Here is an 88,206-nt window from a genome sequence, read left to right on the forward strand (position 1 = left end):
GCGCACCTCGGTCGTCTGAGGGAACGAGCCGATGGTCGTCGTCGGCAGGGGCGGCAGGTTGAGATGCGCCTGCTGGAGCTGGATGCGCTCGGCAAATGGCGTGACCCGGCGGGTCCAGTTGGCGGTGATCTCCGCGACACGCGCGCGGACCCGGGGATTGTTCGTCAGCGGCGAATCCCGGCGGCCGGCGATTGCGACCGCATTCTCCGCGAGCGCTTCGGAGACGCTGTCACGCCCATGGTTGAGCGCGCGCACGATCGTCGAGAGTTCGGCCAGCTTCTGCGCCGCGAAGGCCAGCCAGCCCCTGATTTGGGGATCGAGCGTCTTTTCCAGTTCGAGATCGACGGGCGTGTGCAGCAGCGAGCAGGATGGCGCGATCTGGATGTCACGTCCGCCCGCGATAGCCTCCACCCTGTCGAGGATGGCGGCGAGATCGGCCTTCCAGATGTTGCGCCCGTCGATCACCCCCAGGGACAGGACGAGATCGGCGCGCGCGCCGATGAGGACCGGCCCCAGCTGTTCGGGCGCCCGAACCAGATCGACATGCAGCCCGGCGACCGGCAGCGAGAGGGCGGTTTCCAGATTGTCGCCCAGCGCACCGAAATAGGTGGCGAGCATCAGCTTGATGCCCGGCACCTTCGCCAGTTCGGTATAAGCGCTGCGACAGGCGCTGCGCGCCGCGTCGGTCAGATCCAGCACCAGCGCGGGCTCGTCGATCTGCACCCAGTCGGCGCCGGCGGCGGCGAGCTTCGCCAGCAGTTCCGCATAGACCGGCAGCAGGCCCGGCAGCAGCGACAGGGGATCGAAACCCCCGATCTTGGATTTGGCCAGCAGCAGCCACGTCACCGGCCCCAGGATCACCGGGCGGGTGTGGTAGCCGAGTGCCTTGGCTTCCAGAAAATGATCGATCGGCTTGGTGGTCGAGAGCGCGAAGGCCTGCCCCGGCGACACTTCCGGCACCATGTAGTGATAGTTGGTGTCGAACCACTTGGTCATTTCCTGCGCGGCCACGTCGCCGCCCGTGCCATGATCGTGGATGCAGCCACTGCTCGCCGCCTCGTCGTGACCGGCTCTGGTCTGACGGCCACGGGCCATCGCGAAATAGAGGTCCAGCGAATCCGGCGCCCCGATCGCCCGGTAGATGTCCGGGATCGCGCCCAGCATGACGCTGGTATCCAGCACCTGATCGTAAAGAGAGAAATCGTTGCTGGGGATCACCTCGATCCCGGCCGCCTTCTGGCGAGCCCAGATCGCCGCGCGCAGGCCGGCGGCGGCTTCGAGCAACTCGGTCTGGTCGATCTTCCCCGCCCAATAGGCTTCGGTGGCGGTCTTCAATTCGCGGCGCGGGCCGATACGCGGGAAACCGAGATTGGCGGCAGTAACGGGCATCATGCACTCCTGGTCTGCCGGACCGGTGAACCAGGATAGAGCGCGCGAGGGCGCCGGTCGCCGCGGACCGCGACGCAAGTGACGGACGCGCGACGCTTCGGCGTCTGGCGCGATCCACCGGAGGAACCCCCGTCCGAGGAACGTTATCGCGTCGGAGGCAGGTCTCCTGGCTTGCGGGTCAACACGAACGGCCCCGGCCTTCCCGGCACCCGAGGGGGTGCCAGTGACGCGTGAAGGGACCGCCGCTCACCGCTTACAGTTGCGGGGGCAGCGCCGGATTCCGCCCGAACAGGCGCCACCGGCTTCCCGTCTTAGCCCCGTCGCCCGCCTGGAAAACCGGGACGGGGAACCTCGACGGGGGGCTTCATCCGCCCTTTGGCCGGTCATGTCAATAACGATATAAAGACATCTTTATATCGTTATTTCTATCTCTCGCATGCCTGTAGCGGATGCGCATGTCAAAATGCGTGTACAAACGCATGTCGGAAGGACGCGCGAAAGCTGCCGCATGGTCGCCGGGAAAATCCAACATCTGCAATGGCTTGGGAATGGCGCGCCCGGCTGGATTCGAACCAGCGACCACGAGCTTAGAAGGCACGTGCTCTATCCAACTGAGCTACGGGCGCGCACCTGGAAATGAAGGGAAATCCCTTGGCGGGCACCCGTTCTTCCCACGTATCCGATGAAGGGTTGTCCCCGCGGCGGATGCGTGGGGCGGACGATTAGCGCCTGATCCCGAGGCCGGATAGCCCCAAAGCCCGTGCGACGGGCCGACGGGCGGCGCGGATTGCGCGGATTGCGCGGGGCCGGAACTGCGATAGTCTGGGACGATGGCGGATGGGGCGGGCTGACGGGTGGATGTGAAGGCGATCGAGGCGGGGGCGCTGACCGGGCGGCCGCTGCGCTATTTCGATTTCGTGATGTGCGCCTTCGTCGTCATCCTGCTTCTGTCGAACATCGTGGGCGCGGAGAAGCGCGCCGTGATCGATCTGCCCGGCATCGGCCCATGGCCTTTCGGCGCCGGCATCCTCTTCTTTCCGATCTCCTATGTGATCGATGACGTGCTGACCGAGGTCTATGGCTATGCGCGCGCGCGCCGTGCGGTGTGGGCGGCCTTCGTGGCGCTGGCCTTCATGGCGGCGATGGAATGGACGGTCGTGCATCTGCCGGTGGCGGAAGGATGGACGGGCCAGCCCGCCTATGAGCGCGTGTTCGGCGGGGGCTGGCGCATCGTGGGCGCGTCGCTCGCGGCCTTCTGGGTGGGCGATATCCTGAACAGCCTGGTGCTGGCCAAGATGAAGATCGCCACCAAAGGGCGCTGGCTGTGGATGCGCACGATCGGCTCCACCATCATTGGCGAAGGCGCCGACAGCCTGATCTTCTATCCGCTGGCCTTCTATGGCCTGCCTGATTGGCCGGTCGCCGCGCTGGGCGCGGTGATGCTCAGCCAGTTCATCCTGAAAGTCTCGTGGGAGGTGCTGCTGACGCCCGTCACCTATGCGGTGGTGGGCTTCCTCAAGCGGCGCGAGGGCATCGACGTGTACGATACGGATACCGATTTCACGCCCTTCAAGGCGCGCGTCTAGGCTTAGGACGCGCTTTCCGGCTCCTCGCGCCATCGACAGCGGCGCGCGGCCGGTGCAGACGGCGCGGATGGACTGGATCAACGGCGCCGTCGATGCGCTTTCCGCCGCCGTCTTCTGGAAGGTGCCGCTCGGCGGGATCCAGATCGAGGCGATCGTTCTCTACCTTGCCCTGCCGATGCTGTTCCTCACGGTCTGGCTCGGCTTCCCGAACGTGCGCCTGGTGGGGCGCGGCATCCGTGAATTGCGCGGCCGGCCGGGCGAAAGCGCGGCGCGGGGCGATACCAGCCAGTTCGGCGCGCTCGCCACCGCGCTTGCCGGCACGATCGGCCTGGGCAACATCGCGGGGGTGGCGGTGGCGCTCACGATGGGCGGGCCGGGTGCGATCTTCTGGATGTTCGTGATCGGCTGGTTCGCGATGACCGTGAAGATGGCCGAGGTGACGCTGGGCCTGAAATATCGCGTCGTGGATGCCGACGGGCATGTCCATGGCGGCCCCATGTATGTGCTGAGGGCGGCGCTGGGCGCGAGGGGCTGGCCCCGCCTGGGGGCTTTGCTGGGCGGGCTCTACGCCTTCTTCGCCCTGTTCGGCGCGATTCCGATGGTGCAGGTGAACCAGAGCTTCGCGCAGGTTTCCGCCGTGGCGGGGATCACCAATGGCTGGGCCTATGGCATCTTCATCGCATCGGCCGTCGCCTGCGTCACGCTCGGCGGCGCTGCCTGGCTGGGCGAGGTTTCCAAGCGCCTGACGCCGCTCAAGGTGGCGATCTATCTCGGCGGGCTGTGCGCGATCCTGATCCTGCACGCCGATGCGATCCCGGCGGCGCTGGGCCAGATCTGGCACGGGGCGTGGACGGGCGATGCCGCGCGCGGCGGCGCGATCGGCGCCTTCGTCGCGGGCATGCGGCGTGCCGTCTTCGCGAGCGAGGCGGGCGTGGGATCGGCGGTGATGGCGCACAGCCTGGCCAGGACGGACGAGCCCGTGTCGGAGGGGCTGGTGGCGCTACTGGAGCCCCTGCTGGGTACGATGATCGTCTGTTCGCTGGGCGGGCTCGCCCTAGTCGCGGCCGGCACCTGGAATGGCGGGCTGGAGGGCATCGCGATCATGTCGGCTGCCTTCGCGCAGATATCGCCCTGGTTTCCCTATCTGCTCGCGATCGTCGTCTTCCTCTTCGCTTATTCGACGCTGGTGGCCTGGGGTTTCTACGGGCTTCAGGCATGGGGCTATCTGTTCGGCAACGGGCGCCGCGCGCAGACCATCTACAAGATCCTGTATGTCGCCGCGCTGCCGCCGGCTGCCGCGATCGATCTGGGCCATGTGATCGGCATCGTCGATTGCAGCTTCTTCCTCATGGCGATCCCGAACGTCATCGCGCTCTTCCTGTGCGCGGGCGAGGTGCGGCGCGATCTGCTGGCGTTCGTGAAGGGCGGGGCGCGGCCGGCATGATCGGGGCGGCGCGGCTTCCACGCCGAGCGATCAGACTCTAGGGTTTGGCCATGATCGATCTCTCGGCCCTGCGCTCCGCCCTCTATCTGCCCGCCTCCAATGCGCGCGCGATTGCGAAGGCGCGCACGCTGGCCGCGGATCTCGTGATCCTCGATCTGGAGGATGCCGTTCCCGATGAGGCCAAGCATGATGCGCTGCACGCGGCCATCGCGGCGGCGGAGGAAGGGGGCTTTCCCGGGCTCGTCTCGATCCGCATCAACGCCTCCGGCACGCCGTGGCACCGGCATGAGGTGGCCGCGATCGCGGCATCGGGCGCGGTGGATCTGGTGGTGGTGCCCAAGGTGGAATCCGCCAACGGCATCGCGGCGCTGGCCGCGAAGCTGGAGCGCCCCCTGCTGGCGATGATCGAGACGCCGGCGGGGGTGTTCAATGCCGCCGCCATCGCCGCAGGGCAGGGCGTGGCCGGGCTGATAGCTGGCACGAATGATCTCGCCGCCACGCTGCGCTTGCCACCCGGCGCGCCCCGCGCGAGCCTTTCGATGGCGCTCCAGGCGATCGTGCTGGCGGCGCGCGCCAGCGGCGGCATCGCGCTGGATGGCGTGTGGAACCGGCTGGACGATCCGGAGGGTTTCGAGGCGGAATGCCGGGAAGGCCGCCTGCTGGGCTTCGACGGCAAGGCCTTGATCCATCCATCGCAGGTGGAGCCCTGCATCCGCTGTTTCTCGCCCGATGCGGCCGAGGTGGAGGAGGCCGAGGCGCTGATCGCGGCCGCGACTGGCGGAGCGGAGCGCTTCCGTGGCCGGATGGTGGAGACGCTGCACGTGGAGGCGGCGAAGCGGCTATTGGCCCGCGCGATCCGATAGATGGCGCAGTCGCTGGCTGGCAAGTCGTGCAAGCCATGCCTATAGAGGCGCGAATCCTCTGATCCTCCGACGGGATTCGCACTGCACATGATCGAGCTTGGCCTCACCTTCGACGACGTTCTCCTCAGGCCGGGGGCGTCCGACGTGCTGCCGACCGATGCCGACACCCGCACCTTCGTGACGCGTGATATCGCGCTCAACATCCCCGTCCTCTCGGCGGCGATGGACACCGTGACGGAGGCCGACATGGCGATCGTCATGGCGCAGCTGGGCGGCCTGGGCGTGCTCCACCGCAATCTGGGCGTGGAGGAGCAGGCGGCCGCCGTGCGTGCCGTGAAGCGCTACGAGGCCGGCATGGTCGTCAACCCGATCACCGTTCATCCGAACGAGACGCTGGCGGACGTGCTGGCGCTGATGGGCCGGCACAAGATTTCGGGCATCCCGGTGGTGGAGGCGGGCGGCAAGCTCGTCGGCATCGTCACCAATCGCGACGTGCGCTTTGCGGAGCGGCCGGACCAGCCCGTCTCCGAACTGATGACGCATCAGAATCTGGCGACGGTGCATGCGGGCGTGAGTTCGGAAGAGGCGCGCCGGCTGCTCCACCAGCGCCGGATCGAGAAGCTGATCGTGGTGGACGACGCCTATCGTTGCATCGGCCTCATCACGGTGAAGGACATCGAAAAGGCGGTGACCTATCCGTCCGCCACCAAGGATCGATCGGGGCGGCTGCGCTGCGCGGCTGCGACGACGGTGGGCGACAAGGGCTTCGCCCGCACGGAGGCACTGATCGATGCCGAGTGCGACCTGATCGTGATCGATACCGCCCACGGCCACAATCGCGACGTGGCGCGCGCGGTGGAGCGGGTGAAGCGCCTTTCCAATTCGGTGCAGGTGGTGGCGGGCAATGTCGCGACCGCGGAGGCGACGCGCGCGCTGATCGATGCGGGCGCCGACGGCATCAAGGTGGGCATCGGCCCGGGATCGATCTGCACCACGCGCATCGTCGCGGGGGTGGGCGTGCCGCAGTTGACGGCCGTGATGGAAGCCGCCGAGGAAGCCTGGAAATCCAATGTGCCGGTGATCGCCGACGGCGGGCTGCGCACCTCGGGCGATCTGGCCAAGGCGCTGGCGGCGGGCGCATCGGTGGTGATGGTGGGCAGCCTGCTCGCCGGCACGGACGAGGCACCGGGCGAGACGTTCCTGTATCAGGGCCGCGCCTTCAAGAGCTATCGCGGCATGGGATCGGTCGGCGCGATGGGCCGTGGCTCGGCCGATCGCTATTTCCAGGGCGAGGTGAAGGATCAGCTGAAGCTGGTGCCGGAAGGCATTGAGGGGCAGGTGGCCTATAAAGGCCCGGCCAAGGACGTGATCCACCAGCTGGTGGGCGGCGTGAAGGCGGCGATGGGCTATACCGGCTCCGCCACCCTGCCCGAACTGCGGGAAAAGGCGCGCTTCGTGCGCATCACCAATGCCGGCCTGCGCGAAAGCCATGTGCACGACGTTTCCATCACGCGTGAGGCGCCCAATTATCCGAGCATGGGATAAGCCTGCGCTGCCCTTCCGCTTGCCGGAGGGGTCGGGGGTGGGCATGAGCCACGCCATGATGTGTTCGACGGTCGAGGTGGAAAGCCCGCCCCCGGCCCCTCGCGCAGGCGAGAGGGGGGAAAGATGACCCCGGCCGCGCGCGTTCAGGCCGCGATCGACATTCTCGACGAGGTGATCGCCGCCGCGCGCACGCAGGGGGCGGCGGCCGACACGATCGTGGCGCGCTATTTCTCCACGCGCCGCTATGCCGGATCGAAGGATCGTCGCGCGGTGCGCGATCTGCTGTTCGCCGCGATCCGGCGTTCGGGCGAGGTGCCGGTCAGCGGGCGCGCGGCGATGATCGGGCTGGCGGGCGACCGGCCGGAGGTCGCCGCTCTCTTCAACGGCGCGCCGCATTGCCCCGCGCCGATCCGGCCGGAAGAGCCTGCCTCTCCGGCGGCGGCCTTGCCGGCCTGGCTTTCCGAAAAACTGCTCCCCGTGCTGGGCGCGGAGCAACTGCCCGCTTTGCTGGCGCGGGCGCCGCTGGATCTGCGCGCGAACCGGCTGAAGACGACGCGCGCCGATCTGCTCGCCCGCCTGCCCGAAGCCGTCGCCGCTCCGCATGCGCCCGATGCCTTCCGCCTGCCCGAGGGCACGCGCGTCGAGGCGTTGGCGGAATGGCGCGAGGGCCTGTTCGAGGTGCAGGACGAAGGCAGCCAGCTGCTGGCCGAGGCGGTGGGGGCCGGGCCGGGGCAGACAGTGATCGATCTCTGCGCGGGGGCGGGCGGCAAGACGCTGGCGCTGGCCGCCGCCATGGCCAATGAGGGGCGCCTGATCGCGTGCGACGTGGATCGCGCACGCCTTTCCCGCCTGGCCCCCCGCAAGGCGCGCGCGGGCGCGTCGATGATCGAGGAATTACTGCTGGACGCTGGCCGTGAGGATCGCGCGCTGCATTCGCTGGCGGGGCGGGCCGATGCGGTGCTGGTGGATGCGCCCTGTTCCGGCAGCGGCACCTGGCGGCGCAATCCCGAGGCGCGCTGGCGCCTGACGCCAGAGCGGCTCGCGCGGCTCTCGGCGATGCAGGCGCATGTTCTGGATCTTGGCGCCGGGCTGGTGCGGCCGGGCGGGCGGCTCGTCTTCGCGGTCTGCTCGCTCCTGCCGGACGAAGGTGCCGATCGTCTCGCCGCCTTCCTCGCCACCCGCTCCGGCTGGACGCCCGAGGCGCTTCCGTTAGGCGTTCCTTCAGGCGCGGGCTTTATGCTCACGCCCGAGCGGGACGGCACGGACGGCTTTTTCGTCGCCAGCCTGATCCGGGCATGATAGCCGTGGCGCCTGAGTCCCTTTGGGAGAAAGTGATGCGTTTCTCGCCTGCTGCCGTCGCGCTTGCGCTGGTGCTCGCCACTGTTTCGTCGAGCGTCGAGAGCCAGAAGCCGGACGACCAGATCGATCCGCGCAGCGTGGCATTGATGACCAAGGCCGATGCCGCGCGCGCGGCGGGCCAGTTGAGCGAGGCGCAGGATCTGCTGGAAACCGCCCTCGCGATCGATCCGCGCAACCGTGCCGCTTATGTGGCGATGGGCCGCGTCGCCACCGCGCAGGCGCTGCCCGGCAAGGCGGTGCGCTTCTATCGCGAGGCGCTGGCGATCGATCCCAATGACGTGACGGCGCTGTCCGGCCAGGGCGTGGCGCTGGTGGATCGCGGCGCGGTGGAGCGCGCCAAGGAAAATCTCGTCAAGATCCGCACGCTCTGCAAGACGGAGTGCGCGCCCGCCACCACGCTGGCCGCCGCCATCGCCAAGGGGCCGCCGCCGGCCGTGGTGACCGCGCAGAACAATACGACCGTGCCGCCGAAGGAAAAGGAAGCCGAGAGCGCGAAGCCCTGAGTGCCGGGACACTCTGAGCGCTGGGCTGGATCGGAGGGGGCGGCCTATAGCTTCGGCGTGACGCCCTGGCCCTGACGGGCGCGCACGGCCTGTGCCTCCAGTTGCTTCACCCATTGCGTGGACTGGCGGCTGTTGGCGACCATCCCGCCCTGATCGACCAGCCAGACATAGAATTCGGAAATGGGGGAGGCGGCATCATTGGCCGGCCCGCCCCACAGATAGCGGAGCACGACGCCACATCGCGCCGCATCCATCGTCGTCCCCATCGTGCGGCGGAGATTGGGGTTGTTCTTGCTGGCCATTCCTTCCAGCACGTCGACCGCGCGGGGCGGCATCAGCGTCTCGTTGCCGCCATCCACGGGGATCCGGCCCGAGCCATTGGTGCTGACGGCGCATTCGGCTTTGCCCGGCTGGCTCCACTGCGCGATATTCGCCCCACGGCTGGGATCGTAATAATATTTGGCCGGCCCGTATTTCGTATCGAGCGCCGCGACGAACTGGCCCCGCGCCGGCGGATTCTTCATGCCCTGGAGATAGCGGTGGATGGCGAAGGCGCGCGGCTGCGCCGGCGGGCTGGCGAACCAGATGCGGAACCGCGAATCCGTCGTGCGGAATTCCAGTTCGCTGAGGAAGGAGGGCGTTTCGAAGCCCTTCACGCCATCCGAATAGGGATAGGTGGCGATCTTCCGGCTGACGAGTTGCGCCTTGCCGTCAAAGGCCCTGATCGTCCGGGTCACATCCGCCTCGGTCATGCCGAGCTTGAGCCCGGCAACCTCCAGCCGATCCGGCGAAGGGCTCTGCGCGACCGCCGCCGAAAAGGCACACAGGGCAAGACCGAAGGACAGGCGTGCCAATCTCATCATTTTATCCCCGTTCATGATGAAGGATCCGGTTATATTTCCCTCTATCGGCCGCTTCACGTCTCGGGGATTGCCCTATTGCGAGGATATGTTGCTGCGCTTGCGGGTTGCCGGGCGCCTCTTTGCCGCTGATGGTCTGCCGATCGGAGCGGCATGCGGGATTGCCGGCCGGGCCGCCATTTCCATGCGGGCGGGCGCTCTACGACTTTGGTCGCACCACCGTAACGATTCAGCCCGTTGGTTATACTGCTTTAACCCGTAGCCCATAGCCGCTGGCTGTCTGCAGCGTGGGTTTCCGGTTTCGTGTCCATCAAACGCCTTTCGCGATATCTGATCGCCGCCGGCCGCGGGCTGGCCGTCGAGCAGCGCGGAAACGTGTTGATCCTGACGGCCGCCTTCCTGATCCCGCTGCTGGCCCTGATCGGATCGGGCATCGATATCGGCCGCGTCTATGTCGCGCGCTCGCGCATCCAGCAGGCGTGCGACGCGGCCTCGCTGGCCGGGCGCTGGGCGTTCAGCCAGGGGCAGGCCACCGATACCGCCACGGCGGAAGCCCTGAAATTCTTCAACTTCAATTTCAAGCAGGGCAGCTTCGGCACGGCCTCCTTCACGCCGAGCGTGACGGTGACGGGCACCAATACGAAGGTGGTGACGGTTTCGGCGAGCACGACCCTGCGCCTCACGATCATGGGCCTGTTCGGTTTCCGGCCGATGACGGTCGCGACCACCTGCACCGCCGAGCAGAATTTCGTGAACACCGATATCGTGCTGGTGCTGGATACGACCGGATCGATGAAGGACAAGGCGACCTCCAGCGATACGCAGACGAAGATCGAGGGCCTTCGCGCCGCTGTGCTCGCACTGTTCGATCAGCTTGCGCCGATCCAGACGCAGCTTGCCGCTGCAGGCATGCGGATGCGTTTTTCGGTCGTGCCCTATTCGCAGACAGTAAACGTCGGGAAGCTGATATATGCCGTGAACACAGGTTATATGCGCGATCCGGCGCCCTATCGACAAAAAGTCTGCAGCAGCACCGGATGGAACAACAACTGCAACGGCTACACCTATCCCGCGACGAGCGTCTCCCATAATGCCAGCTGGTTCACCAATACGTGGAACGGCTGCATCGAGGAACGACAGACCGTCTCGACGATAACGGCCTCAACATCGGCCATCCCGGCTGCTGCCTACGATCTCGACATAGACCGCATACCCGACAGCGATACGACGCGCTGGGTGCCCTATGATGGCGATGCGGAGACGGCGAACAGCCAGGAAGCGTGCCCGCAGGCAGCCAAGCGCCTGCAGAGCTGGGCCCGCGCCGATCTCGTAACCTATCTCAATTCGCTTACGCCGGATGGCGGCACATATCATGATATCGGCATGATCTGGGGCGCGCGGATGATTTCCTCCGCGGGCGTCTTCGCCGATAGCCCTGCCACCTATAACAGCATGCCAACCAACAGGTTCGTCATCTTCATGACGGATGGCCTGCTGTCTACCAACTCCACACTCTACAGTGCCTATGGCATGGAGAAATATGATCAGCGCGTGACGGGCGGGGATCTTTCCACGCAGGATGCGCGCCACCACCAGCGCTTCAATCTGATGTGCTCCGCAATCAAGAATCGCGGCGTATCCATCTGGGTGGTCGCCTTTGCGAGCAGCCTCGATACCAATCTCACCAACTGCGCGAGCAATGCGGGGCAGGCCTCCACCTCGGCCAATTCGACCGACCTGACCACCAAGTTCGTGGAGATCGGCAAGAGCATCGGCGCGATGAGGCTCACGCAATGATCCGGCGTTCGGCCCTGCGCCGTCTGGCGGGCGACCGGAAGGGTCTGGCGGCGGTGGAGTTCGGCCTCGTCTCCGTGCCCGTGATCCTCATGCTGCTCACGCTCGTCGATCTCGGCTTCCGCAGCTACATCGCCTCGCAATTACAGGGCACGATGGATCAGGCCGCGCGCAAGGTGACGATCGGCGGCGTCAGCACTTCCACCGTCTCCAGCTTCGTCACCGATCGCATCAAGCGTATCCTGCCGGGCGCGACGGTGCTCGTCGTGCCCAAAAGCTACGATGATTTCTCCGACGTGGGAAAACCGGAGCCGATCACGACGGATACGGCGCCGCTCGGCAGCTACAATACGGGCGATTGCTTCCTCGATCTCAACGGCAACGGCGTGTGGGACAATGACGGCGGCACGGCGGGCAACGGCACCGGCGACGACATCGTCTATTACGTCGCAACCGTCACCTATCCCACGCTGATGCCGCTGGGGCGCTTCCTTGGCTGGGGCAGCACCGAGACGGTCACCGCTACGATGATGATGCGCAACCAGCCCTATGCCGCGCAGCCGCAGCCAGCCACGGTGTGCACATGATCGCGCTCGCCGCCCGGCTGCGCGCCTGCAGCCGGGGCGCGACGCTCGTCGAAATGGGGCTGGCGCTGCCGATCGTGCTGCTGCTGGGGCTCGGCGGGCTGGAGGCCTGCCATTATGTGCTGGCCGTGCTCCGCGTGAACCAGATCGCCTATGCCGTGGCCGACAATGCCGGCCGCGTGCGCCACGCGCTGGACGAGAGCGACCTGAACGAGATCATGATCGGCGCGAAGCTGATGGGCGGAAGCGATTTCGCCACCAATGGCCGCATCATCCTGAGCGACCTGGAACAGCGCACCAATACCAGCGGAACGGGCGGCGTCGGCACGATCACCACCGCCAATCCCAACGGCTATCGCCAGTGGATACGCTGGCAGCGCTGCGCGGGCGCGCTCTCGAAAAGCTCCACTTATGGCGGGCCGAAGGATTCCAGCGGCAATGCCGTGACCAATCTGGATGCGACCGGCACCGATCATGGCGCTGTGCAGACCGCCTCCACGATCGATGGCATGGGGCCGAGCGGCCAGACCATCTCCTCCTCGGGCGGGACGGCGGTGATGGTGGTGGAAATCTTCTATACCTACAAGCCGCTGGTGCCGGTCTATGCCTTCGGGGCTTCCACGCTGCATGTGTTCGAGGCGTTCAATATCCGCCAGCGCACCGATTTCTCGGTCTATAACGCAGGCAGCCTGAGCAGCACGAAGCGTTCGGATTGCCGCCTGTTCAATTCGGCCGTGCCGGCGGTGTGACCGCGTCATTCCGTGCGGCTAAACGCCCCGCGCAGGCAGGGGCGGGGTGGATCAAGGGGCGATCGTGTCGATCCAGCCGGGCAATTGGCCAAGGCGTTCGAGCTGGCGGAAGCGCGGATGATCCGATGGCGTGGACGCGTTTTCGTGAACCCACGCGCCGGCCTGCGGAATGAAGGCCGCCCAGGCGCCCGCCTCCAGTGCGGGATGGATATCCGATCGCAGCGAGTCACCCGCCATCACGGCCTGATCGGGGTCGACGCCCTCACGCGCGAAGAGCCGGCGGAACGTGTCCACGGTCTTGTCGCTGACGATCTCGATCCCGCTGAAGCGATCGCCGAGGCCGGACGCCGCGAGCTTTGCCTCCTGATGCAGCAGGTCGCCCTTGGTGACGAGCACCAGCCGCGCGCGATCGGCGAGTGCCTCCAGTGTATCCTCGATCCCGTCGAACAACTGGACGGGGTGCGACAGCAGGGCACGGCCGGCGGCGAGAATGTCCGCGATCAGGCCGCGCGGCAGGGGATCGCCCACCAGCTCCACCGCCGTCTCGATCATCGAGAGGGTGAAGCCCTTGGCGCCATAGCCGTAGAGCCGCAGGTTACGCGCCTCGCAGGTGTTGAGCAGGTCCCGCGTCATCTGCCGTTCGGCGAAGGGCTCGATCAGCGCGAGCAGCGCTTCCTCGGTGGCGTTGAAGTGGCGCATATTGTGCCAAAGCGTATCGTCCGCATCGAGGCAGATCAGCCGGATCGCCATGCTCAGCTCCGCAGCCTGTAGCCCGTCCTGAAGATCCACGCGATGATCGAGACGCAGATCAGCAGGAAGGCGAGCGTAAGGCCGGCCGAGATGCGGATATCCACGTCCGCCGTGCCATAGAAGGCCCAGCGGAAGCCGTTCACCAGATAGACGATCGGATTGAAGAGGGTGATCGTGCGCCACGGCTCCGGCAGCATGTCGATCGAGTAGAATGTGCCGCCCAGGAAGGTGAGGGGCGTCACCACCATCAGCGGCACCACCTGCAACTTCTCGAACCCGTCCGCCCAGCAGCCGAGGATGAAGCCGAGGAGGCAGAAGCTGACGGTGATGAGGATCAGGAAGCCCGCCGCCCATAAGGGGTGGACGATATGATAGGGCACGAAGCAGCGCGCCGTGGCCAGGATGATGAGCGCGAGGATGATCGATTTGGTGGCGGCGGCGCCGACATAGCCGATCAGCGTTTCGGCCACACCCACCGGCGCCGAAAGCAGTTCGTAGATCGTGCCGGTGAAGCGAGGCAGGTAGATGCCGAAACTGGCATTGGCGATGCTTTCGGACAGGATCGTCAGCAGCATCAGGCCGGGGATGATGAAGGCGCCATAGGGCACGCCGGCCACTTCGTGCATCCGCCCGCCGATGGCGGATCCGAACACGACGAAATAGAGCGAGGTCGTCAGCACCGGCGTGAAGATGCTCTGGAAAAGCGTGCGCCAGGTGCGTGCCAGCTCGAACATGTAGATGGCGCGGATCGCGGTGAGGTTCATGCGACCGCCCCCGCCCTGGCACCGTCCACCAGATCGACGAAGATGTCTTCGAGGCTCGATCGATGCGTGTCGAGCGTGCGGAAATCCACTCCCTCGGCCTCCAGCCGCTTGACCAGTTGCGCCAGGCCACGCGCCTCCGCTTCCTCGGCCGTGATCGTGTAGGTCAGCGTCAGGCCGTCTCCGGAAAGGGAGAGGGGCCAGTCGGCCAGCCCCGCCGGAAGGGCCTCCAGCGGCGCCGTGAGGCCGACGATCGCCTCGGTCTTGCCCAGCTTGGCGAGAAGCGCCTTCTTCTCCTCCACCAGCACGATCTCGCCCTTGTTGATGATGCCGATGCGATCGGCCATCTCCTCGGCTTCCTCGATATAATGGGTCGTCAGGATGATGGTGACGCCCTGATCGCGCAGGCCCCCGATCATCGCCCACATTTCCCGCCGCAATTCCACGTCCACGCCGGCCGAAGGCTCGTCGAGGAAAAGGATGTCGGGCTCGTGGGAGAGTGCCTTGGCGATCAGCACGCGCCGCTTCATGCCGCCCGAAAGCTGCATGATCTTGGCATCGCGCTTTTCCCACAGCGAGAGCGAGCGCAGGATCTTCTCCACGATCGCCGGATCGCGCCTTTTGCCGAACAATCCGCGTGAGAAGGCCACGGTGTGTGCCACATGCTCGAACATGTCCGTGGAAAGTTCCTGCGGCACCAGGCCGATCCGGGCGCGCGCCTTGCGCCAGTGATGGCGCGCATCCTCGCCATCGACGAGGATCGTGCCTGCCGTGGGCCGCACGAGCCCGCAGACCGCGCCGATCAGCGTCGTCTTGCCGGCGCCGTTGGGGCCGAGAAGGGCGAAGATCTCGCCACGTCTTATTTCCAGATCGACGCTCTTCAGCGCCTGATGCCCGCCGGCATATGTCTTGGAGAGGCCGGAGATCGAGAGGATCGCGTTCACACGCGATCCATAAGGGGGGAGGCGTGGCAGCGTCCAGCATCATTCCCGTGCCGAATTCCCCGCCCGCCGCCGATTTGATCGCGATCAAGGCGCGCGCCCGATCGCGGGCGCACGAAGGCTCCCGTCCCCTCGAAGACGATGGAGAGCATGACATGACGAGCATCGGCGACGCGATCTTCTACACCGCCATCGCGGGAGCGGCCCTGTTCATGGCCATCCTCGGCTTCGTCTCGATCGAACAGGTGCTGCGCGAGCGGAGGCCCCATCGCTAAAGGCCGGCGCGGCGATCGTCAGTGCCGGCCGCGCGAAAGGCGGCTCAGGCCGTCTTCCCGTCGAGGAAGCGGATCATCGCGGAGAAATCCTTTCCGCCCATCCCGGCATTGACCATCGCCTGATACAGGGCGCCGGCGGCATGCCCCATCGGCACGCTGGCATCCGCCGCCTGCGCGGCCTCGATCGCGAGCTTCAGATCCTTGAGTTGCAGGGCGGCCGCGAACCCGCCTTCATAGCCATTGTCCGAAGGCGTCGTGGGGCCGACGCCGGGGACCGGGCAATAGGTGGTCATCGACCAGCTCTGGCCCGATGCCTTTGACGAGATATCGTAGAAGGTTTGCAGATCGAGACCGAGCTTTTCGGCCAGCAGGAAGGTTTCGCAGGTCGCGATCATCGTGGCGCCCAGCAGCATGTTGTTGCAGATCTTGGCGCTCTGGCCCGCGCCGGCCGCGCCCGCGTGGATCACCGCCTTGCCCATCTGCGCGAGGATCGGCTGGGCGCGGGCGAAGGCTTCCGCCGTCCCCCCCACCATGAAGGTGAGCGTTCCGGCATTGGCGGCCGCGATCCCGCCCGAGACGGGCGCGTCGACCATCGCCAGCCCTCCGGCTTCGGCAGCCTCGGTCACGGCCCGGGCGGAGGCGACATCGATCGTCGAGCAATCGATCAGCAGCGCCCCCTTCGGCGCGGCGGCGAAGATCTCCCCCTCATAGACGGAGCGGACGTGCCGGCCGGCGGGCAGCATCGAGACGACGATTTCGGCATCGCGCGCGGCCTCCGTGGCCGAGGCGGCCGGCAGGCACCCGGCGTCTTGCGCGCGGGACAAGGCGGCCTCCACCAGATCGAAAGCGCGCACGGCATGGCCCGCCCCGGCGAGGTTCGCCGCCATGCCCCCGCCCATATTGCCGAGGCCGATGAATGCGATCCTGCTCATGCACGCTCTCCCGATGATCTCTTTGCTGCTTATTCTGTTCTCTTGGGGCCGGGCGATCCCTAGCGGACCGGCCTCCATTCCTCATCGGGAGCGAGGGGCGCGAAGATCTCATCGATCAGCCCATCGCTCACGCCTGCGGGCGTCGCCGGATCCCAGCGCGGCTGGTTGTCCTTGTCGATGAGGAGGGCGCGCACGCCCTCCAGGAAATCGTTGCGCTGCACGACATGGCAGCCGATGCGATATTCCGCCTTCATCTCCTCGGCGAAATCGGTCCGCTCCGCCGCCAGGGCAAGTTGGCGAAGCGCCACCTTGCAGGTCTGGGGGCTCTTGGCGGCGAGGATGGCGCGCTGCTGCATCGCCCATTCCGATCCGTCCGCTTCCAGCGCGGCGAGGATATTCTCATAGCGATCCGGGGCGAACAGGCGATCGATCGCGGGGGCGAGTGCGACCAGCTTCGCCTCCGGCGGGGCCTCGGACGCTTCGGCGAGGATCGCCTCCACCTCCAGCGGCCGCGCGATCAGCGCCGCCTTCACCGCATCGAGCCGTTCGGAGGGGATATAATGGGTGGCAATGCCCAGCGCCGCGCAATCGGCGCCGTCGGCCCGGCCGCCCGTCAGTGCCAGATAGTGGCCGATCCGCCCCGGCAGGCGCGACAGATACCAGCCGCCACCCACGTCCGGAAACAGGCCGATCCCCGTTTCCGGCATCGCGAACATCGTCCGCTCGGTGGCGATCCGGTAGCGGGCGGGCTGCGAGATGCCGACGCCTCCGCCCATCGTGATCCCGTCCATGAAGGCCAGAATCGGTTTGGCGCAGGTGAACATCAGGTGATTGAGCTGATATTCGTCGTGGAAGAAGGTGCGGGCATAATGCCCGTCCCCCCGAGCGCTTTCCCAGATGGCGCGTATGTCGCCCCCCGCGCAGAAGCCGCGGCCTTCGGCATGATCGATCAGGATCAGGCGGATCGCGTCGTCCGTCTCCCAGCTGCGCAAGGCCGACATCATCGCCCGGCACATGCCGAGCGTGAGCGCGTGGATCGCCTTCGGACGGTTGAGGCGGATCCGGCCGACGCCGCCTTCCGCCGACACCAGAAGCTCGGCGGCGGGCGCGGGCGCCGCCTCGCTCACTGGCGCACCAGATCGCGGCCGACGATCATCTGCATCACTTCGTTGGTGCCCTCCAGGATCCGGTGCACGCGCAGATCGCGCAGCAGTTTTTCGATCGGATAATCCTTGAGATAGCCGTAGCCGCCGAACATTTGCAGCGCGCGATCCGTGACCGACCAGCCCGTCTCCGTCGCGAATTTCTTGGCCATCGCCGCGAACCGCGTCTTGTCTGCGGCATTCTCCGTCACCTTCACGGCCGCCGCATAGAGCAGCATGCGCGCGGCCTGCAGCTCGGTCTCCATGTCCGCGAGGCGGAACTGGGTGGCCTGGAAATCGGCGATCGCCCGGCCGAACTGGTTGCGATCCCGCGTGTAGGCGATCGCCTCGTCCAGAGCGCGCTGCGCGCCGCCGAGCGAGCAGGCGCCGATGTTCAGCCGGCCGCCATCCAGCCCCATCATCGCGATGCGGAAGCCTTCTCCTTCGGCACCGATCCGGTTTTCCACGGGCACGCGCACGCCATCGAGGATCAGCTGCGCGGTGGGCTGCGAATTCCAGCCGAGCTTCCTCTCCTGCGCGCCGAAGCTGACGCCGGGCATGTCTTTTTCGATCGCAAGGCAGGTGATGCCCCCGGGGCCGTCCGCGCCGGTGCGCACCATCGTTACATACAGTTCATTCTCGCCGCCGCCCGAGATGAACTGCTTGGTGCCGGTGACGACATAATGATCGCCATCCAGCACCGCCTTCGTTTTCAGCGCGGCGGCGTCGGAGCCCGACGAGGGCTCGGTCAGGCAATAGCTGGCGAGGATCTCGCACGGCACGAGGCGGGGGAGATATCTGTCCTTCACCGCCTGCGATCCGAAGCGATCGATCATCCACGCGCCCATATTGTGGATCGAGATGAAGGCGCTGGTGGAAGGGCAGCCATAGGCCATCGCTTCCATGATGAGCGCCGCCTCCAGCCGGCCGAGCCCGACGCCGCCCGATTCCTCGGAGACATAGATCCCGCCGAAGCCGAGCCCGGCAGCCGCCATCACCACATCGCGCGGGAAATGATGCGTCTCGTCCCACCCTGCCGCGAAGGGAGTGATCGCCTCGGCCGTGAAGCGCCGCGCCATTTCGCGGATGGCGCGCTGGTCTTCTGTCAGATCGAACTGGCTCACGGCCGTCATCCCATCGTGGGAATGATGAAGGCGCTGTCGCCGGTGCCGCCGCCATCGGGCCAGCGCTGCGTCACCGTCTTCACCTTGGTGAAGAACTTGACGCCTTCCATGCCATGCTGGTTGGTGTCGCCGAAGGCCGAGCGCTTCCAGCCGCCGAACGTGTGATAGGCGACCGGCACGGGGATCGGCACGTTGATGCCCACCATGCCGACATTCACGCGCGCGGCGAATTCGCGCGCGGCATGGCCGTTGCGCGTGAAGATGGCGACGCCATTGCCATAGGGATGCTCGCCCGGCAGGCGCAGTGCATCCTCGAAGCTGTCGGCGCGCACCATCTGCAACACCGGCCCGAATATCTCTTCCTGATAGGTGCGCATGGCGGGCGTGACCCGATCGAACAGGGTGGGGCCGACGAAGAAGCCCTCCTCGTGGCCCTGGAGCCGGAAACCGCGCCCGTCGATCACCAGTTCGGCGCCTTCGTCGACGCCCATCTGGATGTAGCTTTCGATCTTCGACTTGTGCGCGGCGGTGACGACGGGGCCGTAATGCGCATCCGGATCGGTGGACACGCCGACACGCAGCGCGCCGATCGCGGGGATCAGTTTCTCGCGCAGCGCGATCGCCGTCTTCTCGCCCACCGGCACCACCACCGGCAGCGCCATGCAGCGCTCACCGGCAGATCCGAATGCGGCGCCGGCAATATCGCTCACCACCTGATCCAGATCCGCATCCGGCATCACGATGCCATGATTCTTGGCGCCGCCCATCGCCTGCACGCGCTTTCCGGCGGCGGCGCCGCGCTGATAGACATAATGGGCGATATCGGACGAGCCGACGAAGCTGACCGCCCGGATCTCCGGATGATCGAGGATCGCGTCGACCATCTCCTTGTCGCCATGCACCACCTGGAGGATGCCCTCTGGCGCGCCGGCCTCCAGCATCAGCTCGGCCAGGCGGACCGGGACGGAAGGATCCCGCTCGGACGGCTTCAGGATGAAGGCGTTGCCCACGGCGATGGCGATGCCGAACATCCACATCGGGATCATCGCCGGGAAATTGAACGGCGTGATGCCGGCGACGATGCCGAGCGGTTGGCGCATCGAATAGACATCGATGCCGGGGCCGGCGCCCTGCGTATATTCACCCTTCAGCACATGCGGGACGCCGCAGGCGAACTCGATCACCTCCAGCCCGCGCTGGATATCGCCCTTGGCGTCCGCGATCACCTTGCCGTGCTCGGACGAGAGCAGGATGGCGAGCTCTTCCATATGGCGTTCGATCAGTTCCTTGAACCGGAACATCACGCGCGCGCGCCGCTGCGGATTGGTCGCCGCCCAGGCCGGCTGCGCATTCTGCGCGGCGGCAACGGCATGCTCCAGATCGGTCGCGGTGCCGAGCGCGACGCGCGCCTGCACCCGGCCGCTGTTCGGATCGAAGACGTCTCCGAAGCGGATGGCGGGCGCACCGGGGGCGCCGGCGATCTTATGGGATATGTCGCGGAGCGCGGTGGCCATCGGAAATCCTCTTCTGTGCGATCGATCGCTTGATCTGCCGGTGTGATCGATCCTGCGCGGATTGCAACGCGTGGACTTGCAGGAAGTGGCTGCATAAATGCAGGCTATGAACTGGGATGACCTGCGAGTTTTCGTGGCCGTGGCGCGCGCCGGGCAGATCGCGAAGGCGGCCGTCGCTCTCGACATGGACGCGACAACGGTCGGCCGGCGGCTGCGACGGCTGGAACAGGATCGGGGCGAGATATTGTTCGGTCGCGACCGGACGGGGCAGCGGCTCACCGATGCGGGCGCGCGGCTGGTGCAGGCCGCGGAGGCGATCGATCAGGCTTTCCTCAAACTTTCGGACGATGGCGGATCCGCCGAAAAGCCTTCGGGCCTCGTCCGGGTCAGCGCCTCCGAAGGTTTCGGCACATGGTTCGTTGCGCCGCGCCTCGCCCAATTCGATCGGCTCTTTCCGGATATCCGCGTCGATCTCGTCGCCAATAACGGCTTCCTCAATCCATCGCGGCGGGAAACGGACGTGGCGATCCTGCTCGCGCGGCCGCAGAGCGGGCCGCTCATCGTGCGCAAGCTGACGGATTACAGCCTGGGTCTCTTCGCCTCACGCGAATATCTCGATCGCCACGGTGCGATCGCCTCGGTGCGCGATCTCCGGGAGCATCGCCTGATCGGCTATATTCCGGATCTGATCTACGCGCCGGAACTCAATTATCTGGATGAGGTGCTGGAGGGGCTGGAGCCGCATTATCGCTCGTCCAGCATCAACGCGCAGCACCGGCTGGCCGCCGCCGGCATGGGGATCGCGATCCTGCCCTGTTTCATCGGCGATGCGGATCCGGGGCTGGTCCGGATCGTGGGCGAGGTAACGCTGCGCCGATCCTTCTGGCTGGCGGTGCACGAAAGCACGCTGGCCCTGTGGCGCATCCGCTGCTTCGTGGACTGGCTGGCACAGGCCGCGCGCGAGGGGCGGGCGCTGCTGGCACCGGAGTAGCGCGCGGCCGGCCGATGGTTCGGCCGGTGCCCTTCCGGCGTGCGCATGGGCGCACCGGAAGGGCACCGGTTCCGGTTCAGGCGTCCTGCTTGGCGATCCGGCGGAAGCTGTGGAGCAGCGGCTCGGTATAGCCATTGGGCTGGCTGACACCCTCCATCACCAGCGCGCGCGCCGCCTCGAAGGCGGTGCCCGTTCCGGCACCCGAGAGCATCATCGGCCGGTAGGCGGCATCGCCCGCATTCTGGCGATCCACCTTGGCCGCCATCCGCCGGAGCGAGGCATCCACCTCCTCCGTCGAGCAGACGCCGTGCAGAAGCCAGTTGGCGAGATGCTGTGACGAGATGCGGAGCGTCGCCCGATCTTCCATCAGGCCGACATCGTGGATGTCGGGCACCTTGGAACAGCCGACGCCCTGATCGATCCAGCGGACGACATAGCCCAATATGCCCTGGGCATTGTTGTCCAGCTCCTCCACCACTTCCTCGGGTGACCAGTTGACGCCATCGGCCAGCGGAATGGTGAGCAGGGCTTCCAGCGCCGGCACCGGCTCCGCCGCGATTTCGCGCTGGCGCGCGAACACGTCGATCGCATGATAGTGCATCGCGTGCAGCGTCGCCGCCGTCGGGCTCGGCACCCAGGCGGTGTTGGCGCCGGCGCGCGGATGGCCGATCTTCTGTTCGATCATGTCGGCCATGCGATCGGGCGCGGCCCACATGCCCTTGCCGATCTGCGCCTTGCCCGAAAGCCCGCAGGCGAGACCGATGGCCACGTTGCGCCCCTCATAGGCCTTGATCCACGCGGACGAGCGCATCTGTTCCTTGCGGACCATCGGGCCGGCGCGCATCGACGTGTGGATCTCATCGCCCGTGCGATCGAGAAAGCCCGTATTGATGAATGCGATCCGATCGCGCACGGCATGGATGCACGCGCCCAGATTGGCGGAGGTGCGGCGCTCCTCGTCCATCACGCCGATCTTCAGCGTGTTGCGGGCGAGCCCTAGCAGATCCTCGATCGCATCGAAGAGGCGGTTGGAGAAGGCGCACTCCTCCGGCCCGTGCATCTTCGGCTTCACGATATAGACGGAGCCCTGCCTGCCGTTGCGGAAGCGGCCCTGGCCCTTCAGATCGTGCAGCGCGATCAGGCTGGTGACGATGCCGTCGAGAATGCCTTCGGGCGCCTCGCCGCCATCCGCCAGCAGCACGGCCGGCGTCGTCATCAGATGGCCGACATTGCGGACGAACAGCAGGCTGCGGCCCGAAAGCGTGAAGGCCGTGCCGTCCGGCGCGGTCCATTCGCGATCCGGCGAGAGAGCGCGCGTGATCGTCTTTTCGCCCTTCTCGAACGTCTCGACCAGATCGCCGCGCATCAGGCCCAGCCAGTTGGCATAGGCCGCGACCTTGTCCTCCGCATCCACCGCCGCGATCGAATCCTCGAGATCGACGATCGTCGACAGCGCGGCTTCCAGCACGACATCCGAAATTCCCGCGGGATCGCCGCTCCCGATGGGCGTGGAGCGATCGACGACGATCTCGATATGCAGGCCGTTATTGCGCAGCAGCAGGCTTTCGCCGCGCCGGCCGACCAGCTGCGCGGGATCGCGCAGCGTCTGCTCGCCACCGGTCCAGCCTGCCCAGCTTCCCGTGGCGAGGGGCGCGGCCTTGTCGAGGAAGGCCTTGGCATGGGCGATCACTTCCGCGCCGCGCACCGGATCATAGCCCGGCGCGGCCGTGCCCGGCAGGGCATCCGTGCCGTAGAGCGCATCATAGAGGCTGCCCCAGCGCGCGTTGGCGGCATTCAGCAGGAAGCGCGCGTTGAGCACGGGGACGACAAGCTGCGGCCCCGCCATCGCCGCCAGCTCCGCGTCGACATTCGTCGTGCCGATCGCGAAGGGGGCGGGCTCCTCCACCAGATAGCCTATGTCGCGCAGGAAGGCCTGATAGGCGGCGGCATCGATCGGGCGCCCGGCACGATCCTGGTGCCAGGCGTCGATCTCCGTCTGCAGCGCATCACGCCGGGCCAGGAGCGCCCGGTTTTCCGGCGCGAAGCGGGCGAACAGGTCCGCCGCGCCCCGCCAGAAGGCCTCCGCCTCGATCCCGGTGCCCGGCAGGGCGTGCGCTTCGATGAAGTCGCTCAGGACCGAGGCGACCCGCAGGCCGGCTTTCTCGCGATAGTTGGTCATCGCCCGGTTCAGCCCAGCCGGCCGAGGCGATGATAGAGGTTGCTGTACTTCACCGATTCCGGCTGATCCTCGATCGTCTTCAGATAGTGGAGAACGGCCGTGCGCAGCAGCTGGCTATCCTCGCTGGAGAAGACCGGGCGAGCCCGGGCCGGTTCGGGGGACATGGTTTCGGTCGTCATCGTTTCTCTCCTTCCTCTCGCGCTTCAGGCGAACTGGTTCATCGTATTGTGGACGCCACCGGCCTTCAGGGCCGCCTCGCCCGCGAAATATTCCTTGTGATCGTCGCCCATGTCGGAGCCCGACATATTCTGGTGCTTCACGCAGGCGATGCCCTCGCGGATTTCCTTGCGCTGCACGCCGGCGACATAACCGAGCATGCCCGCCTCGCCGAAATATTCCTTGGCGAGATTGTCCGTGCTCAGCGCCGCCGTGTGATAGGTCGGCAGGGTGATCAGGTGATGGAAGATGCCGGCGCGGGCCGCCGCATCCTTCTGGAAGGTGCGGATCTTCTCGTCCGCTTCGGCCGCCAGTGGCGTCGCATCATAGATCACGCTCATCAGCGCCGCCCGCTCATAGCTGGACACGTCCTTTCCTTCCGCCGCCCACAGATCATAGACCTGCTGACGGAAATTGAGCGTCCAGTTGAACGAAGGCGAGTTGTTATAGACCAGCTTCGCGTTCGGGATGACCTCGCGGATGCGATCCACCATCGAGGCGATCTGCTCGATGTGCGGCTTCTCCGTTTCGATCCAGAGCAGGTCGGCGCCGTTCTGGAGCGAGGTGATGCAATCCAGCACGCACCGATCGGCGCCGGTTCCCTCACGGAACTGGAACAGGTTCGAAGGCAGTCGCTTCGGGCGGACGAGCTTGCCGTCGCGCTCGATCACGACATCGCCGCGCAGCGTCGACAGATCGGTGATCTCCTCGCAATCCAGGAAGGCGTTATACTGATCGCCGATGTCGCCCGGTTCGCTGCTGAAGGCGATCTGCTTCGTCAGGCCCGCGCCGAGCGAGTCGGTGCGCGTGACGATGATGCCATCCTCGATCCCCAGTTCCAGGAAGGCGTAGCGGCAGGCGCGCACCTTCGCGAGGAAATCCTCGTGCGGCACGGTGACCTTGCCGTCCTGGTGGCCGCACTGCTTCTCGTCCGAAACCTGGTTCTCGATCTGGAGCGCGCAGGCACCGGCCTCGATCATCTTCTTGGCGAGCAGATAGGTGGCCTCCGCATTGCCGAAGCCCGCATCGATATCCGCGATGATCGGCACGACATGCGTCTGGTAATTGTCGACCTGCGCGATCAGCTCGGCCTCCTTGGCGGTGTCGCCGGCGGCGCGCGCCTTGTCGATCTCGCGGAAGATCATGCCCAGTTCGCGCGCGTCGGCCTGCTTCAGGAAGGTGTAAAGTTCCTCGATCAGCGCGGGGACGCTCGTCTTCTCGTGCATCGACTGATCCGGCAGCGGGCCGAAATCGGAGCGCAGGGCCGCAACCATCCAGCCCGAAAGATAGAGGTAGCGGCGCTTGGTGGAGCCGAAATGCTTCTTGATCGAGATCAGCTTCTGCTGGCCGATGAAGCCGTGCCAGCAGCCCAGCGACTGGGTGTAGTTGGCCGGATCCGCATCATAGGCCGCCATGTCCTCGCGCATCAGCTTCGCGGTGTAGCGCGCGATGTCGAGACCGCTGTTGAAGCGGTTCTGCAGCTGCATCCGCGCGACCGATTCGGCATCGATCCCGTTCCAGCCGGGGCCGGCCTGGGCGATCGTGGCGGCGGCCTGCGAAATGTGGCTTGCATAGGTCATGTGCATGTTCCCAACGTTTGTCCGATGCGGCGCCCTAACGCGCGGACGGACGGCGGGACGAGGCGCACCGGTGTCGAGTTGTAGATCTTTACAGGCGATCGTTGTAAAGCTGTCGAGACTTTACAAGCTGACGGGGTGAGATGTGTCGATCGATCGCGCAACCTATATGGGGCCCCGCCTCAGGCGGCTGCGGCGGGATCTGGGCCTCACCCAGCCGGGCATGGCGGGGGACCTTGGCGTTTCCGTCTCCTATGTCTCGCTGCTGGAGAGCAACCAGCGCCCGTTGACGGCGGACATGCTGCTGCGTCTGGCGCGGACCTATCGGATCGACGTGGCCGAATTCGCCGGCGACGGGGGCGAGCGATCCGCCGCCCGGCTCCAGTCCGCGCTCAAGGATCCGCTGTTCGCGGATATCGATCTGCCGGCGTTGCAGGCGGCCGACGTCGCCACCAATTTCCCCGGCATCGCGGAAGCCTTCCTGCGCCTCCACACCGCCTATCGTGAGGAACAGCGTGCGCTTGCGGATCGGGGCACGGGAGGCGGCGAAAGCGGGGAGGGGGATGCGGTTGCCGAGGTGCGGCGCTTCCTTGCCGTGCGCCGCAACTGCTTCCCCGCGCTGGACGAGGCGGCCGAGGGCATCGCCGCCGCGCTGAACGACCATGACGGGGCCGCCGCCTATCTCACGGCGCGGCATCGCCTGCGCGTGCGTATCCTGCCGAGCGCCGTTCTGGCCGGCATGGTGCGCCGGCACGATCCCCACAATCGCGCCATCTATCTGGACGAGGCGCTGGATCGCGAGAGTCGGGCCTTCCAACTGGCGCTCCAGATCGCCTATCTCGATCTGCGCGCGCCTCTGGACGATGCGCTGGAGGGGGCTCCGCTTTCCACCGAGAATGGCAGGCGCCTCGCGCGGCGCACGCTCGCCAATTATGCGGCCGGCGCGATCCTGATGCCCTATGCCGCCTTCGCCAAGGCCGCCGACGACAAGGGCTATGATGTCGAATTGCTTGCCCGCCTGTTCGGCACCAGCTTCGAGCAGACGGCGCATCGGCTGACGACGTTGCAGAAGCCGGGTCACGAGCGGATCCCCTTCTTCTTCGTGCGCGTCGATGCCGCCGGCAATGTTTCCAAGCGGCTGGATGGCGCGGGCTTTCCCTTTGCCGGCCATGGCGGCGGCTGCTCGCTCTGGTCGCTCCACGATATGGTCCGCACGCAGGGGGAGATCGTCACGCAATGGCTGGAGTTGCCCGATGGGCAGCGCTTCTTCTCGATCGCCCGCCTCGTGACGTCGGGTGGCGGAGGCCATGGCGCGCCCCTGCTGCGGCGTGCGGTGGCGCTGGGCTGCGCGGCCGAGCATGCGGCTCGGCTGGCCTATACGCAGGGGCGCCCGGCGCCCGCGGCCGAGGATTTCACGCCGATCGGCATCACCTGCTCGCTCTGCCAGCGCGACAGCTGCGTTGCGCGCGCGCTGCCGCCGATCGGGCGCCAGATCCTGCCGGACGATTATCACCGACGCCGGGCGCCTTTCGGCTTCGCCGACGATATCGGGTGAGGACGAGGTCGCTCCCGAAAAGGGCGTGGGCAAAAAAGGGTGCAGGCCAGAACGGGTGCAGGAGCGCCTTTCGGAAGGGCGGCCGGCGCGACCGAATTCGCCCTAGCGCGCAGCCTTCGTCAGTTCGCAGCTGATGTCGGGGCGATTGTCGCGCAGCCACTGGCGCGCCTTGGCCATGAAGGCGGCCGTCGCGGTTTCCGGAATGCGATCCAGCCAGCGGACCGCGTCGGCCCTGTCTCCGCGCGCCAGCAGCATGCGCGCGTGATTGAACATGCCCCGGAAATCGCCGCCCTCGGCGGAGCGCAGATAATGATCGGCGGCGATCGCCATGTCGCGTTCGACGACCCAGCCATCCTCGTGGAAATTGCCGATGATGTTGATCGATTTGGCGTGGCCCATGGCCGCCGCCTTGCGGAACAGCGCCAGAGCCCCGGCCCGATCCTCCGGGACGCCATTGCCCAGCGCCGTCAGGCTTGCGAGATTATACATGCCCCAGTCGAGCCCGCGATCGGCCGCGGCGCGATACCATTGGGCGGCGGCCGCCTTGTCCACCGCGACGCCCCTGCCATGTTCGCAGCAGCGCCCGATCATGTTCATCGCCATCGTGCTGCCGGCCTGCGCGGCCTTGTGAAACCACTCGAGCGCCTCGCGCGGATCGGCGGCCATGCCCTTGCCGTCCAGCGCGGCCTGGGCGAGCAGCAATTGGGCTTCGGCGTCACCGGCCCCGGCCGCCACGCGCAGCACCGCCACCAGTTGTTCGGGGGAGGCGGAAACGGCGTCACGCAGCGCCTCCGGATCCATTTCGTTCAGGTCGTCGAGCGTCATCATCCGTTCCATGATCGGGCCGCTGGGGGGAGCGGCCCGATTTCCTTGGCTCAGTAACGCAGGTTGAGCGTGCCAAGCACCGTGCGCCCCGCCGCCTGATTGGCGTAATGGGCCTGATAGGCGCGATCATAATAGCGCTTGTCGGTCAGGTTGTTCACGTTCAGCTGCAGGCCGATCCGCTCGTTGATCTGGTAGCTGGCATTGGCATCGAAGCGCCAATAGGCCTGCACCATGCGGGCGAGCGGCTTGGTGATCGTCAGCACGCCGTTGGAGACGGTGCGCGTATCCGAATAGCCACCATAGACTTCACCCATATAGATCGCGCCGCCGCCCAGCGTGAACTTGGGCGTGATCTTGTAATTGGTGAAAGCGGTGAAGCTGTGCTTCGGCGTGTTGGGGAAGCGCTTTCCGGTGTTCACCGAAGGCGCGAAATAGGCGACTCCGTTCACGGTGGTGGTGGTGATGCCGCCGTCGGCGATCTTCGAATCCATGTAGGTATAGCCGCCGAAGATATTCCACTCGGGCGTGATGTTGCCGTTGAAGCCCAGTTCGACGCCCTTGATCCGGCGCTCGCCAATATAGGCGACGAGGCCGTTCTCCACGGTCGTCCGCGCATTCTTGGTGGTGGTGCGGAACAGCGCGCCCGTCAGCGAAAGATTGCCGTCGAGCAGATTGGCCTTGGCGCCCACTTCGTAGGAGCGGGTCCGCTCCACCTTCAGCGCATCGGTCGAAGCCTGGTTCGTCGTGTTCAGCGCATTGCCTTCGGAGCCCTGCGCTAGGAAGGATCCCGGCGGTGTCGCGGAGGTTGAGGTCGAGACATAGACGCTGGTGTCCGGCGTAGGCTTGGCGATCAGGCCGACCTGGTAGGTCCACAGATCATCCTCGCGGCCAAATTTGGTGCGCGCGGTGCTGGCCGGTGCCGTCACCGCGATGCCCGGCGAGACGGTCGTCTTGTAATGATCGTAACGGCCGCCGACGTTCAGCAGCAGCCAATCGGTGAAGGTGATCGTGTCGAAGAAGGAGGCGGCCTTCGTGCTCGTCTCGCTGATCGTCCAGGTCTGCGGCAGGCTGCGCTGGATCGAGGCGAGCGCCGTCGAGGTATCGGATGCGTAATTGACCCACGGATCGGAGGCGTTCGGCGTGTCGATGGTGGTGCAATTGTAGCGCGCGATCATCGCCGCCGAGCAGCGCGGGCTGATCGTCGAACCGCTCGCGATCGCGGCCCCGGTCGCGGCATTGCCCACATAGGTGCCGTTCTGGGCCTTTTCGTTGCTGATCTCAACCGATGCGGTGAAGCTGTGCCTGATGCCGCCGGTGTCGACCGTGCCGTAAAGATCGCTCTGGTTGATGAGGCCCTCGGCCTCGCTCCAGCGCGTGTTGGTGCGCCGCCAGACCAGCCCGCCCGCCGTGGCCGTGGAAGCCGCGCTCGTGCCGTAGACATTCCCCTGCTGGTCGTCAGGCTGGGTCCAGACATAGCCCTGCGTGCTGCGGCCATAGCGCGACGTGTTGCGGATCGTGATGCCGTTGCCGAAATCATGCTGGAATCGCAGCGTGGCATTGTTCACGTTGGTCTTGCGGAAATCGCGATCCTTCAGGCCATAATAGGCGCCCTGGGGAACACTCACCTGCCGGCCGCCGATCGTGGTGTAGTTGCGCGCGGGGCTCGTCTCGGTGATGCCATTGGGCACATTGGCGGCGGTGAAGAGATAGGGGATGCCGGAATCCGGCAGTTCGTTCGTCTCGAGATGGTAGAAGGAGGCCGTCAGGCTGGTCGGGCCGTTGAGGCCGAGCTTGATCGAGGGCGCGACGCCCCAGCGCTTCTGCCAGATGGCGTCGCGGCCGGCCACGTCCTGATCGTGCCACATGCCGGCGATGCGCACGCCGACGAAATCGTTGAGCGGCTGATTGATGTCGACGGTGGCGCGCTTGTAGTTCGCATTGCCGCCCGTGATCGATGCCGTGGCGAGGCGCGTCGCGCTCGGCAGCTTGCTGACGAGATTGAGCGATCCGCCCGCGCTGCCGCGCCCGCCGACCACGCTGTCAGAACCCTTCACCACCTCGATCTGCTCGACCGCGAACACCTCGCGGCTCTGCGCGCCGATATCGCGCACGCCATCCAGATAGGTGCTGGCCTGGCTGTCGAAGCCGCGCAGGAAGGGACGGTCGCCCAGCGGATTGCCGCCTTCGCCGGCGCCCATCGTGATGCCCGGCACCGTGCGCAGCGCCTCGGCCAGCGTAGCGGAAGCGGTGTCCTTGATGATCTGGGCGGGGATCACGGTCACGCTGCGCGGCATGTTCACCAGCGGCGCCGTATATTTGGGGTTGCTGGCGGTGTCCGTCTTGTAGCTGCCCTCGTTGATCGCCGTATCGGTGACGGTCACGCCTTCCAGTTCGGTGCCCTTTTCGTCGGCGGGCGGCGGCGCGGCCTGCGCGAGCAGCGGCGCGGCCAGGCCAATGCTGCCCACGCACGAAAGGGCGAGGAAGCCCGGCGTGGTGCGCGAGGCGCCCGAGCGGCGATCGGAAACGTTCATCGTAAACCCCTTTGATCTCTTGTCGGGGCGCTAATGCGAATGACTTGCATATTTGGCAAGAGTAAATGCGACGCGCTCGCAAAAAACGAGGAGCTGAGGCGTTTTTGCCGCGTCGGCTAAATGTTTCGCTGGCGAATTATATTGCAGAACCGAAAATATTCGAAACATCGAGCTGCCTCCGTCCATCGTACTTCGACGAAGTTCGAGGGCAGATATGGTCGAATTATTTGATGAACGGAAGACTATTGGGGGATTGATTTTCTGAATATCACCTAGAAAGGAGGTCAGTCGACGGATTTCCGTCGATCTGTCGGAGCACTCGTTCTGATTTATTTCTAACCTATTGCTGTCGGAGGGGCGCTAGGCGGCGCTGAGGCGGCCGGCTACGCTTTCAGGCGGCAGCATACGGGCTTGCATATCTCGGTCGTCGTCGTGTTGGCAGTGGTTCGATCCGGGCCAGAAACAAAGCGTCCCCGCTCCGCCGGAAAAGGGGGCGGCGGAGCGGGGCCGGTGACCGTCGGGCCGCCAGCAGGTGAAGGAAGATGGTGGGCACGCCCGCCTGTTGCGATGGCGGTGTCGTCTGCCTGGTCCCGTCAGGGGCCGGGATCGGGGCCGGCGGCGCCGCCGGCCCCCTCCGGATCGTCAATAATCGAAGCGCAGGCCCACGCGGAACTGCCGCCCGAGGACGTCGTAGAGGCCTGCGCTGGTTTGTGGCGAGGCTTCGGTATTGTCGCCGGTCGGGCCGCCGGCGGTCAGCACCGGATCGGTGTTGAGGACGTTGCGGATCGAGATGAACACATTGCCCTTCACGCCGCGAACCTTGAATTTGTAGTCCGCGTTGAGATCGAGATACCACGCGCCGTTGATGTGATTGTAATTGTAGGTGCGGTTGTCGGTCGTCGAGAGCGGGCAGTCCGTTGAGCAAACGATATAGGCGTTGCTGTACGTGCCGGGGCTGAAGCCGCGGCCAACGGCCTGGAAGCCGAAGCCGTTGTCCATCGTATAGCCGGCGGTGAGGCGATAGGTCCACTTGCGCAGAACGCCGCTGCCCACCGTGTTGACGACGAGGTTGCCCAGCCCGTCGTCGCTCTCGTTGGTGAGGGCGCGGGTGGCGAGTGCGCGCGTCTGGAACATGCCCGGGCCGATGCGGCGGCGATAGCTGCCCTCGAAGTCGATGCCCTCGGACCGCAGGACGACATAGTTGATCGGCACGTTGTCGACGCTGATGATGTCGGCGGGAGCGGAGGGCGAGCCCGTGCCGTTCACCGTCTGGATGAAGGCGCAGGAAGCGGTGATCTGGCGCAGATAGCATTCGTCGACGGTGGTCTGCGCGCCCTTGGTGTTGATCGCGCCGGTCAGCTTGATCTTGTAATAGTCGACCGAGGCGGCGAAACCTTGCAGGAAGCTGGGTGTCAGCACCATGCCGAGGCCCAGCGTCCTGGCGACTTCGGGCTTCAGGTTCGGATTGCCAACCGAATTGTTGATGTAGGAGTCTGGGATCTGGGCCGCATTGGTGGCCGAGGTCGGGCGGTTGACGGAGTTGGTGGCGCCGCCGCCCGCCGCGAACAATTCCTGGATGTTGGGCGCGCGGATGTCGCGGCTATAGGTGCCGCGCAGCTTGATGTCGTTGATGACCTGCCACGTCAGGCCGGTCTTCCAGGTCTCCACCCGGCCCGATGTCGAATAATCGGTGACGCGCAGCGCGCCCTGGAAGTCCATGCCCTTGATGATCGGAACGATCGTTTCGACGAAGCCTTCCTTCACATTATACTGGCCATGGGTCGCGATGAAGTTGCCGTAGCGCCAGGTCGGCGTGAAAGGTGTGAGGATCGGCGCGAAGAACGGGTCGACGCTGCCCGAAACCTTCTCCTTGCGATATTCGACGCCGAAGGCGATCGAGACCGGACCAGCCCAGACATCGAACAGGCGGGCCGTGGAGAAGTTGAGCGCTGCCGCGTCCTGCGTGATCTTCTCGTCGCGCAGCGGATTGCGGCCATTGCCATAGACATAGTCGATCGCGCGCTGGTCCATCCCGCCCACGCCGACACGGTTCAGCGGGAAGCAGAGGGGATCATCGTTCGTGGTGCTGGCGTCGGCATTGATCCGGCACTGGATCGTGCCGTCAGCGGCGCGCACGGCATCCGTGGCGTTGCGCATCCGGGTGTAATTCCAGGCGTTGGTCAGCTGCTCGTGCGCCTTGGTGATGCCGCGCTGATAATAGGTGTTCCAGTGGAAATCGCGATCGAAGAGCGAGAAGTCGCCATCGACGCCCGCGACGTAGCGATAGACTTCGCGCCGCATGTTGCTGCCTTGCGCGGGCAGCCCGGCATTGCCGGTGCTCACGACCAGCGACTGGATGTTGTTCGCCTGCATGACCGCGACGATGTTGGCCGGCAGATAGGGGTTGTCGACCTTGATTTCCGCCGCTTGCGTGTCGGCCACGCCGGGGCTGCTGACCGAGCTGACCTGCGATGCCGTCGCCTGATAATAGCTGACGCCGCGATAATAGGCATAGGCGACCTGGACGAACGGCTTGAACCAGGGCGTGACATCGTAGCTTGCCCGGCCAAAGGCGCTGCGTCGATGCTCGGACGGCAGCAGGGATGCGGTGCCGAGGTGGCTCGATGCCGCATATTTGTAGTCGCCGCCGATCATCCACTGGCCGGTGCGTGTGCCGACCGCCAGCGTGCCGGTGGTCGCGCGGCCCGTGGAGGGATCGATCGTCCCGAAATAGGTGTTCGTGAGGGCGGTGCGCGCGGCGGCCGATACCGTGGTGTTGGTCAGTGCCACCAGCGCGCCGGCGCTGTTGCGGACGCCGGTGATCAGGCCGCCCGGCGTGAAGTTGCCCGAGCCGACGCCGCTGAGAATGAGGCGCGAGGGAACGCAGAGCGTGGCGCTGTTATTGTCGGTGCATGCCGCCGCGCTGTAGGATGGATTGTCGACCTGAAAGAGCGAGCTGTTCTGGTTCCAGTCGCGGTCGATCGTGTAGATGCCCTTGCGATCGAAATATTCGCCGCTGGCGATCAGATGGCCACGGCCTTCGCCAAATTCGATGCCGCCGGTGAGCGAGGCCTTGTGGTTGCCGCCGTCGCCATAGGTGGTGACGCCATATTCATATTCGGCCTGAAGGCCCTTATATTCCTTGTTGAGGATGAAGTTGACGACGCCCGAGACCGCGTCCGAGCCGTAGGCTGAGGAGGCGCCGCCCGTCACCACCTCGACGCGCGAGATGAGCGATTGGGGGATCGTGTTGGTGTCGACGGTGCCGCCGGTGGTCGACGCGACCGAGCGCTGGCCGTCGAGCAGCACGAGCGTGCGATTGGCGCCGAGATTGCGCAGATTGACCGAGGCGATACCGGCGCCGCCGGTGGAAAGCGCGCCGGCGGACGTCGCCGCCGTACCGGAGCCGCGCACTTGCGGCAGCGTGTTGAGGAAATCGGAAATGGCGGGCGGGGCCTCGCGATTGATCTCCTCGGTGGAGATGACCGAAACCGGGGTCGGTGCAGAGTAGCCATCGCGTATGATCCGGCTGCCGGTGACGGTGATTTCGCCCTCGTTGGCGGGCGATGGCTCCTCGTCCGGCGCCAGCGTGACGCGCTGGCTGGTGGTGGCCGCGGCCTGGTCCCCGGCCATTGCGAGCATCATGCGGCTGCTCGATCCGGTGACGACCGGCTCCGGTGCCCCTTGGGCATGAGCGGGGGCGATTGCCCCGCCGATGGCGGCCAGGCCCGAGGCCAGCATGAGGCTGCCGCGCACGAATGCTGCCGCGCTGATTTCGCCGGCGAGTCGCCGGCGTGAAGATATTTTCATGAATTGCCCCCTGATGCCCGAACAATTATCGCGCCTAGGCAATCCGTCTCCCGATATATTGTTTTAAATATTCATGCCGCGTGAGATTCAGATCTCCAGCCCCGGAGATTTATTGGATTCTTCAGCGAATATTTATCAGGACGATCGTGACTTGCGAGTCATTCCGACTTTGTGCGCAAAGCGTAACAGAAATGTCTTGGGAGATTCGATCAAATTTCGGCGGGATATAAGCCGGACGATCCGGAATCTGTGACGGTGACGCGATATCGAGCGCATTCTCACAGCGGCATATTGCTGGAGTTAGACGGATTTCGCCTGCCATCCGCCGAAATTCGACGAATGGAGGCCCCGATTCGCGTCTGTTAGGCGTGCGTTCATGTTGGTCGCGCCGGCCGCCGGGGCGGGGCACAACCATTCGTCGAATTCACCTTCTTCGGTAACCCCCGGCGATCGCAACTGTGGCATGATCGCTGCGGGAGTGATTCGAGTATGACCAATCCGGCCTTCGGCGGCACGACGCTTGCGGCACGGCTCGTGGACGCGCTCTACACGGAAGCGATGCTTCTCGCGGATGAGACGCGCGGCTATTTCGACGAGGCCGGGCAGGACGAGCGCGAGGCGCTTTCGCCCCGTCTGCGTGTGGAATTCGCCTGCGAGGCGCTGAAGGGCACCACCCGGCTGATGCAGGTGATCGGCTGGCTGCTGATGCGCAAGGCCGTACATGCGGGCGAGATGCTGGAGGCATCCTCCGAGAATCGCAGGCTGGGCGAGGCACCCCCGCTGGACTCGGTGGTGCTGGCGCGTCTGCCGCAGTCGGCGCGGCGCCTGCTGGCGGCCGGCGAGGATCTTTACCAGCGCGTACGCCGGATCGATGACGGCATCGATGCGCCACCCGTGCCGGGGCCGACGAGCCCGGCGCTGTCGCTGCTGCATCGGCTGGAACAATCCTTCTAGGCAACCCGTCGCCGGGGCTGCCGAAGCCCGGTCCCTCTTCTTTCCGCGCGCGGGACGGCGGGGGCGGATAGGGCCATCCGCACGGAAGGCGGGGAGTTCGCACCCCATTTCAGTGTTGCAATCTTGTGGAAGCGGACGCGCCTAGTAAGCGTGTATCCATGATCCCCGCCTATCGCCCCTTGCTGATGTTTGCGCTTGTCGCCGCCCCGGTCTGGGCCGCGAAACCGCCAAAGATTCCGAAGGACGCGCCCTATTGCGCGCCCGCGGGCATGAAGCCGGTCTTCCTGTCTCCGATGGGCGAGCCCTTTCGGGGCACGGCCGGCCAGCCCTATCCCGCCGCCGCCTGGTTCGCGGGGGCCGACAGCGATCATGACGGTGCGGTTTCGCGCGGAGAGTTCGTCCGCGATGCGGAGCGCTTCTTCAGGACGATCGATCTCGACCATGATGGCAGGATCACGCCCGAGGAAGTGATCGCCTATGAGCGCGACGTGGCGCCGGAGATCGCGCTCTACAGTCGCTCGCGCGACTATCTGGAGGTGCCGACGCACGGCAAGCCGAAGGCGGGCCAGAGCAATTATGGCGGAGCGATGGGCGCGGGGCGCTATGCGTGGCTGAACGTGCCCGAGCCGGTGGTTTCCGCCGATACCGATTTCAATCGGGTGATCGACGAGGAGGAATTCCGGCAGGCGGCCTCCCGCCGTTTCGACACGCTGGCGGGCGGCGAGGGGAAATTGCTGCCGGCCGCGATGCCGCGCACGCCGATCCAGATCGCGATCGAGGGGCCGTGCCGCCCCCGCCCGAAACCGAAGCAGGGCCCTGGCGGCGATCGCCGCGACGGCCCACCCGATTCCGATGACCGTGCCCGTGGGGAGGGGGCAGCCCAATGAACGATCCGACCGCCCGCCTGCTTGTCGTGGATGACGATGCCGAGCTTCGCACGCTGATCGCCGATTTCCTCGCGGCCAGCGGATATGAGGTGACGAGCGCCGCCAATGCCATCGAGATGGACGAGGCACTCGCCAAGGAAACCTATGATCTGATCGTGCTGGATCTGATGATGCCGGGCGAGGATGGCCTTTCCGTGCTCCGGCGGCTGCGCGGCGGTGGCGGCCCTGGGATCATCATGCTTTCGGCCATGGGCGAGGACACGGACCGCATCGTCGGCCTGGAAGTGGGCGCCGACGATTATCTGGCCAAGCCCTGCAATCCGCGCGAGCTGCTGGCCCGCGTGCGCGCGTTGCTGCGCCGCCGGGCGGAACTGCCGGCCGCCGGAACGGGCGCCAAGGTGCGCCGCTTCGGCGTGTGGGCGCTCGATATCGTGCAGCGGCGCATCACGCGATCGGGCATCGCGCCGGTGCAGCTGACGGATGCCGAATTCCGCACGCTGACGGCGTTTCTCGACAGGCCACAGCGCGTGCTGACGCGCGACCAGTTGATCGAGCATGCCAAGGGGCTTTCCAGCGATGTGTTCGATCGCGCGATCGATGTGACCATCAGCCGCCTGCGCAAGAAGCTGGCGCCCGAGGATCCGATCCGCACCGTGCGCAACGAAGGTTATATGTTCATGCAGAAGGTGGAGGGATGATCGCTCGCCTGCGGGGCCTGCCGCTTCTGTGGCAGACCCTGATGCTGCTGTTTCTGAGTGTGGCCGTCGCGCAGGCGGTGGGCATCCTCGTGCTGATTATCGCGCCGCCCCCGCGCCCGGATTTCAACCGGATGGGAGATATCGTGGCGGCGCTGACCGGCAATGCGCCGGCACGCGACCGGCGCGAGCATGACGATCGTGGCGATCACGAGCGCGAGCTTGTGGTGCATCGCGAAAGGGTGGCGCCGGGGCCGCGCCCGGAAATGGTATCCGATCCCGCCCTCGTGCGCGCGCTGGCGGATCGTCTGCGTGTTGGCGAGGATGGCGTGCGCCTCTGGTTCGAGCCGGATCGCCCGGCGCGGGCCGCCTATGGCGAGCGGCGCGGCCGGCGCTCCGTTTTCATCAAGGATGGCGAGCCGCTGTTCTTCACTGCGATCGTGGTGGGCGTGAGATCGGGTGACGGCTGGACGGTGGCGGAAACCAGGGCGCCCCCGCTGATCGCCCCCTGGCAGCGCCGCATGATGCTGTGGTTTGCGCTGAGCGCGCTCGTGCTTCTGCCGCTGGCGTGGATGTTCGCCCGCGCGCTGACCCGGCCGATCAGCAATCTCGCCGATGCGGCCAACCGGCTGGGCGTCGATCCCACGGCGCCCCCCGTATCGGAGGAGGAAGGGCCGGCGGAACTGCGCGTGACGGCCCATGCGCTGAACCGGATGCAGGCGCGGCTTTCCGACTATGTGGGCGAGCGTACCGCCATGATCGGCGCGATCGCGCACGATCTGCGCACGCCGCTGGCGCGCATAGCCTTCCGCATCGAGGGCGCGCCGGAGCCGATGCGGGACAAGGTGCTGGCGGACGTGGAGCAGATGCGCGCGATGCTGGCGGCGACGATCGGCTTCGTCCGCAATACCGATACCAGCGGCGCGCGCATTCCTGTCGATCTGGCGGCGCTGCTCGGGGCGCTGGCGACGCAGGAGGGCGATCTCGGGCGTCCGGTGAAGGCGGGGGCGATCACCTCCGCCACGGTGCTGGGGGATCCGCTCGCGTTGGAGCGGCTCTTCCAGAATCTGATCGATAACGGCATCGCCTATGGCGAGCGGGTGACGCTTTCCGTGAAGCCCGAACAGGGCATGGCGATCGTCTCCGTCACGGACGAGGGGCCGGGGATGGACGAGGATCTGCTGACGCGCGCCTTCCAGCCCTTCGTGCGGGGCGATCCCTCGCGCAATCGCGATACCGGCGGGATCGGCCTTGGCCTGACGATCGCGCGCACAATAGCGGAAAATCACGGCGGCACGCTGATGCTCGCGAACCGCAGGGGCGGCGGACTGGAGGCGACGTTGAGACTGCCGCTCGTCGCATGATGCTCAGGCGGCGGGGCCGGGAGGGGACGCCCTGCGCCCGAGCCGCCGATCCAGCAGCACCATCAGATGCCCGAACAGGAGAAACAGGGCCGAGATGGTGACCACATAGGCCGAAACCCCCGCCCAGCCGATCCGGCCCGGATCGATGAAGGGATAGGGATAGAAGCCGCCGGTGGCGCCGCGCAGGAGCGCATAGCCCAGATAGACGACCGGGAAGATCGCGATCAGCCACGGATCGCGGGCTCGCAGCCGCCCCTTTTCCGCAAGGAACAGCCAGGCCGCCACCGTCAGCAGCGGCACGGCATCGTGAAGCAGCGCGTTGGTGACGAGTCGCCAGCCGGTGGGGTGGACGACCCGCCGCAGCATCAGTTCGAAGACCGCGCCGACGAGCGCCATCGTCAGGGCCAGACCCGCCAGCAGCAAGGGGTGGCGCAGCTTCACCGATCCCCGCGCGATGCCTGTGAAGACAATCGCGGTCGTCAGGTTCGAGAGGATCGTGAAGTAGATGGAGAGCCGCCAGAGTGCCGGCGTAAGGCCATGAAGGCGCAGCGTGACGAGGATGATCTCGAGGATGAGCCCGCTCCATCCGCACAGCGCGATGACGGCAGCCCAAAGGCGCCAGCGTCGTTCACTCATAGGCCCACGGCTCCCCCTGAGCTTGTCGAACTGCTATTCTTTTGTTACGTCAGTGTGAAACATAATAACTCAACGCAACGAGCATATATCGGATGCGTTGGGAGAGGATGAACGAGATGGCCGAGCCGCGCATGCCGCGTAACCTGCCACCGCTATCGTTGCATGTGCCGGAGCCAAGGTTCCGGCCGGGCGATGCCGTGGATTATGCCCAGTTCGATCGTGGCGCGGCCGGAGCCGTCATGCGCCCCGATATCGCGGTGCCCGCCGGGGAGATACGCGATCTTTCCTATGCGCTGATCCGCGTGCTGGATGACGAGGGTGTCGCGCGCGGTCCGTGGAACCCCCGGCTCGATCCCCAGCGGCTGCGCGCGATGCTGCGCCACATGGCCCTCACGCGCGCGTTCGACGAGCGGATGTATCGCGCCCAGCGGCAGGGCAAGACCAGCTTCTACATGAAATGCACGGGCGAGGAGGCAACCTCGGTGGGCGCTGCCCATGCGCTGGATCGGGAGGACATGTGCTTCCCGTCCTATCGCCAGCAGGGCCTGCTGATCGCGCGCGACTGGCCGATCGGCGACATGATGTGCCAGATCTATTCGAACAGCGGCGATCGGCTGAAAGGCCGGCAGATGCCGATCATGTATTCGGCGCGCGAGGCCGGCTTCTTTTCGATCAGCGGCAATCTGGCGACCCAATATCCGCAGGCGGTGGGCTTCGCGATGGCGAGCGCGGCCAGAGGCGATACGCGCATCGCGGCGAGCTGGGTGGGCGAGGGATCGACGGCGGAGGGTGACTTTCATTCGGCCTGCACCTTCGCCAGCGTTTATCGCGCGCCCGTCATCCTCAACATCATCAACAATCAGTGGGCGATCTCGTCCTTCTCGGGCTTTGCCGGCGCCGAGGCGACGACGTTCGCGGCGCGCGCCATCGGCTATGGCATGGCCGGGCTGCGCGTGGACGGGAACGACATCCTCGCCGTTTATGCCGCGACCGAATGGGCGGCAGAGCGCGCGCGGGGCAATCATGGCCCGACGATCATCGAGCATTTCACCTATCGGGCGGAGGGCCATTCCACCTCCGACGATCCGAGCAAATATCGATCGGCGGAGGAGCGCGGCAAATGGCCGCTGGGCGATCCGATCGCGCGGCTGAAACAGCATCTGATCGCGCTGGGCGAATGGGATGAGGAGCGCCACGCGGCGATGGACCGCGAGGTGGCCGAACATGTGCGCGAGGAAGGGCGCAGGGCCGAGGCGCTGGGTACGCTCCACGATGGCCTCAGCCAGCCTTTCACGACGATGTTCGAGGATGTGTTCGAGCAACAGCCCTGGCACCTGAAGGAGCAATCCGAACAGATGCAGGCCGAGCGGAAGGCGGCCGGGATATGAGCAACCGCCGTCTCCCGTGCGCCTCGGAAGAGCGTGCCGGGGCGAAAGAGCGCCGGGGCGACATTGCGCCCGCTCTTCGCGTTTCATCCCTCGCCCGATCCTTTCTTGGGAAGGGAGAGCGCTGATGACCACCATGAACATGATCCAGGCGATCAATTCCGCCCTGGATATCGCCATGGGCCGCGATGACGAGATCGTCGTGCTGGGCGAGGATGTCGGCTATTTCGGCGGCGTCTTCAAGGCGACCGAGGGCCTTCAGGCGCGCTATGGCCGCACCCGCGTTTTCGATACGCCGATCAGTGAATGCGGCATCATCGGCGTGGCGGTGGGGATGGCGACCTATGGGCTGCGCCCCGTGCCCGAGATCCAGTTCGCGGATTATATCTATCCCGCGCTGGATCAGCTCGTCTCGGAAGCCGCTCGGCTGCGCTATCGGTCCGCTAGCGAATATACGGCGCCGATCACGGTGCGCACGCCGTTCGGTGGCGGCATCTTCGGCGGGCAGACGCACAGCCAGAGCCCCGAGGGCATCTTCACGCATGTGGCCGGGCTGAAGACGGTGATCCCCTCCAATCCCCATGACGCCAAGGGACTGCTCATCGCGGCGATCGAGGACAATGATCCGGTGATCTTCTTCGAGCCGAAGCGCATCTACAACGGACCGTTCGACGGCCATTATGACCGGCCGGTAACCCCCTGGTCCAGGCATCCGCAATCCGAGGTTCCGGAAGGCTATTATCGCATTCCGCTGGGCAAGGCGGCGGTAGTGCGGGAGGGCGAGGCGGCGACCTTGCTCTGCTATGGCACGATGGTGCACGTAGCGCTGGGCGTGGCGGAGGAAACCGGCGCGGACGTGGAGATCATCGATCTGCGCACGCTGGTGCCGCTCGATATCGAGACGATCGAGGCTTCCGTGAAGAAGACGGGGCGCTGCATCGTGCTGCACGAGGCGACGCGCACCGGGGGCTTCGGCGCCGAACTGGCGGCCCTGGTGCAGGAGCGCTGCTTCTATTCGCTGGAAGCGCCGGTCGAACGTGTCACCGGCTGGGACACGCCTTATCCGCACAGCCTGGAATGGGCTTATTTCCCCGGGCCGGTGCGACTGACCGAGGCGCTCAAGCGCGTGATGGAGAGTTGAGGGCATGGCGCGCGTGGATTTCAAGCTGCCGGATATTGGCGAGGGCATAGCCGAAGCCGAGATCGTCGCCTGGCATGTGAAGGTGGGCGACATGATCGAGGAGGATGCCCCCCTCTGCGACATGATGACCGACAAGGCGACCGTGGAGATGACCGCGCCGGTGAGCGGGACGGTCGTGGAAATCGCCGGTGAGGTGGGCGACCAGATCGCGATCGGATCGGTGCTGGCGGTGTTCGAGGCGGAGGGCGGTGCTGCCGGGGCCGCCGTACCGACGATCGAGGCGGCGCCGAGCGAGCCCGCAGCGACGGCCGCGCCGGAGCTGGCAGGGGCGGTGCCAGTCCACCCCGGCACGGGTGCTGGTGAGGCTGCGGGAGGAGGGGGCGCTTCGAGTGGGCAGCCGGCCGATGGCCCCTTCCACCAGCCGGCGGCGGCTCTCCCGTCCGGTGGCGGGGAGGATCATGGGCGGCGCATTCTTGCCTCCCCGGCCGTCCGTGCCCGCGCCAAGGATCTGGGGATCGATCTCGGGCAGGTTCACGCGCCGGATGGGCGCGTCCGCCATGCCGATCTCGATGCCTTCCTCGGCTATCATGGCGCCTATCGCCCGGCGGCCGGGGCGCGGGCCGACGAGCAGATCAGGGTCGTCGGCCTGAGGCGCCGGATCGCAGAGAATATGGCCGCGTCGAAGCGCGCGATTCCGCATTTCGCCTATGTCGAGGAGTTCGACGTCACCAAGCTGGAGGCGCTGCGCGCGGATCTCAACGAGACGCGCGGGGAGAAGCCCAGGCTGACGATCCTGCCCCTGCTGATTACCGCGATCTGCAAGGCCGTGCCCGATTTCCCGATGATAAACGCCCGTTACGACGACACGGCCGGGATCGTGACGCGCCACGGCCACGTGCATATGGGCATCGCGACGCAGACCGATGCCGGTCTGATGGTGCCGGTGATCCGCGATGCGCAGGATCGGAACATCTGGCAGCTGGCGGATGAGATCAGGCGGCTGGCCGAGGCGGCGCGCAGCGGCAAGGCGAAGAGCGAGGAGCTTTCGGGATCGACGCTGACGATCACTTCGCTCGGGCCGCTGGGCGGGATAGCGACAACGCCTGTCATCAATCGGCCGGAGGTGGCGATCATCGGCCCCAACAAGGTGGTGGAGCGGCCGGTGTTTCGCAACGGCCAGGTGGTGGCGGCGAAACTGATGAACCTTTCCATCTCGTGCGATCATCGCGTCGTCGATGGATGGGATGCGGCAAGCTTCGTGCAGGCCGTGAAAAGGCTGGTGGAAACGCCCGCCCTGCTGTTCGTGGAGTGAGCCGGCCCGATTTCCGTGCTCCACGCACGAACGGACGGCGGCCCGTGTGTCGCTTTTCGTACGACCTCCGGAACGCGGCCATCGGGAAGGGCGGGAGCTAGAAGAAGGCGAGCATCACGAAGCCGATGCTGAGCAGCCCGCAGGCTCCGCCGCACCACGCGACGATTTCCGGCAGACTCATGTCCGTGAAGGTTTCCGGTGGAATGATGTACATCGATCCTCTCCCGATTTCGTTTTCGAACCGGCTGAGACGGAGGATGCACTCTTAGGGGCGGGAAATAAAGGTCCGGATAGGACTTTATTTCAGAGGCGGCGGAGCCACAATTCCTTCACCGCATGGCGCGCGCCCTTGCGGATGATGACGTCCGCGCGGCTGCGCGAGGGGAGGATGTTCTCGCTCAGGTTGACGGCGTTCACCCTGGCCCAGATATCCCGCGCGGCGACCAGCGCCTGTTCGCGGGTAAGATGCGCGAAATGGTGGAAATAGGATCTCGGATCCTGAAACGCCGTCTGCTGGAGGAGGAGGAAACGTTCCTCATACCAGCGCTCGATATCGTCCGGATCGGCATCGATATAGATGGAGATGTCGAAGAAATCGCTCGCCGTGAACGGGTGGTGCGCATCGTGGCCGGTGCCGATCTGGAGCACGTTCAGCCCCTCGAAGATCAGAATGTCCGGCTGATCGATCACCAGTTCCTCGCCGGGGACGATATCATAGGCGTGATGCGAATAGACAGGCGTGCGCCCCTGACCGGTCGAGCGGACGTCGGAGAGGAAGCCGATCATCCGGCGGACGTCATAGCTTTCGGGAAAGCCCTTGCGCGACATCAGGCCGCGTTCTTCCAAGACCCTGGTGGGATAGAGGAAGCCGTCCGTCGTCACGAGTTCGACCGAGGGGTGATCGGGCCAGCGCGAGAGAAGCGCGCGCAGCACGCGCGCCATCGTGCTCTTGCCGACCGCGACCGAGCCCGCAATCGCGACCACATAGGGCCGGCGGCCGGCGGGGCGGCCGAGGAAATCGTCCGTCACGCGCGCCATGCCGCGCGTGGCGCCCACGTGCAGATTGATGAGGCGCGTCAGCGGCAGATAGACCTGCTCCACCTCGGCCAGCGAAATCGGTTCGTTCGCGCCGCGCAGCCGGGCCAGATCGCCCTCGTCCAGCGTGAGCGGCACGGCTGATCGCAGGCGCGCCCAGCCGGCGCGATCGAAACGCGTATGGCTCGACGTGCCGATCGGCGCATCGGGCGCGAACGAGGTCCAGCCCGGTCGCCTGGCCGTTCCCCCTATAGGAATGACGCCACTTCCCGCCTGGGGTGCTCCACGAGATGGCGGATCAGCCGGTTCGCCTTGTCGACGAGGATGACGTGCGGGGTGATCGGTTCGGCGGTGAGCTCGAAGCCCATGATGATGACCTCCTCGCCTTCACCGATCAGGTGCGCGGCGGCGCCGTTCATGCAGATCTCGCCCGATCCGCGTTCGCCCGCAATCACATAGGTTTCGAGGCGCGAACCGCTGGTGTTGGAAACGACCAGCACTTTCTCGCCGGCCCACAGGCCGACGGCATCCAGCAGATCGCTGTCGATCGTGATCGAGCCCACATAAGCGAGATTGGCCTCCGTAACGGTGGCATTGTGGATCTTGGACCGCATAACCCAACGCACGATAGACGTCCTCCCTGCCGGGAAACCGGCTTCAGCCCGCATATAGTAACGAAATGCCGGTTCGCGAAGATGTCGGATTTGCGGGGCGAAGCGGGGCGGGGTAGGGCGCTTGCCCCGAGTGCCGAGAGGAGTGGAATATGCGGCTCACCGTCGCAGGCATCGCCCGTATGAAGGCGAAGGGCGAGCGGATCGCCATGCTCACCTGCTATGATCATTCCTCCGCCCTGATCGCGGAACGGGCCGGGCTGCGCTTCCTGCTGGTGGGCGATTCGCTGGGGCAGGTGATGCTGGGTCACGGCACCACCATACCCGTCACGCTGGACGATATGGTGCGGCATTCCGCCTCCGTCACGCGCGGCGCCCCGGAATCGCTGGTCGTGGTGGATCTGCCGTTCCTCACCTACGCGAGCGAGGAGCAGGCGGTGCTTTCCGCGCGCCGGGTGATGCAGGAAGGCGGCGCCCAGGCCGTGAAGCTGGAGGGCGGGGCTCCTGTCGTCGGCATCGTCGAGCGGCTCGTCTCGCTGGGCGTGCCCGTGATGGGGCACCTGGGCTTCACCCCGCAATCGGCCAACCAGATCGGCGTGCGCGTGCAGGCCAGGACGGCGCAGGCGGCGGCCGATCTGATCCGCGATGCGCTGGCGCTGGAGAAAGCGGGTGCCTTCGCGATCGTGCTGGAACTGGTGCCGATCGAGCTGGCGGCGGAAGTTTCCAGGCGGCTGACCATTCCCACGATCGGTATCGGCGCGGGGCCGGGCTGCGACGGGCAGGTGCAGGTGTGGCATGATGTGCTCGGCCTGATCGATCACCCGCCGTTCCGCCATGCCGGCCGCTATGCGGAAATCGGCAAGGCGATCGAAGGCGCATTGCGGGGTTATGCGGACGATGTGGGCAGCGGCACCTTCCCGACCGACGCGAACGGAGCATCGATCGATTCCTCGGTGATCGCCGAAGCGCGGGCCTTGCTGGAGCCGGATGCGTGAAGATCGTGCGGACGGTGGCCGAAACGCGCGCGGCGCGCGCGCCACTCGGCCGGCTGGGCTTCGTCCCCACGATGGGCGCCCTGCATGACGGGCATATGAGCCTGATCGGTCTGGCGCGCGACGGCTGCGATGCCGTCGCGGCGAGCATCTTCGTGAACCCCACGCAATTCGGGCCGAACGAGGATCTCGCGCGCTATCCCCGGCCGATCGAGGCGGATCTGGCGAAGCTGGAGGCGGCCGGCGTGGAACTCGTCTTCCTGCCGACCGTCGAGATCGTCTATCCGGCGGGCTTCGATACGCGGATCGAGGTTGGCGCGATCGCCGAGCGGCTGGAAGGTGCGGTGCGGCCAGGCCATTTTTCCGGCGTGGCGACGGTCGTCTCCAAGCTGTTCAACATCGTGCAGCCGGATGTCGCGTGGTTCGGGCAGAAAGACGTCCAGCAGACGCGCGTCGTCCGGCAGATGGTGCGTGATCTGGACATGCCGGTGGACGTGCGTGTGGGGCCTACGCTGCGCGAGGCGGATGGCCTCGCCATGTCCAGCCGCAATGTCTATCTCTCCGCGACAGATCGTGCGCAGGCGGTGGCGCTTTATCGTGGGCTCTCGGCGGCCGAAGCGGCCTGGGCCGGTGGCCAGCGCGATGCCGCCGCGCTGCGAAGCCTGATCGCGGCCCAAATCGCGGCGACGACGGGCGTGGTCGACTATATCAGCATCGCCGAGACGAACACGCTGGAAGAACTGGAGCTCGTGCCGCCGGCCGGCGCGGTGATCTCGCTCGCCGTGCGATATGGCGCGACGCGGCTGATCGACAATCTCGTCCTGTCGGCGCGCTAGGGCGATTTCCGGGCGGCGGGGCGGGCACCGGGATCGCCGCCTCGCCCCTAGGCCGGAACGGCGGCCGCTTCCTTGAACGAGAGCATGCGTCGCGACTGTTCGTCCCACAAGGCGAGCCGGATGGTGCCGAGGCTCTGGCGCAGGGTCAGCCGGCTGATGCCCTTCAGCCTCGGCTCCGCCTTCAGCACATTCTGCATCCGATAGAAGGGGATGGTGCTGCACAGATGATGCACATGATGCACGCCGATATTGGCGCTGAACCAGCGCAGCACCGGCGGCAGATCGTAATAGGAACTGCCCTGTAGCGCCGCCGTCTGGAACGACCAGTCTTCGCTGCGATCCCACACGGCATGTTCGAACTGATGCTGGATGTAGAACAGCCAGATGCCGATCGTGGCCGCGATCAGCAGCATCGGCAGATGGACGAGCAGGAGGACCTTGACCCCGAACAGCAGGACGATGCCGCTGAAGAGGGCGGCGATCGCGAGATTGGTGCCCATCACACTGATCCAGAGCGAGGGCGATGTGCGCGCGGGCCCCGTGGGAAGCCGGTGAACCAGCAGGAACTGGAAGGATGGGCCGAGCAGGAACAGGGTGACGGGATGGCGATAGAGACGGTAGCGCCACTGGCCCCAGGCCGAGAGCTGCCGGAATTCCGCGAGCGTGAGCGTATCGATATCGCCCGATCCTCGACGATCGAGATTGCCGGTGCCGGCATGGTGATGGGCATGGGCCCGCCGCCAGAATTCATAGGGGGTGAGCGTGATCGCTCCGATGATCCGCCCCGTCCAGCCATTGGCCCGCCGCCCGCGGAAAAAGGAGCCGTGGCCGCAATCATGCTGGATCATGAAGAGGCGCAGCAGGAAGCCGCCGGCGGGGATCGCCAGCAGCGCCCCCGCCCAGATGCCCCCGCGTACGAGCAGCGCCGCCGCAAGCCACAACAAGGCGAGCGGAAGGGCGGTGATCGCCAGTTCGATCGCGCCCCGCCCGTTGCTGGCGACCCGGAACGGCGCCAGCGCCTTCAGCATCCGGGGGATGTCGATCGAGGGCGCGGCCGGTGGGGCGGCGGCTGTTGTTTCGGGTCGAAGCGCTTCCATCGGGGCGCTGCGTGGTTTGGGATGAGCGAGAATGAGGATGGACTTTCGAACGGGAACGGCCTGCACGCCGTATGACGGCGAGGCGAGAAGAAAAAGACTAATCGATCGCGCAGCGCAATAAGCCGGAAAATGATCGCCACCATCCCGCCCGCCGCCGCGCAGGACAATATCCTGCACGTTCGCGAAGGCCGAGGGTGAACTTGCGGCGCCGACGCGCTAAGGGGCGCAAATGCCCCTTCCTATCGTTGCCATCGTCGGCCGCCCCAATGTCGGCAAGTCGACCCTGTTTAACCGTCTCGTCGGCAAGCGTATCGCGCTGGTCGACGATCAGCCCGGCGTGACGCGCGATCGTCGCGAGGGCGACGCCACGTTGCTCGGGCTGGAGTTTCGCATCGTCGATACGGCCGGCTTCGAGGATGAGGATCCCGATACGCTGCCCGGCCGGATGCGCGCGCAATCGGAAGCGGCGGTGGGTGATGCGGATGTCGCTCTCTTCCTGATCGATGCGCGCGCGGGCGTGACGCCGCTCGACGAATCGATCGCCCGCTGGCTGCGCGGTTCGGACACGCCGATCGTGATCCTCGCCAACAAGGCCGAGGGAAAACAGGGCGAGAGCGGCGTGCTGGAGGCCTATTCCCTCGGCTTTGGCGATCCGATCCCCTTTTCGGCCGAACATGGCGAGGGGATCGTCGATCTGTTCGAGGCGCTGCGTCCCTTCGTCGAGCGCGAGGATGTGGCGGAAGAGGAGTATGAGCTGGAGGGCGATCGGCCCGATGGCCCGCTGAAGCTCGCCATCGTCGGCCGGCCCAATGCCGGCAAATCCACGCTCATCAATCGCATGCTGGGCGAGGATCGCCTCATCACCGGGCCGGAAGCGGGCATCACGCGCGATTCGATCGCGGTGGACTGGGAATGGCAGGGGCGGCCCGTGCGCCTGGTGGATACGGCGGGGCTGCGGCGGCGCGCGAAGGTGGAGGACAAGCTGGAGAAGCTTTCCGCCGCCGACACGCAGCGCTCGATCGATTTCGCCGAGGTGGTCGTGCTGCTGCTGGATGCCACGCGCGGGCTGGAGGCGCAGGATCTGCGCATCGCGGCGCAGGTGCTGGAGGAAGGTCGCGCGCTGATGATCGCGATCAACAAGTGGGACGTGGCCGAAAATCCGCCGAGCCTGTTCCAGGGCGTGCGCGCGGCGCTGGAGGAGGGGCTCGCGCAGGTGAAGGGCCTGCCGCTGCTGACCGTTTCCGCCGAGACCGGGCGAGGCATCGACCAACTGATCGAAGCGGCTTTCTCGATCCGGGAGGAATGGTCGAAGCGGATCTCTACTGGCCAGCTCAACCGCTGGTTCGAACGGGCGATCGAGGCCAATCCGCCGCCAGCGCCCGGCGGCAAGCGGATCAAGCTGCGCTATCTCACGCAGGCGCGGACCCGCCCGCCGAGCTTCATCCTCTTCGGCACGCGCGTCGATCAGCTGCCGGAAAGCTATCGCCGCTATCTGGTGAACGGCATCCGGCGCGATCTGGGCTTTCAGGGCGTGCCGGTACGTCTCACGCTGCGCGCGCCGAAGAATCCCTTCGGCAAGTGAGCGCAGCCTTCGTGGATGCGCGCGGGCTGAAATGCCCGTGGCCTGCCCTGCGACTGGCGAAGGCCATGCGCGACACGGATATTGTGAGAATTTCGGCCGATGATCCCCGGTCCGCCACAGAATTGGCGGCACTTTGCCAAGAACAGGGCTGGATTATCTCCACTTTGGATGGAGATTTTATCGTTACGCGCCTGCCGGGAATAAAGCCTTAACCGAATCGCGCGTACGGTATCACCGGATATCACGCGGATGCGTGGGGTGGGATCGTGTACGAGAACGGCAACGACATCATCGTGGACCGGAGCAGGTTCGAGCAGGCTTGCAAGGAGCTCGGCCCGGGTTTCTCCAAGATTTTGAGCTATTATCGCGACGATGGCGCGCGCGCGATCCAGGAGATCGAGCGGGCCGCGCGCGATCGCAATACGCCGTGCATGGTGCGCCCTGCGCATACGCTGAAGGGCGATTCGCTGATGGTGGGCGCCGAGGCGATCGGACTGGCGGCGGAAGAGATCGAGAAGGCCGCGCGCCACTCGCTGGAAATGCACGATTTCCCCGATCATATGGTCCCGCGCGTGCGCGAGCTTTCGGCGCTCTTCACCGAAACGATGACGTGCTTCGATAAATTGATGGCCGAACGCGTGCGCGTGCCGGTGGCCCCTCCCGTCATGCCGCGCCGCCCCGGCGGGTTCGGGCGCAAGGTCGGCTGATCGGGATAGCGCGATCCATCGGCGCCGGAGGCCTCAGGGGCTCCGGCGCCTTTCGTATCAGTGCGCTTCTTCGTCCGCCGCCTTGGACTGGAGCTGAACATAGTTCTGGATGCCCATGCGGGCGATCATGTCGAACTGGCGCTCCAGATAATCGACATGCTCCTCCTCATTGTCGAGGATGCGCTTGAAGAGATCGCGGGTGATATAGTCGCGCACCTTCTCGCAATGCTCGATCGCGTCGCGCAGCTGCGGGATCGCTTCATTTTCCAGTGCGAGATCGGCGTGGAGAATTTCTTCCACCGTCTCGCCGATGCGCAGCCGGCCGAGCAGTTGGAAGTTCGGCAGGCCATCCAGGAAGAGGATGCGCTCGGCCAGCATGTCCGCATGCTTCATCTCATCGATGGATTCGCCATATTCGAACTTGGCGAGCTTCGCGATGCCCCAATGATCCAGCATGCGATAATGCAGAAAATACTGGTTGATCGCCGTTAGCTCATTCTTGAGAGCGGCGTTGAGATATTCGATGACCTTTTCGTCGCCCTTCACGGCCACATTCCTTTCTTGCTGTCGAACGGCCGATAGACCAGCCGCGCGGTGATTTGAAGCGCGAACAACTCGCAGATATGCTGCGAATAGATTTCAAATACTGTTGCGATTTTTTCGCATTATAGTCGAAGTCCGATCTGTCAAAGCAATCGCGGCTGATCGCCCTCCGGTGGCCTGAACAGATCGGTGCGGAGCACCAAACGCTCCCGATTGAGATCCAGTTTCCGGCAGGCGATGCGAAAGCGGGTGCGCAGCAGTTCGGCCCAAGGCCCCTGTCCCTTCATGCGCGAGAAGAAATCGGGATCATTGTCCCGCCCGCCGCGGATCGAACGGATCGTCGCCATCACCTTGGCGGCGCGATCGGGATGGTGCGCATCCAGCCAGGCGCGAAACAGCGGAGCCACTTCATGCGGCAGCCTCACCGGCAGGAAGAAGGCGCCGCGCGCCCCGGCCTGTGCCACCGCTTCCAGGATATGCTCCATCTCGTGATCGGTTATCTGCGGCAAGACCGGAGCCAGCGAGACATGGCATGGCACGCCCGCCGCGCTCAGCGCCCGGATCGCGGCGATGCGCCGGGCGGGTGCGGGGGCGCGGGGCTCCAGCGTGCGTGCCGTGACGGGATCGATGGTGGGCACGGAAAGGATGATCGCAACGAGCCCCCGGGCCGCCATCGGTGCGATCAGATCCAGATCACGCAACACGCGATCCGATTTGGTCGTGATGGTGAAGGGATGGCCCGTCTCGTGGAAGATCTCGATCAGCGACCGCGTGATCCGCCATTCGCGCTCGATCGGTTGATAGGGATCCGTGTTCGTGCCGAGAGCGATGGGCTGCGGCACATAGGGTCGGGCCGAAAGCTCGGCACGGAGCAGGCGGGGCGCATCCGGCTTGGCGAAGAGCCGCGTTTCGAAATCGAGGCCGGGCGAGAGATCGTGGAAGGCATGCGTAGGCCTTGCGAAGCAATAGATGCAGCCATGCTCGCAACCGCGATAGGCGTTGATCGAGCGATCGAAGGGAATGTCCGGCGATGCGTTGCGCGTGAGGATCGTCTTCGGCCGCTCGACGGAAACGGTGGTGCGGACGGGCGGCGCATCGCCATCCACCCCTTCGCGGGCATCCAGCCAGTCGCCGTCCTGCTCGCGTGCCGGCAGGTTGAATCGCTGGGGGCGATCGTTGCGCGTCGCGCCGCGGCCGGGCGTCGGGGGCAGGAGCCGATCCATCCCGCGAGGATAATGGAACGATCGGAACAAATAAAGAACATTTGACGGCGGCCCGGATGAATGAGGCGGCCCTATCGTTCCTTGAGGCGCGGCATGAGTTCCACGAAGTTGCAGGGGCGGTGGCGGTTGTCGAGCTGGCTCGCCAATATCCCATCCCAACCATCCCGGCAGGCGCCCGTCGAGCCGGGCAGCGCGAACAGATAGGTTCCGCGCGCGACGGCGGCGGTGGCGCGTGACTGGATCGTGGAGGTGCCGATCGACTGATAGCTGAGCCAGCGGAACAGTTCGCCGAACCCCTCAATCTCCTTGTCGCGAACGCGGGCGAAGGCTTCGGGGGTCACGTCCCGCCCGGTGACGCCGGTGCCGCCCGTGGAGATGATGCAGTCTATGGCGGGATCGTCGATCCAGCCGTTCAGCGTCGCGCAGATCAGATCGATATCGTCGCGAATGATCGTCCGGTCGGCCAGGACGTGTCCGGCCGCCTCCAGCCGCTGGACGAGCGTGTCGCCCGAACGATCCTCGGCCGGCGAGCGTGTATCCGAAACGGTGAGGATGGCGATGCGGACGGGCAGGAACGGCAGGCTGTGATCGAGCGGCATCGCCCGAGCCTAGCGAAAAGGCCCTATCCCGTCATGCCCCGCATCGTCGAGGGCGATGGGCAGGCGCGCGCCGATGATCGCCGGGCCGGTCCGCCTCGATGACGGGCTATTGAACGCCCGCCGTCGTGATCGTGAGGGGCGCGGGGCTTGCCGTCGCGCGGCGGCCGGCGATCGGGAAGCGCGGCCATTTGCCTTGCGCCATCGTGATGAGGCTGTCCGTCGGGGCGCCGCTCTCGCGCTGGTACATCCAGTAATTGCGCAGCACGATCGCGGTATAGGCGCGCGTTTCCGCGAACGGCATCTGCTCGATGAAGAAGAGCGGATCCTGCGATGCGCCGGGGCGAAGATTCCATGCGGCGATGTTGTTCGGCCCGGCGTTGTAAGCCGCGATCACCTTGGGCAGCAGACCGCCCGTGCCGCCGTGGCCTGCCAGTTCCTCGAGATAGGATTGGCCATATTCGAAGCTGACGGCCGGATCGTTGAGGCGGCCGGACATGTCCGTCGTTTCGCCCTTGTGCCGCGCGACGAGGCGCGCGGTGCCCGGCATGAGCTGCATCAGCCCGCGCGCGCCGGCGGGGCTTACCGCATCGGCGCGGAACTGCGATTCCTGCAGCGCGTGCGCGAAGAGCAGCGATCGATCGACCCGCCAGCCGCCCGACGGCTGCCACGAAGGCATGGGATAGCGCGCGGCGACCGGCGTCGTGATCCCGGCCGGCCCGTTCTGCGCAAGCCACATCTGCGCGGCGGGAAGGTTGAGCTTGGCGGCAAGCCGGATCAGCGCGCCATGCTCGGGCGACGGTCCGATCCGCGCCTGCTGGCGGAGCAGCGTATCGGCCAGGCCGGGCTCGTCGATCTGGACGAGGGCAGTGGCGACGCGGGCATTGGGGCGCAGCGCGAGCAGATCCGGCTCGCTGCCGGTGGGGATCGTCTGGACGGCAAGGCCGAGCGAGGCCGACGCGAGCATGCCATAGAATGTCTCGTCCAGCCGGGCTGCCGAGCGCAGTCGGGCGGCGACGCGATCGGGGCGGCCGGCGGCCGTATCGCTGCGTGCTGCCCAGAACAGCCCGGCGGCCACGGTCTCGGCATCGCGCGCGGATGTGGCGACGGCGGCGAAGGCATCGGCGGCGGCGGCCATGTCGCCCGCGCGCCACGAGGCGAGACCCAAGGTCCAGTTCGCCTGCACGGTCCAGTCGCCGGCCCCCGCGCCGGCCGTGGCGGCCACCCGGCGGGCATTGGCGTCGTCATTGGCGAGGAAATAGGCCCAGGCGACACGCTGGCGCCATTCGGCCAGCGCTTCCGGCGAAAGCTGCCCGGAGACCGCCTCGACCTTCGCTTCGGCGCCCGCGCCGTCATTCGCCTTCACGAGCGGCATCGCGACGATCGAAAGCCGCGCGGCGGCGGCATCGCTGCGCATGGGGCGCGCGGCCACCCGCTTCGAGGCGCCGGCCAGCCGCACCAGATCGTGCGGCTGCGGCAGGGTCGGCAGATCGGTAATCCCCTGCTGGGTGGCGAGGCGCATCAGTGCAGGCGCTTCCGGCAATTCCGGCGCCGCCGCCAGCAGCGCCGCCAGCTTCACCGGATCCGGCCGGGGGGCGCCCCTGGCCAGAAAAAGCTCGGCCCGCGCCACGGGCGTCAGCACGCCATCCGGCATCGAATCCAGCGCCATCGAGGCGGTCGTCCAGTCGCCCGTATGGATCGCGGCGAAGATCCGGCGATAGGCCGCGCGATCCACGTCGGAGAGGCCGCCGGGGCGCGCGGCGGTGACGGTGATCTCGGCGGGGCTGGTGTCGCCGGCGAAGGCCGCTGTCGGTAGGGCGCTGGAGGCGAGCAGAAGGGGAAGAAGGATACGCATCACAAGGCCATGAAAAGCTGGAGATCCGCCCACGCCGCTTTCTTGCGGTCGGGCGTCTGGATCAGAAGGCGGGGGTGGAAGCTGGCGATAGCGGGAATGGAGCCCGCCGGGCCAGAGACTTCATGCGTGCGCCCGCGCGCTTCGATGCAGCCCAGCCCGATCAAGGCCCGGGTTGGCGCATCGCCCAGCAGCAACAGCCGCTTCGGGCGGGCGAGCGCGATATGATGGCGCATCAGCGTGGCGAGAGTGGTGATGCTCTCCGGCGTCAGGCGGCCGCTGGCCGATCGTGCCGGTGATAGCGGGGCCAGATAGGCGGTTTCGCGCGAAAGGCTCATCGCGCCGAGCATCCGATCGAACAATTGCCCGACATCGCCCGAAAGCAGGCGGCCGGCCGCGCGATCGCCCTGTTCCGGCATGTCGAGGATCAGCATCGCGCCTGATGCGGGATCGCCTATCGCATCGATCCGCGCCTGCGGCGGGCCGGGCACGGAGGGATCGGTCAGCAGGAAATGACGGAACGCGGCGAGATCATCCGGAAGGGCGGCCGGTGAAACCGGCTCGATCGCCGCCACGGGCGGAGTCACGCGGGCGGGTGAGGCGGCCTGGGGGTGAATCGGAGTGATGGCGGGGGATAGCGCGGGCACGGCAAGCCAATCACGCGGCAGATCATCCACCGCCGTATCGACGCCTGCTTCCTCCCACCAGTCCAAGGCGCTCAGCGCCAGCCGATCTTCCATCGGCGCCCCCTCGATCGCAATCTGCTTTTACACAAGTCCGCTTCTACATAAGCGAGCAGTTGACGAATACGTCAATCTGCGCTCACCGGGAAAATGACAAGGCGTTCGGGCAACAAGACGACCGGACGATAGAGAGGTTATCGGGATGCACGATCGGGAATCGATGGAGTATGACGTGGTGATCGTCGGTGGAGGCCCGGCCGGGCTTTCGGCGGCGATCCGGCTGAAGCAGCTTGCTTCGGAAAAGGGCACGGACTTCTCTGTCTGCATCCTGGAGAAGGGCTCCGAAATCGGGGCGCACATTCTTTCGGGCGCCGTGGTCGATCCGATCGCGCTGAACGAGTTGCTGCCCGACTGGAAGGAAGACGGCTGCCCGATGGCCGAGGTGCCGGTGACGGAGAATCATCACTGGTTCCTGTCGAAGGGCGGGAAGATGGCGATGCCGCATCTCTTCACCCCCGGCTTCATGCACAACAAGGGCACCTATACGGGATCGCTCGGCAATCTGTGCCGCTGGCTGGCGGGCAAGGCGGAGGAACTGGGGGTCGAGATCTTCCCGGGCTTCGCGGCGGCCGAGGTGCTGTTCCACGAGGATGGATCGGTGAAGGGCGTCGCGACCGGCGACATGGGCGTGGCGCGCGATGGCACGCACAAGCCCGATTACCAGCCGGGCATGGAACTGCACGCCAAATACACCTTCTTCGCGGAAGGCGCGCGCGGGAGCCTCACCAAGGAGGTGAAGCGCATCTTCGATCTGGAGGCGACCTGCCAGCCGCAGGTTTACGGCCTCGGCATGAAGGAATTGTGGGATATCGATCCCGCCAAGCATGTGCCGGGCCGGGTGATCCACACGCAGGGCTGGCCGCTGACCGAGGAAGTGGGCGGCGGCTTCCTCTATCATCAGGCGAACGGGCAGGTGGCGCTCGGCTTCGTGGTGGGGCTGGGTTACAAGAATCCACACCTCTATCCGTTCGAGGAATTCCAGCGCTGGAAGCAGCATCCGGCGATCCGCGAGATCCTGGAGGGCGGGCGGCGCATCAGCTATGGCGCGCGCGCGATCAACGAGGGCGGCTGGCAATCGGTGCCGACGCTCGCCTTCCCCGGCGGCACGCTGATCGGCTGTTCGGCGGGCTTCGTGAACGTGCCGCGCATCAAGGGCAGCCATACGGCGATGAAGAGCGGCATGCTCGCCGCCGAGGACGCCTTCGCGGCGCTCTCCGCCGGGCGGCAGGGCGATGTGCTGGCGGGTTATCAGCCGGCGGTGAATGCGAGTTGGATCGCGAAAGAACTGAAGCTCGTCCGCAATTCGGAGCCTGCGGTTGCGAAGTTCGGCCCGCTGCTGGGCACGATCTGGGCTGGTCTCGACATGTGGATGAACAATTTCGGCATCGGCCTGCCCTATACGTTCAAGCATCATCGCGATTGCGAGACGCTGTCGCGCAAGGATCATGCGAACAGGATCGATTATCCGAAGCCGGACGGGAAGATCAGCTTCGATCGCCTCTCCTCGGTGTTCCTGTCGAACACCAATCATGAGGAGGATCAGCCGATCCACCTGACGCTGAAGGATCCGGAGGTGCCCATCACGGTGAACCTGCCGCTCTACGACGCGCCGGAGCAGCGTTATTGCCCGGCGGGCGTCTATGAGATCGTGGGCGTCGACCTGGGCACGCCGCGCCTCCAGATCAACGCGCAGAACTGCGTCCACTGCAAGACCTGCGACATCAAGGATCCCACCCAGAACATCAACTGGGTGGTGCCGGAAGGCGGCGGCGGCCCAAATTACCCCAACATGTGACGGGTGGCAGGCGCGCAGGGCGCTTCAACCTCGCGCAATGAGGCTTTAAGGCGGGGTGGATGATGAGATTGCGAGTCACCCAAACCCTGCTTGCCCTGCTCGTCGCGACGGCGGGTGCCGGCGCGGCCTGCGCCGCCCAGACGCGCGAGCCCAGCGATGCCGAGCGTTATGTGCGCATGCGGGCCGCCTCCACTGCGGGCGATCTGCAGACCACGACGAGCGAGCTTTCGGTGCTGCTCGCGCGGGATCCGGGCAGCGACATGATCGCCCAGCGCGCCTTTCGCGAGGCGATCGTCGCCGGAGACAAGGCGCTGGCATTGAAGGCGGCGCGCATGCTGGAGCAGCAGGGCACGCTGCCCGTGGATGGGCCGCTGCTCTATGTGGTGGATGCACTGCAGGCTAAGGACTGGAAACGCGCCAGCGCCGAGATGGAGCGGATCGAGGCGGGCAAGCTCTTCGCCTTCATGACGCCGGTTCTGCGCGCCTGGATCGCCTTCGGATCGCGGCAGGGCGATCCGCTCGCGGCACTGGAGCCTGCCCGGCAGAGCGGCCTCGCCTCGGCCTATTTCCCGGGCCAGCATGCCGTGCTGCTGCTGGCCATGGGCCGGGTGGAGGAAGGTGCGGCGGAAGTGGCCGCGCTTCCCAACGCGGGCAGCCGGCTGCGTCTGGCGGCGGCGGCCGCACTGCTGAAGGCGGGCAGGGCGGAGCAGGGGCGGACCTTCCTCGACGGCGGCGATCCCGTGATCGAGGCGGCGCGCGCGCGCGTGGCGGCCGGAGGGCGGATCGAGCTGGATTATTCCGGCGCGGGCACGGGCGTCTCCGATCTGCTGACGCAGGTGGCGATCGATTTCAATCGCCAGCGTCTGACTCCGGTGGCGACCATGCTGGCACGCCTCGCCACCTTCGCCGATCCGGGCAATTCGGGTGGATGGATCGCGACGGCGAACCTGCTCGGCTTCGGCAAGCGGCCGGATGCGGCGCTGGCGGCGCTGGATCATATCGGTGCCGACGATCCCTATGCCGGCACGGCCGAGCGGCTGCGCATCGCCCTGCTGATCGACAAGGGCGACAAGGCCGGGGCGCTGGCCGTCGCCAACGTCGCGGCATCGCGGCCGGAAGCGGGCTTCAACGATTGGGCGCGCGTCGGCGAGGTGCAGATGGCGCTGGACCAGCCCAGGCTGGCGGCGGTCGCGTTTGAAAAGGCGATCGCCGTGGCGGGGCCGAACGTGACGGCCGATGATGCGTGGCCGCTGTGGCTGCAACGCGGCGCCGCCCTAGAGGAGGGCGGCGACTGGCCGGCGGCGAAGGTGGCGCTGGCCAGGGCCTATGCGCTCGCGCCGGATCAGGCCGTGGTCCTCAACCATTTCGGTTATTCGATGTTGGCCCGGCGTGAGGATCTGCCGCAGGCGATCAAACTGATCGAGGGGGCGAGCAGGCTCCGGCCGGACGATGCGGCGATCACGGATTCGCTGGGCTGGGCGAAATTCGTGAGCGGCGATGCGCCGGGCGCCGTCGCCCTGCTGGAGCGCGCTTCGGCGGGCGAACCGGGGGAACCGACGATCAACGAGCATCTGGGCGACGTCTATTGGGCGCTCGGCCGGCGGATCGAGGCGCGCTATGCCTGGCGCGCCGCCCTGGTGACGGCCGAGGCGCGCGATGCGGAGCGCATCAGATCGAAGATCGAGACCGCGCCCACGCCGGCCACCGCCGCCCCGTGATCGGCGCGATCGAGACCGCTTTCGCCAAGCTCAACCTCGCGCTGCATGTCCGGTCGCGCGGGGACGATGGATATCATGCGCTGGAAACGCTTTTCGCCTTCTGCGCGGATGGCGATCGGCTGACGCTGGAGGCGGAGCCGGGGCTGCGTGTGGAAGGGCCTTTCGCCGCCGCGCTGGGGGATGGGGGCGACAATCTGGTGTCCCGCGCGGCGCAGGCATGGCGCGAACGGTTCGGCGGAGAGGTTGCGGGTTTCCGGCTGGAAAAGAATCTGCCGATCGCGTCGGGTATCGGCGGCGGATCGGCCGATGCCGCCGCCGCCCTGCGGCTGCTGGCCGCGCGCGACCGCATCGATCCGGCGGACGGGGCCGTCCATGCTATTGCGGCGGGGCTCGGGGCGGATGTGCCGGCCTGCGTCCTTTCGCGTGCGGCGCGTGGCGAGGGGCGCGGAGAGCAGCTGGTGCCCGTTTCGCTCGGGCAACTGGCGGGTCGCCCGGTCCTGCTCGTCAATCCCGGTGTGGCGCTCTCGACCGGTGCGGTGTTCAGGGCGTGGGACCAGATTGATCGCGGACCGCTGCCGCACGGCGTCGACGCGGCACTGAACGGGCGCAACGATCTGCAGCCGCCGGCGATCGCGATCGTGCCGATCATCGGGGACGTGCTGGATTTCCTGGGCATGCAGCCCGGCCTGATCCTCTCGCGCATGTCCGGTTCCGGCGCGACCTGCTTCGCCATGTTCGAGGATGAAGCCGCCCGAGATGCGGCGGCCGGAGGGCTGCCCGCCTGCTGGTGGCGCCTGGCGACCACTTTGCTGCCATGATCGAACTGACGCACGAAAGCGGGATCGCGCGCGTGACGATCCGGCGGCCGGCGGCGCGCAATGCACTTTCCATCGCGCTCTGGGGCGAACTGGCCGAGAGGATCGGTGAGGCGGCATCGATCGCGCGCGTCATCCTCCTTCGGGGCGAAGGGGGAAGCTTCAGCGCGGGCGCCGATCTCGGCGAATTGGCCGGGCTCGCCACCGATCGCGCCGCGCGCACGGCCCTGCGCCTGGCGATGCGGGCGGGGATCGAGGCGGTTGCCGCCTCTCCCATCCCGGTGGTGGCGGGGATCGAGGGCGGCTGCTTCGGCGCCGCGGTCGGCCTTGCGGTGGCCTGTGATATTCGCGTGGCCGGCCCGCATGCCACGTTCGGCGTGCCGCCTGCCCGCTTCGGCATATCCTATCCGCCGCAGGATGTGGCGCGGATCGTGGCGCGCATCGGGGCGGGGCAGGCCTCGCGCCTGCTGCTGGGCGCCGAGACGATCGATGCGGGCGAGGCGGTGCGGATCGGCCTCGTGGATCTGCTGGCCGAGGATGGAGGCGAGGCGATCGCGCGGGCCATCGCGGCCAACGTGCCCGAAAGCGTCGGCCTGCTGCGCCGGAAGATCGCCGGCATGGAAACGGCCGAAGCGGAGGCCGCCTTCGAGGCGAGTTTCGGCAGCGATGCCTTTGCGGCGGTCGCGGCGGGGATCAGGGCGAAGAGGGCGCAGGCGTGATGACGGACGATCTGCCCTGGCGCGCGGTTTCCGGTGATGCCCCCGCCTTGCTGATCTCCGACCATGCCTCCAGCCGCGTGCCGGACGGCATCGATCTCGGCGTGCCCGCCGAGATCATGGGCGAGCATGTCGCGATCGATATCGGTGTCGATCCGCTGGGACGGGCTCTGTGCGCCCGGCTGGGCATGGCGGGCATCTTCGGCAATGTTTCCCGCCTCGTGATCGATCTCAACCGGGAAGCGGATGCGGCGGGCCTGATCCCGGAGACGAGCGACGGCCATCCCATACCGGGCAACGCCGGGCTGGATGCGGAGGCGCGCGGCAGAAGGCTCGCGCATTTCTGGCTGCCCTATCATGCGCATGTCGAAAACAGCATCTCGGCATCGAAGCCGAAGCTTCTGGTTTCCCTGCATAGTTTTACGCCTTCGCTGCGCACCGGTGGCGCCCCGCGCCCCTGGCAGGTGGGCGTTCTCTATAATCGGGACGAGCGGGCGGCGCGGATCGCCATCCCCCTGCTGGAGGCGGCGGGGATCGTGACGGGCGACAATGAGCCTTATTCGGGCAAGGTGCTGAACGCGACGATGAACCGCCATGGCGAGGGCAACGGCATTCCTTATCTGGGGCTGGAAGTCCGGCAGGATCTGATCGGCGATCAGGCGGGCGTTGCGGTCTGGTGCGATCGGCTGGCGCCGATCATCCAGGCAACGCTCGACGTGTTTTGTTAGCTTATTTCGCGCTGATGATAAAAAACGTGATTTTATTTCGTGTCGGCTCTTGATCCCGTCCGTCTCTCGGGCCTAGGGGGCGGCACGAAAGGATCGTCCGTGCCCACATTCGACAAGTCCAAGCTGCCCAGCCGCCATGTTTCGGTCGGCCCCGAAAAGGCGCCGCATCGCTCTTATTATTACGCGATGGGCCTTTCCGAGGAGGAGATTGCGCGGCCTTTCGTGGCGGTGGCGAGCGCGGGCAACGACAGCGCGCCCTGCAACACCACGCTGGACATGCAGGCCGATGCCTGCCGCATCGGCGTGGAACTGGGCGGGGGCATGCCGCGCCGCTTCAACACGATCACCGTGACGGACGGCATCGCCATGGGCCACCAGGGCATGAAAAGCTCTCTGGTGAGCCGTGAGGTGATCGCGGATTCGGTCGAGCTTTCGGTGCGGGGCCATTGCTATGATGCGCTGGTGACGTTCGCCGGCTGCGACAAGTCGCTCCCCGGCATGATGATGGCGATGCTGCGCCTGAACGTGCCCTCGATCTTCGTTTATGGTGGATCGATCCTGCCGGGCCGCTTCCACGATCGCGACGTCACCGTCGTCGATGTGTTCGAGGTGGTCGGCAAATATGCGGCGGGCGCCTGCCCGCTTTCCGAGGTGACGGCGCTCGAGAAGGTCGCCTGCCCCGGCCATGGCGCGTGCGGCGGCCAGTTCACCGCGAACACGATGGCCTGCGTGGGTGAGGCGATCGGTTTATCCTTGCCAAACAGCAATATGGTTCCCGCTCCTTACAAGAGCCGTGAGGAGATCGCGGTCGCGGCGGGCAAGCAGGTCATGTATCTGCTGGAGAAGAATATCCGCCCGCGCGACATCTGCACGCGCGAGGCTTTCGAGAATGCGGCGCGCATCGTGGCGGCGACGGGCGGCTCCACCAATGGCGGGCTCCACCTGCCGGCGATGGCGAACGAATGCGGGATCGATTTCTCGCTGTTCGACGTGGCCGAGATCTTCAAGTCGACGCCCTATCTGGCCGATCTGAAGCCGGGCGGCCGCTATGTCGCCAAGGATATGCACGCGGCCGGTGGCGTCTACATGCTGATGAAGACGATGCTGGCGGAGGGCCTGCTCCACGGCGATTGCCTGACCGTGACCGGCAGGACGCTTGCCGAGAATATCGATGAGGTGACGTGGAACCCCGACCAGAAGGTGATCTACGACGCGAAGACGCCGATCACGCCCACCGGCGGCGTCGTCGGCCTCAAGGGCTCGCTGGCGCCCGAGGGCGCGATCGTGAAGGTGGCCGGCATGAAGCGCCTGCAGTTCGAGGGGCCGGCGCGGGTGTTCGATTGCGAGGAGGATGCCTTCGCCGCCGTCGAGACGCGCGACATCGCCGAGGGCTGCGTGATCGTGATCCGCTATGAAGGGCCGAAAGGCGGCCCGGGCATGCGCGAGATGCTGTCGACCACGGCGGCGCTTTATGGTCAGGGCATGGGCGAGAGCGTTGCGCTCATCACCGACGGGCGCTTCTCTGGCGGGACGCGCGGCTTCTGCATCGGCCATGTCGGGCCGGAGGCGGCCGATGGCGGCCCGATCGCGCTGATCGAGAATGGCGACATCATCCGTATCGACGCCGAGGCAGGCACGATCGACCTCGACGTGGCGGAGGATGTGCTGGCCGCGCGCCGCGCGCAATGGCAGCCGCGCACGAACGATTATCAGGCGGGCGCGCTATGGCGCTATGCGCAGAATGTCGGCCCGGCCTGGGCCGGAGCGGTCACGCATCCCGGTGCCAGGGCCGAGACGCACGTTTTCGCGGATATCTGAGACGGGGCATCGTTCGCCTGTGGCGCGCGGTGCTTCCACTTTCGCCGGCGAACGGCACGCTTTCATGCCGGGCGATCACGCTCTAGGGCGGCGGCGATGGCCCAACCCGTCCTGACCGCCGCCGAGACGCGCGCCGCCGAGCAGATCCTGTTCGATCGCGGCATCGTGCCCGTGGATCTGATGGAGCGGGCGGGGGCGGCCGCCGCCGAGGCGATCGCCGCGCGCTTTCCCGTCCAGCCCGTGCTTGTCGCCTGCGGGCCGGGCAACAATGGCGGTGACGGCTATGTCGTCGCGCTGCATCTGCTGGCCCGGGGCTGGCCGGTGCGGGTGGCGGCGCTGGCGCCGCCCGCGACCGAGCAGGCATGGGCCAAGCGCACCCGCTGGTCTGGCCCGGTGGAGCCGATGCCCGCCGCCTATGCGCCACTGGTGGTGGATGCCCTGTTCGGTATCGGTTCGCGCGCCCTTGATCCCGCGCTCGCGCAATGGCTGGACGAAGCACCGGCCGTGGCCGCGATCGATCAGCCGAGCGGGCTGGATACGGACAGCGGCGCCGCGAGGGGGCGGACGAAGCCGGCGGCGCTGACGATCGCGCTCGGCGCGCTCAAGCCGGTTCATGCGCTGATGCCGGGGGCGGGCCTCTGCGGGCAGGTGGACCTGATCGATATCGGGCTGCCCCTGCCGGATCGGCCGGCTCTGGGCCTGATCGTGCCGCCCGCGCTGCGCGCGCCGGATGCGACGAGCAACAAATATACGCGCGGCAAGGTCGTCGTGGTCGCGGGCGTGATGCAGGGCGCGGCCTTTCTCGCGGCCGAGGCAGCACAGCGCGCCGGCGCCGGCTATGTCGAGGTGACGGGTGACGATCTGCCCTTCGGCACGCCGCTCTCGCTGGTGCGGCGGGCGTGGAGCGACGATGTGCTGGCGGACCCGCGCATCGGCGCGATCGTGATCGGGCCGGGGCTGGCGGCGAACGATGCGGGCAGAGCCCGGCTTGAGGTGGCGCTGGCGACCGACAGGCCGATGGTGCTGGATGCGGGCGCGCTGGCGCTTTTGGCGGAGCATGGCGACGACGTGGCGCCCCGCTTGCGTGGCAAGAGCACGGCTATGCGCCTGCTCACGCCCCATGCGGGCGAATTCGAACGGCTCTTCGGCCCGGTGGGTGACGATCCGCTGGGGGCGACCAGAAAAGCGGCGGCACGGGCAGGCGCGTTCGTCTTGCTGAAGGGCGCCACCTCGATCGTGGCGGCGCCGGACGGGCGTGCGCTGATCGGCCCGGTCGCCTCGCCCTGGCTGGCGACGGCGGGGACGGGGGATGTGCTGGCGGGCGTATGCGGCGCGATGCTGGCGCAGGCGGGCTGGCATGGCTTCGATGCGCTGGCCGCGGCGGGCGCGGCGATCTGGCTGCATGCCCGGGCGGCGGAGCTGGCGGGGCCGGCGATGATCGCGGATGATCTTTTATGGAGTCTCAAGCGCGCGGTGGCAAAGGCATGAACGCAGTGATTACCCGTCTGGCGGCACGGGGCGACGGCGCCACCGACGATGGCCGCTTCGTGGCGCTGGCCGCGCCGGGCGATCTGGTGGCGGATGATGGCACGATCACGCCGGGGCCGCACCATGCCACGCCCCCCTGCCGCCATTTTCCGAAATGCGGCGGCTGTCAGCTCCAGCATATCGACGATGAGAGCTACGCGGCCTTCCTCGTCGACCGGGTGGCGGGTGCGCTCCGGGCGCAGGGGGTGGCCTTGCCCGAAATGCGCGCGCCGCATCTCTCGCCCCCGCGCACCCGTCGCCGCGCGGCCCTGCGCGCCGAGCGGATCGGGCATCGCGTGGTGATGGGCTTCAACGAGGAGGCGAGCCACCGGATCGTCGATCTCGCCGAATGCCATATATTGGCGCCCGATCTCTTCGCCCTCGTGGCGCCGCTCCGCGCCTTGCTCGCGACGATGCTGGATCGGAAGAAGGGGGCGGAGATTCACCTGACGCGCACGGATCAGGGGATGGACGTGCTGATTTCGGGCGTGACGGTCGACGAGCTCGCCGCGACCGAGGCGCTCACCTATTTCGCGGCGGATCATCGGCTGGCGCGCCTTGCGCTGGACGATGGCTATGGCCCGCAGGTGCGCTGGGAGCCGGATGCGGCGACGGTGGCGCTGGGCGGTGTGCCGGTTTCGCTTCCGGCGGGGGCCTTCCTCCAGGCGACGCCCGACGGCGAGGCGGCGCTGCTGGAAGGCGTGCGGGAGATCGTGGACGGGGCCGCCACGATCGCGGATCTCTTTGCAGGGCTCGGCACGTTCGCGTTGCCGCTGTCGGCCAGGGCGAAGGTGCTCGCGGCGGAAGGCGCGCGCGATCCCGTGCTGGCGCTGAAGGGCGCGGCGGCGCGCGCGGGGCGGCCGGTGGTGGCCGATCATCGCGATCTCTTCCGCAGGCCCTATACGGCGAAGGAATTGTCGCGGTTCGATGCGGTGGTGATCGATCCGCCGCGCGCGGGAGCCAAGGAGCAGGTGGTCGAACTGGCGGGCGCCGATCTGGCCCGGATGGCCTATGTCTCCTGCAACCCCGCCACCTTCGCACGCGATGTGGCGACGCTGGCGGCCGGCGGCTGGCGGCTGGATTGGGTTCGGCCGATCGGCCAGTTTCGCTGGTCCACGCATGTGGAGCTGGTGGCGGCACTGGCCCGGTGAAAGCGCCCCGTGGGGGAAGGGGAAGAACGGTTGCCACGGGCGCATCCCCGGCTAAAAGGCGCCAAACCTTGAGGGGGTAATGCCTTGCCGACACTCGTGCTGATCCGCCACGGACAATCCGCCTGGAACCTGGAGAATCGCTTCACCGGCTGGTGGGACGTGAACCTGACCGAGCAGGGCATCGCCGAGGCGAAGGCGGCGGGCGAGCTGATGGCCGCCAAGGGCCTCGATTTCGATCAATGCTATACGAGCCTGCAGACCCGCGCGATCAAGACGCTGAACCTCGCGCTGGAGGCGATGGGCCGTCTTTGGCTGCCGGTGGAGAAGGACTGGCGGCTGAACGAACGTCATTATGGGGGCCTCACCGGCCTGAACAAGGCCGAGACCGCAGCCCGGCATGGCGACGATCAGGTGAAGATCTGGCGCCGTTCGTTCGACATTCCCCCGCCCGTGCTGGAGCCGGGCGGCGAATTCGATCTGGCGGCCGACCGCCGCTATGCCGGCATCCCGATCCCGAATACGGAAAGCCTGAAGGATACGATCGCGCGCGTTCTGCCTTATTGGGAAGGCACGATCGCGCCGGACCTGAAGGCGGGCAAGCGCGTGGTGATTTCCGCGCACGGCAATTCGCTACGCGCGCTGGTCAAGCATCTGTCGAACATTCCCGATGATGAGATTACGGGTCTCGAAATCCCGACCGGGCAGCCGATCGTCTATGAGCTGGACGATGCGCTGAACGCCACCGATCGTTATTATCTGAGCGAGCGTTGAGTGACCCAACCCCTTGTCGGCATCATCATGGGCAGCCGCTCCGACTGGGAGACGATGCGCCATGCGGCCGAGACGCTCGACGCGCTGGGCGTGGCGCATGAGGCGAAGGTCGTCTCCGCGCATCGCACGCCGCAGCGCCTTTATGATTATGCGACGGGTGCCGCCGCGCGCGGCCTGAAGGTGGTGATTGCGGGGGCGGGCGGCGCGGCGCACCTGCCGGGCATGGCGGCTTCGATGACGACGCTGCCGGTGCTGGGCGTGCCCGTAGAATCGAAGGCGCTGAAGGGCATGGATAGCCTGCTTTCGATCGTGCAGATGCCGGGCGGCGTGCCCGTCGGCACGCTGGCGATCGGCAAGGCCGGGGCGATCAATGCGGGGCTGCTGGCCGCTTCGATCCTCTCGCTTTCGGACGAGGCGCTGGCCGTGCGGCTCGCCGGCTGGCGCGAGCGCCAGACCGCCTCGGTGGACGAAGCACCGGAATGATTCCTCCCGGCGGCACGATCGGCATCATGGGAGGCGGGCAGCTCGGGCGGATGCTGGCCATCGCCGCGGCCAATCTCGGCTATCGCACCCATATCTTCGCGCCGGGCATGAGCGGCCCCGCGACCGAGGTGGCGGCGCGCTGGACGCAGAGCGCCTATGACGATGCCGCCGCCGTCGCCGCCTTCGCGGCGCAGGTGGATGTCGTCACCTATGAATTCGAGAATGTCGACGTGGCGAGCCTGCCCGCGCACAATTGCGTCTTCCCGCCGGCGCGCGCGCTGGAAGTGGCGCAGGATCGGCTGACCGAAAAGACATTCGTGGAGCAGCTGGGCGGCCGGCCGGCTCCCTTCCGCAAGGTGGATTCGATCGAGGATCTGCGCGCGGCGCTGGGCGATCTGGGCAGCCCGGCGATCCTCAAGACCCGGCGCTTCGGCTATGATGGCAAGGGGCAGGAGCGGATCGAGGATCCTTCGCGGGCGGCCTCCGCCTGGCTTTCCATCGGCCAGAAGCCCTGCGTGCTGGAGGGGCTGGTCCGCTTCGAATCCGAATTCTCGATCATCCTGTGCCGGGGCATGAATGGCGAGATCGTGCGTTGGGATGCGGTGGAGAACCGGCATCGTCACGGCATCCTCGATGTTTCGATCGCGCCGGCAAGCGGGCTGGCGACCGATCAGGCGGCGGAGGCGGGCGCGCTGGCCGAGCATATCGCGGACGCGCTGGATTATGTGGGCGTGCTTGCCTGCGAATTTTTCGCGACGGCGGAAGGGCCTGTTTTCAACGAAATGGCGCCGCGCGTTCATAATTCGGGGCATTGGACGATCGAAGGCGCCGTCACCTCCCAATTCGAAAACCACATCCGCGCCATCTGTGGCCTGCCCCTGGGATCGACCGATCTGACCGGTGCCCGCGTGGAGATGCGCAATCTGCTGGGCTCCGATGTCGAGCAGTGGCCGGCCATCCTGGCCGACCGGGCCAACCACCTCCATCTCTACGGCAAGAGCGGCCAGCGGCCGGACCGGAAAATGGGGCATGTGACCAAAGTATTCGTGTAGCAACGGCCGGATGCGGCCAGACAAGAGGGAGTGATCCGATGCGCCGTAGCCTGATTGCCTTGTCCGCCACCGCCATACTGCTTGCGGGCGGCGCCCAGGCCGCCGAGCCTGGCCGCCGCTATCTCGCGCCGCGTCAATCACTTCCCGGCACGCCGCAGCCGCCGTTCAGCGAGGCGGTCGAGGCGAATGGCACGCTCTACGTATCGGGTATGATCGATCTCGATCCGAAGACGGGCAAGCCGCCGGCTACCTCCGAGGAAGGCGCCAAGCTGGTGCTGGATGCCTTCAAGGCGACGCTGGCCGAGGCGGGCTACACGATGGACGATCTGGTGCAGGTGCAGATCTTCGCGAAGGACCTTGCCGACTTCCCGATCTTCAACAAGGCGTATGTCACCTATTTCACCGGGCCGAAGCCCGCGCGCGCCTTCATCGGTGCGGGCAACCTGCTGGCGGGTGCCCATTTCGAGGTGATGGGCATCGCGGTGAAGAAGGCGAAGTAAAGCGGGTGGCGGCCCTCCGCTAGAGATCCAGCTTGAACCCGACATGAGTTGGGACGAAGCCCATGCGCTTCCAGAAGCGGTGGGCATCGGCCCGCGAATCATGCGAGGTGAGCTGGACCGAGGCGCAGCCCGCTGCCCGGCATTCCGCGACGGCCCAGCGGACAAGCTGCTCCCCCCGGCCATTGCCGCGATGGCGGGCGGCGATGCGGACCGCCTCGATCAGGCCCCGCAGGCTGCCACGCCGGGATATGGCCGGGATCAGCACGATCTGGATCGTGCCGACGATCAGGCCCTCTTCCTCCGCCACGATCAGGCGCTGCCGGGGCGTCGCCTGGATCGCACGAAAAGCGGAGAGATAGGACGGCGCCAGCGGGAGCGAGGCATTCTCGCGCGTGGCGCCCAGCGGATCATCGGCCAGAAGCCCGACGATCGCAGGCAGATCGGCTTCGGTGGCGTCACGGCAGAGGAAGCGCATTCCGGCATTCTATGGGATGGTGGCGATCGCCACAAACCTGCGTTTGGCTTGTCCGGAGCGGTTTTCGATCCGCTTGTGCCGGGCCGGACAATGCCTCCGCCGGCCTCGCAATCATTCTAGCGGATCGCGCCTTTCGCGATCAGGCGGGGGAGGAGCGTGATCGCACCGAGGATGGGCCATCGGCGCTGCCAGGGCCGGATCGTCACCTTCTGCCCGGAATGGCGCGATATCTTCCAGGCGAGATAATCGATCCCGCCCGCATAGGTGGCGCTGGCCTTGGCAAGGCGGGCGAGCGTCAGCAGCTTGCCGTTGCGACGCAGCTTCGCCCAGCGCCCGGCCGCTGCCGCCGGGCTCCAGGCGTTGGGCACTTCACCGTTCGGGCCGACACCGTGCTCCCGTGCGATCGCGGCCAGAACGGCGCGTGCGAAGGCGTGATAGCGGGCGGGATCCGCATCGACGACGGATCCGGGACGGTTGGCGCGCTCGGCGCGAAGCTCCGCGCCATAGGTGAGGCGGAAACCCTCGCGCCAGATATCCATGTCCGCGACATCGCCGGTGCCGGTCAGCATCGGCAGCGTCAGTTCGAACAGGGTCGGCGCCGCGCGGGCGATGGCGTCGACGATGGCGGCCGTCGCGATATCGCCCGCCACCCAGACCAGCCGTGAGGGCTGGGCGAAGCGGGCCCAGACGGAGACTGTCTCCGCCTCCGGGCCGTTGAGACGGGCGAAATCGTCAGCGCTCAGCACCGCATATTTGGCGATCAGCCCTTCATGCTCGAACGGGAAGACGTTTGGCGGAAGCAGGCGATTGGCGCGCGCCAGCCACGCACGATCGAAGGCCCGGCCATAGCTTTCGACGATCAGGTAGAAATCCAGCATCAGCCCGTCGAACGACTGTTCGCGCAGACAGGAGCCGTAGAAGAGCACGCCCAGCGCGGACGGATGCCGCGCGGCGATGGCGGCCGCCATGGCATTCACGGCGGCCGGCACGGGAACGGCCAGTTCGGCGGCGACGAGGTCGCGGAGCGCCGGCGCCCCTGCGCTCACGGGATCAGGCCGCGAGGCGGACGAAGGGCAGGGGATCGGTGTGGCGCAGCACGATGGTGCGGCCGGCGCCGGCCTGGAACACTTCGCCATCGAGGATCACGCTCGAACGATCGCCCGAGATGCGAATCTCGTCGCCGCTTTCCACCTGCATGCCATGGAGCCGGCCATAATCGAGCTTGCCGAGGGCGCTCGTGATGACGGCGCGCAGCAGGGCCAGCGGATTCTGATCGACAACCAGCAGCTGCAACGCGCCGAGCCTGCCGCTCGCAGGTACGTTCGATCCCAGCAGCAGCTTGCGCAGCGTCGTCACGATCAGCAGCGAGAAATGGCCCTGTATCTGGCCCTGGCGGATCAGCTGGACCTTCACGGCGGAGGGACGGGGCGGCAGGAAGGCCGCGCGCATCCCCAGCACGAGCGAGAGCATCAGCGCGAAGAAGGTGAGGATGTGGCTCAGCCAGTTGGGCAGGCCGAGCGGGTAGATCTTGTTGCGGCAATAGAGGATCGAATCGGCCAGCCCCGCGCCGCCGAGGAACATGCCGAGCACGGGCGCGCCATCATCCTCACTAAGAGCGATCAGTTCACGGCTGACGATATGATCCTGGAGCGGACCGCGTGCGATTTCCAGCACGCGCTCCAGCGCCACGATGGGATCGCCGACCGCGCCCAGATCCAGCGCGATCAGATTGGTCTTGCCGTTGGGCAGCACCGCCACGGGCGGCGGCTTCGTGCCGAACTGGCCGCCATGATAAAGCTCGGTCAGCGTCGACTGGACCGTACCGTCGCCGCCATTGATGACGAGGATGGCGGGATCGACGCGGGCAATCGTCTTCAGCGCCGCGCCGATCTGGTCCGCGCTTTCCACCTCATAGTGGAAAATTTCCGGATGATCGGCGCAGAAAGTGCGGACGCGCGGCAGCAAGGACCGGTTGCCGGTCGATTGCGGGTTTGAAAGAAGCGCGATCCGGGTCATGTTTCCTGTCAGCGTTCCGCAGTCGCGACCGGCTTCACCGATCCGCCCTGCACATAATTGAGAACCACGGGCACCTTCGTCACGCCCGCCACCTTCACCTCCACCGAGGCGGGCGAGGGGCGGCGCTTGAAGATCACATCCATCAGCGAGAAGCTGGGATTGCCGGAAAAGCCGCCGCCATCCGACATGTCCGATTTGCCGCTGCCATTCACGTCATGCCGGATCGAGACGGCATAGGTGCCGGCGCGGGGCACGGGCATGCACACCTCCATCGATCCGCTGGTGGGCGTGGGCAGCTCGATCCGCTCGATATAGGCGCCCTTGTCGAAATAGGTCTTGGGATCGCCGCCATAGGATTGAAGGCGGATCATCCCGGTGCGGCTCTTGAGCCCCAGTACATGGACCAGCATGGCCTGTTTCTCGGATCCCGGCGCGCAATCGGCGGCGTGCGGACCCACGATCGCGGCGGTGGCCGCGACGGGCGCGACGACGCTGCCCGCGCAGAGCGCGGCGGCGGCGACAGGCACGAGAAGTTTAGACATGACCAACCAACTCCCGGAAGCTATAGGCCACCGCCACCGGCGATGGGCGAAACACGCCCCCATGCCGACTGCAGATTGGCGGCGATTGCGGCCAGATCATGGTGACGGAGCGTCGGCATTTTGAATTCTGGCAAGATGGTCGATCGTTACCTCGCCCGCCTGATCGCCGTGCCGCTGGCGGCGACCCTGGTGATCGCGGCGATGCTGCTGCTGCTCGACAAGATGCTTCGCCTGTTCGATTTCGTCGCGCAGGAAGGCGGGCCGGTCAGCGTGGTGTGGCGGATGCTGGCGAGTCTGATCCCCGAATATCTTTCACTCGGCATCCCGATCGGGCTGATGCTGGGCATATTGCTCGCCTTCCGCAGGCTGGCCACCACATCCGAACTGGATGTGATGCAGGCGGTGGGCATGAGCTATGGCCGGCTGCTGCGCGTGCCCTTTTATTATGCGGGCGCGCTGGCCTTCGTGAATCTCGCCATCGTCGGCTTCGTCCAGCCTTATGCGCGCTATGCCTATGAGGGGCTGCGCTACGAGCTGCGCTCCGGCGCGCTCGGCGCATCGATCAAGGTGGGCGAATTCACCAAGCTGGGCAAGAAGATGACGCTCCGGGTGGAGCGCAGCCAGGATGGCGGGCGCGAGCTTTCCGGCCTGTTCGTGATGGCGCAGGGCGATGACGGCAAGAGCCTTGCGGTGACGGCCGAGCATGGCCGCTTCATGGCGACCGACGATCCCGACACGATCATCCTGCGCCTGCGCAACGGCAGCCTCGTCCACAATGCGCCCGGCTTCGCCGCCCCGCGCGTTCTGACCTTCGTGAATCACGATCTGCCGATCGATCTGCCGCGCGAGGAGAAGTTCCGGCTGCGCGGCGGGCGCGACGGGGAGATGACGATTCCCGAACTCGTCCGATCGGGCCACAAGAACGGCAATCCCCTGCTGGAGCGTGCCCGCAGCCGCGCCGAATATCATTTCCGCATGGTGGAGGTGGCGACGATGCTGCTGCTGCCGCTGCTCGCGGTCGCGCTGGCCGTGCCGCCCAAGAGATCCAGTTCGGCGCTCGGCGTCTTTCTCTCGATCGTGATGATCGTGACCTATCACAAGGTGAATGAATATGCGGAGGCGCTCGGCAGCCTCGGGAAGATCGATCCGTTGATCGCCCTGTGGGTGCCCTTCGCGATCTTCGCGGGGCTGATCTGGTGGATGTATCATACGCTGGCGCACAAGCCGGGCGGACAGCCGATCGGCGCGCTCGAGCGCAGCGCCGACAAGGCGTGGAAATGGGTGCGCAGCCGATTCTCCAGTGATCGCAAGGGCAAGCCGGCATGAGCGCCGGCCCCGGATTCCTGCCGCCGCGCACGATCGGCTGGTATCTCGCGCAGACCTTCGTCTCGCGATCGCTTGCGGTGCTGGCCGCCCTGGTACTCGTGCTCATGACGCTGGATCTGCTGGGCGAATCGGGCGACATCCTCGCCTATCCCGGCAATGGGCAGGCGGCGATCCTCCATTATGTGGCGCTGCGCGTGCCGCAGATCATCGCCCGCTTCCTGCCTTTCTCGGTCCTGCTCGGTACGCTCATCACGCTGGTGCGCATGAATGCGAACAGCGAGATCATCTCGATGAAGGCCGCCGGCATCTCCGCGCACCAGATTCTGGCGCCGCTGGGTTTCGCCAGCCTCGCCATTGCGGGCCTTTCCTTCTGGTTCAACGATCATGTCGTGGCGCGCTCCACCGCCGCGCTCACGGCATGGCAGAATGTCGATTACGGCCCGGTCAGGGATACGCGCGGCGTGGTCGACAATGTGTGGGTGCGCGATGGCGAGGATCTGATCCACGTCGATCACGTCACCGGGCGCGGCGCGGCCGCGCGGCTGATCGGCGTGGAATATTATGATCGCACGGCCGACAGGCTGACGGTGATCGCCAAGGGCGAGCGCGGCCAGTTCGTGAATGGCGCGTGGAAGATCGACAAGGTGCAATTGTTCGATGTTCGCAGGGGGGCGCTCCGCGACTTCCCGTCGATGACGATCGGCAAGGGCATCGCGCCCGACCGCTTCACGCTGGCCTCCGTGGATGGCGACAGCCGTTCGTTCCGTTCCTTGTGGGAGGCGATCGGGGAGCTTCAGGCGAGCGGCCGGCCCACCGGCGCGCTGCGCACGATCCTGTGGCACAAGATATCGGGGCCGCTCTCGACCATCCTGATGCCGCTGCTGGCGGGCGTCGCCGGCTTCGGGCTGGCGCGATCGGGGCGCCTGTTCCTCCGCGCCGTGATCGGCATGGCGCTGGGCTTCCTCTATTTCGTGGCGGACAATTTCGCGCTGGCGATGGGCAATCTCGGTGCCTATCCGCCGCTGCTGGCCGCCTGGGCGCCCTTCCTGCTCTTTTTCCTCATCGGCGAGGCGGTGCTGATCCGCACCGAGGAGTGACGAGCGGGCCGGCGCCGGCGGAAGACGAATCGTCGATCATCGCCCATGAGGCCCGGCGCAAGGCGGCCAGGGGCGTGGGCTCGGTCGCGCTTTCGCGGCTGGGCGCCGTCGTCGAGGTGGTGAGCCAGCCGGCCTACACCTGGATGTTCGGCCTGCCCACCTACGGCCTCTACATGGTGCTGTGGAGCCTGGTGAACATCACAGAAAATGTTCTGGATCTGGGGGTTACCAGTGGGTTGCAGCGCATTCTTCCCGCCTGCCGCGAACCGGCCGAGCGGGCGAGGGCCGTGCGCGCGGCGCTGCTGCTGGGCGTGCTTCCCAATCTGATCGTCGGCGCGCTGGCCTGTGCGCTCGCCCCGATGATCGCCACCCTGCTGAACGTGGCGGCGGCGGATAGGGCGCAGCTCGTGATGGGCATACGCCTGTTCGCCTGGGCGTTGCCGCTGTGGGCGATCATCGAGGTGGCGACATCGGCCGTCCGCGCCAACCATGCCTTCGGCCCGGAAGTTCGCGTGCGCCTGATGTGGGAGCAGCTCGCCCGGCTTGCGGCGGCGATCATGCTGTGGGCGGCGGGCGTGCGGACGCTGGGCCTGCTGGGCGCGCACCTGATCTCGCTCGCCTTCACGGCGGCGTCCGCGCTTCGCCTGCTCAACCGCTATGTGCCGCTGGCGGACGTGATCGCCCTGCCGGCGGGACGCGCGGCGACGCGGGACATGGCGCTGGCGGGGCTTTCCGTGCTGCCGGCCAATATCCTCAGCCGCGCGTTCAGCGATCTCGCCACGATCGTCGCCAACATGCTTGCCCCGGGCGCGGCCGGGGCCTCGGCCGCGGGCCTATATGCGATTGCGCGCAAGGTTTCGAGCATACCGCAGATCGTGCGGCAGACGTTCAGCTATGTGCTCGGTCCGATCGCGGCGGCGGCGGCGCGCGGCGATCGCGCCACCCTCCAGGGCCTCTACGATTTCGCGGTGCGCCTGTCGCTGCTGCTCGCGGTGCCCACCTGCATCGCGCTGGCGGCCGCCGGCCCGGCCATTCTCGGCGCGTTCGCGAAGGGCGCCGAGGCGGGCCTGCCGATCCTCGTCATCCTGTCGCTCGCCCGGGGGATAGAGGCCGCGATCGGCCCGGCTTCGTCGATCCAGCAGGTGATCGGCCGGCGCGTGCTGCCGCTCATCAACAGCCTGATCGCCGTGCTGGCGGCGGGCGTGGTTCTGATGGCGACGGCGGACCGCTGGCCGGGCCTTGCCGTCGCGCTCGCCGTGGCGACGGGGCAGGTGGTGGTCGCGGTGCTCTCGATCGGCCAGCTGAGCCGGGAGGAGGGACTGGTCGCCTTCGCGCCGCCCTTCCTGAGGACGCTGCTCGTGGCGCTGGGCGCCTCGCTGGCGATCCTGCTCCTCGCCTGGGCGACATCCCCGCTGCCGCTGGCGGCGAGCGGCATGTTAACCATCATCGGCTGGCTGGCGGCGACGTGGGGCGCCCTTCGGCTGGGGCTCGTCGACTCCGACAAGCGGGCGCTGGGGAAGGCGGCCAGACGCCTCAAACTAGCGTAACTGCTGGATTTTGTGCGACAGAACGAGTTTCCGCAGGGATCAGCGGAAAATCGATCATTCGGTGTTCAGGAACCGGACACGGGCAATATTGTTAATATTCGCCAGATGAAGCACCGCTCCTCCCTCCCTGTCAGGATGTCCGGAAGGCGGTGTGCTGTCCATTCAGGTGAGTTGATCCGATGATCTTGCCAGCCCGCGCCGCTTTCGACGCCGCGCTCCTCGACCTATCGCTCACGGCCTTCGTGGCCACTCTTTTCATTGTCGTCCAGGCACGCTCCGTTTTCGGGGTGGACGAGGAAGGCGGCCGGCAGATCGTTCCGGTCTGGACCGCCGCCGTCGCCTGCGGCCTCGTCAGCGCGATCGCCACCGATCAGGGCATGGGGGCGCTTATCGCGACCCTGCTCGTCCTGATGGGCGCGAGCCTCGCCAGCTGGCTTTCGCCCCGCCTGACTTCGGCGGGCGCGCTGCTGACGTCGGTGCAGCCGCTGCTGCTGCTCGTGACGGTGCCCTGGTCGTTCCTTGTGCTGACCGAATTGTCCTATCCCATGTGGGCGCTCACGCTCTGGGCGGTTTCCAGCGTCGTGGCGGTCGCGCTGCTCGGTTTCACGGTGGCGGGTTCGCTCGTCCGCCAGGCGACGCTGACCCATATGAGCTGGCGCCGGCCGATCGCGCCGCTGCCGCAGAAGCTGGGCCGCGATGCGCCGATGATCTCCGTTCAGGTGGCCTGCTATGCCGAGCCGCCCGAACTGGTGATCGCAACGCTGGATGGCATCGCGGCGCAGACCTACCCGAATTTCGAGGTGATGGTCTGCGACAACAACACCAAGGATGAGGCGCTGTGGCGCCCGGTGGAGGCACATTGTCGCCGCCTGAACGCCAAGCTGGGCTTCGAGCGCTTCCGCTTCTTCCACGTCGCTCCGCTGGAAGGCGCCAAGGCCGGCGCGCTGAACTGGTGCCTGGAGCGGATGAACCCGGAGGCGAAGCTCGTCGCGGTGCTGGACGCCGATTATCAGTCGCGCCCCGATTTCCTCTCGCGCCTCGCCGGCTTCTTCGACGATCCCAAGATCGGCTATGTGCAGACGCCGCACGATTATCGCGGCTACGATGCCAATCCCTATCTGCGGGCCTGCTATTGGGAATATATGCCGACCAACAAGGTCGTATATCCCGGCATCAACGAATATAATGCCGCCTTCACGATCGGCACGATGTGCGTGGTTCGTGCAGCGGCGATCCGCGAGGTCGGTGGCTGGGCCGAATGGTGCCTGACCGAGGATAGCGAGATTTCGATCCGCCTGCGCGCCATCGGTCTGGAAGGCGTGTATCTGCCGCAGACCTTTGGCCGTGGCCTGATCCCCGAAACGTTCGAGGATTATCGCAAGCAGCGTTTCCGCTGGACGGCAGGCCCGGTGCAGCAGCTTCGCCGCTACTGGCGCTATTTCCTGCCGCGTCCGTTCGGCCAGAAATCGGGCATCAACGGCTGGTCCAAGCTGCTGGAATTCCAGCGCAGCGCCGCGCCGATCGTGCAGCTCGTGACGACCGGCTTCGGCCTGGTGATGATGGCGATGATGACGGTGCTGAGTGCTGCCGGCGTGCTGCCGGACGTGATCCTGCCCGCCGTGGCGTGGCCGGTTCTCCTTTCCGGCATCGCATCGACCGTGATCCTGCGCTGGCGCCGTTATCGCCTTTCGGGCTGCCGCCGGATTTCGGACATGCTGCTGGCGGAGGTGGCCGAATCGAGCCTCACGTTCGTTCAGATGACGGCCGCGATCGCCGGGCTTTCAAAGAAGCCGCAGCCGTGGACGCGCACGCCCAAGTTCGCGGTGGCGGGCTCCTGGCAGCGGGCCTTCAATGCGACCCGGCCGGAGGCGATCATCGGCGGCCTGCATGTTCTGGTGATCCTGGCGCTTTTCACCATATCGCCGCTGATCGGCGGGCACATGACCCTGCTGGCATCGGTTTCGCTGATGCTTTCGGGCGCGCGTTTCCTCGCGGCGCCGGCGATGGCGGTGCTGGGCGAGCGCGAACTCAACCGGCAGGAAAGCCAGGCGCGCAAGGAAGCGAGCCGCTTCGCCGCGATCCGCCGCAGGACGGCCTTCAAGATCGCCTGACGACCACGCGATCGAATGGAAAGCGGGCGACACCTGTGTGTCGCCCGCTTTTGTTTGTCCGGCCGTGATGCCGGGCAACACCGCGCCGGCCCTTGCCGCTGGAAGCGACGGCGCTGATTTGCAGCGGCGTGGTCATCCGCCCTTTATTTAGGAAAAATGTTTTCATAAATGGCTCCGGCTGGAGAGGGCGGTAGAGCGCCGATCCGGCCGGGCAATGCCGGGCATCCCGCAGCGGCTTCGACAGGATCGGGCGTATCCGCCCGCGGCAATCCGAGCCCCGCTCGATTGGCGATCGGGCAAGGGTGAGGGGGGAGAGAACGATGAATGGATTGCTGATCCGCGGAGTTGCCGTGGGGGCGCTTGCCGGGTTGCTGTTCGGCTTCGACACCGCCGTGATCGCGGGCACGACGGAGGGCATACGCAACGCCTTCGGGCTGGATGCGGCGGGGCTCGGCGTGACCGTTTCCAGCGCCTTGTGGGGGACGCTGGCGGGCGCGTTGCTCGCGGGCGTGCCGGGTGATCGCTATGGCGCGCGGACGGCTCTGATTTTCATAGCGCTGCTGTATCTCGTTTCGGCGATCGGCTGCCTGTTCGCAGGGAACTGGTGGGCGCTGATCGTCTTCCGGATCCTGGCCGGGCTCGCGGTGGGGGCCTCTTCGGTGCTGGCGCCCGTCTATATCGCCGAGATCGCGCCGGCGGACCGGCGCGGCATGCTCGTCGGCGCCTTCCAGCTCAATGTCGTGCTGGGTATCCTTGTCGCCTATCTCAGCAATGCCGTGGTCACGTCCTTCGCGCTCGGCGCGCTCGACTGGCACGTGAAGTTCGGGGTGACGGCCCTGCCGGCACTGCTGCTGCTCGTGCTGATGTTCACGATCCCCGATAGCCCGCGCTGGCTGGCCGCCAAGGGGCGGACGGAGCAGGCACGCACCGTGCTGCGCGCGCTCGGCACGGCGGATCCCGATGCGGAACTTCTGCGCTACCGCCAGGCGGAGACGGCGGCCACTACCCCCCGACTGAGCTGGGGGCGCCATCGCCGCCCGATCCTGCTGGCCTTCGCGGTCGCCGGCTTCAACCAGCTTTCGGGCATCAACGCCATTCTCTATTATCTGAACGACATTTTCGCCGCGGCCGGCTTCGATACGGTATCGGCCGATCGGCAGGCGATCATCATCGGCGCGTGCAACCTGTTCTTCACCGCGCTGGCGCTCACGGTGATCGATCGCGTCGGCCGCAAGACGTTGCTGCTGGTGGGGGCGGTGGGCGTGACGGCCGCGCTATCCGGCGTGGCGGCGATCTTCCTGAGCAATACGCACCAGGATCTCCTGCTGTGGCTCCTCATCGCCTTCATCGCTTTCTTCGCGTTCAGCCAGGGGGCGGTGATCTGGGTCTATATCAGCGAGATCTTCCCCACCGACGTGCGCGCGCGCGGGCAGAGCCTGGGTTCATCGACGCACTGGTTCATGGATGCGATCATCGCCACGGCCTTTCCGCTGGTGGCGCAACATATGCACGGCCTGCCCTTCGCCTTCTTCGCGGCCTGCATGGCGGTGCAATTCGTGGTGGTCCTGTTCTTCTTCCCGGAGACGAAGAGACGATCGCTCGAGGCGCTCGGGGCGGGGCTGTGATCCGGATTCCCCATGCGGCAACGGTGGCGCGTTTCTCGCGTTCGGATTTCTCTTATTTGCCAGCGATCGTCGCGTACGAAGGAGCGAACGAGCCATGACCATGCCTGCCCCGGCGGCTGCCTCCGTCCGCAACGGGAATGACGTGCCGGAACCGCTCTTTGCCGGTGTCGAGCTTGGGGGAACCAAGACGATCGCCGTGATCGGGCAGGGCGGGAAGATTCTGGACCGCGTGACGATCCCGACGACCAGGCCGGCCGAGACGCTGGCGGCGACGGCGGAGCAATTGCGATCCTGGTATCGCGAGCATCGGCCGGCGGCGCTGGGCGTGGCGAGCTTCGGCCCGATCGCGCTGAATGCCCGGCATGGCGAATATGGCCATATGCTCTCGACGCCGAAGGAGGGCTGGTCCGGCGCGGCGATCGTCGGGCCGCTTGTCGAGGTGATGCCGGTGCCGGTGGCGCTGCATACCGATGTGACGGCGGCCGCGCTCGCCGAAGGGCGGTGGGGTGCGGCGCGTGGGGTCAGCGATTTCGTCTATGTCACGATCGGCACGGGCATCGGCATGGGCGTGGTGGCCGGGGGCAGGCCCGTAACGGGACGCATGCACCCTGAGGCGGGGCATTTGCGCGTCCGCCGGATGGCGGGCGATGGCTTCGCCGGAAATTGTCCGTTCCATGGCGATTGCCTGGAAGGGCTCGCGGCCGGCCCCGCCATCGCGGCGCGGACGGGAACCAGCGCCAACAAGTTGTCGCCGGAGGATCCGGCGTGGATCCCCGTGGCCGATGCGCTGGCCGAGGGGATGGTCTCATTGTTCCTGACGCTCTCGTGCGAGCGCGTGATCGTGGGCGGCGGCGTGGGCGTGGGGCAGCCGCATCTGCTGGCTCTGGTGCGCGACCGGATCGGCGAGAAGCTGGCGGGCTATCTGCCGGACATGGACGAGGCCACGCTCCGGGCCATGATCGTCCATGCCGAAATGGGCGCGGACGCGGGGCCTCTCGGCACGCTGGAGCTGGCGGCGCTGGCGCGGGGCTGACCGGTCGATATCAAAGCCGCCCCGTGCGCCTCACGCGCCGGGCGTGAGATGCTCTCTGGTCGCCGACGTCAGGCGGCCGACCGGCTGCCCGCGATAAGCTTGTTCAGCACCACGATACGATCACGCTCCGCCGCCCAGTCACGGGAGGGCTGTGACTGGATCATCTGCAGAAGAAGCTGAAGTTCCTTGCGCCATTCGGCGGGATTGAACTCGATCGTCATGGTGCATCCTCCATCGTTATTTTCGTTACGCGTGGACCGCCCGAACGGAGCCATTCCTTTTCAGGCGTGAGACGGTGTTCCGATAGAGCCCCGATTGGCGAGGGCTGCGTGAAAGCCATCGCGCCAATATTCGTGCAGTGACGGCTCGACATGGCTCGGCGGGCAATTGTCGCCCTTCTTCGCGGCGGATGCCCATCCATCCTCGAAGGCATCGATGGCCCGTTCAAGCCCCGCATTGATGTCCATCACCATGACGAGTTCCCACCTCCTCATCGATCCGGACCTTCGCCAGATCGCATTCTCCATTCCCCAGTAACGCAAGCAACCATGGTTGAGTTGCAGTCGGATCGGGCCGCATCCCGAAACTTTCTTTTTGCCGACAGCGTTCGCATGGAATTTTCATTTAGGAAGAGTCAAGTATAAAGATAGTTAACGCGGCCTATTTACAATCTATTAGACGCATCGGGGGCGAAATTACATAACGTAATGTTAGATCCGAATAATGATCCGAATTATATCCAAGACAAGCGGAGGGCGTGGTCGCGATCGATTGCCGGAGCCGCGTCGCCGCAGGGGGAGAGCGTGTGGAGGGCGAGCGATCTTCGACGGCCGCGCGCGCCTTCGGCGCCCGGACAGCGGACGGCAGGCGCGCGACCGGGCGCAGCGTGGAAGGAATGACCGCATCACCGGCCGGAGCATGGCGTGGCTTTTTGCCCGCCCCTTCCGGGCAGGCGCCGGCGATCAGCCGTCCGCTGCCTCTTCGGGCGGCATCCAGCCTAGCGCGCGGCTGATCGTGGTGGCGGCATCGCGCACGGATGGCGCGAGAATGCGCATCCTTTCCTCGCCCAGATAGGCGCTCGGGCTGGCGATGCTGATCGCGGCGACGATCCGGCCGGAAACATCCCGGATCGGCGCCGCGATGGCATGAATGCAGTCGGGCGGAGGCCCTTGATTGAGGACGGTACGCTCGGCGGTGCTGCGCTGCATGTCCGCGATCCATTGCGGTATGTTGGCGAGGCCGGCAGCCCGCGCGGCGGTTTCCAGAGCGGCCGGCGAGTCATCCAGCAGCAGCGCCTTGCCCAGGCTCGTTTCCGGCAGGCGGCGGCGGGTGCCCGGGGCGGTGGTGACCGCGACCCGCTCATTGGCCGAGCTTCTGTGAAGATGGACCGAATAATCGCCGTCGCGGCGCCCCAGAAAGGCGGAGTGGCCGGTTTCGGCGGCGAGATCGTCGAGATGGCGGCGCGCGATCAGGAGCAGATCGGTCTGCTCCTGCGTGCGGGCGCCAAGCTGGAGCAGCTTGGGGCCGGCATGCACCTCGCCCGAGGTGGAGACCGTGACGAAGCGCCGATCCGCGAGCGCCTGCACCAGGCGCCAGGTGGTCGTCTTGGAGAGGCCATATTGGCGGATCAGGGCCGGCATGCGCGTGGGCCGGGCGACGATCAGCTCGAGCATGTCGAGCCCGCGCTCCAGCGTCTGCGCGCCGGCCGTGCCGCTCTTGCGTTCCTTGCGAACCCCGGGCGCCGCATCGGCGGGCTCGTGGTTCGTGCGGTCCGATTGCTTCACTCTGTCGTCGCTTCCATTGAACGCGAATGCCGATGCGGCCCTATCGCTTATCCGTGCCGCCTCCGCCACGTTCGTTTTGCGTCCGCGGATCCGTGGCAGCGGGCGCGGATCCGGCCTGATGGGCGCGGCGCGGCGGACGGGCCTGCGATCGCCCGCCCGCCGGCGCCGGGCTCAGCGGCCCTGAACGGTCAGTTTGTAGATCATCACATGATGATAGGGTTTGCCGGGATCCACGCGCGCGGAGACGAAGGCCGGATGGTTCGGCGCGTCCGGAAACTTCTGCGGCTCCAGCGCGATGCCGTCGCCCATCCGGTAAAGATGGCCGCCCTTCCCGGGGAAGGCGCCGTCGAGGAAATTGCCGGTGTAGAATTGCACGCCGGGCTCGGTCGACAGCACTTCGAGCACGCGGCCGGACTGCGGATCTTCCAGGCGGGCGGCGAGGCCGGGCTGCGCCGTCAGCCCCTTGTCGAGCGCGAAATTGTGATCATAGCCTTGGCCGAAACGGATCTGCTGATCGTGTCCGTCGCGGATCCCTTCGGCCACGAGGCGGGGCTTGCGGAAATCGAACACCGTGCCCTCCACCGGGCGAAGCTCGCCCGTGGGGATAAGGCGCGCGTCGACCGGCGTGTAGGCGCGGGCCGGGATCGTCAGAAGATGATTGGTGGTGCCGGCGGGCGCGCCTTCGCCAGCGAGATTGAAGATGGCGTGATTGGTCATGTTCACGATCGTCGGCTTGTCCGTCGCGGCGCCGAAATCGATGGTGAGCGCATTCTGCTCGTCGAGCGAATAGGTGACGGTCACGTCGAGCTTGCCCGGATAGCCCGCTTCCCCGTCCGGACTGGTGAGCGCGAGGACCACCTTCGCGACGGGGCCGCTGGTGGCCGAAACGACGCGCCAGAGCTTCTTGTCGAAGCCTGCGCCGCCGCCGTGGAGCGAATTCACCTTGTCGTTGAGGGGAAGGGAATAGCCCGTTCCGTCGAGCGTGAATTTGCCGCCGGCGATCCGATTGGCATAACGGCCGACAGTGACGCCGAAATAATTGGGGTGGCTCTCATAGGTGGTGGCATCGTCATAGCCGAGCATCACGTCCGCGATCTTTCCGTTGCGATCGGGGCCTTTGAGCGATTGCAGTGTGGCGCCGTACGTCAGGATGCGCGCGGAAACGCCCCTGCCGTTCGAAAGCGTGAACGCCTCGATCTGGCCGCCGCTCTTTGTCGTGCCGGCGGCCTCGCGGCGCACCTCGGCCGCGCTCGCGGGAGCGGCCGCCGCCACCGTGGCGATCAGCAGCGCGCATGTGCTCAGGAGAATTCCTCGCATAACCTCTCCTCGCGCGTCGACATTGACGCGTCCTCCGGCTCTTTCTAGTCCGACAAAAGAATGAAGGACAAGCGAGTGTCGCATCCGGCACCGCAACGAATCGAACAAGGAGTTGGAAAAGATGCCCGCACCGATCCACGCCGCGGCAGGCGCGGGCCATTCCGATCCATCGGGGCCGCGTGCCGGCTATGGCGCATCGCTGAGCCTGCTCGCGAGCCTTTTCTTCATGTGGGGCTTCATCACGGTCATCAACGGCACGCTGCTGCCGCATCTGCGCAGCGTGTTCGAACTCAGCTATTTCCAGGCGGCGCTGATCGAGAGCGTGTGGTTCATCGCCTATTTCTTCGCCTCCATCCCATCGGCCAAGCTGATTGAGCGGATCGGTTATCAGAAGGCGCTGGTGACTGGCCTGTGCATCATGGCGGCCGGTGCGCTGGGCATGGTGCTCGCGGCGAGCCTGCCTTCCTATGGCGTGACCCTGGTGATGCTGTTCGTGATCGCCAGCGGCATCACGCTGCTGCAGGTGGCCGCCAACCCTTATGTGGCGGTGATCGGGCCGAGCGACACGGCATCGTCCCGCCTGAACCTTGTGCAGGCGATGAATTCCGCCGGCACGATGCTGGCCCCACTGTTCGGCGCCTATCTGATTCTCGGGCGATCGAAGGGCGGGCGCGCGGACGCGGGCACCATTCTGAGCCAGGCGGATCGCCTGGCCGATGCCCAGTCGGTCGTGTTGCCTTATGTGCTGGTGGCGTGCGTTCTCGTCGTTCTGGCGATCGTCATCGCGCGTTTCCCGCTGCCCGCGATCGGCATGGCATCCAGCCGCGTCGCCAAGGAGGAGCGCAAGAAGCACTCGCTCTGGAAGCATCGCAATCTGGTATTCGGTATTCCGGCGATCTTCATTTATCTGATCGCGGAGATCGGCGTCGGCAATCTGTTCGTGAACTTCGTCAGCCGGCCCGAGATCGGCAACATGACGACCGAGGCCGCTGGCCGCTACCTCACCTTGCTGTGGGGCGGCATGATGGTCGGGCGTTTTATCGGATCGGCGATGATGCAGAAGGTGCCGGCGGAACTGGTGCTGGCCGGCTTTTCGATCGGTGCTTTCGTGGTGATGGCGGTCACGGTGATGACGACAGGCCATGTCGCGATGTGGTCGCTGATCCTGGTCGGCCTGTTCCATTCGATCATGTTCCCGACGATCTTCACGCTCGGCATCCGGGGGCTGGGGCCGCTGACGGAAGAGGGATCGGGCCTGCTCATCATGGCGATCGCCGGCGGCGCGCTGGTCGCGGTGCAGGGCTGGCTGGCCGACAGCTACGGCCTGCAACACTCCTTCATCCTGACGGCCGTGTGCGAACTCTACGTTCTGTTTTACGCGCTGTGGGGGGCGAAGCCCACCAACGCGCTGGATTGATCCGCGCCGGCCCGGGCGATGCCTGCCCGGGCCGGCGACATTTCGCGGAGCGCGGGGGCATCGGGCCTTTCGGCCCGACGATCATTCCATGGAGCTGCGCGTATCCTGGAGCGCGAGCGCGACCAGCGCGCGCATCGCTTCGGCCGCGGCATCGGCATCGCCCGCCGCGATCGCTTCATAGACACGGACGTGATCGGGGATGGCGTTGCGCGGCAGCGGCTCCCCGCGCTGCTTGAACACGGTCGTCCAGCTTACCGCCGCGCCGATGCTGGCGCTGAGCGCGACGATCGCGTCATTGCGCGTCGCGTGCAGGATCGCATGGTGGAAATCGCGGTCCGCCGTCTGGCCCGCATCGGTGGCGAGGCTGTGGTGCCGCATCGACGCCAGCGCATCGCGCATGGCCTTCAGATCGGACTTGTCGCGTCGTTCGGCCGCGAAGCGCGCGGCGGCCGGCTCGATCACCGAGCGCAACTCGAACAGGTCGCGCACGAAATTCATGTGTGGCTGCCCCGAAAAGGCCCAGGCCAGCACTTCCGGATCCAGCAGGTTCCAGCGCGCGCGCGGCAGGACGCGGGTGCCGGCCTTCGGCTTGCTTTCGACCAGCCCCTTGGCGACGAGCACCTGTATCGCCTCGCGATAGGCGGTGCGGGAGACGTCGAGACTCTCGGAAAAGGCGACCTCGCCCTCCAGCCTGTCACCGGGCGCATATTCGCCGCCCACGATCGCGCGGCCAAGCTTGTTGGCGATGGCGCCGTGAAGCCTGCGGCCCGTGCCGCGCCGGGCGCGGCTGGCCGGTGCTTCGCTGCTGATGTGCCGCAGATCGGCTTCGTCTGTCTTCACGCGCTTCATGGATCACCATCACTGCAACACTCCGTGGCATCCGGCAATTGCCACTCGCATCATGCTCGCATATTGTCGGAGTAATAGTGCTGCGATCCGCCGTCCGAGCCGGCTGTTTCGTGCGTGCGGATCGCGCCTTCGGGAAATCGAGGCGATCATTTGAAGAGGGTGATGGAATGAGTCTCAGGTTGCTTCAGCATCGCGCCGAAAGCGGGCAGCGTTCGGTGATCGCGGCACGCGGGGATCGCGCCTGGTTTGTGCCGGGCGTGGAAAGCGTCCGTGAACTGGCGCTGCGGGCGATCGCCCAGGGCATTTCCCTGACGGACGCGATTGCCGCGGCGGGCGAGGGCGATGCGGCGGACCCGGCGGCCGAATATGCGGCCGGCCGTCTGATCGCGCCGATCGACCATGCCGATGCCGCGCACGTTATCATGACCGGTACGGGCCTGACCCACCTGGGCTCGGCCGAGGGGCGCGACAAGATGCACAAGGCGGCGGCCGCCGCCGAAACGCAGACGGACAGCATGCGCATGTTCCTGGAAGGGCTGGAGGGGGGCAAGCCCGGTGCCGGGGCGATCGGCCAGCAGCCCGAATGGTTCTACAAGGGCGATGGTTCGCAACTGGTGGATCCCGCAGCACCCCTGACCATGCCGCCCTGCGCGAAGGATGGCGGCGAGGAACCCGAACTGGCCGGCGTCTATCTGATCGGTGATGATGGCACCCCTTATCGGATCGGGTTCGCGCTCGCCAACGAGTTCAGCGATCATGTGACCGAGCGGCACAATTATCTGTGGCTGGCTCACAGCAAGCTGCGGCAGGCATCGATCGGGCCGGAGCTGCTGGTCGGCGAAACGCCCGCCGATGTGCGCGGCACCAGCCGGATCGTGCGCGATGGCGCGGTGATCTGGGAAAAGCCCTTCCTGTCGGGCGAGGACAACATGTCCCACAGCATCGCCAATCTGGAGCATCATCACTTCAAATATGATCTGTTCCGCAAGGCCGGCGACGTGCATGTCCACTTCTTCGGCACGGCGACGCTTTCGTTCAGCGACGGCATCCGCACCGAGCCCGGCGACGTGTTCGAGATCGAGGCGGCGCCCTTCACGCTGCCGCTGCGCAATCCGCTGGCGCGCGCGGCGGGCGATGCCAGTGTCCCGGCGACGGTGAAGCCGCTCTGATGGCTTCGCCGATCCGCATCGCCATCGTGGGGATGGGCAAGATCGCCCATGACCAGCATCTCCCGGCCATATTCGGCAACGATGCCTATCGCCTGGCCGCCACCGTCAGTTCGCGTGGCGAGGCGGCGGGCGGCGTGCCGCTGTTCCGCACGCTGGACGATCTGCTGGCGGGAGGGCCGGAGATCGACGCGGTCGCGCTCTGCACACCGCCGCAGGTGCGCTACGACCTCGCGCAGAAGGCGATCGCGGCGGGCAAGCATGTCTTCCTCGAAAAGCCGCCGGGCGCGACCCTCGCCGAAGTGGCGGTGCTGGAGGATTATGCGCGTGCCGCGGGCGTCTCGCTCTTCGCCAGCTGGCATTCGCGTTACGCGGCCGGCGTCGGCGCGGCGCGCGCGTGGCTGGCCGCGCGTGAGATCCGGAAGGTCTCGATCGTCTGGCGGGAGGATGTGCGCGTCTGGCATCCGGGGCAGGCGTGGATCTGGGAGCCGGGCGGTCTCGGCGTGTTCGATCCGGGGATCAACGCGCTTTCGATCGCGACGCACATCCTGCCGCGCCCCTTCTTCCTGCAGGAGGGCACGCTTTTCCTTCCCGCCAATCGCGCGGCGCCGATCGCGGCGCTCCTTTCGTTTCGCGACGCGCATGGCGTGCCGGTCTCGATGGATCTCGACTGGCGGCAGACCGGCCCGCAGACCTGGGACATCACGGTCGAGACTGATGCCGGGGAACTGAAACTTTCCAAGGGCGGGGCCGAGCTGTTCCTGCCGACGGGCGAGCACAAGAGCGAGGATCATGAATATCCGGGCCTCTATGCCCGCTTCGCCGATCTCGTCCGCGCGGGCACGAGCGACGTGGATATCGCGCCGCTGCGCCACGTGGCGGATGCCTTTCTGAGCGGGCGCCGCGAACTGGTCGAGGCATTCCACGACTGATCGCCCGGCCATGATCCACCACCAATGACAGACGGGACCCGGCGATCGGCCGGGAGCTTACAGGGAGAGACGATGATGATGAGGATGCTTCGCGATGCGACGCTGGCGCTGCTCGTATCGGCCGCGCCGGTCGCGGCCCAGGCGCGGGAGGCGCTGACCGCCACCGCCACGATCAGGGGGGATCAGCCCGGCCCCGTCTATGACCGGCATATCTTCACCCAGTTCGCCGAGCATCTGGGCACGGGCATCTATGGTGGCCTGTGGGTGGGCAAGAACAGCAAGATCCCGAATACGCGCGGCTTTCGCAACGATGTGGTGCAGGCGCTGAAGGATATCGACGTGCCGGCGGTTCGCTGGCCGGGCGGCTGCTTCGCCGACGAATATCACTGGCGCGAAGGCATCGGGCCGAAGCGCCCGGTGAAGGTGAACACCCATTGGGGCGGCGTGACCGAGCCCAATGCCGTCGGCACGCACGAATTCATGGATCTGATGGATCAGCTGGGATCCGAGATCTATATTTCCGGCAATGTGGGCGATGGCACGCCGACCGAAATGGCCGAGTGGGTGGAATATATGACGGCGCCCGCCGGCACGCTGGCGGAGGAGCGCGCCCGGAATGGCCACAAGGCGCCCTACAAGGTGCCTTATTTCGGCATCGGCAACGAGCTTTGGGGCTGTGGCGGCAACATGCGCGCCGAATATGCGGCGGACGAGACGCGCCGCTACGCCACGTTCGTGAAGGTGCCGGCGGGCGAGAAGATCACGAAGATCGCGTCCGGCGCCAATGGCGACGATTATAACTGGACCGAGGTGATGATGCGGGAGGCGGGCTCCAAGCTCGGCGGCCTTTCGCTCCATTATTATACGGTGCCGAACGGCTTCGACAGCAAATCGCCCGCCGTCGACTTTGACGAGGCGCTTTGGGCCGAGACGATGGCGCGCACCTGGAAGATGGAAGAACTCGTCACCAAGCACAGCGCGATCATGGACAAATATGATCCGAAGAAGCGCGTCTTCCTGGCTGTCGACGAATGGGGCACCTGGTTCAGGGAGGATGCCGGCACGCATCCCGGCTTCCTGCGCCAGCAGAATACGCTGCGCGATGCGCTGGTGGCCGGCATCAACCTCAACATCTTCGCCAAGCATGCCGATCGCGTGCGCATGAGCGCCATCGCGCAGATGGTGGACGTGCTGCAGGCGATGATCCTGACGGACGGCGCGAAGATGGTGAAGACGCCGACCTATTACGTCTTCCAGATGTACAAGCCCTATATGGACGCCACCGTGCTGCCGGTGGAGCTCAAGAGCCCGTGGTATGGCAAGGATCAGTGGGTGGTGCCGGCCGTCAGCGCATCGGCGGTGAGGGATAAGGCGGGCGCCGTGCATGTCGGCCTGACCAATGCGGATCCCAATCGGGCCGCGACGGTGACGGTGAGCCTTTCCGGTGTGGCGGGATCGACCGTGACGGGGAAGGTTCTCACCGCGACGGCGATGAACGCGCTCAACAGCTTCGACAAGCCGGGCACGGTAGTGCCGGTTGCCTTCACGGGCGCGCAGCTTTCGGGTGGCACGCTCACCGTGACGCTGCCGGCCAAATCGGTGGTGATGCTCGATCTGAAGTGAGGCGAGGCCCTGTCGAAGCGGGGGGCTGGCCTGTCGCCGGCTCCCCGCGACAGCCGCTCCGCTCGCTTAGGCCGCAGCGCCCCGACATCCACCTTTGGCGGATTGCGCGGGGGCGGCTGCACTTATAAATACTCCTACATATGTAAAGCAGGACGAATGATGAGCGAGGGAAAGCAGGCGAAGTTGCGATCGCGGGCGTGGTTCGACAATCCGTCGAATATCGACATGACGGCGCTGTATGTGGAGCGTTATCTGAATTTTGGTCTGAGCCTGGAGGAGCTG

Annotated in this window: 80 protein-coding genes, 1 tRNA gene and 1 riboswitch (1 of these 82 only partly in view); of the genes, 46 read left to right on the top strand and 35 right to left on the bottom strand. The window is 66.5% G+C overall.

All coding sequences use genetic code 11. The annotated features are described in order from the left end of the window. Window positions 1-1,389: the 5' portion of a 5-methyltetrahydropteroyltriglutamate--homocysteine S-methyltransferase gene (gene metE, locus DI605_RS10720; protein WP_293973167.1), read on the bottom strand. The gene continues 954 nt to the left of window position 1, outside the view; the window shows 1,389 of its 2,343 coding nt (coding positions 1-1,389); its start codon is at window positions 1,387-1,389; its stop codon lies beyond the left edge, outside the window. A gap of 138 nt (window positions 1,390-1,527) precedes the next feature. Continuing rightward, window positions 1,528-1,757, bottom strand: a riboswitch (cobalamin riboswitch). 181 nt (window positions 1,758-1,938) lie between these two features. Beyond that, window positions 1,939-2,015: transfer RNA gene (locus DI605_RS10725), tRNA-Arg, on the bottom strand. A gap of 228 nt (window positions 2,016-2,243) precedes the next feature. On the opposite strand from DI605_RS10725, the gene DI605_RS10730 reads away from it, so the two are divergent. The 6 genes from DI605_RS10730 (at window position 2,244) to DI605_RS10755 (ending at window position 8,689) form a co-directional block, all read left to right on the top strand. Next, entirely contained in the window at window positions 2,244-2,975 is a 732-nt protein-coding gene (locus tag DI605_RS10730) for a queuosine precursor transporter (RefSeq protein WP_293973170.1), read from the top strand. A 67-nt stretch (window positions 2,976-3,042) separates the two neighbouring features. Beyond that, window positions 3,043-4,419, top strand: a complete 1,377-nt coding sequence (locus DI605_RS10735; protein ID WP_293973173.1) for a sodium:alanine symporter family protein — start codon at window positions 3,043-3,045, stop codon at window positions 4,417-4,419. A gap of 50 nt (window positions 4,420-4,469) precedes the next feature. Continuing rightward, on the top strand, window positions 4,470-5,282 hold the full coding sequence (locus DI605_RS10740; protein ID WP_293973176.1) for a CoA ester lyase: 813 nt from the start codon (window positions 4,470-4,472) through the stop codon (window positions 5,280-5,282). 87 nt (window positions 5,283-5,369) lie between these two features. Next, entirely contained in the window at window positions 5,370-6,827 is a 1,458-nt protein-coding gene (guaB, locus tag DI605_RS10745) for an IMP dehydrogenase (RefSeq protein ID WP_293973179.1), read from the top strand. 123 nt (window positions 6,828-6,950) lie between these two features. Continuing rightward, window positions 6,951-8,126: an RsmB/NOP family class I SAM-dependent RNA methyltransferase gene (locus DI605_RS10750; protein WP_293973182.1), complete on the top strand. Its 1,176-nt coding sequence runs from the start codon at window positions 6,951-6,953 to the stop codon at window positions 8,124-8,126. Window positions 8,127-8,161: 35 nt separating this feature from the next. Beyond that, window positions 8,162-8,689 (top strand): tetratricopeptide repeat protein, encoded by a 528-nt coding sequence (locus DI605_RS10755; RefSeq protein ID WP_293973185.1) that lies wholly within the window; start codon window positions 8,162-8,164, stop codon window positions 8,687-8,689. Between the two features lie 44 nt (window positions 8,690-8,733). Here DI605_RS10755 and DI605_RS10760 read toward each other — a convergent pair whose 3' ends face one another. Continuing rightward, window positions 8,734-9,549, bottom strand: coding sequence for a hypothetical protein (locus DI605_RS10760; RefSeq protein ID WP_293973188.1), 816 nt, complete (start codon window positions 9,547-9,549; stop codon window positions 8,734-8,736). A gap of 303 nt (window positions 9,550-9,852) precedes the next feature. Here DI605_RS10760 and DI605_RS10765 point away from each other — a divergent pair, with 303 nt between their 5' ends. Genes DI605_RS10765 through DI605_RS10775 form a run of 3 tightly spaced genes read left to right on the top strand, consistent with a single transcriptional unit; the run spans window position 9,853 to window position 12,676 of the window. Next, window positions 9,853-11,346 (top strand): TadE/TadG family type IV pilus assembly protein, encoded by a 1,494-nt coding sequence (locus DI605_RS10765; protein ID WP_293973191.1) that lies wholly within the window; start codon window positions 9,853-9,855, stop codon window positions 11,344-11,346. Then, window positions 11,343-11,930, top strand: a complete 588-nt coding sequence (locus DI605_RS10770; RefSeq protein ID WP_293973193.1) for a TadE/TadG family type IV pilus assembly protein — start codon at window positions 11,343-11,345, stop codon at window positions 11,928-11,930. Before DI605_RS10765 ends, DI605_RS10770 begins: the two co-directional genes overlap by 4 nt. Beyond that, on the top strand, window positions 11,927-12,676 hold the full coding sequence (locus tag DI605_RS10775; RefSeq protein ID WP_293973196.1) for a TadE/TadG family type IV pilus assembly protein: 750 nt from the start codon (window positions 11,927-11,929) through the stop codon (window positions 12,674-12,676). Before DI605_RS10770 ends, DI605_RS10775 begins: the two co-directional genes overlap by 4 nt. A 51-nt stretch (window positions 12,677-12,727) precedes the next feature. On the opposite strand, the gene DI605_RS10780 is transcribed toward DI605_RS10775, so the two are convergent. From DI605_RS10780 to DI605_RS10790, 3 genes are read right to left on the bottom strand one after another with little or no spacing between them, the layout of a single operon-like run. Then, window positions 12,728-13,426 carry an HAD family hydrolase gene (locus tag DI605_RS10780; protein WP_293973411.1) on the bottom strand — a complete coding sequence of 233 codons (699 nt, stop codon included), beginning with the start codon at window positions 13,424-13,426 and terminating at the stop codon, window positions 12,728-12,730. A 2-nt stretch (window positions 13,427-13,428) separates the two neighbouring features. Then, window positions 13,429-14,190, bottom strand: a complete 762-nt coding sequence (locus tag DI605_RS10785; RefSeq protein WP_293973200.1) for an ABC transporter permease — start codon at window positions 14,188-14,190, stop codon at window positions 13,429-13,431. Further along, window positions 14,187-15,131 carry an ABC transporter ATP-binding protein gene (locus DI605_RS10790; RefSeq protein WP_293973203.1) on the bottom strand — a complete coding sequence of 315 codons (945 nt, stop codon included), beginning with the start codon at window positions 15,129-15,131 and terminating at the stop codon, window positions 14,187-14,189. The genes DI605_RS10785 and DI605_RS10790 overlap by 4 nt, the downstream gene beginning before the upstream one ends. Window positions 15,132-15,154: 23 nt before the next feature. Here DI605_RS10790 and DI605_RS10795 point away from each other — a divergent pair, with 23 nt between their 5' ends. Then, on the top strand, window positions 15,155-15,403 hold the full coding sequence (locus DI605_RS10795; RefSeq protein ID WP_293973205.1) for a hypothetical protein: 249 nt from the start codon (window positions 15,155-15,157) through the stop codon (window positions 15,401-15,403). 44 nt (window positions 15,404-15,447) lie between these two features. Here the strand turns inward: DI605_RS10795 and mmsB are convergent, their stop codons facing one another. From mmsB to DI605_RS10815, 4 genes are read right to left on the bottom strand one after another with little or no spacing between them, the layout of a single operon-like run. Next, window positions 15,448-16,335, bottom strand: a complete 888-nt coding sequence (gene mmsB / locus DI605_RS10800) for a 3-hydroxyisobutyrate dehydrogenase (RefSeq protein WP_293973208.1) — start codon at window positions 16,333-16,335, stop codon at window positions 15,448-15,450. A gap of 59 nt (window positions 16,336-16,394) precedes the next feature. Further along, window positions 16,395-17,462 carry an enoyl-CoA hydratase/isomerase family protein gene (locus tag DI605_RS10805; RefSeq protein WP_293973210.1) on the bottom strand — a complete coding sequence of 356 codons (1,068 nt, stop codon included), beginning with the start codon at window positions 17,460-17,462 and terminating at the stop codon, window positions 16,395-16,397. Continuing rightward, window positions 17,459-18,601: an acyl-CoA dehydrogenase family protein gene (locus DI605_RS10810; protein WP_293973213.1), complete on the bottom strand. Its 1,143-nt coding sequence runs from the start codon at window positions 18,599-18,601 to the stop codon at window positions 17,459-17,461. Before DI605_RS10810 ends, DI605_RS10805 begins: the two co-directional genes overlap by 4 nt. Window positions 18,602-18,606: 5 nt before the next feature. After that, a complete protein-coding gene (locus tag DI605_RS10815; protein ID WP_293973216.1) occupies window positions 18,607-20,115 on the bottom strand; it encodes a CoA-acylating methylmalonate-semialdehyde dehydrogenase in 1,509 nt (502 codons plus the stop codon). Between the two features lie 106 nt (window positions 20,116-20,221). Between DI605_RS10815 and DI605_RS10820 the strand changes: the two genes are divergently transcribed. Beyond that, entirely contained in the window at window positions 20,222-21,106 is an 885-nt protein-coding gene (locus DI605_RS10820) for a LysR family transcriptional regulator (RefSeq protein ID WP_293973219.1), read from the top strand. A gap of 76 nt (window positions 21,107-21,182) precedes the next feature. On the opposite strand, the gene DI605_RS10825 is transcribed toward DI605_RS10820, so the two are convergent. Genes DI605_RS10825 through DI605_RS10835 form a run of 3 tightly spaced genes read right to left on the bottom strand, consistent with a single transcriptional unit; the run spans window position 21,183 to window position 25,081 of the window. After that, window positions 21,183-23,285: a malate synthase G gene (locus tag DI605_RS10825; protein WP_293973222.1), complete on the bottom strand. Its 2,103-nt coding sequence runs from the start codon at window positions 23,283-23,285 to the stop codon at window positions 21,183-21,185. An 8-nt stretch (window positions 23,286-23,293) separates the two neighbouring features. Then, window positions 23,294-23,464: a hypothetical protein gene (locus DI605_RS10830; RefSeq protein WP_293973225.1), complete on the bottom strand. Its 171-nt coding sequence runs from the start codon at window positions 23,462-23,464 to the stop codon at window positions 23,294-23,296. Window positions 23,465-23,488: 24 nt separating this feature from the next. Then, window positions 23,489-25,081: an isocitrate lyase gene (locus DI605_RS10835; protein WP_293973227.1), complete on the bottom strand. Its 1,593-nt coding sequence runs from the start codon at window positions 25,079-25,081 to the stop codon at window positions 23,489-23,491. Window positions 25,082-25,223: 142 nt separating this feature from the next. Between DI605_RS10835 and DI605_RS10840 the strand changes: the two genes are divergently transcribed. Further along, window positions 25,224-26,633: a short-chain fatty acyl-CoA regulator family protein gene (locus DI605_RS10840; RefSeq protein ID WP_293973230.1), complete on the top strand. Its 1,410-nt coding sequence runs from the start codon at window positions 25,224-25,226 to the stop codon at window positions 26,631-26,633. A 102-nt stretch (window positions 26,634-26,735) separates the two neighbouring features. Here DI605_RS10840 and DI605_RS10845 read toward each other — a convergent pair whose 3' ends face one another. The 3 genes from DI605_RS10845 to DI605_RS10855 all read right to left on the bottom strand — a co-directional run bounded on the left by DI605_RS10845 (window position 26,736) and on the right by DI605_RS10855 (window position 33,799). Continuing rightward, window positions 26,736-27,458 carry a tetratricopeptide repeat protein gene (locus DI605_RS10845; protein WP_293973233.1) on the bottom strand — a complete coding sequence of 241 codons (723 nt, stop codon included), beginning with the start codon at window positions 27,456-27,458 and terminating at the stop codon, window positions 26,736-26,738. A gap of 50 nt (window positions 27,459-27,508) precedes the next feature. Then, window positions 27,509-29,989, bottom strand: coding sequence for a TonB-dependent siderophore receptor (locus DI605_RS10850; RefSeq protein WP_293973236.1), 2,481 nt, complete (start codon window positions 29,987-29,989; stop codon window positions 27,509-27,511). Between the two features lie 642 nt (window positions 29,990-30,631). After that, a complete protein-coding gene (locus tag DI605_RS10855) occupies window positions 30,632-33,799 on the bottom strand; it encodes a TonB-dependent receptor (protein ID WP_293973239.1) in 3,168 nt (1,055 codons plus the stop codon). Window positions 33,800-34,288: 489 nt separating this feature from the next. On the opposite strand from DI605_RS10855, the gene DI605_RS10860 reads away from it, so the two are divergent. The 4 genes from DI605_RS10860 to DI605_RS10875 all read left to right on the top strand — a co-directional run bounded on the left by DI605_RS10860 (window position 34,289) and on the right by DI605_RS10875 (window position 37,699). Then, window positions 34,289-34,753: a DUF1465 family protein gene (locus DI605_RS10860; protein ID WP_293973242.1), complete on the top strand. Its 465-nt coding sequence runs from the start codon at window positions 34,289-34,291 to the stop codon at window positions 34,751-34,753. 158 nt (window positions 34,754-34,911) lie between these two features. Further along, a complete protein-coding gene (locus DI605_RS10865; RefSeq protein WP_293973245.1) occupies window positions 34,912-35,640 on the top strand; it encodes an EF-hand domain-containing protein in 729 nt (242 codons plus the stop codon). Then, a complete protein-coding gene (locus DI605_RS10870; protein WP_293973248.1) occupies window positions 35,637-36,338 on the top strand; it encodes a response regulator in 702 nt (233 codons plus the stop codon). Before DI605_RS10865 ends, DI605_RS10870 begins: the two co-directional genes overlap by 4 nt. Next, window positions 36,335-37,699, top strand: a complete 1,365-nt coding sequence (locus DI605_RS10875) for an ATP-binding protein (RefSeq protein WP_293973251.1) — start codon at window positions 36,335-36,337, stop codon at window positions 37,697-37,699. Before DI605_RS10870 ends, DI605_RS10875 begins: the two co-directional genes overlap by 4 nt. A 3-nt stretch (window positions 37,700-37,702) precedes the next feature. On the opposite strand, the gene DI605_RS10880 is transcribed toward DI605_RS10875, so the two are convergent. After that, window positions 37,703-38,335 (bottom strand): Pr6Pr family membrane protein, encoded by a 633-nt coding sequence (locus DI605_RS10880; RefSeq protein ID WP_293973253.1) that lies wholly within the window; start codon window positions 38,333-38,335, stop codon window positions 37,703-37,705. Window positions 38,336-38,451: 116 nt separating this feature from the next. On the opposite strand from DI605_RS10880, the gene DI605_RS10885 reads away from it, so the two are divergent. From DI605_RS10885 to DI605_RS10895, 3 genes are all read left to right on the top strand, one after another. Next, window positions 38,452-39,723, top strand: coding sequence for a thiamine pyrophosphate-dependent enzyme (locus tag DI605_RS10885; RefSeq protein ID WP_293973256.1), 1,272 nt, complete (start codon window positions 38,452-38,454; stop codon window positions 39,721-39,723). A 133-nt stretch (window positions 39,724-39,856) separates the two neighbouring features. Then, a complete protein-coding gene (locus DI605_RS10890) occupies window positions 39,857-40,861 on the top strand; it encodes an alpha-ketoacid dehydrogenase subunit beta (protein ID WP_293973413.1) in 1,005 nt (334 codons plus the stop codon). Window positions 40,862-40,865: 4 nt separating this feature from the next. Further along, window positions 40,866-42,173, top strand: coding sequence for a dihydrolipoamide acetyltransferase family protein (locus DI605_RS10895; RefSeq protein ID WP_293973259.1), 1,308 nt, complete (start codon window positions 40,866-40,868; stop codon window positions 42,171-42,173). A gap of 303 nt (window positions 42,174-42,476) precedes the next feature. Here DI605_RS10895 and coaA read toward each other — a convergent pair whose 3' ends face one another. Both coaA and panD read right to left on the bottom strand, forming a co-directional pair. Then, entirely contained in the window at window positions 42,477-43,466 is a 990-nt protein-coding gene (coaA, locus tag DI605_RS10900) for a type I pantothenate kinase (RefSeq protein WP_367120042.1), read from the bottom strand. After that, window positions 43,457-43,834 (bottom strand): aspartate 1-decarboxylase, encoded by a 378-nt coding sequence (gene panD / locus DI605_RS10905; RefSeq protein ID WP_293973262.1) that lies wholly within the window; start codon window positions 43,832-43,834, stop codon window positions 43,457-43,459. The genes coaA and panD overlap by 10 nt, the downstream gene beginning before the upstream one ends. 137 nt (window positions 43,835-43,971) lie before the next feature. Between panD and panB the strand changes: the two genes are divergently transcribed. Next, window positions 43,972-44,814: a 3-methyl-2-oxobutanoate hydroxymethyltransferase gene (gene panB / locus DI605_RS10910; protein ID WP_293973265.1), complete on the top strand. Its 843-nt coding sequence runs from the start codon at window positions 43,972-43,974 to the stop codon at window positions 44,812-44,814. Continuing rightward, complete coding sequence (panC, locus tag DI605_RS10915; protein WP_293973268.1) at window positions 44,811-45,647, top strand: pantoate--beta-alanine ligase; 837 nt, start codon at window positions 44,811-44,813, stop codon at window positions 45,645-45,647. The genes panB and panC overlap by 4 nt, the downstream gene beginning before the upstream one ends. A 47-nt stretch (window positions 45,648-45,694) precedes the next feature. Here the strand turns inward: panC and DI605_RS10920 are convergent, their stop codons facing one another. Next, on the bottom strand, window positions 45,695-46,744 hold the full coding sequence (locus DI605_RS10920) for a fatty acid desaturase (RefSeq protein WP_293973271.1): 1,050 nt from the start codon (window positions 46,742-46,744) through the stop codon (window positions 45,695-45,697). 229 nt (window positions 46,745-46,973) lie between these two features. On the opposite strand from DI605_RS10920, the gene der reads away from it, so the two are divergent. From der to DI605_RS10935, 3 genes are read left to right on the top strand one after another with little or no spacing between them, the layout of a single operon-like run. Then, window positions 46,974-48,326 (top strand): ribosome biogenesis GTPase Der, encoded by a 1,353-nt coding sequence (der, locus tag DI605_RS10925; RefSeq protein WP_293973274.1) that lies wholly within the window; start codon window positions 46,974-46,976, stop codon window positions 48,324-48,326. Then, window positions 48,323-48,538 (top strand): sulfurtransferase TusA family protein, encoded by a 216-nt coding sequence (locus DI605_RS10930; protein ID WP_293973277.1) that lies wholly within the window; start codon window positions 48,323-48,325, stop codon window positions 48,536-48,538. Before der ends, DI605_RS10930 begins: the two co-directional genes overlap by 4 nt. 54 nt (window positions 48,539-48,592) lie before the next feature. Then, entirely contained in the window at window positions 48,593-49,033 is a 441-nt protein-coding gene (locus DI605_RS10935) for an Hpt domain-containing protein (protein ID WP_293973280.1), read from the top strand. A gap of 57 nt (window positions 49,034-49,090) precedes the next feature. On the opposite strand, the gene bfr is transcribed toward DI605_RS10935, so the two are convergent. The 5 genes from bfr to DI605_RS10960 all read right to left on the bottom strand — a co-directional run bounded on the left by bfr (window position 49,091) and on the right by DI605_RS10960 (window position 53,987). Beyond that, complete coding sequence (bfr, locus tag DI605_RS10940) at window positions 49,091-49,579, bottom strand: bacterioferritin (RefSeq protein ID WP_293973283.1); 489 nt, start codon at window positions 49,577-49,579, stop codon at window positions 49,091-49,093. A 140-nt stretch (window positions 49,580-49,719) separates the two neighbouring features. Further along, window positions 49,720-50,799 (bottom strand): PA0069 family radical SAM protein, encoded by a 1,080-nt coding sequence (locus DI605_RS10945; RefSeq protein WP_293973286.1) that lies wholly within the window; start codon window positions 50,797-50,799, stop codon window positions 49,720-49,722. A 71-nt stretch (window positions 50,800-50,870) separates the two neighbouring features. Next, complete coding sequence (moaB, locus tag DI605_RS10950; protein WP_293973289.1) at window positions 50,871-51,398, bottom strand: molybdenum cofactor biosynthesis protein B; 528 nt, start codon at window positions 51,396-51,398, stop codon at window positions 50,871-50,873. A 106-nt stretch (window positions 51,399-51,504) separates the two neighbouring features. After that, a complete protein-coding gene (locus DI605_RS10955) occupies window positions 51,505-53,250 on the bottom strand; it encodes a lytic transglycosylase domain-containing protein (RefSeq protein WP_293973292.1) in 1,746 nt (581 codons plus the stop codon). Continuing rightward, a complete protein-coding gene (locus tag DI605_RS10960) occupies window positions 53,250-53,987 on the bottom strand; it encodes a uracil-DNA glycosylase family protein (protein WP_293973295.1) in 738 nt (245 codons plus the stop codon). Before DI605_RS10960 ends, DI605_RS10955 begins: the two co-directional genes overlap by 1 nt. A 145-nt stretch (window positions 53,988-54,132) precedes the next feature. Between DI605_RS10960 and DI605_RS10965 the strand changes: the two genes are divergently transcribed. The 12 genes from DI605_RS10965 (at window position 54,133) to DI605_RS11020 (ending at window position 67,064) form a co-directional block, all read left to right on the top strand. Beyond that, window positions 54,133-55,785: an electron transfer flavoprotein-ubiquinone oxidoreductase gene (locus DI605_RS10965; RefSeq protein ID WP_293973298.1), complete on the top strand. Its 1,653-nt coding sequence runs from the start codon at window positions 54,133-54,135 to the stop codon at window positions 55,783-55,785. Between the two features lie 59 nt (window positions 55,786-55,844). Next, entirely contained in the window at window positions 55,845-57,503 is a 1,659-nt protein-coding gene (locus tag DI605_RS10970; protein WP_293973301.1) for a hypothetical protein, read from the top strand. Beyond that, window positions 57,500-58,321: a 4-(cytidine 5'-diphospho)-2-C-methyl-D-erythritol kinase gene (locus tag DI605_RS10975; protein ID WP_293973304.1), complete on the top strand. Its 822-nt coding sequence runs from the start codon at window positions 57,500-57,502 to the stop codon at window positions 58,319-58,321. The genes DI605_RS10970 and DI605_RS10975 overlap by 4 nt, the downstream gene beginning before the upstream one ends. Further along, on the top strand, window positions 58,318-59,037 hold the full coding sequence (locus DI605_RS10980; RefSeq protein WP_293973307.1) for an enoyl-CoA hydratase/isomerase family protein: 720 nt from the start codon (window positions 58,318-58,320) through the stop codon (window positions 59,035-59,037). Before DI605_RS10975 ends, DI605_RS10980 begins: the two co-directional genes overlap by 4 nt. Then, complete coding sequence (locus tag DI605_RS10985; RefSeq protein ID WP_293973310.1) at window positions 59,037-59,762, top strand: N-formylglutamate amidohydrolase; 726 nt, start codon at window positions 59,037-59,039, stop codon at window positions 59,760-59,762. Before DI605_RS10980 ends, DI605_RS10985 begins: the two co-directional genes overlap by 1 nt. A 99-nt stretch (window positions 59,763-59,861) precedes the next feature. Continuing rightward, window positions 59,862-61,580 (top strand): dihydroxy-acid dehydratase, encoded by a 1,719-nt coding sequence (gene ilvD, locus DI605_RS10990; RefSeq protein WP_293973313.1) that lies wholly within the window; start codon window positions 59,862-59,864, stop codon window positions 61,578-61,580. Window positions 61,581-61,676: 96 nt separating this feature from the next. Beyond that, window positions 61,677-63,068, top strand: a complete 1,392-nt coding sequence (locus DI605_RS10995; protein WP_293973316.1) for an NAD(P)H-hydrate dehydratase — start codon at window positions 61,677-61,679, stop codon at window positions 63,066-63,068. Then, window positions 63,065-64,258: a class I SAM-dependent RNA methyltransferase gene (locus tag DI605_RS11000; RefSeq protein WP_293973320.1), complete on the top strand. Its 1,194-nt coding sequence runs from the start codon at window positions 63,065-63,067 to the stop codon at window positions 64,256-64,258. The genes DI605_RS10995 and DI605_RS11000 overlap by 4 nt, the downstream gene beginning before the upstream one ends. Before the next feature lie 84 nt (window positions 64,259-64,342). After that, on the top strand, window positions 64,343-65,029 hold the full coding sequence (gene gpmA / locus DI605_RS11005; RefSeq protein WP_293973322.1) for a 2,3-diphosphoglycerate-dependent phosphoglycerate mutase: 687 nt from the start codon (window positions 64,343-64,345) through the stop codon (window positions 65,027-65,029). After that, entirely contained in the window at window positions 65,030-65,512 is a 483-nt protein-coding gene (purE, locus tag DI605_RS11010; RefSeq protein WP_293973325.1) for a 5-(carboxyamino)imidazole ribonucleotide mutase, read from the top strand. After that, a complete protein-coding gene (locus DI605_RS11015) occupies window positions 65,509-66,564 on the top strand; it encodes a 5-(carboxyamino)imidazole ribonucleotide synthase (RefSeq protein ID WP_293973328.1) in 1,056 nt (351 codons plus the stop codon). The genes purE and DI605_RS11015 overlap by 4 nt, the downstream gene beginning before the upstream one ends. A 38-nt stretch (window positions 66,565-66,602) precedes the next feature. Then, window positions 66,603-67,064: a RidA family protein gene (locus DI605_RS11020; RefSeq protein ID WP_293973331.1), complete on the top strand. Its 462-nt coding sequence runs from the start codon at window positions 66,603-66,605 to the stop codon at window positions 67,062-67,064. A 19-nt stretch (window positions 67,065-67,083) separates the two neighbouring features. Here the strand turns inward: DI605_RS11020 and DI605_RS11025 are convergent, their stop codons facing one another. The 4 genes from DI605_RS11025 to DI605_RS11040 form a co-directional block, all read right to left on the bottom strand. Then, on the bottom strand, window positions 67,084-67,539 hold the full coding sequence (locus DI605_RS11025) for a GNAT family N-acetyltransferase (RefSeq protein ID WP_293973334.1): 456 nt from the start codon (window positions 67,537-67,539) through the stop codon (window positions 67,084-67,086). A 116-nt stretch (window positions 67,540-67,655) separates the two neighbouring features. Continuing rightward, window positions 67,656-68,540, bottom strand: a complete 885-nt coding sequence (locus DI605_RS11030) for a hypothetical protein (protein ID WP_293973418.1) — start codon at window positions 68,538-68,540, stop codon at window positions 67,656-67,658. A gap of 49 nt (window positions 68,541-68,589) precedes the next feature. Next, window positions 68,590-69,555: a diacylglycerol kinase family protein gene (locus tag DI605_RS11035; RefSeq protein WP_293973337.1), complete on the bottom strand. Its 966-nt coding sequence runs from the start codon at window positions 69,553-69,555 to the stop codon at window positions 68,590-68,592. 8 nt (window positions 69,556-69,563) lie between these two features. After that, a complete protein-coding gene (locus tag DI605_RS11040; protein ID WP_293973340.1) occupies window positions 69,564-70,097 on the bottom strand; it encodes a DUF2141 domain-containing protein in 534 nt (177 codons plus the stop codon). Window positions 70,098-70,232: 135 nt separating this feature from the next. On the opposite strand from DI605_RS11040, the gene lptF reads away from it, so the two are divergent. The 4 genes from lptF (at window position 70,233) to DI605_RS11060 (ending at window position 76,178) form a co-directional block, all read left to right on the top strand. Continuing rightward, window positions 70,233-71,423, top strand: coding sequence for an LPS export ABC transporter permease LptF (lptF, locus tag DI605_RS11045; RefSeq protein ID WP_293973343.1), 1,191 nt, complete (start codon window positions 70,233-70,235; stop codon window positions 71,421-71,423). Then, window positions 71,420-72,520, top strand: a complete 1,101-nt coding sequence (gene lptG / locus DI605_RS11050) for an LPS export ABC transporter permease LptG (protein WP_293973346.1) — start codon at window positions 71,420-71,422, stop codon at window positions 72,518-72,520. The genes lptF and lptG overlap by 4 nt, the downstream gene beginning before the upstream one ends. Further along, window positions 72,517-74,067, top strand: coding sequence for a polysaccharide biosynthesis protein (locus DI605_RS11055; RefSeq protein ID WP_293973348.1), 1,551 nt, complete (start codon window positions 72,517-72,519; stop codon window positions 74,065-74,067). The genes lptG and DI605_RS11055 overlap by 4 nt, the downstream gene beginning before the upstream one ends. Window positions 74,068-74,246: 179 nt before the next feature. Continuing rightward, on the top strand, window positions 74,247-76,178 hold the full coding sequence (locus tag DI605_RS11060; protein WP_293973351.1) for a glycosyltransferase: 1,932 nt from the start codon (window positions 74,247-74,249) through the stop codon (window positions 76,176-76,178). Here the strand turns inward: DI605_RS11060 and DI605_RS11065 are convergent. After that, window positions 76,165-76,344: a hypothetical protein gene (locus DI605_RS11065; RefSeq protein WP_293973354.1), complete on the bottom strand. Its 180-nt coding sequence runs from the start codon at window positions 76,342-76,344 to the stop codon at window positions 76,165-76,167. The genes DI605_RS11060 and DI605_RS11065 overlap by 14 nt on opposite strands. A 154-nt stretch (window positions 76,345-76,498) precedes the next feature. Here DI605_RS11065 and DI605_RS11070 point away from each other — a divergent pair, with 154 nt between their 5' ends. Together DI605_RS11070 and DI605_RS11075 are read left to right on the top strand one after the other, a co-directional pair. Then, window positions 76,499-77,803, top strand: coding sequence for a sugar porter family MFS transporter (locus DI605_RS11070; RefSeq protein WP_293973357.1), 1,305 nt, complete (start codon window positions 76,499-76,501; stop codon window positions 77,801-77,803). Between the two features lie 94 nt (window positions 77,804-77,897). Next, window positions 77,898-78,836: an ROK family protein gene (locus DI605_RS11075; protein WP_367120041.1), complete on the top strand. Its 939-nt coding sequence runs from the start codon at window positions 77,898-77,900 to the stop codon at window positions 78,834-78,836. 68 nt (window positions 78,837-78,904) lie between these two features. Here the strand turns inward: DI605_RS11075 and DI605_RS11080 are convergent, their stop codons facing one another. The 4 genes from DI605_RS11080 to DI605_RS11095 form a co-directional block, all read right to left on the bottom strand. Further along, window positions 78,905-79,057, bottom strand: a complete 153-nt coding sequence (locus DI605_RS11080; protein ID WP_293973360.1) for a hypothetical protein — start codon at window positions 79,055-79,057, stop codon at window positions 78,905-78,907. Between the two features lie 60 nt (window positions 79,058-79,117). Next, a complete protein-coding gene (locus DI605_RS11085; RefSeq protein ID WP_293973363.1) occupies window positions 79,118-79,330 on the bottom strand; it encodes a hypothetical protein in 213 nt (70 codons plus the stop codon). Window positions 79,331-79,798: 468 nt separating this feature from the next. Next, the gene (locus DI605_RS11090; protein WP_293973366.1) at window positions 79,799-80,620 is read right to left on the bottom strand and encodes an IclR family transcriptional regulator; all 822 of its coding nucleotides are present in this window, start codon (window positions 80,618-80,620) and stop codon (window positions 79,799-79,801) included. A 171-nt stretch (window positions 80,621-80,791) separates the two neighbouring features. Next, a complete protein-coding gene (locus tag DI605_RS11095) occupies window positions 80,792-81,937 on the bottom strand; it encodes an aldose epimerase family protein (RefSeq protein ID WP_293973369.1) in 1,146 nt (381 codons plus the stop codon). Between the two features lie 121 nt (window positions 81,938-82,058). Here DI605_RS11095 and DI605_RS11100 point away from each other — a divergent pair, with 121 nt between their 5' ends. Beyond that, window positions 82,059-83,354, top strand: a complete 1,296-nt coding sequence (locus DI605_RS11100; protein ID WP_293973372.1) for a sugar MFS transporter — start codon at window positions 82,059-82,061, stop codon at window positions 83,352-83,354. 81 nt (window positions 83,355-83,435) lie between these two features. Here the strand turns inward: DI605_RS11100 and DI605_RS11105 are convergent, their stop codons facing one another. Continuing rightward, on the bottom strand, window positions 83,436-84,203 hold the full coding sequence (locus tag DI605_RS11105) for a FadR/GntR family transcriptional regulator (RefSeq protein WP_293973375.1): 768 nt from the start codon (window positions 84,201-84,203) through the stop codon (window positions 83,436-83,438). Between the two features lie 167 nt (window positions 84,204-84,370). Here DI605_RS11105 and araD1 point away from each other — a divergent pair, with 167 nt between their 5' ends. The 3 genes from araD1 (at window position 84,371) to DI605_RS11120 (ending at window position 87,924) form a co-directional block, all read left to right on the top strand. Then, a complete protein-coding gene (araD1, locus tag DI605_RS11110; protein ID WP_293973378.1) occupies window positions 84,371-85,372 on the top strand; it encodes an AraD1 family protein in 1,002 nt (333 codons plus the stop codon). Further along, a complete protein-coding gene (locus DI605_RS11115) occupies window positions 85,372-86,301 on the top strand; it encodes a Gfo/Idh/MocA family oxidoreductase (protein WP_293973380.1) in 930 nt (309 codons plus the stop codon). Before araD1 ends, DI605_RS11115 begins: the two co-directional genes overlap by 1 nt. 75 nt (window positions 86,302-86,376) lie before the next feature. Next, window positions 86,377-87,924, top strand: coding sequence for an alpha-L-arabinofuranosidase C-terminal domain-containing protein (locus DI605_RS11120; RefSeq protein WP_293973383.1), 1,548 nt, complete (start codon window positions 86,377-86,379; stop codon window positions 87,922-87,924). Window positions 87,925-88,206 lie beyond the last annotated feature (282 nt).

The organism is Sphingomonas sp. (genome assembly GCF_003248515.1).
Taxonomy (GTDB): Bacteria; Pseudomonadota; Alphaproteobacteria; order Sphingomonadales; family Sphingomonadaceae; genus Sphingomonas_I.

What these genes read in the sequence shown, in the direction of transcription:
- DI605_RS10735 (WP_293973173.1), top strand. Translation starts at nt 3,043, where the DNA reads ATGGACTGGATCAACGGCGCCGTCGATGCGCTTTCCGCCGCCGTCTTC.
- DI605_RS10740 (WP_293973176.1), top strand. Translation starts at nt 4,470, where the DNA reads ATGATCGATCTCTCGGCCCTGCGCTCCGCCCTCTATCTGCCCGCCTCC.
- guaB (WP_293973179.1), top strand. Translation starts at nt 5,370, where the DNA reads ATGATCGAGCTTGGCCTCACCTTCGACGACGTTCTCCTCAGGCCGGGG.
- DI605_RS10750 (WP_293973182.1), top strand. Translation starts at nt 6,951, where the DNA reads ATGACCCCGGCCGCGCGCGTTCAGGCCGCGATCGACATTCTCGACGAG.
- DI605_RS10755 (WP_293973185.1), top strand. Translation starts at nt 8,162, where the DNA reads ATGCGTTTCTCGCCTGCTGCCGTCGCGCTTGCGCTGGTGCTCGCCACT.
- DI605_RS10760 (WP_293973188.1), bottom strand. Translation starts at nt 9,549, where the DNA reads ATGAGATTGGCACGCCTGTCCTTCGGTCTTGCCCTGTGTGCCTTTTCG.
- DI605_RS10770 (WP_293973193.1), top strand. Translation starts at nt 11,343, where the DNA reads ATGATCCGGCGTTCGGCCCTGCGCCGTCTGGCGGGCGACCGGAAGGGT.
- DI605_RS10775 (WP_293973196.1), top strand. Translation starts at nt 11,927, where the DNA reads ATGATCGCGCTCGCCGCCCGGCTGCGCGCCTGCAGCCGGGGCGCGACG.
- DI605_RS10780 (WP_293973411.1), bottom strand. Translation starts at nt 13,426, where the DNA reads ATGGCGATCCGGCTGATCTGCCTCGATGCGGACGATACGCTTTGGCAC.
- DI605_RS10785 (WP_293973200.1), bottom strand. Translation starts at nt 14,190, where the DNA reads ATGAACCTCACCGCGATCCGCGCCATCTACATGTTCGAGCTGGCACGC.
- mmsB (WP_293973208.1), bottom strand. Translation starts at nt 16,335, where the DNA reads ATGAGCAGGATCGCATTCATCGGCCTCGGCAATATGGGCGGGGGCATG.
- DI605_RS10815 (WP_293973216.1), bottom strand. Translation starts at nt 20,115, where the DNA reads ATGGCCACCGCGCTCCGCGACATATCCCATAAGATCGCCGGCGCCCCC.
- DI605_RS10820 (WP_293973219.1), top strand. Translation starts at nt 20,222, where the DNA reads ATGAACTGGGATGACCTGCGAGTTTTCGTGGCCGTGGCGCGCGCCGGG.
- DI605_RS10825 (WP_293973222.1), bottom strand. Translation starts at nt 23,285, where the DNA reads ATGACCAACTATCGCGAGAAAGCCGGCCTGCGGGTCGCCTCGGTCCTG.
- DI605_RS10830 (WP_293973225.1), bottom strand. Translation starts at nt 23,464, where the DNA reads ATGACGACCGAAACCATGTCCCCCGAACCGGCCCGGGCTCGCCCGGTC.
- DI605_RS10835 (WP_293973227.1), bottom strand. Translation starts at nt 25,081, where the DNA reads ATGACCTATGCAAGCCACATTTCGCAGGCCGCCGCCACGATCGCCCAG.
- DI605_RS10845 (WP_293973233.1), bottom strand. Translation starts at nt 27,458, where the DNA reads ATGACGCTCGACGACCTGAACGAAATGGATCCGGAGGCGCTGCGTGAC.
- DI605_RS10850 (WP_293973236.1), bottom strand. Translation starts at nt 29,989, where the DNA reads ATGAACGTTTCCGATCGCCGCTCGGGCGCCTCGCGCACCACGCCGGGC.
- DI605_RS10855 (WP_293973239.1), bottom strand. Translation starts at nt 33,799, where the DNA reads ATGAAAATATCTTCACGCCGGCGACTCGCCGGCGAAATCAGCGCGGCA.
- DI605_RS10860 (WP_293973242.1), top strand. Translation starts at nt 34,289, where the DNA reads ATGACCAATCCGGCCTTCGGCGGCACGACGCTTGCGGCACGGCTCGTG.
- DI605_RS10865 (WP_293973245.1), top strand. Translation starts at nt 34,912, where the DNA reads ATGATCCCCGCCTATCGCCCCTTGCTGATGTTTGCGCTTGTCGCCGCC.
- DI605_RS10870 (WP_293973248.1), top strand. Translation starts at nt 35,637, where the DNA reads ATGAACGATCCGACCGCCCGCCTGCTTGTCGTGGATGACGATGCCGAG.
- DI605_RS10875 (WP_293973251.1), top strand. Translation starts at nt 36,335, where the DNA reads ATGATCGCTCGCCTGCGGGGCCTGCCGCTTCTGTGGCAGACCCTGATG.
- DI605_RS10880 (WP_293973253.1), bottom strand. Translation starts at nt 38,335, where the DNA reads ATGAGTGAACGACGCTGGCGCCTTTGGGCTGCCGTCATCGCGCTGTGC.
- DI605_RS10885 (WP_293973256.1), top strand. Translation starts at nt 38,452, where the DNA reads ATGGCCGAGCCGCGCATGCCGCGTAACCTGCCACCGCTATCGTTGCAT.
- DI605_RS10890 (WP_293973413.1), top strand. Translation starts at nt 39,857, where the DNA reads ATGAACATGATCCAGGCGATCAATTCCGCCCTGGATATCGCCATGGGC.
- DI605_RS10895 (WP_293973259.1), top strand. Translation starts at nt 40,866, where the DNA reads ATGGCGCGCGTGGATTTCAAGCTGCCGGATATTGGCGAGGGCATAGCC.
- panB (WP_293973265.1), top strand. Translation starts at nt 43,972, where the DNA reads ATGCGGCTCACCGTCGCAGGCATCGCCCGTATGAAGGCGAAGGGCGAG.
- DI605_RS10920 (WP_293973271.1), bottom strand. Translation starts at nt 46,744, where the DNA reads ATGGAAGCGCTTCGACCCGAAACAACAGCCGCCGCCCCACCGGCCGCG.
- der (WP_293973274.1), top strand. Translation starts at nt 46,974, where the DNA reads ATGCCCCTTCCTATCGTTGCCATCGTCGGCCGCCCCAATGTCGGCAAG.
- DI605_RS10945 (WP_293973286.1), bottom strand. Translation starts at nt 50,799, where the DNA reads ATGGATCGGCTCCTGCCCCCGACGCCCGGCCGCGGCGCGACGCGCAAC.
- moaB (WP_293973289.1), bottom strand. Translation starts at nt 51,398, where the DNA reads ATGCCGCTCGATCACAGCCTGCCGTTCCTGCCCGTCCGCATCGCCATC.
- DI605_RS10955 (WP_293973292.1), bottom strand. Translation starts at nt 53,250, where the DNA reads ATGCGTATCCTTCTTCCCCTTCTGCTCGCCTCCAGCGCCCTACCGACA.
- DI605_RS10960 (WP_293973295.1), bottom strand. Translation starts at nt 53,987, where the DNA reads ATGGAAGATCGGCTGGCGCTGAGCGCCTTGGACTGGTGGGAGGAAGCA.
- DI605_RS10965 (WP_293973298.1), top strand. Translation starts at nt 54,133, where the DNA reads ATGCACGATCGGGAATCGATGGAGTATGACGTGGTGATCGTCGGTGGA.
- DI605_RS10970 (WP_293973301.1), top strand. Translation starts at nt 55,845, where the DNA reads ATGATGAGATTGCGAGTCACCCAAACCCTGCTTGCCCTGCTCGTCGCG.
- DI605_RS10980 (WP_293973307.1), top strand. Translation starts at nt 58,318, where the DNA reads ATGATCGAACTGACGCACGAAAGCGGGATCGCGCGCGTGACGATCCGG.
- DI605_RS10985 (WP_293973310.1), top strand. Translation starts at nt 59,037, where the DNA reads ATGACGGACGATCTGCCCTGGCGCGCGGTTTCCGGTGATGCCCCCGCC.
- DI605_RS10995 (WP_293973316.1), top strand. Translation starts at nt 61,677, where the DNA reads ATGGCCCAACCCGTCCTGACCGCCGCCGAGACGCGCGCCGCCGAGCAG.
- DI605_RS11000 (WP_293973320.1), top strand. Translation starts at nt 63,065, where the DNA reads ATGAACGCAGTGATTACCCGTCTGGCGGCACGGGGCGACGGCGCCACC.
- DI605_RS11015 (WP_293973328.1), top strand. Translation starts at nt 65,509, where the DNA reads ATGATTCCTCCCGGCGGCACGATCGGCATCATGGGAGGCGGGCAGCTC.
- DI605_RS11020 (WP_293973331.1), top strand. Translation starts at nt 66,603, where the DNA reads ATGCGCCGTAGCCTGATTGCCTTGTCCGCCACCGCCATACTGCTTGCG.
- DI605_RS11025 (WP_293973334.1), bottom strand. Translation starts at nt 67,539, where the DNA reads ATGCGCTTCCTCTGCCGTGACGCCACCGAAGCCGATCTGCCTGCGATC.
- DI605_RS11035 (WP_293973337.1), bottom strand. Translation starts at nt 69,555, where the DNA reads ATGACCCGGATCGCGCTTCTTTCAAACCCGCAATCGACCGGCAACCGG.
- DI605_RS11040 (WP_293973340.1), bottom strand. Translation starts at nt 70,097, where the DNA reads ATGTCTAAACTTCTCGTGCCTGTCGCCGCCGCCGCGCTCTGCGCGGGC.
- lptF (WP_293973343.1), top strand. Translation starts at nt 70,233, where the DNA reads ATGGTCGATCGTTACCTCGCCCGCCTGATCGCCGTGCCGCTGGCGGCG.
- lptG (WP_293973346.1), top strand. Translation starts at nt 71,420, where the DNA reads ATGAGCGCCGGCCCCGGATTCCTGCCGCCGCGCACGATCGGCTGGTAT.
- DI605_RS11060 (WP_293973351.1), top strand. Translation starts at nt 74,247, where the DNA reads ATGATCTTGCCAGCCCGCGCCGCTTTCGACGCCGCGCTCCTCGACCTA.
- DI605_RS11065 (WP_293973354.1), bottom strand. Translation starts at nt 76,344, where the DNA reads ATGAAAACATTTTTCCTAAATAAAGGGCGGATGACCACGCCGCTGCAA.
- DI605_RS11070 (WP_293973357.1), top strand. Translation starts at nt 76,499, where the DNA reads ATGAATGGATTGCTGATCCGCGGAGTTGCCGTGGGGGCGCTTGCCGGG.
- DI605_RS11075 (WP_367120041.1), top strand. Translation starts at nt 77,898, where the DNA reads ATGACCATGCCTGCCCCGGCGGCTGCCTCCGTCCGCAACGGGAATGAC.
- DI605_RS11080 (WP_293973360.1), bottom strand. Translation starts at nt 79,057, where the DNA reads ATGACGATCGAGTTCAATCCCGCCGAATGGCGCAAGGAACTTCAGCTT.
- DI605_RS11085 (WP_293973363.1), bottom strand. Translation starts at nt 79,330, where the DNA reads ATGAGGAGGTGGGAACTCGTCATGGTGATGGACATCAATGCGGGGCTT.
- DI605_RS11095 (WP_293973369.1), bottom strand. Translation starts at nt 81,937, where the DNA reads ATGCGAGGAATTCTCCTGAGCACATGCGCGCTGCTGATCGCCACGGTG.
- DI605_RS11100 (WP_293973372.1), top strand. Translation starts at nt 82,059, where the DNA reads ATGCCCGCACCGATCCACGCCGCGGCAGGCGCGGGCCATTCCGATCCA.
- DI605_RS11105 (WP_293973375.1), bottom strand. Translation starts at nt 84,203, where the DNA reads ATGAAGCGCGTGAAGACAGACGAAGCCGATCTGCGGCACATCAGCAGC.
- araD1 (WP_293973378.1), top strand. Translation starts at nt 84,371, where the DNA reads ATGAGTCTCAGGTTGCTTCAGCATCGCGCCGAAAGCGGGCAGCGTTCG.
- DI605_RS11115 (WP_293973380.1), top strand. Translation starts at nt 85,372, where the DNA reads ATGGCTTCGCCGATCCGCATCGCCATCGTGGGGATGGGCAAGATCGCC.
- DI605_RS11120 (WP_293973383.1), top strand. Translation starts at nt 86,377, where the DNA reads ATGATGAGGATGCTTCGCGATGCGACGCTGGCGCTGCTCGTATCGGCC.